Origin of the sequence: Rosistilla ulvae, assembly GCF_007741475.1 — a bacterium.
Lineage (GTDB): Bacteria > Planctomycetota > Planctomycetia > Pirellulales > Pirellulaceae > Rosistilla > Rosistilla ulvae.
The window spans coordinates 1-115,343 of record NZ_CP036261.1 but is presented as its reverse complement, the minus strand read 5'-3'; the positions used below and the strand labels follow the sequence as shown (position 1 = coordinate 115,343).

General features: G+C 58.5%; 88 protein-coding genes, 2 tRNA genes and 1 CRISPR repeat array (1 of these 91 running past the window's edge). Of the genes, 35 read left to right on the top strand and 55 right to left on the bottom strand.

The window, feature by feature from the left end; genetic code table 11:
* The 3 genes from EC9_RS00445 to EC9_RS00435 all read left to right on the top strand — a co-directional run.
* A protein-coding gene (locus tag EC9_RS00445) for an efflux RND transporter periplasmic adaptor subunit (protein WP_218934483.1) crosses the window boundary here: on the top strand, positions 1-1,660 show its 3' portion. It extends 761 nt beyond the left edge of the window; only the last 1,660 of its 2,421 coding nucleotides appear in the window; its start codon lies beyond the left edge, outside the window; its stop codon occupies positions 1,658-1,660.
* 4 nt (positions 1,661-1,664) lie between these two features.
* Positions 1,665-2,585 carry an efflux RND transporter periplasmic adaptor subunit gene (locus EC9_RS00440; protein WP_218934482.1) on the top strand — a complete coding sequence of 307 codons (921 nt, stop codon included), beginning with the start codon at positions 1,665-1,667 and terminating at the stop codon, positions 2,583-2,585.
* 866 nt (positions 2,586-3,451) lie between these two features.
* On the top strand, positions 3,452-4,444 hold the full coding sequence (locus tag EC9_RS00435; protein WP_145341412.1) for a helix-turn-helix transcriptional regulator: 993 nt from the start codon (positions 3,452-3,454) through the stop codon (positions 4,442-4,444).
* 58 nt (positions 4,445-4,502) lie between these two features.
* Here the strand turns inward: EC9_RS00435 and EC9_RS00430 are convergent, their stop codons facing one another.
* Together EC9_RS00430 and EC9_RS00425 are read right to left on the bottom strand one after the other, a co-directional pair.
* Positions 4,503-4,865: a helix-turn-helix domain-containing protein gene (locus tag EC9_RS00430; protein ID WP_145341410.1), complete on the bottom strand. Its 363-nt coding sequence runs from the start codon at positions 4,863-4,865 to the stop codon at positions 4,503-4,505.
* 94 nt (positions 4,866-4,959) lie between these two features.
* On the bottom strand, positions 4,960-5,202 hold the full coding sequence (locus EC9_RS00425) for a hypothetical protein (protein ID WP_145341408.1): 243 nt from the start codon (positions 5,200-5,202) through the stop codon (positions 4,960-4,962).
* Between the two features lie 643 nt (positions 5,203-5,845).
* Between EC9_RS00425 and cas7g the strand changes: the two genes are divergently transcribed.
* The 6 genes from cas7g to cas4g/cas1g all read left to right on the top strand — a co-directional run bounded on the left by cas7g (position 5,846) and on the right by cas4g/cas1g (position 16,211).
* Positions 5,846-7,141 (top strand): type I-G CRISPR-associated RAMP protein Csb1/Cas7g, encoded by a 1,296-nt coding sequence (gene cas7g, locus EC9_RS00420; protein ID WP_145341406.1) that lies wholly within the window; start codon positions 5,846-5,848, stop codon positions 7,139-7,141.
* Positions 7,141-8,796 (top strand): type I-G CRISPR-associated protein Csb2, encoded by a 1,656-nt coding sequence (csb2, locus tag EC9_RS00415; protein WP_145341404.1) that lies wholly within the window; start codon positions 7,141-7,143, stop codon positions 8,794-8,796. Before cas7g ends, csb2 begins: the two co-directional genes overlap by 1 nt.
* Positions 8,797-8,799: 3 nt before the next feature.
* Positions 8,800-9,243, top strand: a complete 444-nt coding sequence (gene tnpA / locus EC9_RS00410) for an IS200/IS605 family transposase (RefSeq protein ID WP_218934481.1) — start codon at positions 8,800-8,802, stop codon at positions 9,241-9,243.
* Between the two features lie 343 nt (positions 9,244-9,586).
* The gene (cas3g, locus tag EC9_RS00405; protein ID WP_218934480.1) at positions 9,587-13,735 is read left to right on the top strand and encodes a type I-G CRISPR-associated helicase/endonuclease Cas3g; all 4,149 of its coding nucleotides are present in this window, start codon (positions 9,587-9,589) and stop codon (positions 13,733-13,735) included.
* A gap of 137 nt (positions 13,736-13,872) precedes the next feature.
* A complete protein-coding gene (cas2, locus tag EC9_RS00400) occupies positions 13,873-14,163 on the top strand; it encodes a CRISPR-associated endonuclease Cas2 (protein ID WP_145341397.1) in 291 nt (96 codons plus the stop codon).
* Positions 14,164-14,414: 251 nt separating this feature from the next.
* Positions 14,415-16,211, top strand: coding sequence for a CRISPR-associated endonuclease Cas4g/Cas1g (gene cas4g/cas1g / locus EC9_RS00395; protein ID WP_218934479.1), 1,797 nt, complete (start codon positions 14,415-14,417; stop codon positions 16,209-16,211).
* A gap of 207 nt (positions 16,212-16,418) precedes the next feature.
* A CRISPR array of direct repeats spans positions 16,419-17,539; the repeat unit is 36 nt; unit sequence CTTTCCGTGACCATCGAGTCACGGCCTCATTGAAGC.
* Positions 17,540-17,918: 379 nt separating this feature from the next.
* Here the strand turns inward: cas4g/cas1g and EC9_RS00390 are convergent.
* The 5 genes from EC9_RS00390 to EC9_RS00370 form a co-directional block, all read right to left on the bottom strand.
* On the bottom strand, positions 17,919-19,187 hold the full coding sequence (locus EC9_RS00390; RefSeq protein ID WP_145341395.1) for a trypsin-like peptidase domain-containing protein: 1,269 nt from the start codon (positions 19,185-19,187) through the stop codon (positions 17,919-17,921).
* A 268-nt stretch (positions 19,188-19,455) separates the two neighbouring features.
* The gene (locus EC9_RS00385) at positions 19,456-20,328 is read right to left on the bottom strand and encodes a dihydroorotate dehydrogenase electron transfer subunit (RefSeq protein ID WP_145341393.1); all 873 of its coding nucleotides are present in this window, start codon (positions 20,326-20,328) and stop codon (positions 19,456-19,458) included.
* 205 nt (positions 20,329-20,533) lie between these two features.
* Positions 20,534-21,703 carry a pseudouridine synthase gene (locus EC9_RS00380; RefSeq protein ID WP_145341391.1) on the bottom strand — a complete coding sequence of 390 codons (1,170 nt, stop codon included), beginning with the start codon at positions 21,701-21,703 and terminating at the stop codon, positions 20,534-20,536.
* 306 nt (positions 21,704-22,009) lie between these two features.
* Entirely contained in the window at positions 22,010-22,264 is a 255-nt protein-coding gene (locus EC9_RS00375; RefSeq protein WP_145341389.1) for a membrane or secreted protein, read from the bottom strand.
* Positions 22,265-22,497: 233 nt separating this feature from the next.
* Entirely contained in the window at positions 22,498-23,466 is a 969-nt protein-coding gene (locus tag EC9_RS00370) for a type I phosphomannose isomerase catalytic subunit (protein WP_145341387.1), read from the bottom strand.
* Between the two features lie 568 nt (positions 23,467-24,034).
* Here EC9_RS00370 and tatC point away from each other — a divergent pair.
* Positions 24,035-25,186, top strand: a complete 1,152-nt coding sequence (gene tatC, locus EC9_RS00365) for a twin-arginine translocase subunit TatC (RefSeq protein ID WP_145348937.1) — start codon at positions 24,035-24,037, stop codon at positions 25,184-25,186.
* Positions 25,187-25,618: 432 nt separating this feature from the next.
* On the opposite strand, the gene EC9_RS00360 is transcribed toward tatC, so the two are convergent.
* The 9 genes from EC9_RS00360 to EC9_RS00320 form a co-directional block, all read right to left on the bottom strand.
* A complete protein-coding gene (locus tag EC9_RS00360) occupies positions 25,619-25,966 on the bottom strand; it encodes a P-II family nitrogen regulator (protein WP_145341385.1) in 348 nt (115 codons plus the stop codon).
* 324 nt (positions 25,967-26,290) lie between these two features.
* On the bottom strand, positions 26,291-27,748 hold the full coding sequence (locus EC9_RS00355; protein WP_246105895.1) for an ammonium transporter: 1,458 nt from the start codon (positions 27,746-27,748) through the stop codon (positions 26,291-26,293).
* Between the two features lie 988 nt (positions 27,749-28,736).
* Positions 28,737-29,069, bottom strand: a complete 333-nt coding sequence (locus tag EC9_RS00350; RefSeq protein ID WP_218934478.1) for a hypothetical protein — start codon at positions 29,067-29,069, stop codon at positions 28,737-28,739.
* A 289-nt stretch (positions 29,070-29,358) separates the two neighbouring features.
* Complete coding sequence (locus EC9_RS00345) at positions 29,359-30,138, bottom strand: metalloprotease (protein ID WP_218934477.1); 780 nt, start codon at positions 30,136-30,138, stop codon at positions 29,359-29,361.
* Between the two features lie 93 nt (positions 30,139-30,231).
* A complete protein-coding gene (locus tag EC9_RS00340) occupies positions 30,232-31,626 on the bottom strand; it encodes an MFS transporter (RefSeq protein WP_145341382.1) in 1,395 nt (464 codons plus the stop codon).
* A 136-nt stretch (positions 31,627-31,762) separates the two neighbouring features.
* Entirely contained in the window at positions 31,763-32,326 is a 564-nt protein-coding gene (gene cyaB / locus EC9_RS00335; protein ID WP_145341380.1) for a class IV adenylate cyclase, read from the bottom strand.
* Between the two features lie 395 nt (positions 32,327-32,721).
* A complete protein-coding gene (locus EC9_RS00330; protein ID WP_145341379.1) occupies positions 32,722-33,618 on the bottom strand; it encodes a hypothetical protein in 897 nt (298 codons plus the stop codon).
* Between the two features lie 8 nt (positions 33,619-33,626).
* Positions 33,627-34,700, bottom strand: a complete 1,074-nt coding sequence (locus tag EC9_RS00325; RefSeq protein ID WP_145341377.1) for a thiamine phosphate synthase — start codon at positions 34,698-34,700, stop codon at positions 33,627-33,629.
* An 84-nt stretch (positions 34,701-34,784) separates the two neighbouring features.
* A complete protein-coding gene (locus tag EC9_RS00320; RefSeq protein WP_218934476.1) occupies positions 34,785-36,260 on the bottom strand; it encodes an outer membrane protein assembly factor BamB family protein in 1,476 nt (491 codons plus the stop codon).
* A 169-nt stretch (positions 36,261-36,429) separates the two neighbouring features.
* Here EC9_RS00320 and EC9_RS00315 point away from each other — a divergent pair.
* Positions 36,430-36,503 (top strand) — tRNA-Arg (locus EC9_RS00315).
* A gap of 803 nt (positions 36,504-37,306) precedes the next feature.
* Entirely contained in the window at positions 37,307-38,029 is a 723-nt protein-coding gene (locus EC9_RS00310; protein ID WP_145341374.1) for a polysaccharide lyase family 7 protein, read from the top strand.
* 305 nt (positions 38,030-38,334) lie between these two features.
* On the opposite strand, the gene nirD is transcribed toward EC9_RS00310, so the two are convergent.
* On the bottom strand, positions 38,335-38,652 hold the full coding sequence (gene nirD, locus EC9_RS00305) for a nitrite reductase small subunit NirD (protein WP_145341372.1): 318 nt from the start codon (positions 38,650-38,652) through the stop codon (positions 38,335-38,337).
* Between the two features lie 339 nt (positions 38,653-38,991).
* On the opposite strand from nirD, the gene EC9_RS00300 reads away from it, so the two are divergent.
* Positions 38,992-40,821, top strand: a complete 1,830-nt coding sequence (locus EC9_RS00300; RefSeq protein WP_145341370.1) for a TIGR03960 family B12-binding radical SAM protein — start codon at positions 38,992-38,994, stop codon at positions 40,819-40,821.
* Between the two features lie 280 nt (positions 40,822-41,101).
* Here the strand turns inward: EC9_RS00300 and EC9_RS00295 are convergent, their stop codons facing one another.
* The gene (locus tag EC9_RS00295) at positions 41,102-42,220 is read right to left on the bottom strand and encodes a Gfo/Idh/MocA family protein (RefSeq protein ID WP_145341368.1); all 1,119 of its coding nucleotides are present in this window, start codon (positions 42,218-42,220) and stop codon (positions 41,102-41,104) included.
* A gap of 254 nt (positions 42,221-42,474) precedes the next feature.
* On the opposite strand from EC9_RS00295, the gene EC9_RS00290 reads away from it, so the two are divergent.
* The gene (locus tag EC9_RS00290) at positions 42,475-43,644 is read left to right on the top strand and encodes a XylR family transcriptional regulator (RefSeq protein WP_145341366.1); all 1,170 of its coding nucleotides are present in this window, start codon (positions 42,475-42,477) and stop codon (positions 43,642-43,644) included.
* Positions 43,645-43,754: 110 nt separating this feature from the next.
* Here EC9_RS00290 and EC9_RS00285 read toward each other — a convergent pair whose 3' ends face one another.
* On the bottom strand, positions 43,755-45,095 hold the full coding sequence (locus tag EC9_RS00285) for a formylmethanofuran dehydrogenase subunit B (RefSeq protein ID WP_145341364.1): 1,341 nt from the start codon (positions 45,093-45,095) through the stop codon (positions 43,755-43,757).
* Between the two features lie 231 nt (positions 45,096-45,326).
* Entirely contained in the window at positions 45,327-45,470 is a 144-nt protein-coding gene (locus EC9_RS26320) for a hypothetical protein (RefSeq protein ID WP_218934475.1), read from the bottom strand.
* 485 nt (positions 45,471-45,955) lie between these two features.
* On the opposite strand from EC9_RS26320, the gene EC9_RS00280 reads away from it, so the two are divergent.
* On the top strand, positions 45,956-48,802 hold the full coding sequence (locus tag EC9_RS00280) for a multiheme c-type cytochrome (protein ID WP_145341362.1): 2,847 nt from the start codon (positions 45,956-45,958) through the stop codon (positions 48,800-48,802).
* Between the two features lie 50 nt (positions 48,803-48,852).
* Positions 48,853-50,727: a CRTAC1 family protein gene (locus EC9_RS00275; RefSeq protein ID WP_145341359.1), complete on the top strand. Its 1,875-nt coding sequence runs from the start codon at positions 48,853-48,855 to the stop codon at positions 50,725-50,727.
* A gap of 30 nt (positions 50,728-50,757) precedes the next feature.
* Here EC9_RS00275 and EC9_RS00270 read toward each other — a convergent pair whose 3' ends face one another.
* The 9 genes from EC9_RS00270 to EC9_RS00235 all read right to left on the bottom strand — a co-directional run bounded on the left by EC9_RS00270 (position 50,758) and on the right by EC9_RS00235 (position 60,981).
* The gene (locus tag EC9_RS00270; RefSeq protein ID WP_218934474.1) at positions 50,758-52,260 is read right to left on the bottom strand and encodes a pilus assembly protein TadG-related protein; all 1,503 of its coding nucleotides are present in this window, start codon (positions 52,258-52,260) and stop codon (positions 50,758-50,760) included.
* Positions 52,257-52,718 (bottom strand): TadE/TadG family type IV pilus assembly protein, encoded by a 462-nt coding sequence (locus EC9_RS26315; protein WP_218934473.1) that lies wholly within the window; start codon positions 52,716-52,718, stop codon positions 52,257-52,259. The genes EC9_RS00270 and EC9_RS26315 overlap by 4 nt, the downstream gene beginning before the upstream one ends.
* Positions 52,719-52,739: 21 nt before the next feature.
* Positions 52,740-53,165, bottom strand: coding sequence for a TadE family protein (locus tag EC9_RS00265; RefSeq protein ID WP_145117133.1), 426 nt, complete (start codon positions 53,163-53,165; stop codon positions 52,740-52,742).
* A 22-nt stretch (positions 53,166-53,187) separates the two neighbouring features.
* Positions 53,188-54,135 carry a type II secretion system F family protein gene (locus EC9_RS00260; RefSeq protein ID WP_145341355.1) on the bottom strand — a complete coding sequence of 316 codons (948 nt, stop codon included), beginning with the start codon at positions 54,133-54,135 and terminating at the stop codon, positions 53,188-53,190.
* Between the two features lie 12 nt (positions 54,136-54,147).
* Positions 54,148-55,116, bottom strand: coding sequence for a type II secretion system F family protein (locus EC9_RS00255; RefSeq protein WP_145341353.1), 969 nt, complete (start codon positions 55,114-55,116; stop codon positions 54,148-54,150).
* 41 nt (positions 55,117-55,157) lie between these two features.
* The gene (locus tag EC9_RS00250; protein ID WP_145341351.1) at positions 55,158-56,507 is read right to left on the bottom strand and encodes a CpaF family protein; all 1,350 of its coding nucleotides are present in this window, start codon (positions 56,505-56,507) and stop codon (positions 55,158-55,160) included.
* A gap of 40 nt (positions 56,508-56,547) precedes the next feature.
* Entirely contained in the window at positions 56,548-57,750 is a 1,203-nt protein-coding gene (locus tag EC9_RS00245) for an AAA family ATPase (protein WP_145341350.1), read from the bottom strand.
* A gap of 822 nt (positions 57,751-58,572) precedes the next feature.
* Positions 58,573-60,411 carry a DUF3472 domain-containing protein gene (locus tag EC9_RS00240; RefSeq protein ID WP_145341348.1) on the bottom strand — a complete coding sequence of 613 codons (1,839 nt, stop codon included), beginning with the start codon at positions 60,409-60,411 and terminating at the stop codon, positions 58,573-58,575.
* 201 nt (positions 60,412-60,612) lie between these two features.
* Positions 60,613-60,981 (bottom strand): SpoIIAA family protein, encoded by a 369-nt coding sequence (locus EC9_RS00235; protein WP_145341346.1) that lies wholly within the window; start codon positions 60,979-60,981, stop codon positions 60,613-60,615.
* Between the two features lie 362 nt (positions 60,982-61,343).
* Here EC9_RS00235 and EC9_RS00230 point away from each other — a divergent pair, with 362 nt between their 5' ends.
* The gene (locus EC9_RS00230) at positions 61,344-61,853 is read left to right on the top strand and encodes a HEAT repeat domain-containing protein (RefSeq protein WP_145117139.1); all 510 of its coding nucleotides are present in this window, start codon (positions 61,344-61,346) and stop codon (positions 61,851-61,853) included.
* 332 nt (positions 61,854-62,185) lie between these two features.
* Here EC9_RS00230 and EC9_RS00225 read toward each other — a convergent pair whose 3' ends face one another.
* On the bottom strand, positions 62,186-62,659 hold the full coding sequence (locus EC9_RS00225) for a hypothetical protein (protein ID WP_145341344.1): 474 nt from the start codon (positions 62,657-62,659) through the stop codon (positions 62,186-62,188).
* Between the two features lie 154 nt (positions 62,660-62,813).
* Here EC9_RS00225 and EC9_RS00220 point away from each other — a divergent pair, with 154 nt between their 5' ends.
* The 3 genes from EC9_RS00220 (at position 62,814) to EC9_RS00210 (ending at position 67,414) form a co-directional block, all read left to right on the top strand.
* Positions 62,814-65,351 carry a CHASE3 domain-containing protein gene (locus EC9_RS00220; protein WP_145341342.1) on the top strand — a complete coding sequence of 846 codons (2,538 nt, stop codon included), beginning with the start codon at positions 62,814-62,816 and terminating at the stop codon, positions 65,349-65,351.
* An 86-nt stretch (positions 65,352-65,437) separates the two neighbouring features.
* A complete protein-coding gene (locus EC9_RS00215; protein ID WP_145341340.1) occupies positions 65,438-66,898 on the top strand; it encodes a sigma-54-dependent transcriptional regulator in 1,461 nt (486 codons plus the stop codon).
* 321 nt (positions 66,899-67,219) lie between these two features.
* A complete protein-coding gene (locus EC9_RS00210; RefSeq protein WP_145341338.1) occupies positions 67,220-67,414 on the top strand; it encodes a hypothetical protein in 195 nt (64 codons plus the stop codon).
* Positions 67,415-67,593: 179 nt separating this feature from the next.
* Here EC9_RS00210 and EC9_RS00205 read toward each other — a convergent pair whose 3' ends face one another.
* The 5 genes from EC9_RS00205 to EC9_RS00185 all read right to left on the bottom strand — a co-directional run bounded on the left by EC9_RS00205 (position 67,594) and on the right by EC9_RS00185 (position 71,805).
* Positions 67,594-68,937, bottom strand: coding sequence for a hypothetical protein (locus tag EC9_RS00205; RefSeq protein ID WP_246105894.1), 1,344 nt, complete (start codon positions 68,935-68,937; stop codon positions 67,594-67,596).
* 6 nt (positions 68,938-68,943) lie between these two features.
* Complete coding sequence (locus tag EC9_RS00200) at positions 68,944-69,342, bottom strand: hypothetical protein (RefSeq protein ID WP_145341336.1); 399 nt, start codon at positions 69,340-69,342, stop codon at positions 68,944-68,946.
* Positions 69,343-69,356: 14 nt separating this feature from the next.
* Complete coding sequence (locus tag EC9_RS00195; RefSeq protein ID WP_145341334.1) at positions 69,357-70,397, bottom strand: DUF1559 domain-containing protein; 1,041 nt, start codon at positions 70,395-70,397, stop codon at positions 69,357-69,359.
* A 279-nt stretch (positions 70,398-70,676) separates the two neighbouring features.
* A complete protein-coding gene (locus EC9_RS00190; RefSeq protein ID WP_145341332.1) occupies positions 70,677-71,096 on the bottom strand; it encodes a DUF2946 family protein in 420 nt (139 codons plus the stop codon).
* A gap of 232 nt (positions 71,097-71,328) precedes the next feature.
* Positions 71,329-71,805, bottom strand: a complete 477-nt coding sequence (locus EC9_RS00185; protein ID WP_145341329.1) for a hypothetical protein — start codon at positions 71,803-71,805, stop codon at positions 71,329-71,331.
* 729 nt (positions 71,806-72,534) lie between these two features.
* Here EC9_RS00185 and EC9_RS00180 point away from each other — a divergent pair.
* Entirely contained in the window at positions 72,535-72,927 is a 393-nt protein-coding gene (locus EC9_RS00180) for a hypothetical protein (protein WP_145341327.1), read from the top strand.
* A gap of 89 nt (positions 72,928-73,016) precedes the next feature.
* Here the strand turns inward: EC9_RS00180 and EC9_RS00175 are convergent, their stop codons facing one another.
* Together EC9_RS00175 and EC9_RS00170 are read right to left on the bottom strand one after the other, a co-directional pair.
* Positions 73,017-74,474: an FAD-dependent oxidoreductase gene (locus EC9_RS00175; RefSeq protein WP_218934472.1), complete on the bottom strand. Its 1,458-nt coding sequence runs from the start codon at positions 74,472-74,474 to the stop codon at positions 73,017-73,019.
* A 101-nt stretch (positions 74,475-74,575) separates the two neighbouring features.
* A tRNA-Ser gene (locus EC9_RS00170) sits at positions 74,576-74,657 on the bottom strand.
* A 258-nt stretch (positions 74,658-74,915) separates the two neighbouring features.
* Here EC9_RS00170 and EC9_RS00165 point away from each other — a divergent pair.
* From EC9_RS00165 to EC9_RS00145, 5 genes are all read left to right on the top strand, one after another.
* On the top strand, positions 74,916-77,189 hold the full coding sequence (locus tag EC9_RS00165) for a transglutaminase family protein (RefSeq protein WP_145341325.1): 2,274 nt from the start codon (positions 74,916-74,918) through the stop codon (positions 77,187-77,189).
* A gap of 180 nt (positions 77,190-77,369) precedes the next feature.
* On the top strand, positions 77,370-77,852 hold the full coding sequence (locus EC9_RS00160; protein WP_145117163.1) for a MarR family winged helix-turn-helix transcriptional regulator: 483 nt from the start codon (positions 77,370-77,372) through the stop codon (positions 77,850-77,852).
* 174 nt (positions 77,853-78,026) lie between these two features.
* Positions 78,027-79,529 carry a sulfatase gene (locus tag EC9_RS00155; RefSeq protein WP_145341323.1) on the top strand — a complete coding sequence of 501 codons (1,503 nt, stop codon included), beginning with the start codon at positions 78,027-78,029 and terminating at the stop codon, positions 79,527-79,529.
* Between the two features lie 162 nt (positions 79,530-79,691).
* Positions 79,692-82,667, top strand: coding sequence for an exo-alpha-sialidase (locus EC9_RS00150; RefSeq protein ID WP_391556738.1), 2,976 nt, complete (start codon positions 79,692-79,694; stop codon positions 82,665-82,667).
* Positions 82,668-82,703: 36 nt separating this feature from the next.
* Positions 82,704-83,987: a polysaccharide pyruvyl transferase family protein gene (locus EC9_RS00145; RefSeq protein ID WP_145341319.1), complete on the top strand. Its 1,284-nt coding sequence runs from the start codon at positions 82,704-82,706 to the stop codon at positions 83,985-83,987.
* A 1,178-nt stretch (positions 83,988-85,165) separates the two neighbouring features.
* Here EC9_RS00145 and EC9_RS00140 read toward each other — a convergent pair.
* The 4 genes from EC9_RS00140 to EC9_RS00125 form a co-directional block, all read right to left on the bottom strand.
* Positions 85,166-85,732, bottom strand: a complete 567-nt coding sequence (locus EC9_RS00140) for a peptidylprolyl isomerase (RefSeq protein WP_145117167.1) — start codon at positions 85,730-85,732, stop codon at positions 85,166-85,168.
* Between the two features lie 489 nt (positions 85,733-86,221).
* Entirely contained in the window at positions 86,222-87,925 is a 1,704-nt protein-coding gene (locus EC9_RS00135) for a Y-family DNA polymerase (RefSeq protein ID WP_145341317.1), read from the bottom strand.
* Positions 87,840-88,823 carry an ImuA family protein gene (locus tag EC9_RS00130; protein ID WP_145341315.1) on the bottom strand — a complete coding sequence of 328 codons (984 nt, stop codon included), beginning with the start codon at positions 88,821-88,823 and terminating at the stop codon, positions 87,840-87,842. Before EC9_RS00130 ends, EC9_RS00135 begins: the two co-directional genes overlap by 86 nt.
* A gap of 232 nt (positions 88,824-89,055) precedes the next feature.
* Positions 89,056-90,084, bottom strand: coding sequence for a YheT family hydrolase (locus EC9_RS00125; RefSeq protein ID WP_218934471.1), 1,029 nt, complete (start codon positions 90,082-90,084; stop codon positions 89,056-89,058).
* A gap of 120 nt (positions 90,085-90,204) precedes the next feature.
* On the opposite strand from EC9_RS00125, the gene thpR reads away from it, so the two are divergent.
* Positions 90,205-90,780, top strand: a complete 576-nt coding sequence (gene thpR / locus EC9_RS00120; protein WP_145341311.1) for an RNA 2',3'-cyclic phosphodiesterase — start codon at positions 90,205-90,207, stop codon at positions 90,778-90,780.
* A 264-nt stretch (positions 90,781-91,044) separates the two neighbouring features.
* Here thpR and EC9_RS00115 read toward each other — a convergent pair whose 3' ends face one another.
* Both EC9_RS00115 and EC9_RS00110 read right to left on the bottom strand, forming a co-directional pair.
* Positions 91,045-91,575 carry a hypothetical protein gene (locus EC9_RS00115; RefSeq protein ID WP_145341309.1) on the bottom strand — a complete coding sequence of 177 codons (531 nt, stop codon included), beginning with the start codon at positions 91,573-91,575 and terminating at the stop codon, positions 91,045-91,047.
* A 214-nt stretch (positions 91,576-91,789) separates the two neighbouring features.
* On the bottom strand, positions 91,790-92,155 hold the full coding sequence (locus EC9_RS00110; protein WP_145341307.1) for a 2Fe-2S iron-sulfur cluster-binding protein: 366 nt from the start codon (positions 92,153-92,155) through the stop codon (positions 91,790-91,792).
* Positions 92,156-92,442: 287 nt separating this feature from the next.
* Between EC9_RS00110 and recA the strand changes: the two genes are divergently transcribed.
* The 3 genes from recA (at position 92,443) to alaS (ending at position 98,104) form a co-directional block, all read left to right on the top strand.
* Positions 92,443-93,576 (top strand): recombinase RecA, encoded by a 1,134-nt coding sequence (gene recA / locus EC9_RS00105; protein WP_145341305.1) that lies wholly within the window; start codon positions 92,443-92,445, stop codon positions 93,574-93,576.
* A 34-nt stretch (positions 93,577-93,610) separates the two neighbouring features.
* Positions 93,611-95,107 carry a trypsin-like peptidase domain-containing protein gene (locus EC9_RS00100; RefSeq protein ID WP_145341303.1) on the top strand — a complete coding sequence of 499 codons (1,497 nt, stop codon included), beginning with the start codon at positions 93,611-93,613 and terminating at the stop codon, positions 95,105-95,107.
* A 183-nt stretch (positions 95,108-95,290) separates the two neighbouring features.
* Complete coding sequence (gene alaS, locus EC9_RS00095; protein ID WP_145341301.1) at positions 95,291-98,104, top strand: alanine--tRNA ligase; 2,814 nt, start codon at positions 95,291-95,293, stop codon at positions 98,102-98,104.
* A 96-nt stretch (positions 98,105-98,200) separates the two neighbouring features.
* Here the strand turns inward: alaS and EC9_RS00090 are convergent, their stop codons facing one another.
* Both EC9_RS00090 and EC9_RS00085 read right to left on the bottom strand, forming a co-directional pair.
* Positions 98,201-99,139 (bottom strand): alpha/beta hydrolase, encoded by a 939-nt coding sequence (locus EC9_RS00090; protein ID WP_246105893.1) that lies wholly within the window; start codon positions 99,137-99,139, stop codon positions 98,201-98,203.
* A 133-nt stretch (positions 99,140-99,272) separates the two neighbouring features.
* On the bottom strand, positions 99,273-100,730 hold the full coding sequence (locus tag EC9_RS00085; RefSeq protein WP_145341299.1) for a hypothetical protein: 1,458 nt from the start codon (positions 100,728-100,730) through the stop codon (positions 99,273-99,275).
* Positions 100,731-101,003: 273 nt separating this feature from the next.
* Here EC9_RS00085 and EC9_RS00080 point away from each other — a divergent pair, with 273 nt between their 5' ends.
* Genes EC9_RS00080 through EC9_RS00070 form a run of 3 tightly spaced genes read left to right on the top strand, consistent with a single transcriptional unit; the run spans position 101,004 to position 103,713 of the window.
* Complete coding sequence (locus EC9_RS00080) at positions 101,004-102,164, top strand: ABC transporter substrate-binding protein (RefSeq protein ID WP_246105892.1); 1,161 nt, start codon at positions 101,004-101,006, stop codon at positions 102,162-102,164.
* Positions 102,164-102,937, top strand: coding sequence for an ABC transporter permease (locus tag EC9_RS00075; protein WP_145341294.1), 774 nt, complete (start codon positions 102,164-102,166; stop codon positions 102,935-102,937). The genes EC9_RS00080 and EC9_RS00075 overlap by 1 nt, the downstream gene beginning before the upstream one ends.
* Positions 102,934-103,713: an ABC transporter ATP-binding protein gene (locus tag EC9_RS00070; protein ID WP_145341292.1), complete on the top strand. Its 780-nt coding sequence runs from the start codon at positions 102,934-102,936 to the stop codon at positions 103,711-103,713. The genes EC9_RS00075 and EC9_RS00070 overlap by 4 nt, the downstream gene beginning before the upstream one ends.
* A 52-nt stretch (positions 103,714-103,765) precedes the next feature.
* On the opposite strand, the gene EC9_RS00065 is transcribed toward EC9_RS00070, so the two are convergent.
* The 4 genes from EC9_RS00065 to EC9_RS00050 form a co-directional block, all read right to left on the bottom strand.
* Entirely contained in the window at positions 103,766-105,838 is a 2,073-nt protein-coding gene (locus EC9_RS00065; protein ID WP_145341290.1) for a BatA domain-containing protein, read from the bottom strand.
* Positions 105,835-106,794 (bottom strand): DUF58 domain-containing protein, encoded by a 960-nt coding sequence (locus EC9_RS00060; RefSeq protein ID WP_145341288.1) that lies wholly within the window; start codon positions 106,792-106,794, stop codon positions 105,835-105,837. Before EC9_RS00060 ends, EC9_RS00065 begins: the two co-directional genes overlap by 4 nt.
* On the bottom strand, positions 106,791-107,795 hold the full coding sequence (locus tag EC9_RS00055) for an AAA family ATPase (protein WP_246105891.1): 1,005 nt from the start codon (positions 107,793-107,795) through the stop codon (positions 106,791-106,793). Before EC9_RS00055 ends, EC9_RS00060 begins: the two co-directional genes overlap by 4 nt.
* Before the next feature lie 125 nt (positions 107,796-107,920).
* The gene (locus EC9_RS00050) at positions 107,921-108,154 is read right to left on the bottom strand and encodes a hypothetical protein (protein WP_145341284.1); all 234 of its coding nucleotides are present in this window, start codon (positions 108,152-108,154) and stop codon (positions 107,921-107,923) included.
* 72 nt (positions 108,155-108,226) lie between these two features.
* On the opposite strand from EC9_RS00050, the gene EC9_RS00045 reads away from it, so the two are divergent.
* Together EC9_RS00045 and EC9_RS00040 are read left to right on the top strand one after the other, a co-directional pair.
* On the top strand, positions 108,227-108,646 hold the full coding sequence (locus EC9_RS00045) for a hypothetical protein (RefSeq protein WP_145117124.1): 420 nt from the start codon (positions 108,227-108,229) through the stop codon (positions 108,644-108,646).
* Positions 108,643-109,878 carry a S26 family signal peptidase gene (locus EC9_RS00040; protein WP_145341283.1) on the top strand — a complete coding sequence of 412 codons (1,236 nt, stop codon included), beginning with the start codon at positions 108,643-108,645 and terminating at the stop codon, positions 109,876-109,878. Before EC9_RS00045 ends, EC9_RS00040 begins: the two co-directional genes overlap by 4 nt.
* 7 nt (positions 109,879-109,885) lie before the next feature.
* Here the strand turns inward: EC9_RS00040 and EC9_RS00035 are convergent, their stop codons facing one another.
* The 6 genes from EC9_RS00035 to EC9_RS00005 form a co-directional block, all read right to left on the bottom strand.
* Positions 109,886-110,353: a 6-pyruvoyl trahydropterin synthase family protein gene (locus EC9_RS00035; RefSeq protein ID WP_218934470.1), complete on the bottom strand. Its 468-nt coding sequence runs from the start codon at positions 110,351-110,353 to the stop codon at positions 109,886-109,888.
* Between the two features lie 16 nt (positions 110,354-110,369).
* Positions 110,370-110,951 (bottom strand): GTP cyclohydrolase I FolE, encoded by a 582-nt coding sequence (gene folE / locus EC9_RS00030; protein WP_197451482.1) that lies wholly within the window; start codon positions 110,949-110,951, stop codon positions 110,370-110,372.
* A 78-nt stretch (positions 110,952-111,029) separates the two neighbouring features.
* Entirely contained in the window at positions 111,030-112,298 is a 1,269-nt protein-coding gene (gene lysA, locus EC9_RS00025) for a diaminopimelate decarboxylase (protein WP_145341279.1), read from the bottom strand.
* Positions 112,299-112,330: 32 nt separating this feature from the next.
* Positions 112,331-112,648, bottom strand: coding sequence for a DUF721 domain-containing protein (locus EC9_RS00020; RefSeq protein ID WP_145088697.1), 318 nt, complete (start codon positions 112,646-112,648; stop codon positions 112,331-112,333).
* Between the two features lie 8 nt (positions 112,649-112,656).
* Positions 112,657-113,772, bottom strand: coding sequence for a DNA polymerase III subunit beta (gene dnaN / locus EC9_RS00015; protein WP_145117118.1), 1,116 nt, complete (start codon positions 113,770-113,772; stop codon positions 112,657-112,659).
* A gap of 479 nt (positions 113,773-114,251) precedes the next feature.
* A complete protein-coding gene (locus EC9_RS00005) occupies positions 114,252-115,343 on the bottom strand; it encodes a helix-turn-helix domain-containing protein (RefSeq protein ID WP_197451481.1) in 1,092 nt (363 codons plus the stop codon).

The following is a 115,343-nucleotide window of genomic DNA, read 5'->3' as shown; positions in this document are numbered from 1 at the left end:
GCAGCCTACGGATCTCGAAACGAACACATCGCCACCAGAACCTGAACCAACCGAACGGGCGATTGCCGAAGTCGCCAGCCCTGCCCCAATCGCTCGGATGGCGCAGCCGCCAGAATTACAGGCCCGAGCGATGCGAGTTGCCGAAGTTGTCGGCCGCAGCCTGCACGAGACCGAAGTCGCGTTTGACGTCGTCAACGAACTGCACGCTTTCTTTGGCGAGGGACGAATCAGTCTGTCGATCTTCCGCGGGCAGAGTTGTGTCGTGCGGGCGATCAGCAATCAACAGGTCTTCGACCGGCGAAGCGAATCGGTTGTCGCAATCCAGCGGCTCGCTACGCGATCAGCCACCGCGCGGCTGGCGATCTGGTCTCCCGAGCAAGCCTCCGACCTGCCGCCCGAATTGACGCGACTGCTGGACATCTATTACGAAGCGACCGATGCGCAATCGGTCGCCTTCATCCCGCTGATCCAAAAGCGGGAACCCTCCAACGATCCCGACGACCTCGCCGCCATCGTTCGCGATCGCGACGCGAGCCCCGGCGACGTCGTCGGCGTCCTTGCGATCGAAGGTCTGCAGCGGCCGTTGTGCCGCGATGAGATCCTGCCGATGTGGCAAGCTGTCGAACTGCCAGTCGTCAACGTGGTCGCCAACGCCCGCCGCCACAACAGTCTGTTCCTGATGCCGGTCTGGAAAGAACTGGGGCACTTCACCAACCTGTTCCGCGGACACCACCGCAACAAAGCGATCGGGATCACGCTGCTGCTGGTCGCGATCATCGCCGCCCTAAGCCTCGTCCCGGCCGACTTCAAATTGCGATGCGAAGGAATCGTGCAACCGACGCAGCGCAGCAAGGTCTACGCGCAGACCGAAGGCGTGGTCGACCAATTGCTTGTCAGCGACGGCCAATGGGTCCAACAGGGCCAAGTTCTCCTGACCCTCTCCAATCCGGCTCTCTCGGCCGAGATCGCCGACGTCGAAGGGAAGCTCCGCGAGACGCAGCAGAAGCTGAAAACATGCCGCTTGCAGCGACTGCTTGGCGACTTTAAAGACGACGAACAACGGCAGACCAATGTCCGCCAGTGCGCCGGATTTGAAGCGAGCCTCGGCAAGATTCAAGACCAATACGACCTGCTGCTCGAAAAGCAGTCTCAATTGCAAATCACCAGCCCCGCCGACGGCCAGATCGTCACCTGGGACATGCCGCAACGCCTGACAGCACGCCCGGTTCAACCGGGGCAGAAATTGTTAACGATCGCCGATCCCAAGGGCCCCTGGGAATTGGAACTGAAGCTGGCCGATAAGCGCAGCGGATATCTTCGCGACGTGATCGACGAACAGCCGACAGCAACCAACCCCGCCGAAAACGACGACGCTGACACAGGCTCTTTGAAGACGTCGTATGTTCTCGCCTCGCACCCCACCTTGGTCCGCGAGGGAACGATCCGCGAGATCGCTCGCAGCGCCGACGTCGACGAGGACCAAGGAAACATCATCCGCGTCTACGTCGACATCGGCAAACAGCCCGCCGATTCCGAAGTCCGCACCCGCCCGGGGACCGAAGTCATCGCCCACATTCACGTCGGGCGGAGCTCGATCGGTTACTGCAAACTCTACGAATTCTTCGACTGGGCCAAGAGAATCTGGTTCAAATATGTCTGATCTTATGAAACCTATCGCCCCACTTCACTTCCTGATCGCGATCGCACTGCTAGTCGGTTCGACCAGTCACGGTCAGGATCGTTCGCAACCCGCGAGCGTCGAAACCGACTGTCTATTGATGATACTGGACCAAGTCGATTTGGCCGCCGAGCGGGATGGCCTGCTGACCACCTTGCATGCGCGCACTGGCGAAGATGTCGCCACCGGCCAGCTGCTGTTCCAGCTGGGCGACGACGAATCGCAGGCGAGATTGGAAGTCGCGAGAGCGGAGCTGGATCAAGCGACAGTCAAAGCGGAGAACCAATGGAACATTCGGGCTGCGGAAGTCGAACTGGCGAAGAATACAAAAGAGACCGAACTGCTCGATGAAGTCGGCCGCACGCCTTATCTGGAACGCTACCGTGCGGCGAGCAACAAGGATCGCAGTGCGGCGGAGCTGAAAATCGCAGAAGCCGCACATCGCGAGGACCTCTACGCGCGGCAGGTTGCCGAAGCCGAACTATCGGTTGCGGAGATCGATTTGCAGGAGCGTGAGAGTGTCTCGCCGTTCGCTGGCACGATCGTCAAGCAGTTCCGCTTTCAATCGGAATGGTGTCGCCAAGGCGATCCCGTGGTGCGGATCCTGCGGATGGATCGCTTGACGGTCCAAGCGATCGTGAATCTACGCGACATCGCACCCCACCGGATCATCGGGATGCGGGCGACAGCAACGTTCCAGATCGCCGGCGAAGAACCGATTGTGATGGACGATCTAACGATCACGCGATGCAGCCCGGAAGTCGACCTCGACGGCAACTACCTTGTCTGGACAGTGACCGACAACCGCAAGCTGCCCGCCGCCAACGGCCAGCCCCAATGGCTCCTCCGCCCCGGCATCAGCGGCACCCTAACGATCGACATACTAGCACGACGCGCTAGCGAGTGATCTCGAACTCCAAGCGTTGGTGCCGTGAAAACCACTCGCTTGCGCTTCGTGCTGGTATGGGAACGTGAGTCGCCCTGCAGAAGTCCGGTGATTGGCGATCGACATACCAGCACGACGCGCTAGCGAGTGATCTCGAACTCCAAGCGCTGGTGCCGTAAAAAATACTCGCTTGCGCTTCGTGCTGGTATGGGAGCGTGAGTCCCTTTGCAGAAGACCGGTGATCGCCGATCGACATACTAGCACGACGCGCTAGCGAGTGATCGAAAGCTAATCGTCGCTGCCGCAAAAAACACTCGCTTGCGCTTCGTGCTGGTATGGGAGCGTGAGTCCCTTTGCAGAAGACCGGTGATCGCCGATCGACATACTAGCACGACGCGCTAGCGAGTGATCGAAAGCTAATCGTCGCTGCCGCAAAAAACACTCGCTTGCGCTTCGTGCTGGTATGGGAGCGTGAGTCCCTTTGCAGAAGACCGGTGATCGCCGATCGACATACTAGCACGACGCGCTAGCGAGTGATCGAAAGCTAATCGTCGGTGCCGCAAAAAACACTCGCTTGCGCTTCGTGCTGGTATGGGAACGTTGTTCGCCCCGCAGAAGCCCGGTAATCAGCGATCAACATACTAGCACGACGCGCTAGCGAGTGATCGAAAGCTAATCGTCGCTGCCGCGAAAACCACTCGCTTGCGCTTCGTGCTGGTATGAAAACCACAGGCGTCGGCAAGCCGCCATTAGTCAAACAAAACAGCCCGCAGCAAAAACATTCTCCGCTTGGACACATCTTGTCCAGCACTCGCCCCCCACCCTCTGGCGACTGATACACTAGCCCCTACTTTGGTGAAAAGACTCATCCAAACGGGGCTTTATGAATGGCCATCCAATCGGAACGACATCCGAAACTATTATTACTGATCGCCAACGGCGAAGGGAAACAAGGCGTCGAATCGCTCGCCGCCGCATTGCGCGTCAGCAGCAAGACGGTACGCCGCGACATCGCTTCGCTGCGCGGCGTTGGCGTGGCGATCCAAGAGCAGATCGGCGACAACGGTCAAAAGTGCTACTGGCTGTCCAAAGAATCGTTGCCTCAAATCAAATTCGCCTATGACGAAGCGCTCGCGCTGATGCTCTGCCGGCCAGGCATCCGCGTCTTCCAAGGGACACCGCTGGGCGAAGCCTCCGAGTGCGCGTTCGAAAAGATCATGGCGGCGATCGGGCCGAACGAACAGCGGTTCCTTGAACGGATGCTGCCGCGGGTTCATATCGCCCAGGTCGGATCGGACTATTCGGCCCACGGCGAAATCCTCGACGCCCTCACCTTGGGAATCGAAGAGAACCGGGCAACCTTCATCACCTACCGCTCCAACCGCAGCACCGAACCGGTCACCTACGACATCTTCCCCTACGCGATGGCCGAACATCGCGGCTCGCTGTACGTCATCGGCTGGCATAACGATGAGGAGATGGTGAAGACTTGGAAAGTGGACCGGATGAGCGATGCCGAAGTCACCGAAATCCGTTTCGAACGCCCCACCGACTTCGATGCCGCCGAACATTTTCGCGGCGCGTTTGCCGTCGTCGCCGGAGAGGAATCGATCACCGTCCGCGTCCGTTTCACCGGCACCGCCGCCCGCTACATCCAAGAAAAGCGGATGCACTCCAGCCAACAGGTCGAGGTGCTGGGGCAAGCGCTAGCCGAAGCGACATTCGAATTGACAAGCACGATGGAGATCAAAAGCTGGATCCTCAGCTTCGGCGCGTCGGCGGAAGTTTTAGAACCTCAGGAACTCCGCGACGAGATCCAAGCAGAACTCGCCGCCGCCATGACGCATTACGCCCCAACTTCGGAAAGGCATGCACGATGAACGGCAAAATGCTCTCAACGTCTGTTTATCGAATCCTGGCGACATGCAATCTGCGACTTCACGGCTGGCCAACCGAAGTACTCAGCGACAAGTGCAGCGCATCGGCATATCGCTGCAATGTCAGCAACGTGGGATTGGCATCGGGATCGTTTTCCAATCGCGAAAGTGAGCTTCGCTTGAGCCCACTGCGTGCTTCCACATCCGCCAAGGACAACCCCAGACGCTCCCGCTCCTCTTTCATTGCCCGGATCGTTGCCTGCGCATCTTTCCGCATCGCCTCGAGGGCCCGTTTTCTTGCACGCGCTTCGGCGACGATCGAATCGCGACGAACTTCGGTTTCCGCGCGGGCGGTCTCGAGCTGTTTCCGTTCGTCGGTCGTCAACTCACGCACGACGCGATTACCACTCGATTTCTTGTTCATAAGACCAAGTCCTTTCCGAGGTGGACACTTCAATGAGACCGCAGCATTCAAGCCATCAAATCGCACACATCGCGATCCACGAATCCTCTCAACGCTACACCTCGTATGCCGTTACCGGAACGACATGAACGTCGTCGAGGTATTCAAACACGCAAGCGAGATACTTTCCCGAAGAGGTTTCACCAAACACGATAGGCCTCCCGGACGAACGACTTGCATCGACACGACGAGCGTTCAACACAACCTCTTCGAACTCGTCGACGGTCACCCCATGCTGTGCAACGTACGCAACGATTTCGTCATTCCAGACAAACAGCACATGCGGCATAAGGTTCACATATATGTTAACGAGCAATCAACGAAAAGTCCAACAAAAACAATGAGGCCGAGGCCGGACGAATCCGGCCCCGGAAAGATCACAACGAAGCTCGGAATCTCATTGAACACAGTCAAGACTCGTCTCAAGCGTGCACGGCAGCAATTGGCTGCCGAACCGGAGTTGCAGCGATATAGCCCCGACCGTGAACGTAGTAGCCAATACTAACGGATCGTCGGATTGGGCGTTAGCTGGGCCCGGCGCCGCTAAACCTGGCAGTTATACACAAGTCAACCTACGCCGAAGGCGTTAAAGCCATTAGCCGGTGGTCGAGCGCAGCGAACACCACCGGATGACGAAAAGCGACGCGATATACGACCCCGAAGGTGGTCGCAGCCTGATTGCTGCGACAGCCTTCGGGGTCGAAAACCTGTTTGTTTGACATTAGCCGTAGGTGGCGCCTCGCTTACCTACGGCTAATGGCTGCAATCCCTTCGGGGACAAAAACTGACTTATGCATACCCAACAGGAAATGCAACCGGGGCTAACACTCAAACGGCAAATACAACGAAGCTTGAATGCGACATACCGACCAACTGTTAACACCAATCCTTTCGGGTTCTAACTTTTCTTTTTGCAACACCAGATCTAGGAGCAGACACAAATGCCATTTGACTATTCAAAACTAAAAGATGCCGTAAAGACCGGTGCAGCACTGCGCTGCCGAACCAAACTGCAACCTGCGGGTGGCGAGGGAGACAAGGTCTTTCCGCCAACCTATGCGGGAGCCGTCTATGCGATGGAGTATCGGCGCGTACCGGGGCGAGACCAGCCTGTGCGATGCGTTCTGATGGACTCGGTTCAAAGTCAGGCAAACCGATTTGAAGAAGCACTTCAAGATGCAGTGGACGATGAACGTATCAAAATCCCCGTTGTCGAAGTCGACTTTGGCGAGATCCCGATCGTCGAGCCCGGTTCAGAAGATGCTGGACTGTACGAACCGATTGGCCGCGTTACAAGCTTGCAGGCACCACATCGTGTCGCAGACGCGATCCTGCGCGACAGCGAACTCGATGGCGTCGCGTTTCGGGCGACCACGCTCGGCAAAAAACTCAGTCAGGCGACACTCCGCAACGCCACACCGCTGCTTGAGCTCTGCCCAACAGCTTTGATCTTTGGGATCTGGGATTCCACCGGGCCCAAAGGAGGTCTAGGAGTGAAATTCCAAAGAGCACTGGTATCGGAGATCATCGGCATCGATGCAGAACTGGGTGTCAAGACGAGCAGCCGAATCGACCCGCTTGCGATTCAGTTGAAATCGGGACCGGTATACGAAGATAAAAACGGCGACTGGACGCTCGATGCAAACCAAGCGCGAATGGATAAGAAGAAGCCAAGGCTGGCCGGGAAAGATGGTAAGCCGTCGGAAGTCAACCATGGAAATATCGCCCCCTCCCTTTCGGAGACAGGCAGAGATCCCATTGGAGACGCTGACCGACGAATCTATCTGGCGGGTGGAGTGACGATCGCTTATGCAGAACAGACAACCGTACTTTCGTTCCCCGCCCTGCGGCGTTTGCGGTTCCCACCGCACGGATCGTCCAAGACGGACGCAGATTCAAATTTGGTTGCACAAACCGCGCTCGCAGCCTTGGGAGTTTGCAGCGCTGCCTTAGCGAGCGAACGAGGTCTCGATCTGCGGTCGCGATGCCTGTTATGGCCAACAGAAAAGCCTACTTGGGAGTTGTTGGCTCAGCCTGGCGAATCGGCTGAACAATTTATGATTTCGGCTGACGAAGCCGTTGCGCTGCTAGAGGAATCGATCGCAAAAGCTGTCGAAGCCCAACTGCCTTGGAACACCGAACCTCTCGTTTTGAAGCCAGCGCAGAAGCTTGTCGACTTGGTTCGCAAGAGTCAGGAGTTGGCGGTCACCAGCGGTGCTGAAGATGGAGGGGAGTGATGAATACGTTTTCGATCGACGTCGAATTGCTCACCGGACGCTACGTCGCAGCGGACGTTGCAAACCGTGAAACGGCGGAATGGCCACCGCATCCGGGGCGGTTGTTCATGGCGATGGCAGCGACCTGTTTTGAGATGGGGGAAGATGCCGCGGACGTTGCTGCGCTGCAGTGGCTCGAACAATTGCCTCCGCCAGATATTTTTGCGAGTGATGGAAACAGACGCTCACGTCACGCCGTCTATGTCCCAGTCAACGACAAGGTGACGGCAAGCAAGTCGTTGCTGCAAACCGCACCGGGATTGAGTCGGTCGAAACAGGAGCGAGCCTTTCCTACGATGATTCCCGACGACGCAACGGTGACATTTGTTTGGCACGATGTTGAGCACTTCGCTTCCCATCTCGATGGCTTGCAGCGGATTTGCAGCAACGTCATCCGCGTCGGGCATTCGTCGTCACTCGTAAGAGCCTGGGCTCAGATCGATGCTGGCACGCCAAACCGCCCGCGTTGGGAACCGACCCGACGTGGGGCCGAGGTTCAGTTGCGGATCGCGGGGGAAGGGGAGTTCGAACGTCTGCGCATCGCGTGTGGGGCTGATCGAATCGACCGCTTCGCTGATTTGGCTGAGACGATCTCATCGTCCAAAGGAACGCAAAAGCGCAAGGCAAAGGCGACTTTTGAATTGGAGTTTGGCATGCCCTTCAAATCGTCTTTGCGTCCGCCAGAACCGACGCCGCCAGTGCTCGGACAATGGCAGGGGTATGCCCGCGACGCCGGTCCCACCAATAGGCGGAAAGTCGTCGAAGGCGAGCATTTTGATTCCCAACTGCTTGTGTTTCGCAAGCTCGATGGCCCCAACCTAGGCGTTCAAGATTCGCTTGCGTTGACCAAACGGTTGCGCGACGCGGCCATGGCCAACTGCGAAATTCAGCCTCCGCCGGTGTGGCTCAGCGGTCACGAAGCCAACGGCAATGCGACGACCGATCCTCACGCTGCATTCGTTGCGCTCCCTTATGCGGGTGGGCAATATGGTGATGGACACCTGATGGGACTTGCCATCGCATTGCCAAAACAGATCGCCCCAGAAACACGCGGCGAGGCGCTGCGTGGCTTGCTGTTAGACAAGAACGATGACGAACGCCCCATTGAACTGAAGCTCGGGAACTTGGGTGTCTGGACGTTGTGCATGGAATCGGAGGCGACAGCTGCAAAGACACTTCAAAACGCCACCTGGACCCGACCAAGCTCCGCGTGGGCGAGCGTCACACCAGTCGTCCTGGATCGCTACCCCAAGTCGGACCGTTCGACTGACCGAATGCGATGGAACGCCGAAGCTGCCGAAACGATCGCATTGGCGTGCAAGCGGGCGGGTCTACCGACACCCAGCAACGTGGAGATCGATACAACTTCCTGGCATCGCGGAGTTCCGCGGGCCGTGTCGAAACGGCGTCGCCTGCGTGGCGACTCGGAACGCGAAGCGACAACACGACTTGGAGACGGGTTCATGCCAATGCCCTCGCGGGCGGGGAAGCCCACCCGTCCACAGGTGCATGCGAGAATTGAATTTCACGATCAAGTGACAGGCCCCGTGATCCTTGGCGCTGGTAGATTTAGTGGTTATGGGCTTTGTAAACCGATCCACGACACATCGAGGTGAATCATGTCGACCTATGCCAGCCTTCACTGCCACATCGTCTTCAGCACGAAAAACCGGAAACCGATGATCGCCCCCAACTGGGAGGTTCGAATGCATGAATACCTCGGAGGCACTCTGGCTGGCCTGGGCGCCTTCCCGCAAGGGATAGGCGGCGTGGAAGACCATGTTCACCTGCTGGTTGGATTTAAGCCGATCCATCGCATCGCCGACCTGATGCGCGAACTGAAAAAGGAATCGTCGAAGTGGGTCCACCAAGAATTTGGAGTGGAAGCGTTTGCCTGGCAAGAAGGATACGGAGCCTTTTCCGTGAGCGCGACCGCGCGAAAGGATGTGCAGAAATACATCGCAAGTCAGCGCGAACATCATCGCAAGCAAAGTTTCCGCAACGAGTTGATCTTCATGTTAGAACGGGCAGGAGTTGAATATGATCCTCAATATTTGGAGTAGACGCTGGCATCCCTGCGGGATGCGGTCTCATCGGTGGTTCGTGTTCCGGTGGTGGCGCTACGCTTACCACCGGCTAATCGCTGCGACTGCTTCGCAGTCATCCAACCAACACACCGACGTGTTCCGGTGGTGGCACTACGATTACCTCCGGCTAATCGCTGCGACTGCTTCGCAGTCATCCAACCAACACCCCGGCGGCGTTTAAGCAATTAGCCGGAGGTAAGCGCAGCGCCACCTCCGGTTGCCAAGCCCCACCCCACACGCATCCCGACGGGATGCCAGATCACGTCATCTTCGAACCACCTCCCAAATGCGGTACCAGATTATGCCCAACCTTCCAACAATGATCGCGCAAACAAAACCGTTGGCCATCGAAGACTTCTCGGCATTTTACGAAGCAATCCACGGATACATGCCATTCGCATGGCAAAAACGACTTGCCACAGCGGCCTGTCGCGGGCAATGGCCCAACTATCTAAAGCTGCCAACCTCTAGCGGAAAGACTGCGGCTATCGACATCGCCGTCTTTGCGTTGGCGTTCCAGGCTTGCGAAGCGAATTACCCCAACGGCATTCGCACCGCTCCGCGCCGAATTTTCTTCGTTGTCGACCGCCGCATTGTCGTCAACGAAGCCTATCGCCAAACCCGCAAGATGGCCGAAAAACTGTGGGATGCTGCAAACGACAAAACTGCCAACCCAAACGACATTCTCTTGCGCGTGGCAACCTGGTTGAGAATGCTGGCCAACGATCCAACTGCACCGCCGTTGGACTGCTTTGAACTGCGAGGTGGAATCTACCGAGACGACGCTTGGGTTCGCTCACCATTGCAGCCAACCGTTCTGACAAGCACTGTCGACCAAGTCGGGTCACGCATGCTGTTCCGAGGTTACGGCGTATCGGATCGCAACCTGCCAATCCATGCTGCAATGACCGCGTGCGACAGTCTGGTCATTCTGGACGAAGCCCATTGCTCGCGCCCGTTCAGCCAAACGGTAGAAGCAATCCAACGCTATCGCGGCAACGACTGGTTCGAACAACCTGTCGATCTCCCGTTTTCTCTGGTGCAAATGACAGCAACGCCACCGAGCGACCAGTCAGATCGAACGCTCCTCACCCTCGACGAAGAGTCCGACTACAAAGTTGACAAAGTGCTGGCACGTAGGCATGAATGCAAAAAGCCAGTTGAGTTGACCGACGCTCCAGGTGCCAAAGGCAAGGTACTTGCCGATAAACTCGCGAAGCAACTTGTCGAACAGGCGATGAAGTTAACCGAATCGGGGTGCAAAAAAATTGCCATCGTGGTGAATCGTGTTGCCATCGCAAAAGCAACTCATCACTTGCTTGCCCAAAAGAAACATGATCAGAGTCGATTGATGATCGGCCGAATGCGACCATGCGACCGCGATTCGCTGACAAACGAACTACAGCAACGTTTCGGTTCCGGTGCCAGTCAAGATGAACACCATCCCCAATTCGTGGTCGCGACGCAATGCATCGAAGTGGGTGCCGACCTCGACTTTGACGGCATGGTCACTCAGTGTGCATCGCTCGACGCGCTTCGGCAACGATTTGGTCGACTGAATCGACTGGGCAACGCATCGACCTGCCGTGGAGTAATTGTTGCCGCGGAACACGATATTCCCGCGATTTCAAAACTGAACGACGAAAAGCCGTACGATCCGGTTTATGGAAACGCATTGGCCCGAACATGGCACTGGCTTAATACCTTAGTCGATGAAAAACAAGAAATTGACTTTGGCATTAAGGCATTCGAAGCGCTGATTCAGGCGAATCCGACCGATCTAGACCTAGCCGCACCGGCTCCCAATGCTCCCGTTCTCATGCCGGCCCACTTGGACATGCTCTGCCAAACCAGTCCGCGTCCAATTCCTGAACCCGATGTCGCCATGTTCCTTCACGGAACCGACAACACATTGGCGGAAGTTCGAGTTTGTTGGCGAGCGGATTTGGAATTTCCAGCGAAGCCAAACAACGACCAAGGCTACGACAAACACCAACAACTTTGGACCGAAGCGGTGGCCGCATGCCCGCCTTCTTCAGCAGAGTTGTTGAGCGTGCCTCTACATGCACTCAAACAATGGATTCGCGGAGAAGACCAACCCGACTCGACGAGCGATGTCCTAGGAGAAGCAGAGCCCGAGGCGGAAAAAAGGAATTCGACCGCCACTTCGGATAACGCTCGATATCGGTGTCTGTTGGTTTGGCAGGGAATCCAAGCCCAGCGTAGCAATGGCCAAACGACAGATCGGGGCGACAACCACAGTTCCAGTTTCCTCGTCAGCAAATCTCGCAACCTCGACAGAATTCCCCCCAATGCAACGATTGTGATTCCGGCAGAATTTGGGGGCTGGAGCCAGTTTGGTCACGTACCGGGAGCGCCCGCAGAACCGATTTCCGATCCTTGGCAACAATCGCCAACTGAGCCGCGAGATTCAACGGAGGAGAAATCCCCCAGACAGACCGACAAGCCGTTGGCGTCGATCGATGTTGCAGAAGCTGCCTTTTCACAGAGCCGTGCCCGTTACATCTTGCGAGCCCACAAAAAGCTGATTCCCGATCCAGAAACAAGCCCCTTGTTTGATGCGCTGTTGACGCGTCTCAAGGCCAGTGGAACATCCGATGTCGGATTCTCGAAAGAATCGATCATCGACGAAGTTCGCGAGTCTTTGCAAGAACCACTGACGCTCGATTCCGACGCCCCCAAGAATCTCAACTCATTCCCCAAACTGGCTCGATTGATCGATCGCCAGGAAGTTCAAAAACTGGAACGCTATCCAGGTGGTATCGCCTGGACGACGCGACTTCAAACCGAACGAATCGGCGGGATGCCTCCGCTGCCCATGGCGAGCTTCGATGACGACGACACGCTGCTCGAGACATCCAAACTGTCGCTCCACCAACATCTAGCGGACGTCTGGGCCGAGTCGTTGCGGTTAACCAACGCTTTGCCGCTGAGCGACCTGGAGGCATCGATCCACGCTGCGGCCAAGCTACATGATGTTGGTAAATCCGACCCGCGATTCCAGGCGATGCTGCTGGGCAAACCCGTTGCGGTTGCCTACATGCAACGAACGCTGTGGGCCAAATCGGATCAGCTTGGAGGTCGCGGGCGCAGCGAACTACACACCGGCTTTCGACATGAAATGTTGAGCGTCGATCTGTTGCAGCAATTCGAACACAAGGAAACCTGCGACATGACGTTGATGAGCCATTTGATCGCATCGCATCATGGATTCGCGCGGCCACTGGCTCCCATCGCTGTCGACGAAACCTTGCCCGGATTTAGTCTCAAGCCGTTTGGCGGCGCCGCGATCTCGCATCAACAGCGCGCCGACTGGACACCCGCACATCAAATCGATTCGGGTATCGCTGGACAGTTTTGGAAGCTGAATCGTCGATTCGGATGGTGGGGCCTCGCATTCCTGGAGTCGATCTTGCGACTTGCCGACTGGTCCGCCAGTGCGAAGCCCGGCAACGGGGAGCCACAGAAACTCGATTTCCCCACTACGAAGCGTGACGATAGTCGGCCAGCTCCCAAAAAACGAACCGAGCTTGTCTTAGCGGGAATCGATGGCACTCGGCCGTTAGGATTCCTAGCGGCTCTTGGAACATTCGCCACGCTCAGCCGAGCGTTTCCTGAAAGACCGCTTCAGTTCGCTTGGATCTCTCAGAATGGAGGATGGCGACCGATGATTGGATCACTTGACGAGCTGTCGCTCGACAGTGACACCGTGCTCGACGCGCTCCTTCAGCAGTTGACCAGTGAAGACTTGCAACATCCCGCGCTCCGCATCCCCAGCCTTTTGGCAAAATGCGAAAATGCGAGTGAGAGACGCTCGCTGTATCTTCAGATCGCGAAAGCTGCTTCCCTATCCGATCGACGCGACGCCGATTGGACCAGCTGCAGCGGATCCGATTCGGCATCGCCCGAGGCCATTTCCCAGTTGCAGACATCGCGACGCGATTATCATTCGATCGCCATCCGCGGCCTGTTAGACGTAACCGCCGCGTCCCACCTCTCACGCACACTCTTTGAACCTTGGGACTATGCCGATCCAATTGCTGGTGTCTCGTTGCATCTTGAACCACGAGAAGATCGACGCCATGCCTACCAATGGCACACCCCCAGTGGTGACCCAACGCGCAAGTCCAACGGCGGCATGATCGGTGCGAACCGACTGGCGTTGGAAGCATGGCCTCTCTTTCAATCGATCCCTGTAGGAGACAGATTGAGAACGGTGGGATTCCGCGGGCTGCGTGCTTCCAACACCTTTATGACTTGGCCATTGTGGACCACTCCCGCCTCGATGGATGTCGTATCGACCTTGCTTTCACTCCAGCAACTTCAGCTAGACAACCTTCAACACGACGAACTGCTTCCCTTGGGTATTGGAAAGGTCTGCCGCAGTCAAAGAATTCTCGTTGGCAAAACACCGAACCTAACCCCAGCGACCGCGTTGGCGTTTTAGTTCAACTCTTCCTGTTCTTTCACAATCTGGTTGAAAACAAGCAATGCATCCGCCGAGGTCGTTCGTGTTTCACGAATGGACCCGGCGGCGCATGGAGGCTGCTCGTTTTGTTTTCTGCCACTCCCTGAGCACTCTCCATGCGAAATATCTTTCTCGTCACCTACGACATCCGCGACGATAAACGGCTCCGCAAAGTCCACAAGACGATGCGGAACTGGGGCGACCATCTGCAGTATTCGGTCTTCGAATGCCAGCTGAGCCAACACGATCTGATCACGCTCAAGGACCAACTGAGCCAGATCATCCATCATTCCAACGACCAAGTGTTGTTGGTCGATCTCGGCCCCGCCACCGGGCGAGGCGAGCGAGTAATCGAAGCTTTGGGCCAACCCTACACCGCCCTGGCCAGCCCTTGCTTAATCGTTTGAGCGATCGAAATCAGCGATTGCACTTTCCCACGCAAAGGGCGCGCAATCGTTAAGTCGCACTGAATCCCCCACAATTTCACCCGCCCGGCGCGAGCAGGGAGGGTCGAAAAACGAGCGTTTAGCGAGTTTTTCGGGGCGGGCCGACGTAAGTTCGATTCTCCCCAAAATGCGTTTGGAAACGATGAAAGGAGGCTTACAAAAAACTCCCGCACGGATGTTCTGTGTTCCTTCAATCACCTGCGAGACCCAACATGACCACCGCCACATTCGCCGCCCCAATCAAAAACGCCGAATACCTGCCGGCTCGGATGATCAACGAAGCTGTCTATTGCCCTCGTTTGTTCTACCTGATGCATGTCGAGGGACTCTTTCAACGCAACCGCTTCACCGCCGACGGCGATGTCGTCCACCGCCGAGTCGACGCCCGTGTCGATCCGTTGGCTTTGATCGATCTCGTCGATGGACAAGAGACCACCGATGAAGAAACCGATTCTCCCGAAAGGGAAATTGATCCCGCAGCACAACCGGTTCCGGTTCACGCCCGCAGCGTGACACTGGCCAGCGATGAACTGGGCGTGATCGCCAAGCTGGATCTAGTCGAAGCGACGGGGAACCTGGCGACGCCTGTTGATTACAAGCGCGGCCGACCGCGGCGTGGCGTCGACGGACAGATCGGCGCCTGGCCTCCCGAACGCGTGCAGATCTGCCTGCAAGCTCTGGTCCTGCGCGAAAACGGGTTTCAGTGTGACCGTGGGATCCTCTACTTCAACGAGACCCGCCAACGCGTCGAGATCGAGATCGACGACGCCCTGATCCAACTGACTCGCCAAGCGGTCGACCAAGCACGGCACGTGCGTGAACTGCCGATGCCACCGCCGCCGCTGGTCGACAGCCCCAAATGCCCGCACTGCTCGCTGTCGTCGATCTGTCTACCCGACGAGACGAACCGCTGCAGCAACCGCAATCCCAACCGCGACGCGGCAACTCGCTTACCAACCACGGCCCGCGATGAACAACGACCGCTCTACCTGACCACTCAAGGGCTGTATGTGGGCAAAAAGAGTGAGGTGTTGCAGGTCAAGCAAGAGGGAAAATTGTTGCAGGAGGTGCGACTGAGGGAACTGAACCAAGTGAATCTGTTCGGCAACATCCAACTGTCGACTCAGGCGATCCAGACGCTGTGCGCATTGGAAGTGCCGATGGTGATGTTCTCTCGGCGCGGCTATTTTCACGGCATGCTGCAAGGCACCGGGTTGAAAAACATCCTGCTGCGCCGCGAGCAGTTCCGCCTCGCAGACGACCCCGCCCGCTGCCTTGCGATTGCTAAACTGTTGATCGAAGGCAAGATTCGCAACTGCCGCGTGCTGCTGATGCGAAACCATATATCGCCGCCGACGGAGATCATTTCCGAACTGAAACGGATCGCCGCGCGATTGCACAACGTCACTCGCGCCGATCAATTGTTAGGTGTCGAAGGGACCGCCGCCCGACTCTACTTCGGTGCCTTTTCGGGGATGCTTAAACCAGGCGACGCGCCGGCTGATCCCGACGCAGCGATCGCCGCACCGCCACGATGGAGCTTCGATTTTAACGGCCGCAACCGACGACCGCCCCGCGACGCGATCAATGCGATGCTCTCCCTGGCCTACAGCTTGTTAGCAAAAGACCTGACCGTCGTAGCCGCCGCCGTGGGACTGGATCCCTACCTCGGTTTCTATCATCTGCCGCGGCCCGGCCGTCCCGCATTGGCGTTGGATTTGATGGAACCGTTTCGCCCGCTGATTGCCGAATCGGTCGTCCTCTCCGCAGTCAACAACCGGATGCTAACGCCGGAGCACTTTGTGCCTGGGGGCCGCGGAGTCTTCCTTTCGGACAGTGGCCGCAAAGCGTTTTTTCACGCCTATGAATTGCGGATGGATCAGTTGGTAACCCATCCGTTGTTCGAATATCGAGTCAGCTATCGACGGCTGCTGGAAATCCAAACGCGGCTGATGGCGCAGATGGTCCGCGGCGAGATCGAGACGTTTCCGGTCTTCGTAACCCGCTGAGTCGACTTCATTTTTTTGGACCTTGAGAACTGCGAGCGGCCAGGTGCCGTGAAAAACCGGCCCCCCGCTCGCAGTCCAAAAACCGAGCAAATCCCAGTACAAGGAACCAACTCAATGCACTCCCACCTCCCGTCAGCTCCCATACCCGACAACCGCTCGCAGACTTCCGCTGCAGCCGCAGAAATTGTACACTCAGCCCCCTGGGCTCTTTCCGTGACCATCGAGTCACGGCCTCATTGAAGCGGTTTCCTTGCTGCCATCCTCGCCGTGTTGGCGGCCTTTCCGTGACCATCGAGTCACGGCCTCATTGAAGCCTGCCATCCTCGCCGTGTTGGCGGCGGTTGCTTCGGCTTTCCGTGACCATCGAGTCACGGCCTCATTGAAGCGCGGCTTGCTGACGACTCAGCGGCCGAGGTGAAATCCTCCTTTCCGTGACCATCGAGTCACGGCCTCATTGAAGCAGGCGGAGCGGAAGCAGGCGGCGAAGCGTAGCGAAGTCTTTCCGTGACCATCGAGTCACGGCCTCATTGAAGCGGCCAAGAAGTTGTCCCGCACATCCACACCGCCAGCCTTTCCGTGACCATCGAGTCACGGCCTCATTGAAGCGATTTGCCAAAACGCCGGAACGCGTGCGCCGGTACACTTTCCGTGACCATCGAGTCACGGCCTCATTGAAGCCCCGAATCCGCGGCAAGTCTAACAAGTACACAGTGGACTTTCCGTGACCATCGAGTCACGGCCTCATTGAAGCATGCCATGTCGCTTCTCGGCTTGCTCAATCGTTCTCTTTCCGTGACCATCGAGTCACGGCCTCATTGAAGCTGTCCTCGGGACAAAGACCCGCGGAGGCCCACCCCCACTTTCCGTGACCATCGAGTCACGGCCTCATTGAAGCGGGTCAAAATCCAGAATGGCCTCACTCACTTCACCTTTCCGTGACCATCGAGTCACGGCCTCATTGAAGCCCTGCGAACGGTTCCTCTGTGCAACAGGTAGAATATGACCTTTCCGTGACCATCGAGTCACGGCCTCATTGAAGCGATCCTGGCGACGGCGACTTCGCTGGGATCCTGGACTTTCCGTGACCATCGAGTCACGGCCTCATTGAAGCAGTAGTGGATCGGTTCAAGCCCCTTTGTATATCCAGCTTTCCGTGACCATCGAGTCACGGCCTCATTGAAGCACCCCTTCATAGACCAACACCACGACGGTGCCGATCAGCTTTCCGTGACCATCGAGTCACGGCCTCATTGAAGCACGCTCTGCTTTTATTTTCCCGGCCTGATCCATGCCTTTCCGTGACCATCGAGTCACGGCCTCATTAAAACGTCTGACTGGGGGTCAACAGGTCGCAGGTTCACCTCGGCTCTCCGAGCACCAACCAGTCAGCGACTCATGGAAGCTGGGGGATATAAATGTCCTGCGACGGCGTTGCGGCTCCCAGCGGTCCCGCAGTGAGCACAGGCGTGGGGGCGGCGTTGGATATACCAGCACGAAGCGCTAGCGAGTGATCGAGAGCCAAGCGTCGGTGCCGTAAAAAACACTCGCTTGCGCTTCGTGCTGGTATGGGAACGTTGTTCGCTTTGCAGAAGACCGGTGATTGGCGATCGACATACCTGCACGACGCGCTAGCGAGTGATCGAACGCCAAACGTCGGTGCGGTGGGGTTCACTCGCTTGCGCTTCGTGCTGGTATGGGATCGTGTTGTTACCGGGTTAGGCCGAGCAGTTTTAGCATGTCGGCTGTCGGTTGGTCGAAGGTTTTGATTTGAGTCGGGGTGTCGGGGCGATTCTTGTCGCGAAGGATCACGATCACTTCCTGATTGGAGGCGATTCGTGCCGCGGGGGCGGATGCAGCTGGCGACGTGACGGCGGCTAAACGCGTCGGCGGTTTGGGGACATTGGATCGCGGCGTCGTCGATGCAATTGCTGCGGGAGCTTCATAGAGCGAGGCGAGGTTGACGCGGTCCAGTTGCCACTGGATCGTCCCCGGGCCGGCATAGATCCCGATGTCATCTTCAAAATCGGCGGCGTTGCAGACGCCAACGATTCGGCCCTGGTGATCGAACAATCCGCCGCCGCTGCGGCCGATCGTCGGGGCGCCGGCGATCTCCAGATTTGATGCACCCAGGTGTTGGTTGTATTTGTTAACCGCGGTGATCCGCGTGTCGCGGCGGGTTGGATCGGCACCGCGATCGCAGCCAAAGCTGAACGCGGCGGTCCCCGATGCCGGCAGTTGATCCTTCGAGATCACAGGAACCGGCTGAACCGGAAAGCCCGGCTTGATCGAGACCAAGGCGATGTCGCGAGTCTTCGCTTCGTAATCGATAAGTTGCCCCGGCACGGTGTGGATCTGTCCTTGAATGAACAGCTCGACCTCGATCGGTGCCTTGCCTTGCGAATCGCGGAAGACGTGGCCGCAGGTCAGCACCAACGCCTCTTCCCCATGTGTGTCGATAATTGTTCCAGTCGCAACACCTACCGCTCCCTGTTCGCGAACGCGAATCCGAACCGTTGCAGCTTGAGCGCGTTCGACGGCTTGTGCCAGATCGATGCTGGGCATCGCTTCGCCGGGGATCGCCTGAGACACAGGACTCGCCGCAACGGCGGACAACGGTGTCTGCGGAACTTCCGGTTGAACGTTTCGAGCCCCGGTGTCGCGGATCCGCTGGCCCTGGCGGTTGGCAAGTGCTTGCCGCAGCGTTTGGATCGGTTGTGTCCCTTGCAGGCGAGCGATCTCGCGGCCGCCGGAAAGGACAAGATAGGTTGGGAAACTGGTAACGCGATAGCGTTGAACGAGATGACTTTCGCGAGCAGCGTCGACGCGGCGGATCGCAACGCCTTCGCGCTGCAATTGGCCAACCACAGGTTCCATCGTGACACAAGCGTGACAACCGGGCTGTGTGAACTCGACGAGAACCGAATCGCTGCTGCCGGAAACGCCAGCGGCGAGCAATAAATAGCACAACATGTGCATTGCCAAAGTCCCTCCATGGACGGCTATCAAACGAGCCTAAGTGAACCCCAATGCAAGCATCCATGCTGCCAGGTTCACGGCGCGGGTGAGGTCGAACGAAGTCGGGATAGTGCTGCAGAGCAGCAACTGGAGCAAGTGCAAGTTGCGCTGCGGTAATCGCTCTTGCAATCCGCAACCTGTTGCGGCGCGGTCACTTACGAAATAGCGACCGTTGGCAGAAATTTTGGAATTCGGAAAAGAATCGCTAAAGTCACCCCAGCCTGGTGGATCACCAGACAACGCTAGCAGCGTCGAAGACCGGCCCTTCGACGCAGGTTCGCTTGTAGTCCCATTCGCCATCGGCCTGCCGAACTTTGGCGACACACGAGAAACAGATCCCGATCCCACAAGCCATCGGAGTTTCCAACGAGACGGTGCAGGGAACGCCCGCCGCAGCGCAAACCTCGGCCACTCGCTCCATCATGATTTCGGGACCACAGCAGACGACGCGCGTCGACGCAGCGCGATCGGGCGCGGCCAACAAGGTTGCCAAGCGATCGGGGACCAACGCCTGCGTCCCAAGACTACCGTCATCGGTGCAGAGATCCAGATCGATCCCGGCGGCGGCGAAGTCGTCCAAGCCAGCGGCGAGGCTCGCGCTGCGAACTCCGTACAACAATGTCGCTCGGGCGGCGTAACCGCTGGTCCGCCCCGGAAACGATTCGCGGCCCAAGGCTTCGGATCCCAACGCCAGAAACGGAGTCTGACCGATTCCACCAGCGGCCATGATCAGATGCTCGCACTCGACTGTCGGAAAGCCATTGCCCAGCGGTCCCCAGATGCCGATGTGCTGGCCGATTTGGATGCGAGCCAGACGAGTCGTCAGTTTGCCCTTGGCGATGTAGACGACTTCCAACTCCTCCGGCGGTTGATCGCCATTAGCGACGACGCGGTAGACCGCCAGAGCGCGACCGATCAACGGATCGTTGAATCCGTCCAAGCGGATCATGACAAATTGCCCCGGCACGATCTGACTGGCAATCTCCGGAGCGTGCAACCGCAGGCGGTAGGTCTTTTCGGCGATCAGGTCCGACGCGGTCACAACCGCTCGAAGCGAAGCAGCACAGTCGGCGTAGTGTTGAGCATGGAGCGGGCTGGTCATCGAGCGATCCTCGCGAGTAATGATGCAGTTGCTGGGTGGGATACACCTCCGTCGCCAACAGAGATGTTGCGAAGCAGCGATCCAATCGGAGACGCTGCGGCGGCGGAGATCGTCCGCCGAACGAAAGCTTTGCCACGGCCGGAAAGATCTAACGCCTTTCCTGGCCTATCGGCGTGTTCATATGCCCCGCGGCGTGTTCGTCTGCCTATCGGCGTTTGCGTTTACCGCGGGCTGCGGCACCGCCACGCGTTGCACCCTTCTTGGTCCCGCGACGGCCCGCCGCAGGACGCTTGGGCTTCGCCGGAGGAGCTGCCAGTTCGGGAGCTCCGATCACGGTCCCGCCCAAGCCGCCGGTCGATTCGGACGAAATAATGATATCGCTTGATCCGGGTCGTCGGCCAGCCGGCTTGGCTTGGGCCGCTCGCCCGACGCCCTTCCCTCGGCCAGCTCCCATCTTACCGCCAGCTGACGGCTTGCCAGCAGTGGGTCGGCCCGCAGTAGGTCTTCCGGTCGCGGGGCCGGTTTTTCGAGCGACACCCTTTCGCGCTCCGCCCTTGCGAGGACGCGGCGGTTGGTCGGATTCGGCAGCCGCTTGCGACGCAGCGACTTCATCGCGCAGCTTCTTGACTTCGCGACTGTCTAGCGGCCGATAGGCGCCGGTCGGCAGATCGCCCAGCTTTAATGTTCCGATCGCTGTCCGCTTCAGCTGGACGACTTTATGTCCCAACCGAGCCAGGATCCGGCGGATTTCGCGGTTCTTTCCTTCGCGAAGCACGATCTCCAACTCGGTCGCTTTGCCGCGGGTCCGCTTCACGCTGACGCCATCGACTTGGAACCGTCCCTCGTGGAAGTGGACTCCTTCTCGCATCTGCTTGAGCGTCTCGGCTTGAACCAGTCCCGCCACCGTCACCTGATAGGTCTTCCGAACGCCATGCCGCGGGTGGGCGAGCATTTCCGAAAGGTCGCCATCGTTGGTCATCAAGATCAGACCTTCGCTGTTGCGATCCAATCGACCGACGGGAAAGACGCGTTGGTGTTCGTTGATCAGATCGATCACTCGCGGGCGACCTTGCGGATCGCGGTTGGTCGTGACGATCCCGACAGGTTTGTTGAGCGCGAAGTAGACAAGTTTGGCCGGCCTGATCGAGACGCCGTCGACGCGGATCTTCGACGCGCGCGGATCGACGCGGGTCCCGAGTTCGATGACGGGTTGGCCGTCGATATCGACACGCCCCTCGGTGATCAACTCCTCACACTTCCGCCGGCTGCCAAATCCGGCCGATGCCAACACGCGCTGCAGCCGCACCATGGAGGTCTCGGATTCGCTGGCGACTTTCGTTTGAGGGCTCTTCTTTTTGCGGGGCGGGTTGGGCATCTGGCTCGACTTGATGATGCAGGGCCAATCAGTAATTTGTCTCTGCGCAAATCAGCCGCCACGCGCTAGCGTCCGGTTGTCCGGAGAACCGGACGCTAGCGCGTGCCGGCTGATACCTCAAACTGAAACACTGATCGGTCCCGCTTGATGTTGTAGCGGACGATTCAAACATCAACGATAACGTAAACCCTGATCATTAGAGTAGGGTACGGGCGTATACAAGCTGCCCTTATCGTCCTACTTTTCCCTGCGATCGACCGATTGAGAGGGCTGTGACCGGTCGGACCGGAGCACTGCCGAGGCGGATCAATTGGAAAACCAGGAGCGTTTCTCGCTGTACATCTTATCGCGGACCGGTTCGGCAATCGGTTTCTGATAGTCCCGCGGGCGACCGCCGACAACTTCAGGCCCCAAGTCGTTTTCGGGGTAAGGATCGTGTGCGACCGCTTCAAATCGTTGCTGTTGTGTCGTGCCGGGGGACGTGTTGAACGGCGTCCTATACCCGCGGCAGCCAACCGAAACGAAGCCAATCGCAGCGATGATCGCAAGGGAATATCGCATGGGATGTGCCTTTTGCCAGTAACTGATGGAGAGGGGGAGGGGTGGGAGCATAGGTTTTTCAGCTACCGCCCGCCAATGGCAACTTCACTTGCTAGCAAAGCGTCATGACTGGTGTTAGGGATCGGCACGCCGTCGGCCGCTTCTGCAACAACAGATCCCGGCGGCAGAGGACCGCTACACGCCGCACAATTTAATGCCAGGCGTCCCACCCAAGTCGAGGGCCCCCGCGTGCGTTACGGCATGCCCATGCAGAGGACGACGGTATCGGCGTCGCCTCCCAACAGCTGCACCTGGCCCAGCGACGCGGGCAACAGAACGGTCTGGCCCAGCGGAAGAGGCATCGACTGCCCATCCCGCCAAGCGACAGACGCCCCCCCGGTGACGACTGTCAGGATCCGGAACCGCCCGTCGCCGCCGACTTCGTGTTGCGAACCGCCGCAGTAGCGATCGAGGAAAAACTTATCGCAGCCGACCAATCGCTGGCCGCCGGTCGGCAGCGATTGCGGCTTCTGAAACTCGACAGGCCCGCGGCCGTAATCGGTCACTTCGATCGCTTGGCTGACGTGCAGCGGGCGGCTGTTCCCCGCATCGTCGACGCGGTTCCAGTCGAACAGCCGAAACGTCGTATCGCTCGACTGCTGGATTTCAGCGACCAGCAAACCGCTCCCCAACGCGTGGACCGTCCCGGCGGGGATGAAGACGCAATCGCCAGCCGATGGCTGCAAGGTGTGCAGAACATCTTCGGTGCGTCCGGCGGCGCACGCGGCGCGAAGCTCCTCGGGCCCCACGCCAGCCTTGAGCCCGGCGTAGATCAGACTGCCCGGATCGGCTGCGATGATGTACCAGGCTTCGGTCTTGCCCAGATCGGGCGGCGTCATCTTTTGCGCGTAGGCGTCGTCGGGATGGACTTGGACCGACAGGACGCGGTCGCAGTCGAGGTATTTCAGCAGCAGCGGAAAACGGTCGCAAGCCAGTTCGGCCCCCAGCAGATCGGCGGCGGAAGTGCGGAGCAGATCCGAGAGCGATTGGCCGGCCAGCGGCCCGTCGGCGACGATGCTTTGATCCTCGCCATGGTCGACGATCTCCCAGCTCTCGGCGTACCGCGGAGCATCGCCAATCGGCTTGCCCAACACACTCCCCAACCGACGCGCCCCCCAGATGTATTCACGAAACAGGGGTTGGAAGCGGAGCGGAGCTTGCATCGGTGGCGCCGGGGTGAAAAGGGAGAACGAGTGGGAGCAGCCGAAACTGTCGACGTCGAAGCGATCGCTTCGGATCGCACCAGAGAACAATCGGCGTCGCTATTGTATTGCTTTGTGGAAGGAATCAACTAGACTGAAAAGGCTTTCCGATCCACGCGGCTCAGCCAACGGCAAGGCCTGTGTGGATAACTGGTTTCAAACACCTGGAAAGGCTCCCCCAAATTCTCGCGGTCCAAACAGTCCCAATCTGGTTGATTTGTTTGCTTTCGCCGTGGCTAAAAATCGTCTCATTCATCCACGGCAGAGAGATCCCATGGCCACCCAATTCGCTCGCGCTTCCCGCGACGCAGTTGCCCAACAGGCGAGTCGTTTCCGCTGATTCCACGATCGGTTCCCGGTACGCCGGGACTGCATTTGATGAAATCGCGACGCTGGCGCCCCACATGCCACCGACCTCCTTCCATCCATTCCCTTTCAGTTGTTTGATAGAACCGTGAATCAAGCCAAAGCACAAAACGCACTGAATACCGCCAAAGCGCCCAAAGACGATCTGTTCGAGGGTTCGACGATGACGTTCGGCGAACATCTCGACGAACTCCGAAAATCGCTGCTCAAGGCGGCGATCTGGCTCGCCTTTGGCCTCGCGATCGGACTCTATTTCGCCGACCGAGTCGTCCAGTTTGTGCAGCTGCCGCTGGAACAAGCGATCACGCGGTTCATGGCCGATCAGACGCTGTACAAGATGAACATCGACCCGCACTCCGCAGACGCCAAGCCGATGAAGAAGTGGCTGACCGAAAAGGGGATGATCTACGAAACCGTCTACATGATCGACGAGCAGGCTGTCGAGCAGGAGGAAGCCCAACGCCAAGCGAACGAGAAAAAGGCGAAAGCTGCCGCCGCGAAGACCAAACCAGCAGCCGCTGCAAAAGCGGACACAGCCGACAAGCCCGAGCCAACCGACGCCAAACCGCCGGCGGAGCCAGCCAAACCGACAGCCGACGAGACGGAAGCCAAAGCTGCCGGGGCGACTGGCGGTTCGATGACGACGATCGACGCCCAGGTTCCCGACGCGGTCTTCGAGAACCCCGAAAAGAATCTGAAACCGGTCACGATCTGGCGGCCGGCCGGGGCGGGACTGAGTTCGTTTCAGATGGAAGAGACGTTCATGATCTGGTTGAAAGCGGGGCTTGTGATCGGTGCGATCCTGGGCAGCCCGGGGATCTTCTACCACATCTGGAATTTCGTCGCGGCGGGACTGTACGAACACGAACGCAAATACGTTTACGTTTACATGCCCTTCAGCGTCGTGCTGTTCGTCTCGGGCGTCGTGCTGGCCTTCTTCCTGGTGCTGCAGTATGTGATCGACTTCCTGTTGACGTTTAACGCGTCGCTGAACGTCGACCTAGTGCCGCGGCTGAGCAACTACGTGAACTTCGTGCTGTTGCTGCCGCTAGGATTTGGGATCGCGTTCCAATTGCCGTTGGTGATGTTGTTCCTGCAGCGGATCGGGCTGTTCGAAACCGACGCCTACATCTCCAGCTGGCGGATCGCCGTGTTGGTGATCGCGGTGTTGTCGATGATCCTGACCCCCGCAGACATCTACAGCATGATCGCCCTGATGCTCCCCCTGATCCTGCTCTACTTCCTCGGCATCGGTCTGTGCAAGTTCATGCCCAAGGGACGCGGCATCGGCCGCGAAGGCTACGACCCGGCGTAGCGAGCGCTGGAGTCATCCGGAGGCCGCCGCTGCGCGACGACCTCCGGCTACCATCTGCAGTCCCTGCGGGAGCGTCGTTTGCCACCGAGATCACCGAGCACACAGAGGAAATTAGCCACGCGCCCAATCCTCGGTGGCCTCTGAGCTCTCTGTGGCAAAAATCGCAACAGCAACAGCCACCGAATCCCGACGGGATCGCAGACGGTAGCCGGTGGTTTGAGCGCAGCGAATACCACCGGCTACCGTTCACGTTATCGAGCGCCGCCCCCGACGGGGCGCACATCGATCTGCGATCACTGCGGGACCAGCGCGCGTTGGGGCCGCGGGTTCCGGAGGGCGCCGCTGCGCGACGACCACCGGCTACCATCTGCGAGCACTGCCGGAACGTTCCTCTCGCGAATATCGCGTGCTTCGGGATCGTCGCAAATCCTACTAGATCGCTTCGCTGCCTCGTTCGCCTGTGCGGATTCGCACGCAATCGTCCATCGGCAGGACGAAGACTTTGCCGTCGCCGATCTGCCCCTCTTCGCCGGTTCGCCCGCCCGAGAGGATCGCATCGACTGTCGGCTGCACAAACTCGTCGTTGACGGCGATCTGCAGCTGGACTTTGCGGAGCAGCGTGACGGAGAACTCGTGACCGCGGTAGACGCCGGTCTGACCTTTCTGGCGGCCGAAGCCCTGGCAATCGACAACCGTTAAGCGGAAGACTTCGACCTCGGTCAGCGCTTTCTTAACCGCTTCCAGTTTGTCGGGCTGGATAATGGCAATGATCAGTTTCATCAGACGGGGCTTTCCGGTGGATCGGCGCGATCGAAAGGATTGAGAGACTGCGATGAATCTAGCCAACGATCACACGCCGTGACAACTAGGCTTGATCTTGGAAGGGGCAGCAACCGGCTGCATCGCGAGTCGATCGCTCGTGCTCGCGATCGAGGCACCGGCTCGAAATGGCCAGTACAAAGAGAAGGTAAAAACCCCGGCTCGGGTGGATGAGGCGGACATCCACCGCGAGCCATTGGGGTATCCTCTGGCCCAGGCAAGAGCCGAGAAGATTCAAATAGCGTCCGCGAGCCAGGCTAGCTCACAGCCACTCTTGAGCGAACATCAGCCGGCTGCTGGAGCCAAGCTGTCTGCTGGGTAAGCGTGCATACCGTGCTCGGAGATATCCAAGCCAGCGGTCTCTTCTTCAGCCGAGCAACGCAGAACACCAACAGCTTTGAGGATCAGGAACAGGACCATCATCGTGACAAAGGCCCAAGCACAGATCGAAGCGGTTCCGATCAACTGCACCATGAAGCTTGTCGATCCACCGTCCAAGTGAGTGTTTGGCAGGAATCCGATGGCCATGCAGCCCCAGACTCCACAAGCACCGTGCACGGGGAAGGCACCGACGGGATCGTCGATCTTCAATTTGTCCAAAGCGACGATCGCGGCGACAACAATCACACCCGAAACGGCACCGATAACGATCGCCCACATGTTGGTAAAGCAATCGCAGCAAGCGGTGATGCCGACCAAGCCACCCAACGCACCGTTGAGGCTCATCGAAAGATCGGGCTTGCCGAACATGATCCAGCTGACGATCGTCGCGGTGACAACACCAGCGGCTGCCGAAAGCGTTGTGTTGACGGCGATGAAAGTGGTCGCGTCGATGTCGGCTGCCGATTGGAATGCCAATTGGCTGCCAGGGTTAAATCCGTACCATCCAACCCACAGGATGAAGACACCCAGGGCTGCAAAAGCGATGTTGTGACCAGGCATTGGAACCGATTTTCCGTCGCTCGCGAAACGTCCAAGGCGTGGGCCCAGGATGATCGCACCGGCCAAGCCAGCGAAACCGCCACAAGCGTGGACAACTGCCGATCCGGCGAAGTCTTGGAAAGCCAATCCGCCATCGAATTGGGTCAACCATCCGCCGCCCCATTTCCAGTAGCCGCTGATTGGATAGATGATCCCGGTCAGGATCGCACTGTAGATCAAATAAGCCTTGAATTGCATCCGGCCGGCGACAGCACCCGAAACGATCGTCGCAGCGGTCGCAGCAAAGACGGCTTGGAAGAACCAATCGACATCGGGGCTGAAGGTCTGCCCTTCGCTAGCAGCGTAGATCCCCACGCCACCAAAGTCGAAATAAGGGTTGGGATCTTCTTTGTAGCTGCCCGGATACATCAATCCGAACCCGATCACAAAGAACAACAACGCACCGACCGAAAGGTCCATCACGTTCTTGTAAAGGATGTTGATCGTGTTCTTGGCTGCGTTCAAACCAACTTCGACCATCGCGAAGCCAGCCTGCATGAACAAAACTAAAACAGCACACAAGAACAAGATCGCGTTGTCCAACGCGTAACCAACTTCCGAACCCGCTTCGACTTCTTCTTCAACCACTACCTCTTCTTCGACGGGCGGAGCGTCACTTACGCCGGCAGCCTCAGTGGCTTCCGTGGTCGCCGGTTCCGCATCCTGCGCAAATGCAACCGACGTAAGTGACAGACTCACCCCCAACAACCCAATAGCGATGATCGCAATCGACCATCCTGGAATTCTTCCAACCTGTAACATGAATGATTCTCTTCTGTTTTCTGAGGACTTTTAACGCGAGGAACGGCAGAAACGCTCAGCCGCCTAAACAGTGTTTGCTGATTGCTCCTTGCCACGCTCCGTTGTTTGCCCGGGCCATTGTGGTCTCGACCGGATCGGTGCTAGGTCAGCGAAGGTGTGCTTATTGCAACGGCTATGCCAAAGGCCTTTGCCCACACCCCATCAAACCGCCCAATCACAGCAAAACGCGGGCTCAAACAATTTTCAATTTTCTTCATGAGCGCAGTTTGCCACCGCAAACCAGAGGGGAATGCCTAGAGCTTGGGCATCGGAAGTCGCGAACTTAGGCACGACCGAGGCTGTCCGAACAGCGGGACGAGCCACCGCAATGGGCATCCCGAAACGGCGACGCCCTCCGACTAAACAAGGGCCCCAATTGAAGTCAGCTTCCGGTACGCAAGCCGTTCGGCGCTCGAGGGAACCGGGATAAGGTTGGCGGACGGATGGATCGGCCACCGGGCAAATCGGAATTGGCCTCCATCGGGATCGCGAGCCAGCAGATGCCTACCCGTCGATGTCGCGAAGAGGCGTGTGGAGCTCATACTGACGGCGGTGGTAAGGGGCGGAGAACGCCTTCCAGATCAGCACGCCCTTCGGTCTTCTCCGTCCATCGACGGAGCAGGCTGACCTGTCGACCGCTCGATCGCGACAACGGGCTCAGAAAGAGCCTATCGCGGCGTCTGCCTGGTGCATCGCGGGATGTCGATTGGCAAATGGTGAAGCGTGGCCGTTGCAGAGCTCGGATTGCAATGCTTTCACGGAGTCGGCAAGCAACTATGCTGACAACAGCGACGTGAGCAACCTCGTCCCAATCACCTCACAGAGAGCCCACGGTATGCGTCCAACGCCAGAGCGTCAGTTCGCACCACCGATCCCACCAGGGCAAAGAAAAACGCTGTTCCGCAACCGAGCGGAACAGCGTTTTTAGTAGTTTGACAGATCGAGAAGCTTAACGACGCTTCTTGGCGGTCTTTCGCTTGGCGGGAGCCTTCTTGGCTACGGCTTTCTTGGTGACCTTCTTCGTAGCCTTTTTGACAGGCGCCTTCTTTGCAGCGGCCTTTTTGACGGGCGCCTTCTTCTTGGTTGTCGCCTTCTTCACAGGGGCTTTCTTCGCCGCTGCCTTCTTCACTGGCGCCTTCTTGGCGGTTGCCTTCTTCACTGGCGCCTTCTTGGCGGTCGCCTTCTTCACTGGCGCCTTCTTAGCTGTTGCTTTCTTGGCAGGTGCCTTCTTCGCTACAGCCTTCTTGGTAACCTTCTTCTTGGTCGCTTTTTTCTTTGCCACTGTACTTGCTCCGCTTGGGGAATGCCCGGCGGGATCTTGTGTCGAATAGATCAAACGACACCGGCCACACCCGCCGACGAACGAAACACCGCATGGGTGTCTGCGTCTTGACCGTTCAAGACGCTAAACGCAGTCCACGACTGGCGTTCTGGAGCGTAACTGTACGAACATTGCAAGTTAATGCAACATCTTTTCCACAAAAACCGCTCGCCAAAATCGCACTTTCCAGCGTCCCGCAAGTCGCGGAAATTGCAGTCTCGATAGCCTCGCGACCCACGCTCCGACTCGCTCAATATCGCCTTCGGAAACCGCCGCCACCTAACATTTCGTAATTACTGTACGCTAACGACGCAAACAACAGGGTCATGAACAATCGCCCCGACATGAAGCCCCACAGGGCCATCAACATCGCGCAACCCATCGACAAAACCAAGGCGTGATAGGCAGTGCCGCCAAAAAGCTCAATGATTTCCTTGGCAATCTGCCCCCCATCAAGTGGATAAACCGGAATCAAGTTCAACAGTGCCCACATCACGCTGGGCCAGACCAAAAAATTCACCAAGCCAAACATACCAGGGGAATCGATGGGTTCTCCCCCTGCCAAGCTCGGCACCGTCGCCAGAAACTCGGGCAACAACAGAATTTCAAACCCGCGAGCTTTCGCCAGTCCGATCACGAACGCAGCCAGCGACAATTGGGCCAGCGGGCCAGCGGCGGAGATGAAAATTTTTTCAACTTTAGAGTTCTTTTTTTTGGAAAACCCCGCGCCAAACGTGTTTTGCGGGATCGCTAACCCACCAAAATGATACAGCACGATCGACGAATGCAGCCCACATATTCGCATCGCCAAGGCGTGTCCGAGCTCGTGAATCAAGATCGATACGAAGACCGAAAAGATCCACAACAGCAACAATGGACCCCGGCTGCCCGGAAACAATTGCGACAATTGCGAGACGAGGTCGTAACCGAAAATGAGCGCCATGATCCAGAACCCGATCGAGATCCGAACGGGAAACCCAAGCAGTCCAAAGTTCACGTCGTAAGCTGTCCGTCCCGGCTCGGCTAACATCCCCACACCACCTTTAAGATCTCGATTTCTAAGCACCACAAACCAACGGCCCATCGCTACATGCGATCGCCTCTTCCGCTTCAACGCGAACTATCATCGCTCCCCATGGAGCCCCGAACAACGTGGCTCTTCCAGCCGCCCCGAAATCCACCACGCTGCGACGCCACACAGCGAAATCGCCACAAATACCGGCGAAAAACCTACCCGATCGATCATCATTCCAACAACCGGAGAACAGAGCACCGGCAGTCCCGTGGCGACGCTGATCGCCGCCAGATACGACGGATGCTTGTCGGTCGGGGCGACTTCCAAGGTGTAATTCATAAACAATCGCAACAACACCGGCGTCAGCCCAACCAACACAAACACGATCGGAAACGCCCACGCGATCTCGGTCCAGACCAACCCGATCGCCAACAACGGCGCCGCGGTCACACCGATCAATCCCAATCGCAGCGCGATCCGATTGCCGCGTCGATCGGCTAACGGCCCGACGACCATACTGAACGCGGCGGTCCCCAGATTCTGCACGATCAACCACAACATCAGGCTGCGAAAATCGCCCCCCAGCAATCCGCCGCGGCCAAGCGATTGGTAGTGCGGGAACAACATGATCGTCGAACCAAACAGAGCCGCTGCGATTGCGAGCCGTCGAAAATTGGGGTCGTCGCGAAACGGCAAGACAGCTTCCGCATACCGCGCCCGTATTCCCTGAACCGCTTCGGGCGCTTCGCTGATCACCGCCGGTTCGTCGACGCACCAAGCGATCGCCGCGGCGACAAAAAACGCAATCGACGATGTGGCAAACAACCAATGGAATTCGACTCCTTCAGCCGTTACCCAAGCTGGCATGCAGATCCAAACAGCCCCGACCGCCGCCGTCACGCCAACGACATTTGTCACCAACAGCAAACGACCACGATCTCCCACCGGAATCAACTTGCCCTGCAGCGTATGAAACAGCACCTGCGTCATCCCCGTCGCGACAAAGAAGATCGCGTAGATGGCGATGAAAAAGACCTGCAGCGTGACGGGATGCGCATCCAGCAAGTAGAACCCGACCGCTAGCAACGCAAAACAGATCGCCATCAACACCGTGCAAACGCACAACCAGATCTTCTTCCGCGGAGCCATCTGCATCTGCCCGGCCAACATTAGCGCAGGCAAGCTTTGGCAGACTCGGTTGATCGGCGGCAGCAAGCCGCGCAGCATCCCGCTGCCTCCCAAAAAGTCCAACACCGCCGGCATGATCACGCTCTCGGTCTTGAAGATCCAACCGACTCGCAAGACCACCTGATACAGCATCAATACGATGAAGTTCTTCGACGCCGCGGCGGGCACGCGATCCTCGACGGGCGGTTCCCGATCGGGAACGTCCGCGTCGTCGTTGCTGGCGGGAGAGCTTTCGATGAGCTCGGAGATGACCGATTCCTGGGCTGTGAGAACTGAAATGCAGCGTCGCGGCAGATCGCAACGCGGCGGCGGCACGATGGGCCACCGATCTGCGGAACAACTTGCAGTTTAAACCGCGGCAGCCGAAACGAACAAAGGGGGATCGCTTGCGATGTGTGGCGGTTTGCCACGTACGATCCTTGAATGCGACAGCGATCCGCCGCGAGCGGGCCTAGCCATCGGCCTGCAGCAGCATCCGCAGATAGCTTCGTTTTTCGGGATTCTGCAACCCCAACGATTCGGCAAACGCTTGCACATATTCTTGGGCCCGCCCGATCCCGTCGGCTTCGGCGATGCATTCGATCTCCGCATACGTGCCGACTCGCTGAACATCGTCCAACGTCACCGTCAACTCGCTCGACGGCGCCTCCGGCTGAACCGCAAACGACTCTCGCTGCTTGGCGACCTCGGCCACGCGGCGGAATCCCAGATGAACCAACATCGCTTCGGTGTTCGATCCGTCGACGTCGCCAGCTCCCAACGCCCACTCCAGCTCGATCCGGGTCTTCACCGGACTATCCAGCTTGGCCCCTTTGTAGGTGATCATCGGCTGATCATCGACGCGGCGGATCCGCAGCGCCTCGTGCGTCTCGGCAAAATCGCGGCAGGGATGGTTGTAATATGTATCGCGATGCTGCTGGATCCCCAGCGGCCGCGCGCCGCGATCGATCAATTGCCTGCGAAGCGCCGCCAGATTGGCGACCGGAAATTTCAGTTCGACTTCGTATTGGGACATCGTTGCGCTCGTTGGATTGGTCGGGTGGCGGCAAGCAATCAGTGGATAAACCGCGTGCTGAAGGTAGGTTAACTGACGTTGGTCGCGAACCCGTTACCTTTGAATATTCACAATCCTAGCCGCCGTCGCAATTGGCGGGCACCGGCGGACAGAACGAAGCGGCGACTCAGCAGCTAGATCCCCGAACGCACGATTCAATCATCGTGCTCGTACTCACTCGCGCAACGAAGGAGCCTCGGTCCGTCGCAAGAATTAGCGGCGGGATGTAGTGGACGAGGTTACGAGTCCCAGCGATTTGGTCTGATGCATGCAACAGGACTCGTAGCCTCGTCCACTACGCTTCGTTGAACGGCATTGTGTTTAAGCGAGGACCGTTGTCTCTTAACTGCCGTCCACTAGCGAGGGACCGCGACGCGGATCAGCGGCGCCGGCTTCTTTTCGCTCGTCAGCCAGACAGCATCGTCGTGGCGGTCGAAGCAGATCGCTTCCCCCTGCCGACGCCAAGGCGTCCGCAACAGCGTCGGCGTTTGAGCGAAGGTCGCTTCCCAATCGACCTTCCCGCCACCGGCAACCTGTTTCCGGGGAAAGATCATCGCGTCGACATACGATGCGACCACGATCCGCCCATCGCGCGGATCGATATCCATCGCGGTGATCATCGGCATCGCGATCGTTCCCACGCGCGTCGCCATCACCTTCGCATCCTTCTCCCCCGTCTCCAACGGAACGCTATAAACGTCCGCCGCAAAATTTCTCACCTTGGACGCCAGCAGGATCACCCGCTCCTGCACATCGACAGCCACCGCTTCGCAATCGCGCGGCCCGTCGGGATATTGGATCCGCCAGATCTGATCGACCTTGATCCGCTTGTTCCCCAGCTTCGGTTCGTTCACGCGATAGCAGACGACTTCTTTTCGCCGCCGCCCGTTGTCGCCGACATCGGCGATCAACAGTTGCGGCCGGCCGTCCAACTCATACGACGCGATGTCCTCCCAATCGACGTGTTTGGCGCCGGAGATCTCGACCTCCTGGCGATGACGTCCCTGCTGATCCATCGCAAACAATCGCGGCGAATCGCCCGAATCGTTATGCGTCCACAAGATCCCCTCGTGCCGCCACGACGCCGCCACCCCACTGCTCTCCCCCACATCCTTGCACTCGATCGTGCACTGCGTGCTTTCGATCGCCGCTTCGTCCGCGGCGGGACCAGACGCGGCGACTCCGATGCCGACAACCACCAACAGCAGCATCGCCGACAACAGACCGACAGTTCCTTGACTAGAAAATTTCATCGACACGTTCACCTGTTCGTTGATTCATCCTGCCGCAGCAGCCGTTGTTTCAGTTCCGTCACCATCGCCGCCGGCGACTCGCTCCGCGTGATCGCTCCCGCCACGGCGACGCGTGAAAATCCCGCTTCGATCACGTATGCCAGGTTCTCCGCCCCGATCCCGCCGATCGCAAACGCGGGCAGCGTAGTCGTTGCCGCCGCATCGCGCAAGAAATCGGTTCCCGGAAACGCTTCGAACGACTTCGTCCCCGACGGGAACGTCGGTCCGCAACCTATGTAGTCCGCTCCGTCGGAAACCGCTTGCTCGACCTGAGCCACGCAGTGCGTCGACACGCCCAACAATCTTTCCGGACCGATGATCTGACGAACAACCGTGGCTGGCAGTTCGTCTTGGCCAACGTGCACGCCGTCGGCATGCACCGCCGCCGCGATGTCGGGGCGATCGTTGACGATGAACAGACAGCGGCTGGGCCTCAGCGTCGCCGCTGCCGCCGCGGCGTGTTCATATAGTTCGCGATCGTTCAATCGCTTATCGCGCAACTGGATCAAATCCGCTCCCGCCTCCGCAAGCTCTGCGATCGTGACGGTCATCGCTTCGATCGAATCGCCGCCGTCGACCAGCACATACAACTGGCAGTCGGCCAACCGATCGCGCCGTTGACTCAATTGTTCCAGCGTCGCAAACAGCGTGTACGAGCGGTAGCGGCAGGCTTCGAACGCGCGGCCGATCCCGCTGTCGACAATCTTGCCGTACTCCTCCAGGCAACGCAGCGATTGTTGAACGCGAGCCGCAGCGGCGATCGCCACCGCTAACGCGTCGACGCGCTCGGTTTCGGTAGGCGTTTCGATCGCGGTGCCGACATCGCCGGGCGTGTCGCGAGCGGCCAACAGCTGCAAGCGCGGCATGCCCTCCGCCGCGGTAGCTGTCTGATGGCGCAGCTGTTTCAACTGTTCAGACAACTGCGGATCGCCGAGCACAAACCGCGCGTACTCCTCGATCGTCCGCAGCCCTTCGCTGGCCCGATTCAACGACGCGTCCAAGATCCGCCAGACGCCGCTGGGCGTCGATTCCTTTCCATCCATCCCTTTATGCTCCCATACCGATGCGATCGCTTCGGTCTTTTCCCTGCCTGAAAACCCGCACCTTTCCATCCACCCTTTCTCTAATCATGATCCCGCACCGATGTCGTAACAGTGGAGTTCGTCTTGATCGCGCAGATACAACCGTTTGCCCGCGATCACCGGATGCGCCCAAGCTTTGCCGTTGACCGACGCCGGCTTGAACTCTCCCTTTAATTGGTAGCCGCCGGGATTCGCTTCGATCAATGCCACGACGCCATCTTCGTAGCGAAAGATCAGATGCCCGTCGGCCGCTACGATCGCCGCCGAACCTTTGCCCGGCCCGCGTTGCCCCTCGCCCCAGACCGTCCGTCCGCTGCGCAGATCGACACAGCGGGGAAAGCCCTGGTTGTGGCCATGCCCCATGTAGATCTTGCCGTCGATCAAGATCATCCCGCCGTGATGATTCTGCAGCGTGCGGTTGTCCTTATAATAGACCTCGCGATACCGGATCGTCCGCCCCTGCTTCTTCAGTTCCAACAGCGCGCTGCCGCCGTCGCCATACCCGCTGGAACAGAAGACAAAATTCCCGTCGACAAGTGGTGTCGGCACATTGGCTGTGGTGTTCGCAACGCGAGGGTAATGCCACAACGGCTCGCCATCGGCGGCGCGGATGCCGATCAATCCCTTGCCGACCAGATTCACATATTGTTTGATCCCGCCGGCGTGGCTGATCACCGGCGACGCGTACCCCGCCGTTCCCTCTTGCATCGGCGTCTGCCAGATCACATCCCCTGTCTTTTTATCGAGAGCTGCCATCACCGCCCGATCGCTGCCGGGAGTGCAGATCAGCCGATCGCCATCGATCAACGGGGATTCGCTGTAGCCCCACATCGACATCATCCGTCCGCCGAAGTCATTGGGGAAGTTCTTTCGCCAAACGACCGCGCCGTCGCTGGCCGACGTGCACAACAAGTCTCCTGCATGCGAGAGTCCGTAGACCAGACCGGCTTCAACATCCAACGTCGGCGTGCAATTGGGATCGCTGCCGTCGCCGACCGGCGTTTCCCAGATCACCCTCCCGTCGTCGCGGCTAGCACAGACCAGTTGAACCTGGCCACCTTTTTTCCCCATCGTGTAGATCTTGTCGCCGGCGATCGCCAAAGAGGAAAACCCGTTGCCGAGTCCACGCGACGACCAAAGAAGAGGCGGTCCGACGCTGGGCCATTCTTTCAGCAGTCCCTGTTCGCGCGAGATCCCATCGCGCTGCGGACCGCGCCAGCCGGGCCAATCGGTCGACGCCAGTCCCTCCGCTGCCGAAGCCGCCGGTTCATCGGTCGGCATGGCCTGCCGTTTCATCTCCGCCCGAACCCACACCTGATCGCGGTGGCTCAATCGGGCGATCGGCAGTCGCGAGATCGAACCATCAGCCTTTTTCAGTTGCACGATCGAGCCGTCGAAGCCAACAAAATCAGCTTCGATCTTGTAAGCTCCCGTGCTATCGGTCCAGTTGCGAGCCAGAGCAGGCGAGGCGATCAGCAGCATTGCCAGACTGAAAGAGAGGGCGATTCGAAGCGAAGACATGGCGGGCATCCAGCGAGGACCGAGAAGTCGGCAGCAGCCAACGCCACCGATTGAGCAGCTCCGATTCTAACCTAAACCCCTCGCCCGATCGCCTACAACGATTTGGAAATTCATCCTCAGGCACCGTTTACCAACGCCGCAAGGCAAGCGATAATCAGCCCCATCAACCGCCCTGGTAGCTCAGTTGGATAGAGCAACGCTTTCCTAAAGCGTAGGTCGTGGGTTCGAGTCCCGCTCAGGGTATTTTTCATTGGGTGCAGTCGTTTGTCCGGGCGTGAAATACATCAGCGCCCCTCTATTTTGAAAACGATCTTGCCACCGAATCCCGACGGGATCGTAGACGGTAGCCGGTGGTTTGAGCGCAGCGAATACCACCGGAAACGTTCACGTAATCGATCGCCGCCCCCGGCGGGGGGCGCACATTCATCTGCGATCCCTGCGGGAGCATCGCGCGTTGGGGTTCCCGCGTACCGGAGGGCGCCGCTGCGCGACGACCTCCGGCTACCTTCTGCAGTCCCTTTGGGATACCGCTTGCCACAGAGGCCGCAGAGAATATCCGCCACGAATCCAATCCTCGGTGGCCTCTGAGTTCTCTGTGGCAAAACCAGCAACTGCCACCGAATCCCGACGGGATCGCAGATGGTAGCCGAAACGTTTCCGACATCGAGTCCCAGGGCGTTGCCCTGGGCTGACATAGGGCCGCCCCCGTTGGGGCGTAGAACACTCGATTCGATCGGGCAACGAAACCGAATTGTTGGCCCGCTGTCCATCGAAGCCAAAACATGAGCGATTGGTTCGCGTCTCATCAGGCCCAAAGGGGCGGCGATACGCCAGCCCAGGGCAACGCCCTGGGAAATCGGCCGCGAACAACACACACTCGAGGCCAAAGGGGCCGGCCCTACCCAATGGCTTGGGTTCCGAAACAGATCAAACACCGAAAACGCTATCTCTCTCACGACTCGCGCCGCATTACAATGACGCTCTACGCGGAGACGGCATCGGCGCCAACGCGCCCCGGCCCTACCGCCTGTTAACTGGACCCCACTATGCCCCGACTTGTTGTAATGTTCCTCGCTCTGGTGATCCCCGTTTCGCTGGTGGATGCCGACCCGCCGGCAAAGCTTCTGGATCTATCGAACTGGAAACTGACGCTCCCAATCGACGCCGATGATTCGGGCGGAGCCGACGAGATCATCTCCCCCGATCTGAAGACGTTTGTCGATCCGCGTTATTTCTTCATCAACGAGGCAGACGACGGCGTCGTCTTTCGCGCCCATTGCGGCGGCGCCACGACGAAGGGTTCAAAATTCCCACGCAGCGAACTGAGGGAGATGATCGAACGCGGCCGAGAGGATGCCGACTGGAGCACCGCCGGGCAAACGCTCCATACGATGACGATGCGCGTCGCGATCACGAAGACGCCTGCCAAAAAGAAGCACGTCGTCTGCGCTCAGATCCACGACGCCCAAGACGATCTGATCATGATCCGGCTGGAAGGAACAAAACTGTTCATCGAACGCAATGCGTTGGATACGGTGATGCTCGACCGCAAATACCCATTGGGAACGCCCTTCGATTTGAAGATCCAAGCCGGCGGCGGGCGCGTCAAAGTTTGGTACGAAGGAGAACTGGCGATGGATTGGCAGGTAGCGCGAGCAGGCTGCTACTTCAAAGCCGGCTGCTACACGCAATCGAACCCAAGCAAAGGGGACGCCGAGGATTCGTATGGCGAAGTGGTGATCTATCGGTTGCAGGTTCGAGAGATGTAATGAGGCCTGGGGCTTGCGGCACCAGGCTTTATGCGACCGCCGCTCCGCGGCTGGGCGTGTGCTGGTGCATTGGCCGGGGACGCGCGCGATCGAGCTGGACGCGCGAGGCCTGGGGCTGGCGCCGCCAGGCTTTATGCGATCGCCGCTCTGCGGCTGATGCGGCGCGGCGGATTTGCTGGGACGCGTGATATTGCGGACCGTCGATGCCTGGGCTCGCGCCGCCAGGCTTTATGCGACCGCCGCTCTGCGGCTGATGCGGCGCGGAGAGCGACAGCTTTGATCAGCAGATTTGGCGGCGGGTTTGATCAATCGTCGGAGACGAGGACTTGGACTTCGCCGTCGACGACGCGGACTTCGAAGGCTTCGGTTTTGACTTTCGGGTTGTCGCACCAGGTGCCATCTTTGATGCAGAAACGCCAGGCGTGCCAGGGACATGTGACTCCCTTCTCGTCGTCGACGTGCCCTTCGGCTAGCGAAGCGCCCATGTGGGGACAGAGGTCGTCGATCGCGTAGAACTCTTCGCCAACCCGGAAGACGGCGACCATCCGCCCGTTGACCGGAATCGCTTGGCCTTTGCCTTCTTCAAAATCTTCTACTTTTCCAACGGTCTCAAAGTCGCTCATCGATTCGTCTCTTGCAAGGGCATGGGGATATCTGACAAATTAGGGATGACAAGGCGGGCATCGACAAGGGGGAGGCCCCTGAAAGCGTCGGTGCCAGCAACGAACAGGGCAAATCAGTGTTTGAGTCTAGGGATTGTTGAAAACCCGACGCGTAAGCGAGGAAGCATGCAAATTCCTCGCTTACGCGTCGGGTTTCCATTTCCACTGACGCTTCTGTTTGAAACACTTAATAGCCCTGCAGCAACGAACCGGCGACAGCTCCGAGGCGCTTTCATCAAGCTATAATGGCCTCCGCTTCGTTCCCTTTCATTATGGATCAAATCAGAAAGCCAGACAGCGATGATCAACAGCCAGCGGAAGCAGTTTGTCGAGAGCCGAATTCTTCACAAAGTCTCGATGCCTTCCCAATACCTCGGCGGCGAACGCAATGCGATCGTCAAGGACCACCGCACTCTCAAGGGAAAGATCTGCCTCGCCTTCCCCGACGCCTACACGATCGGGATGAGCCATCACGGCCTACAGGTCCTCTACTCCCTGATGAACCGCCGCGACGACTGGGTCGCCGAACGGGCGTTTTGCCCCTGGCAGGATATGGAGGCGCAGCTGCGCGAACACAACGTGCCGCTGTACAGTCTGGAAACCTTTACCGCAGTCTCCGATTTCGACGTCTTTGGGATCTCGTTGCAATACGAGGTCAGCAGCCCCAACGTCCTGACGATGCTCGATCTGGCCGGCATCCCGCTGCACGCCGCCGAGCGCACGATGGCCGATCCGTTGGTCCTCGCCGGCGGCCCCTGCTGCCAGAACCCCGAACCGATGGCCGATTTCATCGACATGTTTGTCACCGGCGACGGCGAACCGGCGCTGCCGCTGATCTGCGACATGTGGCTGCAACTGCGTGAACAAGCCCGCGCCGAGGGATTTGCTGAAGGAGACGCCGGCGTGCGGCAACGCGCCGACGCATTGCAAAAGATCGCCGCCGAACTGCCCTTTGCTTATGTGCCTCGGTTCTACGAACCCGAATATAAAGAGGGCCGCGTCGTCGCGCTCAACCGCACGCGGAACGACGTCCCCGAGACGATCGAACCGAGCGTGATCCGCGATCTCGAAGGGATCCCGCTGCCAACCCGCCCGATCGTTCCCTACGTCGAATGCGTCCACGATCGGATCGCGATCGAGATCATGCGCGGCTGCCCCTGGCAGTGCCGGTTCTGTCAGAGCACCGTCATCAAGCGACCGCTGCGAATCCGCAGCGTCGACACGATCATCAACGCCGCGATGGAATCGTATCGCAACACGGGATTCAACGAGATCAGCATCCTGTCGCTGTCGTCGAGCGATTACCCGCACTTCGAAGAGCTAGTCAAACGACTGCACGAAGTCTTCCGGCCGCTGGGCGTGAACATCAGCGTCCCCAGCCTGCGCGTCAACGAGACGTTGCGAACGCTGCCCGCCCTGATCGGATCCGAACGCCGCGGTTCGCTGACCCTCGCCCCCGAAGTCGCTCGCGACGACATGCGGGAACAGATCCGCAAGAAGATCAAAAACGAAGACCTCTTCGCCGGATGTCGCAATGCTTTCGAGAACGGCTTCGACAGCGTCAAACTCTATTTCATGTGCGGCTTGCCGGGCGAGCGGCCTGTCGATCTCGACGGGATCGTCGACATGGCCGAACACATCGCAGGGATCGGCAAAGAAGTCAAAGGCCGCTATGTGCGAGTCACCGCCAGCGTCTCGAACTTTGTCCCCAAGTCGCACACGCCCTATCAATGGAACGGCATGCAGCGACGCGAATATTTCCAATGGGCGCACAAATATCTGTGGAGCCGCCGGAAGATCCGCAGCATCAACATCAAGTGCCACGACATCGACACCAGCCTGCTGGAAGGCGTGCTCAGCCGCGGAGATCGCCGCACCGGCAAAGCGATCGAACTCGCCTGGCAACGCGGCGCGCGAATGGACGGCTGGACCGAACACATGGACGCCCAGCGTTGGTGGGATGCGATCGCCGACGCCGGGATCGACATCGACCAACAGGTCCACACGCAATACGGCCTGACCGATAAGCTCCCCTGGGATCATGTGAACGTCAAATACGGCCGGACGTTCCTCGAGAAGGAGCAGAGTCGCTCGCTGACTCAATTAGAAGCGATGGCCGACGCCAAATAGAACTGGTGAAATAGAAATGCCCGCGGCATGACCTGCCGCCGCGCTACCAAACAATTCAGGTTGCGCGGAAGCCTGCGAACGACTTGGTCGCAGCCGAGCGTTCCGCGCAAATCTTGCATGTCCCCCCGCGTCGATTCCCCTTAGGCATCCAGGCTCCTCGCCAACCAACTTGTTTCCCAGCACCATCAATCGCCGCCTTTCGCGTTGACAACACGCAATGGCTGATCGCACTTTCGCGGAGCGAAAGGCGACAATCTGCAACGGGAAGATGGGCGACGACTTAGCCCAAGGTGAACTCGGGCAGGCGAACGATCTCACCGCCGCGAAGCGCCGATTGGTGCGCACAGATTCCGACACAGGTCCAGTTGGCGCTGGTCACCGCGTTGGGCATCGGATCGCGATCCTCCTTTAATGCCGAGACGAACTCGTGCACCAAGTGCGGATGCGAACCGCCATGACCGCCACCTTGGATAAAGGAGAGGTGTTCGGAATCGTGGATCTCCGCCGGTTGAGTGAACTTCTGAATCTCGGCGGGTAACAGATGGGCATAATCGGGGACCTCCACCTTCTCCGCAATCTCCGGCTCCGGTTTCTTGGCGGTATGAAGCACGTGCGGTTCGTTCTCCACAAGCGTCCACTCAAAACTCTTCTTCGTTCCGTAGACATCGAAACTCTCGCGGTACTGTCGAGCAACGTCGTATAGGAATCGCCAGATGTGCGCCGTCAGATCGCTATCCTTGACTTTGATGTGACAACTTTCGACGGCAAACTTGTTCCCCGATTTCTCCGCGATGTCGTCGCGGACCGTTCCCGAACCGAAACAGCTGACGTATTCCGCCAATCCATCGACCAAGCCCAGACAGGGGCTGACCGCATGCGTGGCGTAATGCATCGGGATCATCTGTTCCCAATAGCTGGGCCAGCCGTCCATATCTTGCGGATGCGAAGCGGCCAGGTGCTGGATCTTCCCCAACTCTCCCTTGGTGAACATCTCTTTGATGAACAGATACTCGCGGCTGTAGACAACCGTTTCGGCCATCATGTATTTGAGCCCCGTCGCCTTGACCTTCTCGACGATCTTCTGGCAATCCTCGATCGTCGTCGCCATCGGAACGGTGCACATCACATGCTTGCCCGCATCCAAAGCCTTGAGCGTCATCCAGGCGTGATCGGGGATCGGGCTGTTGATGTGGACAAAATCGATCTCGGGATCGGCGAGGACCGCGTCGTAGTCGGTGTATCGCTTTTCGATCCTAAACTGATTCCCAGTCTTCTCCAGTTCGGCGGCGTTGCGGCGGCAGATCGCCCCGATGTTCGCCTGAGGATGCGCCGCATAGATCGGCAAAAACTCAGCTCCAAACCCCAGCCCAATCATCGCCCCGTTTACTTTTCCGTTCATGCAGTTCTACCTGTCACACATCTTAGATTTCAGTCCACTCATCGGGCAGCCGCCGTTTCCCACAACGATAGCCAGGCAGCAACAAACCGCCACCGAAGGACATTTTATCGCCCGCACCGATTTTCAAGCTATGAGCTTGTGCGCACAACATTTGAGTTTTTCCACCCAACCAGAACACCCCAAAAGGACTAGTCGTCATAATGGCCTCGTAGCACGATCAATGCTCGGCGGACCTACGGAATCTAACGGAAGCCATGAAGACTATTCAAAAGCGTCGCTCGGTGGCCCTGCTGGTTGAAACCTCCAACGCCTACGCTCGCGGTGTCTTGGCTGGCATCATCGATTACATCCAGCAACATCAACGCTGGTCGCTGGTGCTGCCCGAGCAGGAACGTGGCGCGCGGCCGCCCGACTGGCTGCAACGTTGGCAGGGAGATGGCATCATCGCTCGGATCGAGACCGACGAGATCGCTCAAGCGATCCGGCGCACACAGTGCCCAGTCGTCGACGTCAGTGCGGCTCGGCACCTGCCCGGCGTCCCATGGGTCGAAACCGACGACGATGCGATCGCTCGGATCGCCGTCGAACATCTTGTCGAGCGAGGCTTCCGGCACCTCGCCTTCTGTGGCGATTCGGGATTCAATTGGTCGCAGTGGCGGCAACAAGCCTTCGAACAATACGTCCAGCAAGCCGGCGGAACCTATTACCAATACGATTCGATCCCCCGCCACGATCCCGAATATTCGTGGAACAGCGAACGGGCGCGGCTCGCCCAATGGGTCAAACAACTGCCGCATCCGATCGGGATCTTCGCCTGTTACGACATCAAAGCGCAGCAATTGCTGGACGTCTGCCGCGAGCTGCACATCGCCGTCCCCGAACAGATCGCCGTGCTTGGTGTCGACAACGACCGATTGTTATGCGACCTCGCTGACCCGCCGCTTTCGAGCGTCAGTTGCAACACGCGGCGGACCGGATACGAAGCCGCGGCGATGCTGGATCGGATGATGGCGGGAGACACGATCGGCGCGGCGAAGGTTTTGCTGGAACCGCTGGGGATCCAGACTCGCCAATCGACCGACATCCTGGCGACCGACGATCCCGATGTCGCCGCGGCCGTCCGTTTCATCCGCGAGCACGCCTGCGACGGAATCAAAGTGATCGACGTGCTGAACGAGATCCCCGTTTCGCGGCGAGCGCTCGAAAAACGTTTCCTCAAGATCTTGGGGCGCTCGCCGCACGAGGAGATCACGCGGCAGAGGATCGATCGGGTCAAGCAACTGCTGGTGCAGACCGATCTCTCGCTCGCCGAGATCGCTCGCCGCACGGGATACCGCCACGACGAATACCTCTCGGTGGCGTTCAAAAATGTCGTCGGGGTTCAGCCGAGCAAATATCGCCAATCGGCCAAGACATCGACCTAAAACGTGCGACGCGATGGGGAGCATCCCAAAGGGATCCAACGATGGTAGCCGGAGCTCGTCGCGCAGCAGCGCACCTTCGGGGGCGGTATTCGCTCCGCTCAAACCACCGGCTACCGTCTGGGATCCCTGCGGGATCCGATGCCTGCTTCTATTGCCAGACCATTCATCAGATCGGTCAGCACGTCGGCATCGGTTGGCAGCTTCGTCGGCACCATCGCGTGCAGGGCGAGCGGCACGTTGTCCATTCGAAAGGTCGTTCCGGATGCGTGTAGACCGTAGACGGCGGTGCTGAATTCGACCGTCGACTGGAACGGCAATTGGGCAGCGGGATGGTCCAACAGAATGGTCGGGATCGATTCCAGATGTTTTCGTGCGGCCGCGGAGAACCGAGGAATCGTTTCGGCCCCCACCAAGACCGCCGCGTCGACATCGCCTCGCGCCAGCAGTCCATCCGCAGAGAACTCGCTCGGATTGTGACGCGGGTAACCGCAAGAGAAATCGACGGCAAATGGATATCCGGTCTGCCAACAGAGAACGTTATCCGCTCCCGAAACCTCCCCGTGCCGCCCCATCCGTCGGGCCGTAATTCTCGCGAATGCATTGAGTTCGGCGACCAATTGCAGCAGTGCCGCGACGTTCACGTGATCGATCGGCGCTGCCGCCGAGGATTCGCTGTCGTCGCCACTGCCAAGTCCTAGTCCATAAAAGAAGGCGCCATATTTGCAGCCTTTCATCAGCGGAACCAGTTGTCCCAGCGGTGCCGGGACATCGGCCACGTGGTCTCCGCGGACGAGCCGTCGCAGTAGGGAAAGGGTCTCAAAATCTTGCCCCGGCTGGATCGCAATCGTGATGTCCGGCGTCGTTCCCTCGGCGTCCAATCGGCATTGTTCGACTTGCCCCGCGGTTCCGATCATCACCACCGTGCGGTCGTCTCGCCCGCCGGGCAACCAACGGCCGCGGGGATGAATCGAATAACGCTCCGCATGTCGCGGATGGGAGCTCGCCGGATCGCAGCCCCAGAAGATGACAAGATCGGCGCGATTGCGGATCTCGCCCAGCGTGCAGGTCACTTCGCCAAACTCCTGCAATGCCATGATCGCTGCGGAGTGGTCCAACGAAGCGGTCGTATCGGCAACGCCGCTCAAAGCATCTGCCAGAGCGATCGCCGCGCGTTGACCGGGCGTCGCACTTTGGGAAAGTCCATAGATCAGCGGGTAGTCCGCCGCGCGAAGGATCTCGACCGCCACGGCGATGGCGGAATCGTAGTCGACAGTGACTCCGGCGACCTGCGGCCCGCGGGGCGACGATTCGCACCGCGTGCGAAACCACTGCTCCCCACGCGGGCAAGCCGGTTCGAACGACAAAAGCCGATCGCCGTCGAACTGCACGGAAAGATCATCGCAGAGACAACTGCAACCCGGACAGGCGACGTGATTCCAGGTTTCGGACAAGCGGCAACTCCTGCGTGGCTAGGCGGATCAACAAACGAATGGACGACCGTTCAACTAAGAATATCGAAAATTGACACCCCGCGTCAGCGACGCTAGTCTGGTTTCCTCAGTTTAGGTATGCCGGGTTCATTCTCTTCTCCCGAGATCCGTTGATCGTGTTGCGTCTTGTCACTCTTCGCTGTCTGATCGTCGCGGTCGTTGCCGGTATGGCAATGAGCGAATCGGCGTGGGCTAGCTGCGGAGACTGGCTGGCCAATCCGCTGCCATCGCATTCCAGCGGTCTTCATGCGATGGGATCGGTTCCGCTCCAGCACACTTTGAAGTTTGCGGTTCGCGACGCATCAAACCACTCGCCCAGCGACGGTTCTTTTTCATCAAACCGTTCGCCGCTGCGACCTTGCGATTGTCGAGGGCCCCAGTGCCAAGCGGCTCCTGGTCTGCCGAGTCTCCCGACGGCTCCCGCACCAACATCCGAGCGAGATTCTCAGCAATTGGGGATCGACGCTGCCTATTTGCTTCCGGGAATGATCGACGCATCTTCCCTCACCGCCATGTCGTCGCTTCGTCCTTGCGACGGGTTCTCTTTGGGCATCCAACGGCCGCCTCGCGGGTAGCGCATCTCACGCGTTATCCAGTAACGTTTCCCAGGCCTTTTGAGTCTGCCGGTTCCACTGCAATGGTATCGGTGGGCAAACCTGAGAACGTTGGTCGTGAGTTGGTCTTTTGGACCGATTCACTTCTGCTGCGACTCCGCCCCCCGCAATCGCTGAAGCGAAGCGGAACGCCGAGTCGAATCGGGCATAGATCGCGCGTGATCGCTTCGCCTTCTTCGCTAGCGTTCCCCCATCTCGAGATCCCTCATGTCCGAAGCAACTTCGCCCGGCGGCAGCGTGCCGCAACCAACCGCTCCGATCAAAAAACCGGTCCGCGCCGTCGGCCCGCGGCTGCGGAAACTGCTGCACGTCGTCTTGGCGATCGTCTCGCTGCTGTTTGCCAATTCGGCTTACCTATCGATCATCACCTTTCTGGAATGGGTGAAGGGGGAGACGTACCAGGACTACTATTACCAATACATGTTCTTGGCGCATCTGGTGCTGGGCCTGTTGTTAGTCGTCCCGTTGATCGTGTTTGGTGTGATCCATCTGATCAACAGCAAAGACCGCCGCAATCGCCGCGCGGTGCGGATCGGTTACGCGTTGTTTGCGATCAGCATTCTGGTGTTGGTCAGCGGGTTGATGCTGACCCGAGCGTTGGGGATCGACCTGCGGCAACCGGCGCTCCGCAGCACCGTCTACTGGATGCACGTCGCATGTCCGCTGATCGCCGGATGGCTGTACTGGCTGCATCGACTGGTCGGACCGCGGATCAAATGGCGAGCGGGAATGGCGTTTACCAGCGTCGGTGCGGCTGGTGTTTTGACGCTTGTCGCCTTTCAAACTCAAGACCCGCGGCAATGGAATTCGATCGGCCCCGATTCGGGCGTGCAGTACTTCGAGCCATCGCTGGCGCGAACCTCGACCGGTGACTTTATCCCTGCCGATGCGATGATGAACGATCAGTATTGCATCAAGTGCCACGCCGACGTGCACGCTCAGTGGAGCGACAGCGTGCATCGTTTCAGTTCGTTCAACAATCCGCCATATTTGGCGAGCGTCTCGGAAACCCGGAACGTCGCGATGAAGCGGGACGGGAATGTCCAAGCAGCCCGTTGGTGCGCCGGTTGCCACGATCCGGTCCCCTTCTTTTCCGGAGCGTTCGACGATCCGAACTTCGACCTGCTGGGGCACGAGACCTCAAACGCCGGGATCACTTGTACGGTCTGCCATGCGATCACGCACGTCAACAGCCCGCGCGGCAACGCCGACTACACGATCGAGGAACCGCTGCACTATCCGTTTGCGTTCAGCGACAACGCGGTCCTGCAGTGGGTGAATCAGCAATTGGTCAAAGCCAAGCCGGCGTTTCACAAGAAGACGTTTATGAAGCCGCTGCACAAAACGGCGGAGTTCTGTTCGACGTGCCACAAGGTCCATCTGCCGCGAGCACTCAACCACTACAAGGACTTCTTGCGGGGCCAGAACCACTACGATCCGTACCTACTAAGCGGCGTTTCGGGGCATGGGGCTCGCAGTTTTTATTACCCACCGAAAGCGGAAGAGAACTGCAATCGATGCCACATGCCGCTTGTCGAATCGAACGATTTCGGAGCCCAGCGGTTTGACGCGGCGACGGCGATGAGCGTTCACGATCATCTGTTCCCTTCGGCCAACACGGGGATCGCTTGGCTGAGAGATCGTGACGAGGTGATCAAAGCTCATCAGGATTATCTGCAGGGGGTGATGCGAGTCGACATTTTTGGGATCCGCGATTCGGGAGAGGTCGATGGGTCGCAGACGGCGCCGCTGGGTCCCGACGTGCCGACGCTGGATCCAGGCAAATCGTACCTGTTGGAAACGGTGATCCGAACGCTGAAGATGGGGCATCTGTTTTCGCAGGGGACTGCCGATTCAAACGAGATCTGGTTGGACGTCACCGTCCGCAGCGGCGACCGCGTGATCGGACGCAGCGGAGGATTGAGCGAAGAGACCAAAGAAGTCGATCCGTGGTCGCACTTTGTCAACGTCTTCATGCTCGACAAAGATGGCAACCGGATCGATCGCCGCAATCCCGAAAACATCTTTACTCCGCTGTACAACCACCAGATTCCGCCCGGTGCGGGGCAGACGGTGCAATACCTTTTGGACCTTCCCGAAGATCTTGAGGATACGGTTCGCGTCGAGGTGAAGTTGCAGTATCGCAAGTTCGACCAGCGGTACATGCAATTTGTCGCCGATCGAAATCAAGAGCTAGGGCAGACGATCCGTGGCCATCGGCCGGGAGAGACCTACGTCAACGAGCTGCCGATCACGACGTTGGCGGTCGACGAGATCGAGTTCCCCGTCGCGGGCGTCGACAAATCGGTGACCAATGCGGATTCGGAGATTCCCGTTTGGCAACGCTGGAACGATTATGGCATCGGCCAGTTGTTGAAGGGGAAAAATGCGTTGCGGCAGGCGGAAGAAGCGTTCCTGCAAGTCGAGACCTTCGATCGCTGGGATGGTCCGCTAAACCTGGCTCGCGTCTACAATGCCGAAGGCCGCTTGGATGATGCGGTCGCCGCCCTGACGCGTGCTCAAACCTACGCTGACCAGAAGGGATATCCGCGTTGGAGCTGGGCTTGGTTGTCTGGATCGATCAACGCCCAGCAGGGTCGGCTGGTCGAAGCCGTTCAGAATTTGAACAGCGTCTTGGAGGATAACACTCCCGAAATGCAAGCCCGCGGGTTCGACTTCGGCCTCGATTACGAAGTCATCAACTTGACCGGTCAGACGTTGTTTGAACTCGGTAATCAACGGGCGCGGCAACAACGCGAAGAAGAGGCGTTGGCGCACTGGAACGATGCGATCGCACGGTTCCAAGAGACGCTGGAGATCGATCCCGACAACGTCACGGCACACTATAACCTGCAACTGTTGTACGAGCGGATCGGCGATTCCGAAGCGTCGGCGCAGCACCAACAGTTTCATCAAAGCTACAAGCCGGACGATAACGCCAAGGGACGAGCGATTCGGTTGGCGCGTGAAAAGTATCCGGCGGCGAATCATGCGGCGGAAGATGTCGTTCGTTATCCGTTGCAGCGGGCCGGGGCTCCCGAATTACCGCAGTGATTCGCGATCTTGGCAGCAGACAAATCAAGTAACAAACTAAAGCAAGCACGATGGCAAAAAAGACAATCGATAAAACGAAGCGTCCCGATCCGCAGGAGTCGGTCGAACAGGACGATGCAGTGATCGGAACCGCGTTTCGCTGGTCGCTGGCCGCGATTATTGTCGGCCTGGTAATCGGCGGCGGCGCGATCTACTGGTTCAATCGCCCCAAGCCGGCAGCTCCCACGCAGCAGACCGAACTGGCATCCGTCGCCGTCCGCCAGGTTGCGACGGTGCAACCTCCCGATGTGAAGTTCACCGATGTGACCAAAGCAGCGGGAATTGAATTCGTTCACAACCGTGGAGCGACCGGGGCGAAGCTGTTGCCCGAAACGATGGGAGGTGGCGTTGCAGTCTTCGACTTCGACGACGATGGCGATCAGGACATCTTGTTTCTGAATTCCAAGAACTGGCCCTGGGACGCACCACTCCCCGACCAATCGCAACAACTGGCGCTCTACCGCAACGACGACGGCAAGTTCACCGACGTCACGCAGGGTTCGGGACTGGATGTCTCGATCTACGCGATGGGAGCCGCCGTGGGAGACTACGACAACGATGGCCGCGTCGATGTTTTTGTCTCCGCCGTCGGGGCGAATCATCTGTTCCACAATCTCGGCGATGGGAAGTTCGCCGATGTCAGCGAGTCGTCGAAGACTGCGGGAGAGGAGACCGATTGGAGCAGCGGATGCGGATGGTTCGACTTTGACAACGACGGCGATCTCGATCTGTTCGTCTGCAATTACGTCCGCTGGAACAAGGAATACGACCTCGCCCAGAACTTCCAATTGGTCGGCGGCGGCCGCGCGTATGGACGCCCTCAGAATTTTGAGGGGACGTTTCCGTATCTGTACCGCAACGATGGCGACGGCCTCTTCACCGATGTCACGGCCCAGGCGGGGCTGCAGGTCAAAAACCCGTTGACCAACGTGCCGCTCGCAAAATCGTTGGGGCTGACGTTTTGTGACATCGACGAAGATGGATGGATCGACATCCTGGTCGCCAACGACACCGTGCAAAATCTGATCTTCAAGAACACCGGGAAGGGAACGTTCCTGGAATTTGGAGTCCCAGCGGGGATCGCGTTCGATCCGTCGGGAAACGCTCGCGGGGCGATGGGAATCGACGTCGCAGCGATCCGCGGCAGCGATTCGATGGGGATCGCAATCGGCAACTTCGCCAATGAGATGACGGCGATGTATGTCTCGCGGCGCGGGCAGATGCAGTTCACCGACGAAGCGATCTCGACCGGGCTGGGCCCCAACACGCGGCTGCAGTTGACCTTTGGAGTCTGTTATCTCGATTACGATCTGGACGGGCGGTTGGATCTGATGTGTGCCAACGGGCATTTGGAAGAGGACATCAATCGGGTGCAGCCGAGTCAACATTACGCCCAGCCGCCGCAGCTGTTCTGGAACGCGGGGCCGTTGAGCGATACCGAGTTTGTCGCCGTCGATCCGGCACACTGTGGCGAGGATCTTGTCGCGCCGATGGTTGGTCGCGCGGTGGCGTATCTGGATTACGATCGCGATGGAGATCAAGACGTGTTGGTCACCGCTGTCGGCAGTGCGCCGCGGCTGCTTCGCAACGATCAACAACTCGGTCGTCACGGGCTGCGAGTTCGATTGGTCGGCGATGGCAAACAGATCAACCGCGATGCGATCGGTTCGTGGGTCGAAGTGACCGCCGGAGACAAAACCTATCGCCAACAAGTGATGCCGACGCGCAGCTATCTGACTCAGGTGGAACTGCCGCTGACCTTTGGCTTCGGCGATGCGAAGCAGATCGACAGCCTGGAGGTCCAGTGGAGCGACGGGACGAAGAGCCTGCTGGACGACGTGAAGGTCGACGAATTGCAAACGATACGCTACGCGACGCAGGAATAGTGCACGCGTAGCGATTCGATTTGCGAAACGCTACTCGACGAGATACACATCCGATGCGGCGGGGAAATATCCCGACGGCCGCAGCGAGATATTGCCGAGTGTGACGACCCGCATGGTCCCGACAGCAAATGACGAATTAAACGTTCCGCTGCCCGCCAGGATCGCGTGGCCCCAACGCGAGTAGACCGTTCCGGAGAACTGGGTGATGCCAAGCGTCTGCAGGCTGAGGATCGTGATCGGCCGGCGATCGCGTGGCCGCTGATACACCAGCATTCCGTGGTAGGGACTGCTCGGATCGTTCAGTCCCGACAGGCGGCTGCCGGGCAACGGCGAGATCAGCACGCTGGGCAATTGAGCGCCAATCGTATTGGGCGGTGCGACCTCGCGATTCTCCACTGCGTCGGGCAGCCCGGACGCCGGATCGTAGTTGCTGTTGCTAGTCACATAAAACATCACGCCATCGGCATACACGATCCCGCCGGTGATACCGAGCGCGATCCCCGTGATCGGGTGCTTGCCGCGGATGATATAGACGCCCGGTTCAAAACGAGCGATCCCGGCGGTGACGTCGATCCAGTCGTAGACGCCCGGCTTGAGAACCGTTCCGAAAGGCTTGAGGATATTTAATGTGACCATCACCCCACCGTGATCGTCGACTTCGACGTTGTCCGGATCCGACGCTGTCGACGGCGGCGCTAGGTTCCCCATCGGATCGGGCATCGGCATCCGATTGGCTCTCAAGTTGAGCGTATCGAGGCCCGGCAGCGCATCGTAGTGCAGCAGACGATCGACGCCGCCGGCGGTGCGAATGTCGCTGGACCGAACACATGTCAGAGGGACAAGCGGGGTGCAGGCGATCGAGTAGGGAGGCCCATGGAATTCGCCCGCCTGTTCGCCATATTCGTCGACACCGCCCCATGTGTTGTTACTCAAGATCGCACCGTCGACAGTCAACGTGCCGAGCCCCAGGACTTCCAGACCGCCGAGCAGACTCGGATAGAGCGGCAGGCTCAAGATCGACGCGACGGTGATCGGTGCGGGATCGGCGTCCAGCAGCATGATCGCCGCGGGCGAGGTCGCTGTTTTGGTTCCCGCCACAGCTCGGGTCGTAATCGACTGCTGTCCGCCTGCCGCAAACCGCTGCAGAAAATAGCTGGGGCTCTCACCCTGGACGATCACTTCGGAGAATCCTGCAACTCCCTGGTAAGGGCCCGAGCTGGGCGGACTGTTGGTGGTCACATTAGCGCCGGGCAACGCGTTGTGCGATTGAACGTATTCCGAGCTGATCGTGTTGATCGAATTCTCGTCCCCTCCCATCATCGTCCACGTCGCCGCGGCATAAGCTGCTGCGTCGGTTGTGTTCTGGTAGTCGCGCGAGGTTGTCATCATTAAACCGGCATCAAAAACGAGGGCCAAGACAGCAAACACGCCCGGCAGGGCAACGCATAAAAAGACGAAGACCTTGCCCGTTCGCGCCGCCGGTTTGATCTGGCGTGCTGGGAGAGACGACGGTTGTTTGGCGTGCGTGTTCAATGGACGATCCTCGTTACAGTTGTCGCAGAAAGCGTCTTGGCAGATCCCAGCAATCCCGGCAGGATGGGGTTGTGGAGGTAGGAGAGTTGAATCGACACGCGGTCCCCTTCGCGCGTGTCCGCATCGAGCCACTCGACTCGAATGTCGACATCTTCCAGCGGCATCGTCACCAACAGCTGACGCGCCGCAGCGGCGATATCGGAGCTGTCATCGGCGGTGCCAACATAGGCTGCCGGCCCGAGAACGCTCTGTTCGGGAGCCGCTTGTTCACCGCGAACGATCACAACTCTAGCGATCCGCCGCGCCGATTCTCCCAACGCGTTGTAACGCAGCGAGACCAGAGCAAACTCCAACATTGCGAGCATCGCCCCTAGGAAGATCAACATCGTGATCGCGACTTCTAATGTGTAGGCTCCGCGGCGACGCGAGACAGCACAACGATTTAATTTACGGTGCATCGATCGATACTCCAGCGAAGGTTAGCGAAGCTGCAGCATCACAACGGATGCTTGCAAATCGATTGACGAGGGGAGGCCAGGCCAATCGACAGCCGGCACAAACTCACACTGCGACTCGACACGCACGCGATACAGACCCAATTCACCCTCTTCGGTATCCGCCTGGACGGTGGTTTCGATGTCGGCGAAGGCTGCTGTTGCTTGCAGATCCGACGCGAAGGCCTGTTGAATCCCCGCGGTCCATTCGTCGCGATTGATCGACGTTACCTTGCGCATCGCACCGTATTCGGCAGCGACACGGGTGGCGTTGGACAACGCGACCTTCAGATGAATCACACGCCCAAGGTCGGCGCAAGCGAGCGTGAACAGCATCAACATCGGCAGAGCGATCGCAAGCTCGATCGCCGCCACCGCATGTCGTGGCGATCGGCGTCGCGAGGACTGCAAATCAGCCGGTTTTGTTCGTGTTCTATTTGGAAAACGCACGGCACACCTCAATCGCTGCGGGCCCAGCCAAGACGACAAACGTCGCTGGCAGAATCAGGAGCATCGTGGGCAGCAGGACTTTGACGCCCGCTTTTTGCGCCGACTCCTCGGCATCCATTTCACGCTGTTCGCGCAACGTCTCGCTGAGCACCTTGATCGATTCGCACAACTCGGTACCGATCTTCTGCGACTGCGTCACAAAGGTGCTCAGCGTGCGAAGCGGTTCGTATCCGGTGCGGGTCGCAAACTGCTGCAGTGCGGCTTCGGGAGACGAACCCAGTGCCATCTCGCTCTGCACGATACTCAGCTCATCTCCCATCACCGGATGAGCCTGTTGCAGTTCGCGATGAACCTGAGGCAGAGTTGCGTGCAGGCTGAGACCGCCGCGCAGGCAGACCGAAGTCAGGTCGAGAAAATCGGGCAGGCCTTTGCAAAACGCGACGTGCCGTTGGCGAACGCGGCGTCCCAGCCAAGCCTGCGGCATCAGCAAGCCGACGAAACCAAACAACGCTCCGGCGGCAAGTGCCGTTCCATATCCAACGCCTCCGGTAAACGCCATCGCCAACAGCGCGATCGGTGGCGCCGCGGCCAACGCGTAGGTCATGGCAATACAGCGGACGAGGTGCGAGTGACGATAAAATCCGGCGTGGGAAAGCAGTTTTTGCAAGCGTTTCCAATCGTCGGGGCGAGCTGCCAGCAGGCCGGCCAATCGGCTGCGAAGCGGTTGCTGCCGCTTGGCGTTCCGATCGGCGGAGCTTTCTCGAAAGATCGATCCCCCTTCGCCCGACTCCGTCGAAATCGTCTCCGATTTACGTGTCAACGATTCGCACCGCCGATCGATAGCGCTGTCGTGGCCACAAAACGGAAGGGCCAAACAATAGACGAACAGGCTGACCGAAATGAACGCAAAGATGGTGAACACGGTGAGCATGGTTTGAGCCTCCTAATATGAAATCCGCGTTGTGTAATAAATCCACACACCGCCAAGGCATTGTGCCCCCGCAGCCAGTGCCAATAACGATGGCGTTTCAAACAATGTGCTTACGTAGGGGCGATTGAGGATCGCCAGCCCGATCAACGAAACGATCGGCAACAGCACAAGCGTGGTCGCCTGCAAACGTCCTTCCGCCGTCAATGCTTGAACCTTCATCTGCAGCTTTAAACGACGCCGCACCGTATCGGAAAGGTTGTCCAACAGATCGGCTAAACTGCCGCCGGTGCGAGCATGGATGGTGAGGGCGACAGCGAAGATCTGCAGTTCGACAATTTCGGTTCGCGATGCGAGGCTGCGGGCGGCGACTTCGATGCTCAACCCCATGTGCTGTTGATCGATGCAGTAGGCGAACTCTTCACCCAACGGCGCTTCGACTTCGTTGGCAACCATTTGAAATGCCGCCGGCATCGTTTGCCCCGAGCGGACCGAACGGTTGATCAATTCCAGCGTGTAAGGGAGTTGGCGATATATTTTGCCGCGCCGCGATTGGTATCGCATCCAGACAAATGCGGGGATCACGAGACCGCCGGCAATCCAGCCTGCGACGACAAAACCAACGATCGGCCAATGCAAAATGTGGCTGACGCCAAACATGATCACGCCCATCAGACAAGCCAGTCCCAGGCTGCCATAGACCAGTTGTGGGATCGTGATTTGCGTACCCGATTGTTCCAACAGTCGCACCAACGACTGTTGCCAGCGTTCGCGTAACGAAACGGTTTCATTCACGCTGCCAACGCTGCGAAACAATTGAACCTGGTCGGTGGCACGCGTGTCGGAGAGCCCAAGATCGTCGTTCAAACGCTGAGCGACCCGCTGTCGATAGCGATAGAACAACTCGTAGATGAGACTCTCAAGTGCAAGGATCAACAGCGTGCTGCTGATGAAGATAATGATCTGTAATTGGGGATGAGTCATTGTTATGAATCCGAAACGCCGCAGGTCTAGAGACAGGAAAACTACTGAATTCGATACTCTTGCATCTGATCCATATCGACTTCCATGCGGCGTTGTCGAAACATATCGGCATCGATGTGGACGCCAGCCGACCTGAGCCGCGGGAGGCACTTCGGCATGATTCCACTGGCCTCGAAGTGACCTTCAACCTGTCCGTTCTCCCCCACTCCCGTCTGCTGAAAAGTGAACAGATCGTGCATGTTGATCGCGTCGTTCTGTGTTCCGGTGATCTCGGATATCTGCGTGATCTTCCGCGTTCCGCCTGCCATTCGATGAGTCTGGATCACGATATTGATCGACGATGCGATCTGTCGGTGGACAAACCACATCGGCAGTTCGGGCGCAGCCATACCGACCAGCATCTCCAAGCGGTTGATTGCATCGCGAGTGTCGTTGGAGTGGATCGTCGTCATGCTGCCGGCGTGCCCGGTGCTCATCGCTTGCAACATGTCGAACGCTTCCACGCCGCGGCATTCGCCGATGATGATTCGATCGGGACGCATCCGCAGAGCATTCTTCAGCAAGTCGCTGGCGGTGACTTCGCCGCGGCCCTCCAGATTCGCTGGACGTGTCTCCATCCGGGCGACATGCGATTGTTGCAACTGCAATTCGGCGGCGTCTTCGATCGTGGCGATCCGCTCGCCCTGAGGGATATGGCTGGACAACATGTTTAACAGCGTCGTCTTTCCGCTGCCGGTGCCGCCCGAAATCACGATGTTCAACTTCGCGGCGATACAAGCGGCTAGAAAGCCCAACATCTCCGGCGTCGCCACGCGTCGTTTGACGAAGTCGGCAGCTGTCATCGGCCGTGTCGCGAACTTACGAATCGAGACCAATGCTCCTTCGAGCGCTAGCGGCCGGATGACGGCATTTAGTCGACTGCCATCGGGCAAGCGAGCGTCGACCATCGGACTCGACTCATCGATTCGCCGACCGACGCGACTGGCCACGCGTTGCACGATATTGACCAAGTGATCCAAGCTTTGGAATCGCACCTGGGTCTCTTCCAACATCCCACGGCGTTCGACGAAGACGGAACTTGGGCCGTTGATCAGAATGTCGGAGATCGTCGGATCGTTCATCAAGACCTCGATCGGACCGAGACCCAACATCTCATAGAGCAGATCTTCGACGATCTCCTCCTGCTCGGCATGGGTCAACAAATCCGAGTGGAAGCGACACAGTTCTTGAGCGCCCAGACGCAACTGTTCTCGCATCAATTCCGGCTTGATGTTGCGTAGCGCCGACATATCGATGCGAGCAACCAATTGATCATGGATCTCACCACGCACGCGTTGCAGACGTTCGCGGCGTTCGATGCTGTTGCTTGGAGAAAGAGTCGCTTGATTCATTGTTTAATGATCCCAAAGACGTTCTGGTGAAGGAGAGAGATTAGGAGAGTGCTGGTGCTGGTTGCGAAGAACCAAACTTTGATTTGAAGAGGGCACCGACGTTCCAACGCGTGTTTGCTGGCACAGGCGTCTCGCCGTCCAGTAACTGAACCAATGCCATGTAGTCCCGACTGCACTGCGATTTTGGCGAATCGAGCACCACCGGGATTCCCAGATTGACGGCACGATTCATCGGACTGACGTCGTTAGTGATGCAGGCATCAATTTTGCGACCGAAGATTTTCTCCGCTTGGCCAATCGGAACTTCGTCGGGTTGGCCGACTTGCGACGCGACGATCCGAACTTTATCGGGGTCGACGCCAAATCGTTCGATGCTTTCAAAGAAGCGGTGAGCGCGGGCCAGGGCAGGAAAATGCAGGCGGAACGTGAGGACAACTTGATCGCTGTCCGATAGAGCGGCCAGTTGTTCGCGATGCGAAATATCTTCCAATTCGACAACGACCCGCTGAAAGTTTGTTGTCATTGAACGAACGATGCCCCGGATCGTCTCGGGGCTGCTGTTCGGCAAGTTGGACAGTGGATCGGCGCCCGCCAACAAACTGATCCCTGTTTCATGTTTGGTGAGCGCTTGTTGGACCATTTCGGGAGCCAACGGATGATTGTTGGCTAACATTTTGGAGATTGTGTGCCGAGGACTCAGCCGCAGCAGCGTCGCCAAATCACCTCCGTGCATCTGCAGATCGACCAATCCACACTCTCCGTATTTGTGAGCGTATTGGGCGGCGATATTGACAGCTAAAGAACTTGCACCGCAACCACCACAACTGGACGTGACGGTGATCAATTCCGATTTGCGTTGGTTTTGCATACCGCTCGGCGCAACGCGTTTCAGCAGCAACCCCAATTCGCGTCGCAGGTCATCTTTTTCATCGACAAAATCATCGGCGCCAGCGCGGATGATCTCGATCACTTGGCGTCCGGTGGTAGCGTTTCCGACAACCACGATTCGGGTATCCAAAGCCGAACGCAAACGATGGATCAACGATTTCAAATTGGATGTTGAATCGGTGAGTTGCAGAAAGACAAACCCCGTTGCCGAATTTTTCTTCGCAGCGGCAAGAATCGCCTCGTACTGGACCGACGCAACGCGAGCACATGTCAGGGGAACCTGCTTGAGGCTCTTTTCAAGACGATCCGACAACGCATGTGACTCGATGGCGACGACGCAGTGTGCAAGCAACATGTTGTTATTTTCGCATTACTGGAAACATGGGAACTGAAGATCTTTCGATACGTACCCGACGGTCCGAGTGTGTAACGCAATCTCAAAACGCCGATCGCCGGCCCCACAATTTCGCTCTGTTAGAACGAACCGCACCTTGACCATTCACGGCACCACAACCGTAGGACCACATATTGGGGCATGCACGGCAACTGGAAAGGGTTGCGGGAAGTCACATCACGGCTTTCCGCAAATCAGCCCCTAACTAGCGGTCCGATAGCACTACGCTCCGGGCACACTGTGGGAGGTTTCTCCCACAACAGTCTTTTGTCCACAAGCTAAACCATGTGTCGCTAGTTCTATCTATGCGGAGTCCATTGAGCGTTTGGCGATTACGTTCGGCAATCCGCACGACATAGTTCGCAAGAAAGAGTTGCCGACGCACGCGAGATGTTCTAGCGCAATCCACAACCCAAAAATGAGATTAGTATTTGCCGCAACTTTATTCGCAAACGCAAATTACGAAGCGATTCGTCCGATCGAGTCGCCCAGCAGCCTTGGCAGATTTCCCATCGACAACACATCGGATCGTAGACCTAACAACGATCGAAACCGACGCCGATTGTCAGCCGCATCCCATCGCGATTCGGATCGTCGCCATCGATGGGTTCATGCCCTCGTATCGGAATCGATGCCGACTCGATCCGCTTTTGATGGCGGCGCGCATTTGCAACCACAGTAAGAGATTTGGTTTCGTCACTCGAGTGCTTACCACCGCCCCCCCGTGGTTATCACCCACCCAGCAACGGATGTTGGCACTTTGAAAGAAAAGAACAGGAAGCGCTAATCCAACGTCCTAAAGGAACTCGAGACGAAGTCCCAGCTTTGACCTTCCGAATTGGTTACGAACAGACGGAAGTAGTAGGTTGTCCCCGGTTTTAATTCGCCGAGACGAAACGCGTTGCTTCCGCGGCGGACGCCCTGCGGTGGCGTCGCGAATTGCCAAGTTCGATCCTCACGAAACACATCGTCTTGGACTCCACTGGCCCCTACCTTTTCGGGGCGACGGAAAGTCAAGCAGTCCTGCGTGCCGTAATAGAGCACGGCCTTGGCCCCCTTGCCGGCATGGATCAACGGATATTCGATTGTTGCTGTCCGCCCGGTAACCGACGTCGCTTGAGCCTGACCAAATTCGACCGGCATCGCGAACAGTTGAGCGACCTTTTCGTTAGCAAGATATTCCGGCAGCCTCATCCTTACCCGTTGTCCCTGTGGTTCAGAAATGATTCCTGCACGGTAACACTCCAATCCGCCGGTCGCCGATTCGATCCAACCGTCGGTTCGATAGTTGTCGGCATAACGGGTGTACTGATTGAGTGCGACCGGTTGTTCGCCACGTTCCAAGGCGGCGCGGTCTTGTCGCGCTCGCCTGGTTTTGCCCTGTTCCGCTGGCGACGGCAGACTAGCCGGATACCAACGTCGGTCGCTGCCGTAGAACCAGCCCCGACGTCGGATGACGCGTTGCACGTCGCCGGTTCGTTGGACGCGCGGCGGTCCGGGAATTTCGCAGAACGAACCGGTCGACGTCAAAAAGGGTTCAGCCCTCGCCCTCTTTTTCGGTTGGCTGCCAACGGCAAAGAGCACCCATCGCTGCTGATCTTCGTTGTAGACATAGCCGTAATACGTGAAGACGTCCCCCTGAGCGGTCACGCGAAACGCCTGGATTGCGCGATCGGCTCCGCCTGGATAAACGACCGCGTCGCGGAGCTTCAAGCCCGTCCCTTCGTGACCAAAACTGCTGAACCTTGCATCGGGAATCCCGGTAGCGAGCAATTGAGGCATCGATTCCAACAGTGGCGCTTCGGCAGCCTTCCTGTCTGCGGCCCACATCGAAAAATTGTAGCTGGCCCCGCGGGGAATCTTCCCATCGACAAAGCTTGTCCCAAAATAGCCGAAAGGCGTCGTGATCGGTGAATAACTGGAAACCGGCGTGACGCATTCGGTTTCAAAAACCCACATCGTCGGCTGCCGACACTCCGGCGGTGCGTAGAACCGTGTATGAACGGCGGATGGCCGCCAACGGACGCGCAAAAGTTTGGCATCGCGAATCGCCGGACCGCTCAATTCGATTCGGTGGATCTCTGTTTCCATCGGCACGGGTTCAGTCAAACACTTCAGTGCAACGCGGAGCTTGCCTGGCTGCTTCACATCGAAGGAAATCGGAATCCCGGCGGGACCATCCGATGGCCGAAGGTTCAACGATTGAACTTCATCGCCCCATTGGACCTGCCAGCGCGTTTGCGGATGCTGCGATGGCAACTGTAAAAACAGTTTGGCTTGGATTGTCCCGGGCGACGCTATCCAGATGTACCATTGTGCGGAGCCTGGTTTTTCCGCGTTCCGGAACTGCAGCGACTCATAGGACTCGGTAATCAAGCCCTTATCTTCGCCCACCATCGGCTGGGTCCCCGACGCAACGAAAGCTCCTTCATCGAAGAAGCCGTTGGTGGCGTTAAGCACGATCCGTCCGTCGGCGGCCGCTTGGCCGTTGTAGACGATCTCCGCACCATCGACTCCTTCCTCCCCGGAAGTGAATTGCGCGACCGGCTCGGCCGAGCGTACAGCGATTGGGAAAGTTGCCGCAATGAGAATGGCGGAGGTGAGAACCAAGTTCGCTTGCATCGCTCATGTATCCCGAAGTACATCACACAAATGGAACACCATCGTACTACCGGGTCGGGGAGACAACAACGATTGAATCAATCGAAAACCACGATCCGCTTGGCGAGCCAATCCTGACGCTTGCGACGACATCATCGTGTTCGCTTTGGCCCAGTCGCTGCGAAATCTCGTTCTCTCTTGCGATGCTTCGGCAACAACGACTCAGTCGTTCGATTCGTGGATCCACTCTCGGGCCGCACCGATCTCGTCGTGATCGAAGTATTTGATCTTGGCGGTGGTGAAGGGGCGACAGAAGACGGTCATCCCTTTCTCCCACTTCGATTCGCCTACGATGGCGAGCCGTTCGATGTGGTTGAAGTGCTTGAAATCGAACTTGATGTCTTCCCACAACGCTCCGGCTTCCCAACCGTGGAAATCGTGCATGATCACCAACATCCGCACCTTCCCGTATTCGGCGATCTTCGCTTCGGTCATCGGCACAAATTTCTCGTACGCCTCCTTGGATAACTTGCCGGTCAACTGGATCTCGACCACCTGTCCCTCGGTGTGTTCGGTAATAACAAATGACATGTCGATACTCCTGTGCAGAAGGGTTGAAGATTGAGTTCAGCAACCAATGCTCATCCCGTTGAAAACCGATGCAATCGAGTGCACACGTCGTACCAACGCTGGAAAACCCCAAACGGACAACGCCACAGTTGGTATCGAACCGGGCAGCGGTACAGAGTGTTATCGGCGCGGCCATTTTCTAACCAGGCAAACTTGCGTGAGGCACTCCGTTTTATTGACGTTTGATATTCCAGCCCCTTGAAACCGACCCGCGGCCCGCTATTTGCATCGGTTAGTTGAAGTGTGCAACGCACATCGGCTGGCGGTCTATTCTGATCGGGCGGCTCGCTAGAACGTCTCGTACCAAAAGGGCTCAAAACATCATGAATCCATCGGAAATCAAGTCGATGATCGGGCGGCTCGCTTCCCCCGACGGTGTCGTTCGCGAGAGAGCACGGCAGGCATTGGTCGATTCCAAGGGTGAGGAGGTGATGGTCGCATTGATCGCGAGTTTGGACGACCGACGTCACCAGGTCCGTTGGGAAGCGGCCAAGGCATTGTCGGAGATCGGTGATTCGGCTGCGTCGTCGCCGCTGGTCCATGCGATGGACGACAGCGACAGCGATGTCGCTTGGGTAGCAGCCGAAGGCGTTGCCGGAATGGGAGAAGATGGTTTATCGGCGGTGCTCGGGGGACTGATTCGTTCGAGCCGTTCGGGAGAGTTTCACCGCGTTGCTCACCATGCGCTGAAAGAGTTCTCGCGGCGCGGGATCCGACGGGACGTTGTCAAGTTTGTGATGAATGCGTTGGAAGGGGCTGAGCCGAAGCTGTCGGGACCGGTAGCAACCTACAAGGCGATGCGCCAAATGGATGTTCCTCGACTCGCTCCATAGCCAATGCCAGCGCCATCTCAAAACTCGATCGAAGACAAGAAACCGCCGCTCTTCTCCGCCGACCGTCGTTTACCAGATAACAACGCTTGTGGTCGCTGAGTTCAGGCGGTGGCGAGATTTGAGCCTGCAGCTGTAGTTCGCTTCGGTACGCGGGGCTCGCCTCACCGATAATTACCGATTCTTCGACAACATAAGTGAAGCCCAACATCGAGATCACTTCGTTGCCGAGGCAGGCAGCTTTAGCGATATTCCGTGCGCTGATCCTCGCGACGTCGTCTGCCGTCTACATATAGGAACTGCAAGAAGCGTACTCTTCCAGCGGCTCCGAATGGTTAGCCATTTTTTGCCATGAAACCGGCTGAGTTTTGTACGTCCCGGCCAGAACTTGCCCGCCGCGGCGCGGGGTTCAGTCGGGTCGAATCGGCAATCGCGTGCAGCAGTGGTTTCCAGACGAAGGGATTCCGATAGCGAGCCTCCAACGCAACAGCCGCCTGGATCTTTTCCAACGCCAACGTTCGCTCGCCCGCTTTCCACAACGCGGCGGCTTCGGTCGCAGCAGCCTCCGCCTGCTGGGCATCGCGGGCGACGCGAGCCAACCACTCCGCTGCCTGTTCCCAGTGTTTTGCTTCCTCTCCCGACGTGGCACCGGCCAACCATCGCGTTTGATGCGGCTTCATCCCATTGAGATCCAAGCCCATCGAACCAAACGACGTGGTCCAATCGCATCCCCGCCATCGATTCCGCCCCTTTTCGTAAACGGCGTCGATCGCATTGCCCGCCTGCATCCGTTTGTTTCGAGTAATCACCGGTGGCTCCGACAAGAGAAAGATGGAAAAATGTAAGCATCGATGCCAGCCTCTAGTGAATTAGCACATCGCGTGCCAGCGACGACAAAGCGGCGTCCACTTCGCCGGGATACTCGCTCCCCATCGACCGCAAGCGGCTACGAAAGACAAATGCATGTCTCGAACAAAACGCAACTATTGGCTCACCCTGGCGATCATCGCCTCCTTCATCGCCGTTGCTGTCTTTGGCATCGTGACCTTTCGCAACACCTTTGCCGTTCGTGAAGTCGAACAACGGATCGCCAAATCGCATGCCGTTCGCGAAGCGACGCACCAATTGCTCTCGTCGGTCAAAGACATGCAAACCGGGCAACGGGGATATCTGTTGACCGGCAATCCGATCTATCTGGATCCCTATCGGATCGGCGTCGAACAGATCCAAGCCGGTTTCGCCCGACTGCGAGATCTGACGGCCGACAATCCGATCCAGCTGAAGCATCTCGATGAGATGCAACAACTTGTCGAAGAAAAACACGAATACCTCGCCCATACGATCCAGCTGCGCAGCGAAGCCCCCAACGAACCGATCGGCGATCAGGTCATCGAGATCGTGAAGTCGGGCGAAGGGGAAGGGACGATGGAGAAGTTGCGCGATGTCGCCAAACAAATCCTGACCCATGAAGGGGAGTTGTTGCAGCAACGCGAAGCGGCCTCCGAACACGATGCGGAGGTGTCGCGAACGGCGATCATGGCTGGGCATGCGATCGCGTTGGGATTGATCGTGATCGCCGGCTTTGTCGCGCACGTCGATCGCAAGAAACGGGACAGCGCCGAAACGCGGCTCGATGCAAAACAGTCCGAACTCGCTGCGGTCATCAATTCGGCAAACGATGGGATCATCGCGTTCAACCGTGACTTGGGGATCCGTTTGACCAATCCTGCCGCGGCGGCGATGTGGGGCATCGATAGCGCGACGTCGGTCGGACAATCGCTGTTGAATTTTGTTCCTCACCAGCGCAGAGAAGCCTTCCGCCAGCGGGTGCAGGACTTCCTCGAATCGTCGGAAGCGTCGATGCCGTTCACCGACGGCGTCGGGCTGCGCAGCAATGGCGAGGAGTTTCCCTGCCAGGGAGAGATCACCAAGACGCGGTCGGGCGAGGAGGATTTCCTAACGCTGATCCTGGCCGACGTCAGCCAATCGCGCGACCTGAACGCCAAGCTGCGACAACATACGCTGATCTTAGATCAGGTTCGCGATGCCGTTTTGGTCTGCGATAAAGACGATCAGATCCTGTCGTGGAACGAAGGTGCTCATCGATTGTACGGATTGTCCAAATCCGAAGCGCTTGGCAAGAACGCGGCACAGCTATTGTTTCCCGATGATCGCCCGCTGTGGGATGCGGGCCGCGACGCCACGCTGGCCGCGGGGGACTACTCTGCCGAATTTACGCAGCGGACAGCCGATGGCCGCCAACGGATTGTCGAACAACGGCGATCGCTACTGCGGAACGAACAGGGCGAACCGACGGCTCAGCTGATTTTGAGCATCGATGTCTCCGACCGTAAACGCGAAGAGGCGAAAGAGCGTCGCAGTCAGCGGCTCGAAAGCATCGGTACGTTGGCCGGCGGTGTCGCGCACGATCTGAACAACGTCCTGACTCCGATCTTGATGAGTGGCAAGCTGCTGAAACAAGGCAGCCCCAATGCGAGCCGTTTGCACGACACGATCGTCACCAGCGCCCAGCGTGGCGCGCAGATGATTCAAAAGCTGCTGGCGTTTGCTGGCGGCGATCAAGTGCAACGCGAGGAGGTCGATCTGCGCGAGATCCTTAGCGAGTTGGAAGAGATCCTCAGCCACACGCTGCAGAAGACGATCGACCTGCAGATCAGCATCCCCGACAAGCTCGATTTGATCCACGCCGACAGCACCGAACTGTCGCAAGTGCTGATGAACTTGGCGATCAACGCTCGCGATGCGATGCCCGGCGGCGGCCGGTTGGACATCCAAGTCGAAAACTTTTATGTCGACCCTTCGCGTGCCTCACACAGCGACAACCTCAACGCGGGGCCGCACGTTCTGCTGACGGTTGCCGACAGCGGAGAAGGGATTCCCAAAGAGGTGATCGAACGGATCTTCGACCCCTTCTTCACGACAAAAGCTCAGGGCAAAGGAACGGGGCTGGGGCTGGCGACGACGCTCGGAATCGTGCGATCCTTCGGCGGGGATGTCACCGTCTACAGCGAACCGCTGGCCGGAACGATCTTTTCCGTCTATCTTCCCTCGTCGAAACTGACACAGCCGAAGGTTCCCGCCGCGAGGATCGAAAACCACCAGCCACCTCGAGGCAATGGCGAATTGATCCTGATCGTTGACGATGAATCGCTGATCGTGGAAACCTCGTGCGAGACGCTGCAATCGAATCGCTACCGCACGGTCGCAGCTCGCAGCGGCGCCGAAGCTGTCGCCGTTTTCCAGAACCGCGGCGATGAGATCGATTGCGTGTTACTTGATATGATGATGCCAGGGATGGATGGCCTGGACACCAAAGACGCTCTCCGCGAGCTCAACCCGAACGTGCGAGTGATCGCCAGCAGCGGCTTGCGGCGCCCCGGCAGCAGCGGTGGTCGGCTGGTCGACGTCGACGGCTTCCTCCCCAAACCCTATACCGACGAACAACTTTTAAACATGCTCCGAAACGTTCTGGACGCGTAGCGATCGCCCTCGGTGGGCGGGCTTCGCGTCCTGGCAATCCCCGCTTGGATCCGAGAAGAGTCGAACGAGCAGCAACGAGCCACGGCATGATGCAACTACTGATTATCGACGACGAACCTCTGATCTGCGAAACGATCGCGATGGCGTTTCCCGGCGACCAAGTCATCTCCAGCTTGACGGCCGAAGATGGGATCGCCGCGTTCCTCGAATCGCCACCGGATGTCGTGCTGTGCGACATTCGTTTACCCGACATGTCGGGAATGGAAGCGTTTGAAAAGCTGCACCGGATCGACCCCAAGGTGCCGATCATTCTGATGACCGGCCGCGGTACGGCGGGAACCGCAATCGAAGCGATGCAGCGGGGCGCGTTTGAATACATTCTCAAACCGCTGGACCCCGACACCCTGATCCCGTTGGTCTGCGACGCCGCCGAAACGAGTCGCATGACGCGAACTCCCGCGATGGTTCCCGATCCGTCGGCCGAGGATCAAGCGGTCGATGCGTCGACCGACCTGTTGATCGGTGCCTGCCCGGCGATGCAAGAGGTTTATCGTTCGGTCGGCCGCGTGGCTGGACAAAACGTGACAGCGCTGATCCTGGGTGAAAGTGGAACGGGCAAAGAGGTGATCGCCCGGGCGATCTATCAATACAGCGGCCGCGCCGCTGGCCGCTTCCTGGCGATCAATTGCGCTGCGATCCCCGAACAATTACTCGAAAGCGAACTCTTTGGCCACGAGAAGGGAGCGTTTACGGGAGCCGAACGAAAGCGGGTCGGCAAGTTTGAACTTTGCAACGACGGCACGCTCTTCCTCGACGAGATCGGCGACATGACGCCGTTGATGCAGACCAAGATCTTGCGTGTCTTGCAGGACCAAACTTTTGAACGCGTTGGCGGCAGCGAAACGATTCACACCAACGCGCGGATCATCGCGGCGACCAATCGCGATCTGGAACAAGCGATCGAGAGCAAGGACTTCCGCAGCGATCTGTTCTACCGCTTGAACGTCTACACGATCAAACTTCCACCGCTGCGCGAACGCGGCGACGACATCGCGCTGTTGGCGAATCACTTCTTGAATCGCTTCGCCACCGAACTCGGGAAACAAATAAGCGGATTCGCCAAAGAAGCGATGGATCTATTCAAGCAATACCGCTGGCCTGGCAACGTCCGCGAATTGCAGAGCGCCGTCAAACACGCGTTGCTCGAAGCGACCGGCCCCGTGATCGTCCCGGCGTTTCTTCCCGATGTGATCCGCGAACCGGCGGCCCACGAAAGCGGTCGCGTTTCAACATCGACCGGTTCGACGACCAACACCTTTGACTTCGCTGAAATGACCCGCCAACGCTTGCAAGCGGGCAGCGAAGATATCCATCGCGATCTTGTCAGCATCGCTGAACGGGAGATTTTTGCCGAAGTGCTGCGGCACACCGATGGCAACTTGACCCAAGCCGCCAAGCGACTGGGAATCACCCGCACGACGCTCCGCGCCCGGCTCGAATCGCTCGGCATGTCGGTCGAACGCTCCGCCTCGGTAACGGAAAACTAGCGGTTCGCGATTCACGAATCCTCACTAGAAGTGATTGCAGGCAACCGACGGCGGGTGAAGCGATTGCCGCCGGCAGATTGTGGCCACTCTTTATCCGTGGCGTTCAATTTCTAGCCGCCGTTTCCGTCTGCCTCTCGAATTGCAAGCTGCCGCCTGGCGAGCCGCGCCAAATGATTTGGCCTGGCAAAACGCTCGGTTTCCGCGAAGGCTAGCGGTTTTTTACGGCGAGCGTTTCGCGTTTGGTCCGCCCTGTGCATGAAGGCTCTCTCCGTTCCAAGAATTGGCTTCAAGGAAACCCCCTTTCAATGGAGAGCCTAAAAGATGTCACGTTCACTGTCTCGCTATTTTCTGGCCGCACTCTCGGGTAGCACCTACGTCATCCCCGTCGTCGCCGCGCCAAACACCTCCGCACCATCGGCTCAACCTCGCCCCACGGCTCAGGTGGAGATGACCGAAGAGCAAATGATCATGTACGAGATCCGCAAACAGGTCGGCCGCGAACTAAAAGGAACCTAGTTCACTTTCCCCAGCCGCTAGCATCATCGCACTCTCCACGACGCTCCCCATCGCGCCTCGCCCCAACAGAAAGCACCGCCACCACCCACGGCTGATGTCGCCCCACATCGGCCCTCCGGTAGCTTCTGTTGGGGCTTTTTCGTGCGTCTACATCATTCAGAGTTCCTCTGTTTAAAGGATCAGCCGCCAAGTGCGATTAGACGCGTGGGTGTGCCGGGGACTTCGAACTTGGCCGCTACCTTAAAGTCGGTCAGCGAGATGATCCAGATACTTCCTTCACCTGGGTTGGTCAACGCGACTTGGCGGCGTCCGGGCAGGACGGTGACGGTGTGATGCCCCGAATGGCCTTCGATTTGATTGGGGCCAACGGCGATCGATTGCACCTGTTTCGCATCGCTGAAGTTGCCGTCGTCGTTCGGGTCGAGATCGACGACGATCAATCGATCCTTCGACGAATCCGATCGGTTCTCGGCAAATGTGAGCGCCAGTTTGCGACGGTCTCGGGTCTCCAGGACTACCGGTGTCGACAGCCCTTCCGCTTCGTCAAGCGGGATCAAAAGTGTGGAGATCGCGGGAGAGGGACCGCTGGCGTCGATCCAACACAATCGGCAATCCGCCTCTTTTCCCGCGGTGAATAGAACGTGGTTCTTCAAATTCGCAAACGCTCCGGTCCGCAGCGGCTTGTCCTTGGAACCTTTGCCGATCGCCAAGTGTTGGACTTCCACGTCGTCGGCGCTGCCGGTCATCTGCATATCGGCTGGCACCCAACAGACGCCATCGGCGGGCGCCAAGAAGACTTTCCCTTCGTTGATCGTCGCACCGTGCAGACCGCCTGAAGGACATCGGATCTCGTATCGTTTACCGTTGTTGGAACCGAGCCCGACGACGTCGACGCGGCCGCTGTTTTCACCGCTCCGATCGATCCAAGTCGAATACGCAACCTGGTCCTCGGCAATCGCCAGCGTGATATGCCCGCCGCCTCCCAAAACAAAGGTGGTCCGATCGGCTGACGGCTTCGGATCGCGTAGCCGCTGAGCTGTGGTGATCGTCATTCCGCTGCTCTTGTCGTTTGCCAAGACGAAAGAACTGCCGTAGTGGTACAGGTGGGCGGGGTTCCCTTGTTCGGTGTCGATCACCGACCGCAGCACGCTCGGCGCGCTGGGGAACTTCCAATGCGAGTGATCGCCGTGCGGTTCTTCGACGCCCCCCGATTCGATAGCGACCCATCCGCTGCCGATCGTCCCATCGGCTTGATCGCGGACACCGATCAAGATCAAACCGCTGTCGGCTTGCATCTGGACCAGCGACTGCTCCTCGACATCCAAGGCTGGAAAGCCGTCGATGGTTTTCGCCTCTAAAGAGTACTCGTTTCCTTGTCGTTTGAAGTCGCCGTAGCGAACCGTGGCGTCGGCGTCGTCTTGCCAAAAGAGTCGCGCTCGCGTGCGACCTTGAGCATCGGCGGTGCCGCAACAGGCTAAGGCCAAGCCAAGCAACAGGCAGCTTCGTTGGAAGATCGTTTTCATTGTGGATTACCTTTTTTTGCGAGTCAGTAGACGGACCGCCGACGGTGGCAGGTCCAGTTCATGGGGTTGTTGTGAAGTTGAGTCGAAGGATGGAATCGATAATCCGCTTGTCGCGGGCTTACCCAGTTTCGGGTCGAGGATCCAGCCGCCATCGCTGATCGATTCGACGGAGACGTAATATTGGGGACCGCCAGGCGGCGGCAACTGCTTGAATCGGGCTTGGCCTGTCGGGTCGCTGATCGCAGCGGCGACGACCGGTCCCGATTCGGAATCGTGCAGCTGAACGCGAACGTTCGCCAACGGATCGCCTTGGTAACGCACGATGATCGTGGGCGACTGATTCGACGATTCGCTGGATGAATCGCTGCATCCGACAATCGCGAGCAGCGAACAAAAAATGGACAACGGAATGGTTTTGATCATGGCAACTGCACCACCTCGCCACCGTCCCGCGAATAGGCTGCGTGGTAGGTTGGCAGATCGATCGAATCGCCGATGAAGCGGACGCTGCCATCGAGCATCGCATGTCCAGCCACGCCGGGATGGTACGAACGGGAGCTGTAGAAACCGCGGCCGTGCATACCGACATCGGGCAGGTCGGAGTTGGGTGACATGTAGCCGTTGATGACCGTTGCATAAGGGACGCCGCGAATCCACGACGCGCCGCGATTCCCTTGATACGAAGTGATGCTTGCCGGAACGACCGCCTGCAGATCGGGATTGGTAATCAACGCCCCGCCGCTCATAAAACCAGCGCCACTGGGATTGCTGGAGGTGCCGCCCCAGTTGGCGATCCGACGCTGCGGACCGGTTGGCGATGGTTCGGTCTCGCCGCTGGTTTGGTCGCCAAGAACGGTTTCCGCGATCAGCACCGTGTGGCTGGTGCCGTCGAGACAATCTTTGAACCCGGCCCAGGAATCGGTCCAGACCATGCCGTCGGTTCGGTAGCGATCGTCGTAATGGGTGTCGGTGCCACTTCCGTAGCTGAACATATAAGTCAGCCCCGCCGTGTAGCCAGCGGAACCGTCGGCGAAGGTCGTCGCGAACTGGGGATCGCCGGCGTCGCTGGGACACAAAAAGGTTGGCAGCACGCTTTCGATGGCGCCGCGGAGTGCGGGATTAAACTGAGCGGCCCAGGCCGGACCGACTAACAGCGGCGATTCAAAATCGATCAGCTCCGCCAGATTCCCCTGTTCGATAAAGGGAAGCACGCGGGCTTGGACCGAATAGCTGCTCGACCCCGTCATCGCCGGGATCACGCGAAAGGTGCTCTCGTAGTTGTGCGTCGCTAAAGCGAGTTGTTTTAGGTTGTTGCTACACGACATCCGCCGCGCCGCTTCGCGAGCGGATTGAACCGCAGGTAGCAGCAGCGAGACTAAAATGCCGATGATCGCGATCACAACTAACAGCTCGATCAACGTGAAGCCGCTGGTGGGATTGGAAAGTTTAGATTTGCGCATGGGATGCTATAGGTTTTGCAGACTTCGTCGATCGAAGCCGTTTGGGAGAACGATGTAAAGTAAAGGCGCCCCGCTGCGCAGGCGCAATCGATCGGGTTTGGTCGGACCGGTGACCGATCACACCACAAGCGCAGCGGGACAGATTGCGGTGCGGACACCATCCGATGCAGCAGATGCGCAGCATCGGACAGAGGGCAACCGAAAGGAGATGTCGCGAGGGATCGCCAGCAAGATTGCAGCGGCGCACGTCGGGCGACGTTCGCGCAGAACCGGCTGGACTTATCCGCAGACCGGTGGGCCGCGAGGTCGCGCGATCGAGAGGGCTGCAGCAGTGGCAACCGCATCGAAGATAGGATCCGACGGCTGAACCAATCGATCGGTTAACAGCGACGGATCGAGGTTCCAGTTCACCCCGGACGGACTGGCTAACGACTGGCAGATCGGACAGTCGTCGGCATCATGGTGGTGATGCGATTCGCCACCGCAGGCGCTGGCAGCGTTTGAATCATCCGCCTGCAAACCACTCGCATCGGGAAGATCACCAGCGTGATGATGGCAACCATGAGAACAGACGCTCGCTGCAGCGTGATGGTGGCCATGCCCGTCGCAGGTGGCGACATGCAGCCATGCGGGTGCGTGCCCCCAGGCAACAACAAGACACAGCAAGCTCGGTAGAATGGGTCGGAACAGCGAAGTCATGAACGACGTTCGTCTTCTTTAGTATTCGAGTTGAATTTGATCCGACCAAGGATTGATGCAAGCGGTACGGGCTGAGGTCGTAGAGGGTTCGTCGGGAAATCCGACGAATTGGAAACTTTGGCATTTTTAGCAGCATCGATTTGCTGGCATCCGCGCTGCGGGCAAAAAGCGGGATGGAGCTCACCACGCTTTTTGCCGGTGCCAGTTTTCGCGGCTTGCGATTTTCGTTCTGCTATTTTGTTGCTGGCAGATCGGTCGGTTCGTCCGCTGGTTTTTCTTTGATCGGTTCGATCGCGACGCCATCCTTCGAACCGGGGATCGCAGGCATCGCGGCGGGCGGTGGAAAGGCACTCTCTGGAATATCTTCCAGATTCTTCTTGCGGTCCTTTTTGGCTAGCAAAGAATAATTAGCCCCTTCGGTTCCCTGCAGATCGTAACGGCCCCAGTACTGTTGCGAGCTGGGGTTGTAGTAGTAGACATAACGCGGTTGCGATGGATACGAGATGCAGTAGTGGTAGCTGTAAGTCGGCGAACTCACCACCGGCCGGTAGTAGTAGCGGGTGTAGTGATACGAGCGGGATGGTTGGTAGGACCAACTGCTGTAGTACTGTCGGCCGCCATAACCAGCTTCCGCTTGGTCGACAGCAACTTGCGATAGCATTGCGACAGCCAATCCGACGAGGGCCATTTTTCCAACTTGCGACAACATCGGTCTTCCTCCGGTTTAAGGTTCTGATTCGTAGAAGGTATGCAACGTTTGGGTTTCTCGATTCCCATTACTCGCGAGCCACTTGCGCTCGCTAAATACCAGATGCAGGATTCGCTTCCCGACCGGACACCAAATCGAAAAATAGTTGGAGACCAGAAATTGTCGCCGCCTGAACTGGTTTGCACTCTGCGACCGATTGGCTTCAGCGTCGAACCTCGTGTCGGCCTGGGGAAATGTCCCGACGGTCCGTACGGAACGAAGCCGCGGAGGCGGCGGCCGCATAAAGCCTGCGGCGCGAGCCGTAGGTCTGGGATGGAGACGGTTTCGCGCGAGCCCCGGCTAGGGGCGACAGATCCGTAGTTCGTGTCGCCCCTACGGGGCTTTGGGTTGATTGTGGATCGCGTTCCTGCGGCTTGCGCCGCAGGCTTTATGCGATCGCCGCATCCGCGGCTTTTCAAGACTTTGGGTGCCGATTGGCTCGGGAGTCGAACCTTGTGTCGGCCTCCGGCTTTGTATTTTTGCTGTATGAGATACCAGCGACTTACGCCGCCGGCAGGTCCTGTGTCGGCCTCCGGCCTACGGCATTGGCGGAGCAGAGTTGAGTTGGGGTGGGACCATTCGGGGCTCCCTCTGTGGGGCAGAACGTTGCAGCTTCGGCTAGGTTTGACGCAAAAACATGTGGTGCCGGCTGAATCGTTCGTTAACAATAGATCGTGGAGGCAACGTGTCATGTTCGAAGCATTCCGGCTGATCCCAGCACTGCAGGCGATCTTCCATTCGGAGATCGAGTTCCGCGAAGATAGTTTTGCCGAATTAAACGCCGCGCAACGCGAGGCGTATGAGAGAAAGGTCGCCACGCCCGATGAGCCGATCTACCGAGTCCTGCCGTTGGAACCGACTGTCATCGAGCGGCAGGGAAATGAAAAAATTACCGTCGAACTCACAATCGCTACCCAATCCGAACGGCAACTGTTGCTCGACGCTGTCCGTTTCATCTACCGTGCCTCCGACCAAATGCCGGAGGAATCGACTTCGTTCGAACAACGGCTTGCATTCCTGCGACAGCGGCTGCCGCCGATCGTGGTGGGCGAACCGGAAGAGGATCTTTCCCGAGGCCGCTGATTTTTCCGTCGTCGGTTTCCAAGCAGGCGCCGGTAAAACGCCATGGTGTTGAAAAACAGACGATCGATGGAGAGCGAGAATACTTCGGATCAGCTGGGGCGTGGGCTGCCCGACTTCCACTGCAACGCGTGAGGCATCACGCCTTGGCGGATCGATTCGGCAGCGGCTTGCCCTGCTGCTTCGCCCATCGGAACGGCGTTGCCGGTGACGCGGTAGCTGGAGTGGGCGAAGAAATCGCCGCTGATGCAACGCCCCGCCATCAGCAGCCCGTCGACATCCGCCGCGACCAGCGAAGGATAAGGAATGTCGTATCGCTTCACCCCGCGAGCCCGCAGTTTTTCGATATCCTCGGGATTCCCCGCCAGTTCCAACGAGTGGACATCGATCGGGAACTTCGCGTTGCATACCGATTGAGGATGTTTCAGTCCCGTCGCGATATCTTCGCTGGTGATCGTGTAGCGACCTTTCACGCGCCGCCCCTCGCGAACCCCGATCTGTTCGGCTGTCGCAACGACCGCCAAATCTTTCCAGACGCCGCCGAGTTTCCGCAGTCCGCGGACGATCTCGTGCACCTCGCGTCGCCCAGCGATCGTCGCCTTGGTGATCGCAGCGGCGTCAAATGCGGAGACGCCGTATTCGTGATTCGTCATGATCGAATAGATCCCGCTGTGCAGATGCCGCAGCGTCGGAGCCCGATAGGACGGATCGATCCCCGCATCTCGCATGAACTTCAGAAACCGCGGCTTCGCCGACGCACCCGTCTCGCGAATGAACTCCTGCACATCTTCCGGTTCGGGACCGGTGATCAGAGCCATCATCGACATCGGTTGGCAGACACAATCGTCGCCGAAACCGAGATCGAATTGGCAGCCAGCTTGGGCGGCCAGATCGCCATCGCCGGTGCAATCGATGAAGCGGTCAGCGGTCCAGACCTGACGTCCCGACTTCGATTCGGTGATCACCGCGACCAACTGATTTTTGTCGTTGGTGACCGCTCCGACGACCATCGTGTGCAGGCAGATCTCGACTCCCGCATCGACACACATCTCTTCCAACACGACCTTCGCCAGCTCGGGATCGTAGACGGTCCCGCCCGAATCTTTGGCGACGTCGCTCCCCTGGGCTGCAAGCGCCGTAAGCACCTCTTTCATAATCCCCGACTTGCCACCGGTATCGAGGATCTTGGTCAGCATACCCGCGGTCCAAACGCCGCCAAGGCAACCTGCCAGCTCTAACAGCTGCGTCTTCGCGCCGCTGCGAGCTGCCGCCAATGCCGCTGCGATTCCCGCGGGCCCACCGCCACAGACCAGCACCTGGCTGTGTCCGGCGACCGGAATCCGCCGGCTGTTCTCTTCAAACGCCGCCGCATCGACCAACTTGCCGCTGGTTCGGACGACTTGGCCGCGGCTGATATCGGGAAAACCTTCGCTGGCCGAAGTGGAAACCTCCAATGCCCCGGTTGCCCGGTTCATCATCAGTCCCGCGGGGCCTAACATCGCACCAACGGTGGCTGACTTCAAAAACTCTCGACGTGCTCGACTCGGCATTCATTCGCTCCAAAGCTAGCAGGATAAGGGGCGGAGCCTGAAAATGCCAACAAAAAAAGCACCCCACAAAACCAAGGTTTCGTGAGGTGCTTTTAAGAAGGCGGAGGACACGGGACTCGAACCCGCAACCCCGTGAGGGGCAACTGATTTCGAATCAGCCTGCTAGCCATTCGCTTATCCTCCTCGACCCGGAATTGATAACGTATCGGCCGACAACCGTCAAGCAGGATCGAGCGGCGGTTTGGATTTGCGTGCCAAAGTCGCAGCATTTTGCGGGACTTTTCCCAAACTCATGTTTTCGGGGGGCCAGCCGTTTCCGCGTTGCTAGCGATTGCCGGTCGGTTTTGATTCGCATGGGTTCGTCGATCGGTTACGATTGAACGCTCCCCCGCCGGTCTCCCTTTGGCCTTCCCCGCACGTACGTCGCAGCATCGAGTGAACATGAAATACGCATTTTTTCAATTGCTGGCATTTCTCGGAGTTTCAATCGGAGCGGCTTTCGCCCAAGATGCCGCCGCGCCAGATGATGCTCCCGCCGCTGCAAAGGCCTCCCCCGGTGCAACGGTCAGCGAAGCGGTGGCCGATCCGGAATCGGACCCGCAGGCCGAGGCGATCGTTCGCCAATTGCGGCCCTCGCTGGTCACGATCCGTGTGAAGGGACGCGATGGACAACAGCGTGGGCTGGGCTCGGGCTTCATCGTCGACGCCGAGGGCTTGATCGCGACCAATCTGCATGTAATCAGCGAAGGCCGTCGATTTACCGTCGAAACGGCTGACGGTCAGTCATTAAAAGTCTTGGCGGTCGAAGCGTCCGACAGCACGCACGATCTGGCGTTGGTCCGCGTCGAGCCACAGGATACGAAACTTGTTCCGCTGCAATTGGCCGCCGCCGATTCGATCGCTCAGGGAGCGACGGTGATGGCGCTCGGGAATCCGTTGGGGCTGGAGTACAGCGTCGTTCAAGGGATCGTTTCAGCGATCCGCGATGTCGACGATCGCCAGATGATCCAGGTGGCGATGCCGATCGAATTCGGCAACAGCGGCGGACCGCTTGTCGATGCGAAGGGGCAGGTCCACGGGATCATTAATATGAAGAGCGCGATCCAAGAACGGGTCGGTTTTGCGATTCCGATCGCCCGGCTGCACGAGTTGCGAGCGCGGCCGAATCCCGTCGTGATCGATCGCTGGGCGCGGTTGGGGCGGCTGGATGAAAAACGCTGGACGCCACAAGCGGGAGCCGATTGGCAGCGCAGCAGCGGGATGATCCAGGTTCGCGGCAGTGGTGGCGGAATCAGCGGTCGGTCGTTGTGCGTGTCGTCGCTTGCCATTCCAGCGAAACCGTTTGAGATCTCGGTCAGCGTCCGCCTGCACGATGAAACCGGCGCGGCGGGGCTGATCTTTCACCGCGACGCGAAGGACCGACACTACGGGTTTTATCCCAGCAATGGGCGACTGCGGTTGAGCTGCTTCCTGGGCCCTTCGGTCTTCTCTTGGCAGGTGCTGGCCGAAGTCGAATCGCCCGATTTTCTGCCGGGCCAATGGAATCGGTTGAAGGTTCGCATCGACGATCAGGGAATCAAGTGTTACGTCAACGGCAAGCTGGCGATCGAATCAAACGATACTCAATTGACTGGCGGCAGCGCTGGCTTGGCGACTTTTCGGTCGACCTCGGCCGACTTCCGGCAGTTCCGCGTCGGCGATATTTCGGAAGACGATCAACTGGCTGGGCCGGCTCAAGATTGGTTCGCTGCGACGGCGTCCGATCCTCAGAAGCTCGATGCCGTTTCGCAAAGCGAGCTCGAGATGTTGGCGGACAGCCGCGACGCAAGCGTGTTGGAACTGGCGCGGCGTGCGATTCAATTGCAGCGTCAAGCGAAACAGATGCAAAAGCTGGCCGAAGATGTTCGCCGGGTCCCGGTGTTGCGAGCGTTGGGCGATCTGCTGACCGAAGAAGACGAAGACGATCTGTTGCGCGGGGCGCTACTGGTCGCGTCGTTGGACAATCCCGATCTCGATATCCAAGCCTATCTCGATCGGATCGATCAGATGGCTGGCGAGATCCGCGAGGGGATCGCTGAGGACGCCGATCCGGCGGCGCGGCTGAAACAACTCGATCGCTATCTGTTCGAAGAGAACGGATTCCACGGCGGCCGCGACGAATATTATCATCCCGCCAACAGCCATTTGAATCGTGTGATCGACGATCGCGAAGGGCTTCCAATTACGATGGCGATCCTGTACATCGAACTCGGCCGTCGGCTGGGGCTGGAGATCGAAGGGGTCGGATTGCCGGGGCACTTTGTCGTCCGGCACGTCGATGGGGAAGCCGAGGGCCAGTTGATCGATGTCTTCGAGCACGGGGAGCGAATGTCGCGCGCCGACGCGGCTCGGATCGTGCTGCAGTTTTCCGGCCGAATGCTCGAGGGGAACGATCTTCGCCCGCAGACGACCGAAGATATTTTGATCCGCGTGCTGCGGAACCTAATGGGTTCGGCGGGGCGATTACGCGACGCCGAAGCGGTGTTGCGGTATATCGACGCCTTGGTCGCGCTGCGTCCCGACGATGGCGAATACCGGATGATGCGAGCCGCGGCGCGGCATCAGACCGATCGCGATCACGCGGCGTTGGAAGATCTGCAGTGGTTGATCCAGAACCAACCGCCGGGGATCGACATCCACGAAGTCCAAGAGATGCGTGACTTCTTGCTGAAGTAGGGGCTCGCGAAGCGGGTCCCTTCGCCGCAGATGGTGAAGCAATGACGATTGCGGTGTTTGGGCGACAGGTCCGCGGAAACCTCAACTTATGGGTGGAATCCCAGCCAAACGAGGTTGACCGTTGGTCCGCTTCCACGCAAACTATTGATGCATAGTTTAATTCCTAGTGGGTGTTCACCGATGTCCAGCAGCCAGTTGCAAAAAGAACTCAAGAAGAAACGCCCCTTCGAATCGCCCGAACAGGAAGCGATCTTGAACCTGTTGCGGACCAACGACCAATTTCAGAATCGGTTTGGGCGACTGTTCCGCGAATATGGTCTGACCTCGTCGCAGTACAACGTGTTGCGAATCTTGCGAGGCGAAGGGAACCCGCTGCCTTCGTTGGAGATCGCCGAGCGGATGATCCAAGTTGTGCCGGCGATCACCGGGCTGATCGACCGCTTGGAAAAGCAGGGGTTGGTCACGCGAAAACGCTGCCTGGAAGATCGCCGCGTGATCTACATCGAGATCACCGACAGTGCGCTGGCGCTGCTGAAACAGATCGACGAACCATTGCTCAGTCTTCACAAGCGGTTAATCGGACACCTGAACCGCACCGAACTGAAGGAACTCAGTCGGCTGCTGGAGAAGGCGCGGTTGAGCCTGCCGGGACTGGACGATTGAATTCGGTACCGCCGCCGGTCACAACCAGTGTTTCAATGAGAGGGTAGGCTGAAACATAAACGCTGCTCACCGTGTGTTCCGCTGCTGCCTTTGCTTGCAAGTCTATAGATTTAGGCTAAAATCGGCGGCTGCGTTGCCGGCTTTCGGCGGCGATTCCTGGCGGAGCTCCAACCGATGTCATCGAATGCAACGCGATTTTTCTTTGGTTGTCCAGCATTGCCGTTGCTTTCTCGCGTCCTGTTCTTCGCCAGTTGTCTCCTGCTGACGTCGGTCGCTAGCGCCGCCCCCAACGTCTTGTTCATCGTCGCCGACGATTTGAACTGTGCGATCAGCCCCTACGGCGATCCCGTTGCCAAGACGCCGAATTTGGAACGCCTTGCCAAACGCGGGCTGACGTTCACGCGGGCTTATTGCCAACAAGCGGTCTGCAATCCGTCGCGGTCTTCGTTTTTGACGGGGCTGCGTCCCGATACCGTCAAAGTCGACGATCTTCGCAAGTATTTCCGCAATACTGCGGCCGGTGGCAGCACGCTGGTCACGCTTCCCCAGCACTTCAAGAACCACGGATATTTCTGTCAGAACATCGGCAAGATGTTTCACAACATGGGCGACACACAAGACCGCCGCTCGTGGTCGATCGATGAAGTCCTGTTTCGCGGTACTCACGCGGCCGACACGATCTACAACAACACGCCCAGCGGTGGCAAGCCGCGGCAATTTAAGGCTCCCGCGACCGAAGCTCACGACGTTCCCGATACCGCCTATCGCGACGGGCAGATCGCCAACTTGGCGGCGGCGATGATTCGCGATCACGCCACCAGCGACCAACCGTTTTTCCTGGCGGTTGGATTTTGGCGGCCACACCTGCCGTTTGTCGCTCCGCGGCGGTACTGGGATTTATATGATGCCGACACGATCCCGATGCCCGACCCCGCGGCGGCGCCAGAAGATGTGCCAGCAATCGCGATGCATCCCTCCTCCGAAATCCGCGGCTACGGCGGCGTGCCGAAAGATCGTCCGCTCAGCGAGGCGGAGGTTCGGCATCTGCGCCACGGCTATTACGCGTCGATCAGTTTCATCGACGCGCAGGTCGGTGAGATCTTGGATGCATTGGACGCAAGCGGTCGAGCCGACGACACCATCGTTGTCTTCACGTCCGACCACGGCTTCCACATCGGCGAACGCACGCTATGGGGTAAGACCTCCAATTTTGAACTCGACGCCCGCGTGCCGCTGATCGTCGCCGACCCACGGCATCCGGCCAGCCAAGGCAAATCGACGTCGGCTCTAGCTGAACTCATCGATCTCTATCCAACTCTCGCCCAGCTCGCCGGTATCTCCGACGACCTCCCGCGGCGACTGGAAGGGACCAGTTTGACGCCGATCTTCGAAGACCCCAAAGCTTCGGTCAAGCAAGCTGCTTTCACTCAACATCAACAACCCTTTTACGGCAATCCCAGCAACTGGAAGGCTTGGGGATGTTCGATGCGAACCGATCGCTGGCGGTACACCCGTTGGACGGCGATCGACAGCGGCGACGTGATCGCGCGGGAACTTTACGATCACGACAACGATCCGCTGGAAACTGTCAATCTCGCCGCCGATCGGGAACACGAGAAAATGATCGCGGAATTTGATCAAACATTAGCCAACGCGTTTCCCGAGCGACAACAATAGACGGTTTCCGCTTTTGGAAGCTCCCACCCCTACCTGTTTGCGACGGTGCCACGCCGACGCTCCACCCCACGTGACGATCCAACCCAACCGCCATCGACAATTACTTCCGAGGTGATGAAAGTGACACGAATCCTAACCCGGCTGCCCCTCGTTGCAGCGCTGATGTTTGCCAGTTGCCTTGGAGCTCAAGAGAGCGACTGGAAACTGCTGCCACTGGAATACAACAACCCCGGTCTGAAGGTCGATCTGGGCGTTGGGCTTTGGGCCTGGCCGATGCCGATGGATTACGACGGTGACGGTGATATGGATCTGTTGGTGTCGTGTCCCGACAAACCCTCCAACGGCGTCTATTACTTCGAGAACCCATCGCAAGACCCCGCAGAAAAGATGCCGGTCTTTCTCCCCGGCGTCCACGTCGGCAAGACCTCGCACAACATGCAGGTCAGCTACGTCGATGGCAAGCCGCGAATCTTGAACACCTGTTTTGAATTCCCTCGCGACGAAGCGACCGGTGCTTTTGCCTTCGACAAGCGAAAGCAGATCTATCCCAAGGGGAACGTCCACGAAAACAACGTCCGCGGAAACATGTGGCGGTACGTCGATTACGACGGCGACGGCGATCACGACATCGTTGTCGGGGCGGGCGATTGGTCGGAATACGTGTGGGACAACGCTTACGATCGCAATGGCCTTTGGCACAACGGGCGGCTGCGCGGATTCGTCTACTTGATTACCAATGACGGCAGCGATGCGTCCCCCGAATATTCGGATAAGCCTGTCAAATTGCAGGCCGGCGGTGGTGACATCGACGTTTACGGCTGGCCCTCGCCCAACTTTGCCGACTTCGATGGCGATGGCGACCTGGACCTGTTGTGTGGTGAATTTCTGGACGGTTTCACCTACTTTGAAAACATCGGATCGCGGACACAGCCACAATACGCCGCCGGAAGCAAGCTGGCCGACGATACCGGCAAGCCGCTGGTGATGGATCTGCAGATGATCACGCCAACCGCGTTCGATTGGGATGGCGATGGCGATCTCGACTTGATCGTTGGCGATGAAGATGGACGCGTCGCGCTTGTCGAAAACAGTGGCCAGATGCGCGGCAGCGAGCCCGTCTTCCTGGCTCCCGTCTATTTTCAGCAGCAGTCCGATACGCTGAAGTTTGGTGCGTTGGCGACCCCTGCAATCTACGACTGGGATGGCGATGGCGACGAGGATATCCTGTGCGGCAACACCGCCGGATACATCGGGCTGTTCGAGAATCTTGGCGATGGGGAAAACGGAGCGCCAAAGTGGGCCGCTGTGAAACTGTTGGAGGCGCGGTCGAGTGAAGCCGCTGACAGCTCGCAGGTCTTCCGAGTCCTCGCCGGCAGCGATGGTTCGATCCAGGGACCGTGCGAAGCGAAGTGGGGTTACACGACGCTTTCGGTTGCCGATTGGGATGGAGATCAAGATCCCGACGTCATCTACAACTCGATCCTCTCTCGCGTCGGCGTGTTGCGGAACGACGGTGGCGTGTTGATCGACACTGCGTTGGAGACCGGACAACGCGAAGCTCCGCCAAGATGGTATTGGTGGCAGACGTTGGCGTCGGACACGTTGACCCAGTGGCGGACGACTCCATTTGCCATCGATTTCGACGCTGACGGTAGCGTCGATCTGGTGATGCTTGATCAAGAAGGATTCCTGACGCTGCGACGCGGTGGCAAAGCTGCCGAACGCATTTTTGTCGATGAGAACAATCAACCGTTGCAGTTGAACACCAGGTCGTGTGGCAGTTCGGGACGCGTCAAACTGACGGTTGTCGACTGGGATGGCGACGGGCGATTGGACGTGCTGGTCAACTCGCAGAACGCTCTTTGGTACCGCAACTGCGAAGATCGCGATGGCAAGATCGTATTGAAGAAGGTCGGCAATCTGGCGCGGCGGAACGTCGCTGGGCACACATCCAGCCCCGCGGTCTGCGACTTCAATCGCGATGGCAAACCCGATCTGTTGATCGGTGCTGAAAACGGGCGACTCTATTTCGCCGACCACAACGACTGCATCACCTATCCCCAGGAGAAGCTGGTGGCCGCAAAAACTAAGGCGATCGAGGAGCCCAAATTCCCTGGCTTTGTCAGCGAGGAATTCGTCTACACCAAAGCCAGTTTCCCGCAGTGCCATGCGTCGACGATCTGCGAGACCAATCGTGGGTTGGTGGCCGCGTGGTTCGGTGGAACGCGAGAGAAGGATAAAGACGTTGGCATCTGGGTCAGCTATCACGATGGAAACGGATGGTCGTCACCGAGGGAATGGGCCAACGGCGTGCAGCACGATGGGCTTCGGTATCCCTGCTGGAATCCCGTCCTCTATCAATCGCCTGGCGATGGGCCGACGTTGCTGTTCTTTAAAGTTGGCCCCGACCCACAAACTTGGTGGGGCGAGGTGATGGTCAGTTACGACCGTGGGCGTTCGTTTGTCGAGCGCAAACGATTGCCCGAAGGGATCGATGGGCCGGTCCGTTGCAAGCCGATCCTGTTGGCCGATGGCAAGACGCTGCTGTCGGGTTCGTCGACCGAATACGACGGTTGGACGATCCACTTCGAATCGACGACCCTGGCCGATGGCCAACCCAGCGGCACCTGGAAACGTGTCGGTCCGATCGAACCGGCGACCGATTTTAACGCGATCCAACCGACGCTCCTGCAGCACGCCGATGGGCGTTTGCAGGTGCTGTGCCGGACCAAGGAGAGCGTGATCGTCAGCAGCTTCTCCGCCGACGATGGTGCTTCGTGGTCGAAGCTGGAACCGATCGACATGCCGAATCCGAACTCGGGGATCGACGTCGTGACACTCAAGGATGGCCGTCAATTGATGATCTACAATCACCTTGGCAGCGGCAAAACCGGCTGGGGGCGACGCGGTCTGCTGAACCTGGCGATCTCCGACGACGGCCTGGCGTGGCACAAGGTCGGCGTTGTCGAACGCGATGAAAAGGGTGAATTCAGCTACCCCGCGATCATCCAATCCGACGACGGTTTGGTCCACATCAGCTACACCTGGAAGCGTCATCGGATCAAACATGTGGTCGTCGATCCGGCAAAGATCCTTGCCGGAAGCCTGTTGAGCAAAGACAATTGGGATGCAGAGTGATTTCTGCATATCGAATCCCCCAATTTTTCAGAGCTCATGAATAATAACCTCTTCAATCGTCGCGACGCCCTGGCCATGCTGGGGCTCGCGACAGCGGGTGCGGCGATGGCTGCCGACGATTCCGCGGCACCGACAAACGCCAAGAAAAAGATCCTGCTGCGATCGTCTTGGCAAACGGTCAACATCGGCGACATCGCTCACACGCCCGGTGTGCTGCAAATCCTGCGGACTCACATGCCCGACGCGGAGATCACACTGTGGCCTAGCCGCGTCGACAATGGAGTCGAAGAGTTGCTGCGGGCGGAGTTTCCGAAGCTGAAGATCATCAAAACCGCTGCCCAGCGGAAGCAGGCTTTTGAAGAGTGTGAGTTTCTGTTGCACGGTTCGGGACCTTCGTTGGTTGCACAAAAAGATGTGATTCGTTGGCGCGATGAGACTCAAAAGCCCTACGGCGTCTATGGAATCACGCTACCGTCGAAGGGATCGGCTTCCACGAAACCGACGACGGAACCTGCGATGGCGAAGACGATCGAGGTGCTGAGCGGTGCCGAGTTTGTTTTCTTCCGCGATTCGCATTCGCTGGCTCTGGCCAAAGAAAAGGGTTGCCAATCGAAGATCATGGAATTTGGTCCCGACGGCGCGTTTGCTTGCGATCTGCGGGAACCGGAAAAAGCGAACGCCTTCTTAAAAGCCAACGATCTGCAACCGGGCAAGTTCCTGTGCTGCATTCCGCGGCTGCGTTACACGCCCTATTGGACGATCAAGGATCGCCCGTTCGACGAGGTGAAACACGCGCGGAACGAAGCGATGAAAGAGCACGATCATGCGCAGCTGCGTCGAGCGATCGTCGAAGTGGTGAAGACGACCGATCTGAAAGTCTTGGTCTGTCCCGAAGATCAAACGCAGATGAAAGTCGGCAAAGAATTGTTAGTCGATCCGCTGCCGGCGGAGATCCGCAAACGTGTCGTTTGGCGGCCGAACTACTGGTTGACGGGCGAAGCGGTCAGCACGTATGTGCAAAGTGCGGGGCTGTTTGGCAACGAGATGCATTCACCGATCATGTGCATCGGCCACGGCATCCCAGCGATCGTCTGCCGCTGGGCCGAACAGACGTCCAAGGGCTACATGTGGGAAGACATCGGGCTGGGAGATTGGCTGTTCGATCTCGACAACCCCGCCGACATGCCGAAGATCGTCCCGGCGGTCCTAGAGATGGCTCAAAATCCCGACAAGGCCAAGCAACGGGCCGCCGCGGCTCGCAAAGTCGTCGAACAACGGCAAGCCGAAACGATGGAAGTCTTAAAGCGTTCGCTCGCCTAACGATTCGAAGCCTTCGACGGCTGTTGATCGAACGGATGAAGCTGCTTCATCCGATGCTAGCCATTGGAAGCGCCGTTGGCAGTTCGAACCTTTAGGGGCTTCGGTCGAGGAGCACTGGCAGAGCCAGTGGCACTCAAAGAACATTCGGTCCGGCAGGGTCGCACATGCAGATATCAGCTCTCGGTCGTGTGCCACTGGCTCTGCCAGTGCTCTTGGATCGAAACTGCCGAAGCGGAATGAATCGACAAACGTGCCGATCTCAAGCCGGTTGCGATAGCCCGTTGATAATCGCATCTGCCCTTTGGATAATCCGTTCACAACACGCTTCAAAGCGGCGGCTCGACAACTGGCAACCCATCCGTTTTAGAAGCCTTTGCCGGCTGTTGATCGAACCGATGGAGTTGCTTCATCCGATGCTAGCCATTGGAAGCACCGTTGGCAGTTCGAACCTTTGGGGGCTTCGGTCGAGGAGCACTGGCAGAGCCAGTGGCACTCAAAGAGCATTTGGTCCGGCAGGGTCGTACCTGCAGATATCAGCTCTCCGTCGAGGGGCACTGGCAGAGCCAGTGGCACTCAAAGACTATTCGGTCCGGCAGGGTCGCATCTGCAGATATCAGCTCTCCGTCGAGGAGCACTGGCAGAGCCAGTGGCACTCAAAGAACATTCGGTCCGGCAGGGTCGCACATGCAGATATCTGCTCTCGGTTGTGTGCCACTGGCACTGCCAGTGCTCTTGGAGCGAAACTGTGGAAGCGGAATGAATCGACAAACGTGCCGATCTCAAGCCGGTTGATGATCGCATCTGCTCCTTGGATGATCCGTTCACAACACGCTTCAATGCGTCGGCTCCACTACTGGCAACCCATCCGTTTTAGAAGCCTTTGCCGGCTGTTGATCGAACCGATGGAGTTGCTTCGGTCGAGGAGCACTGGCAGAGCCAGTGGCACCCAAAGAACACCGCGTTGCGATAATGCGACCCCGCCGGCAATGGCTTCATTCGATGATCGACGTCATCGTGAGAAAGATCGGTGAAGCCTGTGACTCCAGCGGTTCGCGTCGCGATAAGGATCGCGACAGAGATGGGTCGGCTCTCGATCGTCTGTTGGAACCCAAAGTGCAACGCGACTGTTCGCGTTGCAGGAGGGCAGCAATAGGCGATGCTTCGCCGAGGGGCGTCGCTTATTGAGCGATCGTGACCTTTTCGATGATCACGGGAGTGCGTGGGACGTCGCCGTGAGGGCCAACGTTTCCGGTCGCAACTTTGCCGATCGCGTCGACGATTTCGGTTCCCTTGGTTACTTTGCCAAACACGCAATACCCAAAACCATCGCGAGCGTTGGCCCGGTCCAAGAAACCGTTGTCAGTGCCGGTGTTGATGAAGAACTGGCTGGTCGCGCTGTGAGGATTCGGAGTCCGCGCCATGGCGATCGTGTACTTTTCGTTCTTGAGTCCGTTGGCCGATTCGTTTTGAATCATCGCGCCGGTCTCTTTCTCTTGCATGTTGGGCGTGAATCCACCGCCTTGGATCATGAACCCATCGATCACGCGATGGAAGATCGTGCCGTCGTAGAAGCCTTTGTTAGCGTAGTTAACAAAGTTCTTAACGGTCTCGGGAGCTTTGTCGGGATACATCTCGATCTGGATCGGCCCCATCGAGGTCTTCATATCGACAACAACAGGATTGGCAGCGCTCAGCGTGGCGGTGGCCAACAGTGTTACGGCAAGCATCGCAGCGAAATTTCGCATCGGGTAGATACTCCTTGGTATCGGAAAGGCAGGTGGTTAGGTTTCACATCGCCCAGAGTCGTCGCAGCGGAATGAAACCGAGGGTTCTTGAGGTTCAACGACAGGCTATTGTCCGTACCTGACCTGCAAAGGCAAGTCCAATCGATCGAAGTCTTTTCTATAAACCAAGTTTTGCTAGCAAACCCCTAGCTTACTCAGATCGAAGCGTTCTCGCCGTTTTTTGAGTGAAGCAGGAGCAACACATCACTTCACCCTCCCAAAACGCAGTTTAGTAGGGAGGGTCGAACCAGCGCAGCGAGGTTCGGGGAGGGGAGTCCGCGGGGAATTCCAAGCGTCTCGAACCAGCGGAAGGCCCTCCCCGAAAAACGTCGCTAAACGCTCGTTTCTCGACCCTCCCTGGCTTCGCCGGGCGAGTGAAGCGCGAACTTGCGTCCCAGGCTGTCGCATGTCGTCGCTTTGCGACTGAAGCAGCGTCGGCGGCCTCTTCAATCAACCAAACAGTCCGTGCAGATACCACTGGCTGGTCGTCAGTTTGCGATAGACCCACAACCAATCGCCTTGATTGGTCTCGATGCGGAAGTAATCGCGGCGGATCATCGATCCGCTCCACCAAGCTGTCTCGATTCGCTCGGGGCCCCAAAAACGATGCGTCTGCAATTGGCGATCGCGGTATCCGAACAGCATCGGCGGCGTCCCCCGCTCGATCTTGAGGACCGTCAGTTCGATCGGTTCTTTCAACAATTGGATCGGTCGCCGCAGCGGGTCGTGCGGCGAGGGGACAAAGCTTTCGCTGTCGGATTGCTCGTTAAAAAATCCTCGCGGCTTCGTCGAACGGGATGATTTTCGAACGGCCGATCGGCTGCCGCCGCGTCGCATCCGCGCGATCTCACCGACCGGTTGGCCAGTCAACGGTTGAGTGCGGTAGGCTGATTCGGGTTCGGGATTCCGCGTCGCTCGAACTCCCAACACCGATTGTCGCCCCAGTCGTCCCGCCAGGTTGTCGATCAGATTAGCTAGCGCCGGGGCGCTGTTGGCATGCGTCGACGCGTCGCCGATCAGGTCGGGTTGGCGTTGCTGTAGCGGAGCGGTTAACGTGGCGGAGACCGCCACGCGATGGACGTCGGCCGGCAACCGCTGGCGGCCGAAATGATTGGCCAATAAACGGTTGAGATGTTGGTCGTCGGCGGTCGGCGCAAATAAGCTCAAACGCATCTCGACAGCTTCGTGCTGCAGCAGTTCAAACCGGCAAGCGATCCGTAGCGCGCCGTGACCGCGCCGTCGCAGTCCCTTCACCAACCGCTGCATTAATTGTTCACTGCTGTAGATCAAGATCTCCGTGTCGCGCGTCGGATGCTCCAGATCGATGCTGACATGATCTTCGGGGCGATGGTGGTAGACGGGCAACGGTTCGTCGGCGCGACCTAACAGTTGGTCGATCCGCAACATCAAATCGGCACCTAGCCGCGTGGCAAGTCCTTCGCGAGGGAGCCGCAGCAATTGACCAAATTGCTCGATCCCCAGCCGAGCCAGCGTCTCGACACAAGCCGGTTCTAACCGCATCACGCGGGTTGGCATCGAGACCAAGTGATGGAACTCGGTTTCCGGTTTGGTGATGCAATAACGTTGTGTTGTTTTGACGGTCTTGCGACGCGAGGCGGGGCTTCGCGCCAAACCCCACGCGGCGGCTAACGTGCTGGCCAGCGCGATCCGAACCTGCAGGTTGCGGCTTTGGAAAAATTCATCGATCTGGCGACAGAGCGATTCTTCGCCATCGAACAACGGACCGATCCCGGTCACGTCCATCACCAAGCCTTGCGGCATGTGCAGCAGCTGGCCCGCCCAAGGGCGTGGGCCCAGCGGTTCCAGGCCGACCAATGGACTGAAGCGTTCGGTGCAGGCGGCGGCGAGTTCCTGCAGCGCTTCGAGGTCGGCTTGAGCGTCGTGCGGTTGAGTCGTCGATTGCGCATCGGTTGCCGCTTCGATCAACGAAGTCGCTTCGCCGCCGGACATCTCGACTTTGATCCCCGCCATCGCAGCGCGGCGACAGCAGGCGACGACGCGCTGGCCGCGGCGAGGGTCGCGAGCGATCAAGACCAGCGGCGGGCGATCAGGCCCGGCGGGCAGATTGCTGGCGGCGTGCAGTCTTTGGATGGGCCAATTCGGCAGCCAAATGCTGAGCACTCTTGGATTCACGTGGCAGTTCCTTGCGAACGATTCGCGACTGTTGATCGATCTGCAGCATCAATTGCTGTCCGGCAGTAGCCCCGCGGGCACGCAGCAACCGCACGGCCAGCAAGCGGTCGGAATTCGCCGTCAGGATGGAGGTCGGGGCAGCCGATCGGGGGACGACTCCGCGGACCTGCCAACGGACCTCGGCCCAGCTGGTTTGCCGGATCGCTGTCGCTGGCCGCAACAGCATCCCCAACGTGGCTCCCGTTTCGGCAGCCAATTGCAACCGCCGGGCGTCATTGTCCTGCAGATTCCCGACGCGCCCCCAAACCGCCGCCACCGCGGAACAGCGAAGCGATTGGTCGAGCGACCAGATCAGGTCTTCTCGCGACTTGGGCTGCAGCAGCACGATCGCATCGGATGGCAACCCCGCAGCGATCGCGGCGGGGGGATAAAACGTCCGATCGGTGTCGACGATCACGACCTTGCCGCCGGTGTGCCGATGAGCCGCGACCGCACCGGTCAGCGACAACCAAGCCGCACCGCCGGCGTGCCCGACGTCGATCCATTCGACCAATGAACCCGGGGGATAACCGGCTTGGGGGAGCAGTGCGTCCAGCGGTTCGATGCCCGAAGAGATCGCTTGCGATTCGGGACGCCGAGCCGCTTCGACGCGGCGTAGCTGTTTTCGCAAGCTGGACAAAACGTCCGCTTTGCCGGCGGGCGGCTGGCACTCGTCCTGCTCGCCGTTTTTCGAACACCGTTGCAGTGTGGAAAAAACGTCAGTTTTGGTGTCTGGCGGCGCGGCAGCTAGCTCGGCAGAACCCGCGGCCAGTGGTGGTTCCACCGGCGGCTGAGCCTTCCTTTCTGGAAATGCTAGCGTTTTTGCAGGCTCATCCCACAATTGCAGTTGCACAGACATCGCTCCCTCACCATGAACTTGATGTATCGGTGAAACATCAATGCTATCACCAACAATTCAGTTGTCCACGAAGAGGATATTTGGCGTTTGGACACGTTTGGTCCCCGCCCTAAATCGTTCTAAAGCTTCGCCAGCCAAACGACTTATTCGCTATCCAGAGCCCTTATTTCGTTAGCGGGTTGAGGGTTGCAAGTCAAAGCTTTGCAACACGACGGGGCTCTCCAGGCTCTGCTTATTGCTGCGGGCAATCGAACCAGTTCAGCAGCTTGGCGTCCATCCAGTAGCGATCGCCGGTTTCGAGTTGCCGGCCGCCGATGAAGCCGACGTGTCCGCCGCGGCGAGTGGTGTGCAGTTCGACGTGGCCGGGCCAGTCGGCGTCGCGAAGGCAGCCGATCGGGATGATCGGATCGTCTTCGGAAGCCAGGATCATCGTGGGGACTGCGATCCCGGAGGCCAACGGGGCCGCGGCAGCTTGCGCGTAATAGTCTTCGACGTCGCGAAATCCGCTGAGCGGAGCGGTGACAAGGCCGTCGAAATCCCACAGCGTTCTGGGGTGAGGATTCCAATTGATCGCTCGCCAATCGTCCCGCTGCTCGACCAACGGAGCGACCCGCGACCGAAGCTTGCGGATGAAGTACAGACCGTAGGGCCGCATCATCCAGCGGCTCATGTTGCGGCAACAGCGAGCTGGATCGATCGGCGGAGCGACCGCAGCAGCTCGCGCGATCCGGTCGGCGGGGAACTCGGGGACCAGGATCCCTTTGCCGATCTCGCCGAGCATCTTTAATAAGATGTTGCCTCCCATCGAAATGCCGATCGGCCAGATCGGCGAATCGTCGCACAGTTCGGCGATCCGGGTGATGGCGGCTAAGAGATCGCCGCTGCGACCCGAGTGCGGCAGCTCGCGAGCCAGATCGCGGCCGGCGCCACAGCCGCGCATGTCCATGCGAAAGACACGGACGCCGCAGCGGTTCATTTTGTCGGCCATCCGAATCATATAACTGGCCCCATGGCAGCCGCACAAACCATGCAGCAAAATGGCGACCGGCTGGCCGGCCGTCCAACCCGGCGGGGTATCATCGTGAAGAACGATCTGATCCTCATCGTCCAGGACGACGCGATGCTGCGTCGCCTTGTAGGGGATTTGGGGTGTGGGGATCAGCGTCGTGGCGAGCGTTTGCAGATGTCCCCCCAACAGCAAGGGATGGGGTTGGAACGAAAGGGACACAGCGGCGAGTTCCTTGGTTTGGAGAAGCGGCAACGAACAAATCCAGCCATCCCGTGGCGAAGACTGCCGCGCCCGGCGAAGACGACGCGCGTGCTGGTGCCGATTTTTGATGCACCAGCTATAATAAGAGTTTCTTGATTTGGATGTCTAGCGATGCAGAAGATTCGATCGTTTATTGCGATACCGCTCACCGATGAAATTCAAAACGCCGCGGGTCGGATGGTCGATCGGCTTCGCGAACCGGCAACCGGCGTGAAGTGGGTCGATGCCGACAATCTGCACCTGACGCTGAAGTTTCTCGGCGACGTCGACAATATCGAAGTCCCCGACGTCTGCAAGGCGTTGCGGAAGTGTTGTGCGAACGTCGAACCCTTCTCGCTCTCAATCCAGGGGATCGGTGGGTTCCCCGATCTGCAACGGGCTCGCGTCGTCTGGGCTGGCGTCGAAGATCAATCCTCCGGTTTGTGCCCGTTGGCAGAATCGATCGACATCGAAATGGGCAAGCTGGGCTTTAAGCGGGAGTTCCGCGACTACACACCTCACCTCACCCTGGGGCGACTGAAAAAGGGAAGTCGCTTAGGGGAGGACTTTATCGCCGCCGCGGAAAAGGAAGCGGAGACCGACCTGGGGATGATCCATGTCCAAGAAGTCCACGTCTTCGCAAGCTTCATGGACAAGCACCAAAAAGGGCCGACCTACAACGTGATGGACCGCGTCGCGTTGGACTGATCGATGGCCACCGCAAAGCCCAACGACCGCCCCGACGATCGATCGCGCCGGTACGGCCCAGGATTCTATACACAATACCGTTCAACGAAGCGTAGTGGACGAGGCTACGAGTCCTGTTGCATGCATCAGACCAAATCGCTGGGACTCGTAACCTCGTCCACTACATCCCGCCGCTAATTATTGCGACGGTCCGAGGCTCCTTCTTTGAACGGTATTGATTCTAAAAAGGGCTCGTTCGCATTGCCTCGCGCCGTTTGACTGAGGCTATTCGATCGGCGTCAGTTCGGTATCTTCCAACGCGGGTTCCGCGGTGACCGGACCGTTCGCCTGCGGTGACGTCACGCCGCGTTGGGTGGAGATGGTTTGTTCCATCTCGGTACGATTTCGCTCGCGAATCTCGAGGATGAACTTCAGCACTTGTTGCTGCTGCGGATCCAACACCGCTCCGATCTCGGCATCGCGACTGGTAACCAAAGCGGCGATCTGCCGCTGCAGCACGTCGATCTGCGATTGGTAACCCTGTTGGATTTGGTAGATCTTGCGTCGCTGGGAATTGGTGATTATCTCCGAATACCCCGGCGGCAGCCGCTGCGTTTCGACACCGCTATCGGATTCCAATTCGCCATCGATCTGCGCCGCGTCGCTCGCTTCGCCAGCCGCCGCTTCCTGTTCGTCTCCCGGCAGGTCGTTCGCCACCGGAGTGGTCCCAGCCTCTTGTTGTCCGATCGAACGAGCTGGCAGATTGGCAACGATCGCGACCGCCGCCAACAACAATAGAAATGCAGAACGTTTCATCCGAGTGTTCCCCCAATGCGAGACGGTTGTGCCTTGAAGCCTCTGTCCAAGCTGAAACGCTAGAGGCTCCAATCGGTTCTAACAACAGGTCGTCACGACCTCTGCTCACCATCAAAGGACGCGTAAACGCGTCGCTCACCGTGCCCGATCGAGGGAAATTTTCGACTCAGTCAGCGGGTTGTTTGAACCCCGCCCAAAAATCACTCGAAGCTGCTTACGACTTTTCGACCCATTGTGGTTCGGGTTCGATCTCTTCGGCACATGCACCACCTTGGTCGGCGCGGCCACTTCCTTCGAGTCGGCTGATCAACTTGATATGTTGATCCTGTTCGAACAAGATCTGACAACTCAACCGAACCCCCTGTTGGTCGATGCCGCGAGCCGACAGCGTCGCTTGTTCGGCTTCGGTCATCTTCGACGGTTCGCCTGCGATAAATTCAACGCGGCAGGTGGTGCAGCGGCATTTGCCACCACAGGCATGCAATTGATCGGTGCCGGCGATCTTGGTCAACGCGTTGACCAAGCGTGTCCCGGCGGGAACTTCAAATTCACCCTGACCTTCGATAGTTAACTTTGGCATCGAAAATGCTCCTGTTGATTGTTTTATTGGGGTACCCCTTTGTCAGGGGTTCCGGTGTTAGTCCGCTGTTAACCTAGCAACCGATAGCAGCCTGGGACCAGAGGTGTCACGCCCCGAGCCAATACTATTCACAGAGCAAGAGAGACTGTTCCCAAATCAAGTGGTTGTTGGTCCCCGATACAAAGGGTACTATCCGATTGTCCACTTTTGGCGAGCAGACGATGCTTACGAGCGGGTCCGGCAAGCGGGCGAATCACATTTGGGAAAGCGAATCGAAAGGGATCACCATGGCCAAGAAATCAGCAAAATCGAGTGCAAAAGCAGGCAAGATCGACCCAGGCATGAAAGCCGTTTTGGCGCGTGAACCGGGTTTGGCCGCCACCCTGCAGCAGATCGAAAAATCGTTTGGCGGTGGGGCGATCATGCCTTTGGGTGCTGAATCGCAATTAAAAATCAGTGGGATTCCGACCGGCAGCTTGAGCCTGGACATGGCCTTGGGCGGCTTCGGGCTGCCTCGCGGCCGGATCATCGAAGTCTACGGCCCCGAATCGAGCGGTAAGACGACGCTAGCATTGCACGTCGCCGCCGAAGCGCAAAAGGCGGGTGGCATTGCGGCGATCATCGATGCCGAGCACGCCTTTGATCCCGGCTGGGGTAAGAAGCTGGGCGTCGAACTCGATTCGCTGTTGGTCAGCCAACCGAGCAGCGGTGAAGAGGCGATGCAGATCACCGAGATGTTGGTCAAAAGCAACTCGGTCGACGTGATCATCATCGACTCCGTCGCGGCGTTGGTACCGCGTGCGGAACTCGAAGGCGAAATCGGAGCGTCGCACGTCGGGCTGCAAGCGCGTCTGATGAGCCAATCGATGCGGAAGCTGACCGGTGCGATCGCGAAGAGCAAATCGGTGGTGATCTTCATCAACCAGATCCGCGAAAAGATCGGCGTGATGTTCGGCAGCCCCGAAACCACACCGGGCGGTCGGGCGTTGAAGTTCTACGCCAGTTGCCGGATCGACGTCCGTCGGATCGGTGCACTCAAAGATGGCGAAGAACAGGTCGGCCAACGGGTCAAATGCAAGATCGTCAAGAACAAGGTGGCACCGCCGTTCCGGATCGCCGAATTCGATATGATGCATAATAATGGTATCAGTTTCGAAGGCGACATCCTCGACTTGGGGCTGGAACACAACGTGCTCACTCGCAGCGGTGCTTGGTTCAAGTATGGCGAAACCTACCTTGGACAAGGCAAGGAGAAGGCGCGTAACTTCCTGATCGAGAACACCGAAACGCGCGACGAGATCCGCGACCGGATCATGACGGCGGGCGGGTTCGCTGGTCCTGTCGAAATCGGTGCTGAAGACGCAGCCGCCGATGCAGATGCTTTGAGCGATGTCGATGAAGAAGCGACGACCAACAGTTAACAACGGCTTCGATTTGCGGACAGGTTGATTCAAGATGCGACAAATTGCTTTCCTCGTTGTCATTTTGCTCTCGGCCTGTCCGACCTCGGCACAGCAATCGCCGGACGCGTTGCTGTCGATGCAGTCGGCGTTAACCAATGCGATCGATCGCGCGGGGCGTTCGGTCGTTGCGATCGCTCGCGTTCGCAAAGATCTGCCCGCCGATGCGATGGGCGATCTGAAATTCAATCTCCCCGGGCTCGGTCGACCGCTGATCGATCCGACCAACCCGGCGTTTGTTCCGACGGAGTTTGCGTCGGGCGTGATCGTTTCAGCCGACGGCGACGTCCTGACGAACTTCCACGTCCTCGACGATCCCAAGCAGAACGACTATTACGTCTGGCATCGCGGAATCGGCAGCCAGGCGGTCGTCCAAGCGACGCCCGCCGAAGTCCAAGCGGGCGACCCGTGGACCGATCTAGCGATCCTGCGAATCCAAAACGCCAAGGCTCTCCCGGTAATCAAAATGGGCGATGCGTCGCAGATCCAGCGCGGCATGTTTGTGATCTCTTTAGGCAATCCGTACGCTATCGCTCGCGACGGATACCCCAGCGCCAGCATGGGGATCGTTTCGAACCTGCAGCGGGCCGCGGCGGCGCAGCCCGACAAGGAATCGCGTGGACAAGCTCCCGCCAGCGAGCAGTTGCACGAATTTGGGACCTTGATTCAAACCGACGCCAAGTTGAACCTGGGGACCAGCGGTGGAGCGTTGGTTAATTTACAAGGCGAGATGATCGGGCTGACGACATCCCTGGCCGCGGTCGCTGGATACGAACAATCGGCCGGGTTTGCGATTCCGATCGACAAATCGATGCGAGCCGCGATCGACCAATTGCGTGAAGGCAAAACGCCCGCGTTTGGCTTCTTGGGTTTGGAACCGGCCGACCTCCCCGAACCGCAACGCGCCCGCGGACTGCGTGGAGCGATCGTTCGCCAGGTGCTGCAAGGCATGCCAGCTCAACGGGCTGGTTTGCGCAGCGGCGATCTGATCACTAAGATCGACGGGCAACCGATCGATGGCGCGGCGGGATTGTTTCGCGAGATGAGTCGCCGACCGGCGAACGCCCACGTCCAGATGACGCTGCTGCAAGGCAACCCGCTGACCGACGACTTCCAATCCAAAATCGTCGACGTCACGCTGGGGAAGAAATACCTAGCGTTGACCAAACCGGGCTACAGCCGGTTTCCCGAACCGAGCTGGCGTGGATTGCGAGTCGACCACGGGACGGCCCTACCGCCGGGCCAGTTGTTTGGGTTCTCGCGCCCTCGGGAGATCCTGCCCGTTGCGGTGATCAGCGTCGATCCCGACACGCCCGCTTGGAACGCCGGGCTGCGACCGGGGCAATTCGTGCAGAAAGTGGGCGACAAATCGGTGCCAGATCCCGATACCTTCTATGAGCTAGTGAAAGAGCAGACCGATGCGGTCGCGCTGACGATTGTGGGCCCCGGCGATCGCGAGCAACGGATCTCGGTCCCGACGAGCATCCAATAGTCGCTGCGGCGATGCGAAACGCGAAGGTTTGCGGGGAATGCCCCGAGACCGCGGCCGGACCGTTTCTGCCGACTAGGCAAACTCCACAGCTCATGCTACCTGTTGGAAAACTCCATTTCTCGGTAAAAATGCAGTTTTGACACTTCGCCTACCGCGCCCCACCCGACTCAAAGAGCAGCATCGATGAAGACCGACGAACTGCGTGAAATGTACTTGGATTTCTATGTCAGCAAAGGACATACGCTGCAGGGAAGCGATGTGTTGGTGCCGACCTGGGATCCCTCGGTGCTGTTCACTCCCGCGGGCATGAACCAGTTCAAGGATCACTTCCTGGGCAAGGTGAAGCTCGATTTCACGCGGGCGACGACCTGCCAGAAGTGTCTGCGAACCGGCGACATCGAAAACGTCGGCCGCACCGCCTACCACCACACATTCTTTGAGATGCTGGGCAATTTCAGCTTCGGCGATTATTTCAAGACCGAAGCAATCCACTGGGCGTGGGAATTCCTGACCAGCAAGAAGTGGTTGAACATCCCCGCCGGCCGGCTGAACGTAACGGTCTACAAAGACGATGACGAAGCGTTTGGGATCTGGCACGAACAGATCGGCCTGCCGACATCCAAGATCGCGCGGATGGACGAGGACGAAAACTTCTGGCCCGCCAGCGCGCCAAGCCAGGGCCCCGATGGCGTCTGCGGTCCCTGCAGCGAGATCTATTACGAATTGGAAGGTGGCGAATCGGTCGAGATTTGGAACCTCGTCTTCACCCAGTTCAACCGCATCGGCAGTCCCCCCGACAACCTGCATCCGCTGCCCAGCAAAAACATCGACACCGGGATGGGGCTGGAACGCTGCGCCAGCGTCCTGCAGGGCCAACCGACCAATTACCACATCGATAATCTGTTCCCGATCGTGCAAGCTGCCGCCGAAGTCTGCAGCCGCAATTATTCGTTGGACAGCGACGATGGCCGCCGCTTGCGACGGATCACCGATCACGTCCGCGCTTGCACTTTTTCGATCCACGAAAACGTCTACCCCGGCCCCGACAAAGCCAAATATGTCGTCCGCCGCTTGATCCGCCGCGCCGTCTTGGACGGACATCAAATGGGTTTACGTGAACCGTTCCTGCACCAAATCGTGCCGGCGGTTGTCGAACAGATGAAGAAACCGTATCCGGAACTGGCTGAATCGGTTCAACGCGTCACCCGCGTGATGCAGAAAGAGGAAGAAGCGTTCTTCCAAACGCTCGACGCCGCGCTCTCGCGGATCGATCAGATGTTCACGCGGATGGAAGATGTCGCCGGCGTGATGGTCGACGGCAACGAAGCGGCCGACCTCTACAAAACCTACGGCGTCCCGCCGGAACTGTTGCAGACGCTGGCGTCGGAAAAGAACCTGACCTTCGATTGGGACGGGTACAACAAATCGATGGACCAACACGCCGTCGATAGCGGTGCGGGGCAGAAAGAACTGTTCCAGACCGGTCCTTTGGAAACGCTGAAGGAATCGCTCCGCGAGACTCCGTTCCTGGGCTACGAACAGATCTCGGCCAGCTGCCACGTCAAAGGAATCATCGTCGGCAACACCGATGGCGACGAACATCTGTTGGGCAAAGTTGCCGCGGGCGGTGCCGATCAAGAACTCCGCGTCGTCTTGGACCACACTCCCTTCTACGCCGAAAGCGGCGGCCAAGTTGGCGACGTCGGGACGATCCACAACGACGATTTTGAGTTCCATGTCACCGACACGCAGAAGCATGCCGCATTGATCGTCCATTACGGACATCTGGTCCGCGGCACGATCCATGAAAACGCAACGGTCACCGCCGACGTCGACACCGAGCGGCGCGACGCGATCCGCCGCGCGCACTCCGCGACCCACATCCTGCACCACGCGTTGCAAAAGCACGTTGGCCAACACGCTCAACAACAGGGGTCGAAGGTCGAAGCGGACGTATTGCGATTCGACTTCACCAACCAAGAAGCGTTGTCCGAAGCCCAAATCGAAGCGATTCAAAGCGACGTCCTGGAACATGTCGCCGCCGGCGATCCGATCCGCTGGGACACCGTCCCCTTGGCCGACGCCCGCGCTGCTGGCGCGATGATGCTGTTTGGCGAAAAGTATCCCGACCCGGTGCGGATGGTCTCGATGGGAGAGTTCTCCAAGGAGCTGTGCGGAGGAACGCACCTCGACAACACCGGCGACGTGCAAGCGTTTGAATTGACAAGCGAGGAGAGCGTCTCCAGCAACACCCGCCGGATCGTGGCGTTGACGGGCGAAAAAGCGAAAGCCTATCGCCAGCAAACGACCGAGATTCTCGAAGCGGCAGCCAAACAATTGGCCTGTCCCGTCGCTGCGGTTAGCGAAGCGACCAAGAGCTTGATCGACCAGGTTCGTAAGCTGAAGAAGCAACTGGCCAGCGGAAACGCCGACGTCCAAAAGCGAACTCCCGTGACCGGCGGCGGTGGCGAGGCGAGCTATGCAAAGATGAAGTTGATCGTCCGCGATACCGCTCGAATGTTGAACGTCGCAGCGGCCGATGTCAGCTCGCGGATCGATGCCTTGTTGGCCGACGAGAAGTCGTTGATCCAACAACTGGCCAACCTGACCGCTGGTGAACAGGTGACCGCCGACGATCTTTTGGCCGACGCCGAAACCGTAGGCGAATCGCTGTTGATCGTCCGGACGATCGATGGTGCCAATCCGAACGTGATCCGCCAACTTATCGACCAGCTGCGAAAGAAGAGCGACAAGCCGGTCGCGGTCCTGTTGGCGACAGTCGTTGGCGGCGACAAAGTGATCCTTGTCGCGGGGATCAGCAAAGCCCTTGTCGAAGGCGGAATGAGCGCCGGCAAATGGGTTGGCGAAGTCGCAGCGGTCGTCGGTGGCGGCGGCGGTGGCAAACCCGATCTGGCTCAAGCCGGCGGCAAGGATCCCGAAAAGCTCCCCGCCGCGATCGACAAAGCAAAAGAGGGCGCCCGCGCGATGATCGGCTAACACGCACGCTTAGAGTGAACACTCAACGCACCGGCGACATCATCGCCGGTGCGTTTTTTTGTTACGTCGCTGCTGTACTCAACAGTAGCCTTGAGCTTACTTGCTCTTCGATTCGGCAGCGGTCTGCGACGCGTCGGCTTCCAAAATCCCTCGGGAGATCATCCACTCGTGGCACAGCATCGGCCAGTGTTCGGCGCCGGGGCGGCCTGCGGCCAGGCCTAGTCCGTGTCGGCCCTTCTCGAAGATGTGCATCTCGACCGGCACCTTGTGCTTGTGGCAGGCCAGGTAGAAGTGGACGGAATTCTGCGGCGGCACGCCGGTGTCTCCGCTGGTGTGGAACAGGAAGGTCGGCGGTGTCTTTTCGGTCACCTGCGATTCGTTCGACAGCGACTCGACAAGTTCTTCGGGTGCGTCTTCGCCCAGCAGATTGCGTTGGCTGCCGCGATGCGTGTAGGGCTTGTTCAGGCCGATCACCGCGTAACACAAGACGGCAAAGTCGGGCCGGCAGCTGACGCGATCGATCGGATCCGACGCGTCGGGATTCCCGTCGTCGAAGTGGGTCGCCGCAGTCGATGCCAAGTGACCGCCGGCGGAGAAGCCGAGGATCCCGATCCGATTTGGATCGATGTTCAGTTCAGCAGCTTGAGCGCGAAGGGTGCGGATCGCTCGCTGAGCATCCATCAACGGAAAGGGATGTTTGTAACCGGCTCCCTGGTTTCCTTTGCCGCGATGGCGGTACTGGCAGATCGCACCAGTGACGCCAAGATCCTGCAACCATTTCGCGATCGCATGACCTTCGTGATCGATGGCCAATCCGCCGTAGCCACCGCCGGGGAGGACGACGATCGCCGGCCATGGACCTTCCCCTTCAGCCTGATAGATCGTCAAATTAGGCAGATCGCCAACCTCGCCCCCCCCCGCGCCGGGGGCTCCATCTTTCCAAAGCTTTTGAGGCTGGGGGGTTTGGGCAACAACGATGTTGGACAACATCAGGCAGACCAAAGGTGCAAACAGAACGGTTTTGAGCTTCATCATGGGGGGTCTCAGGTCGAGTTAGGGTAAATCGGGGGTGCGAAACGATCACAACGAGCCAGATCGATGTGCCGTCCCAGCCGTCGCCAACATCATACTCACCCCAGAACGAGCGTGTGCCGTGGTCGCGTGCAGATCATTTGACCTTATCGGTGAACCGCAGTGCATAGAGATCGGCGTCGATCATCTTGACCCGCAACCGAATCGTTTTCCCACGCAGCGCGCCGAGGTCGGATCCCGAATCCCAAGTTGCGGTCGCCGCCAATTCGTCTCCATACAGTTCGGGCATCTCCTGCATCGCAAACCCTGGAATCGGTTGCCCCTTTTCGTCCTGGATCTCGATCTGGATGCTGCCGGCTGCGGAGCTGGCGTAGTTGAGCTGCAACGAGTCGCCGTCGAACTGGATCGGATGCGTGGTGAACTCGCCATGTTTGCCGCCTCCCACATGAGCCGAGGCAAATCCTTGTTGGCGGACGGTCAGCCGACGGATGCGATGGTCGGCGTGTCGATAGTGCTCGCTGATATAAAGCGACCACTCACCGTCGCCTCCGTCGTAGATGCCATACGCAACCATGTTGCTGCGGTCGGTCCAATTTTTTGGATCCAGCCCCGGCCTAGCCCAGGCTTGCAGGAAGGGGCGATCCCAGTGGCCCCCGTCGCGGCTGGACATAAAGATCGTATCGGAAACGCCTTTGACGCTGTGTTCGGGAATCTTCCGCCGGGCGGGTTCGAACCGTTTGGGGAACGACAGAAACAGATGAGGCGCGGTCGGACAGGGAATGGTCGCCGAGGTGTAAAAGTGTTCCTTCGGCGCATCCTCCGCATAACGATGGGGAACGCCGGTCGACCATTTCAGAAAGTCCTGGGAATGGCTGCTCTGAATCGCCCGCAGTTTGTCCTCCGCGGAAAAGATGCGACTGAAACATGCGTACCGGTTTCGCGCGGCGTCCCAAAAAGCGAGGTTCTGAGAATCGAACGCCCCTTTTGTAATGACCGGTTCCTTCTGAAGCTTTCGCCAGTGAATCCCATCAGCCGATGCAAAGGCGTACAGACCGCCTGGCGTTTCACCGTATTGCCAGTTCTTCCCGGGCTTCTTGACCCCGCCCAACGCTTTGAAACGGGCATCGGGCTTGGCCGACGGGTTGGGATCGAGAAAGGGAGCGAAGTTGTGCGATTCGACGCCACGCCAGATCACGTTGTTTTCTTTGGTCCCCCCCGCCTCGATCAGTCCCAACTTCGGACGTGTGAAATGGATCCCATCTTTGCTCTCGGCGACACAGGTAAATTGCGACTCGGAATGATCGGGGCCTCCGTCGGATCCGCGGTAATACAGCCGAACCTTCTCGCCATCCTGGACCACCGAGAAATAGGCGCTCGTCGGCCCCTCCCAAGGTTTGTCGGTCGTCAGCACGATCTCCCGGCGAACGGGCTCGTGCAGCTTCAATTCGACGTTCTGCTTGGAATCGATAAGGTATTCGTCGACGAACAGCTCCCATCGCGACCCGAGCATCAAAGGTTCGGCGGCATGGCTCGATGCGGTCAGCGAGGCAAGGATCACAAGTGCCGGAAGCATGCGATTGCGAGGGGATCTCATGGCGACTCCAAAGGGTGGGGGATGGGAGTAGGTGGGGAGCTGGAAGACCAACAAACCTGCGGGCGGCGGAGCACCGACGAATCGGTGTCCCAGAAAGCTCCGCAAATCGCAGGGCGTGGTGTGATCCCGTAGCAGGCTTACTTGGCCCCCATCATAACCGCTGCGCAGCGGCGATGCGCTCTGCTCCGCCACCGATGCGCACCGTCGAGAATGCGTTGTATACTTGCGCTCAAAAGTCGGCCTAAACCTCACAACCCCAAAACCCAGCTGTTCATGTCCTCCTTTGGCAAACTAACGCTAACTTGCCTTTGCCTGCTGGGCACCGTGACGATCCTGCATGCCCACTTCAATCTAGGCATGTTCGATCCGCCACAGCAGATCGCCGGAGACGAGAATGGGGCGACGCGAAAGTCGTTGCGGGTCGGTCATCTTCCGGTGACCTGCCATCTGACCTGCCCGGTCACCAGCTGGGTCAGCAAACATTCGCAGCAGCATTCGGAATTCGTTTCGTGGCGGTACACCAGCTGGCCAGCGATGACCGAAGACATCGACGCGGGGAATCTCGACGCCGCCTTCATCCTCGCTCCACTGGCGATGGTGATGCAGCGTCAGGGAACGCCGGTCAAGATCGTCCACCTGGGGCATCGCGACGGCACGGCGATCGTCGTTAATAAAGACTCACCCTACAAAACGTTTGCCGATCTTCGCGGCAAGCGGATCGCGATTCCGCATCGCTATTCGAACCAACGCATCCTGATCGAAAAGCTGAAGGATGAGTTCGGGTTGACGAATGCCGAGATCACGCTGATCGATTACCCGCCGCCGGAGATGCCTGCCGGTTTGAAATCGGGGCAGTTCGAAGCCTACATCGTCGGCGAACCGTTTGCCGCCAAAGCGGAGATGGACGGCTTCGGCCGCGTCCTCTACTTCACCAAAGATATCTGGCCCAACTTTATCTCCTGTGTCTTGGTCGTGACCGAGCGGTTGATCGAGCGAGATCCGGAACTTGTCACCGAACTGGTGCAGGGGATTTCGGCATCGGGAAAATGGATCGACCAAGGGGACGATCGCTTGATGGCCGGTCTGGCTGTCGAAGGGACTCCGTCGGCCGATGGCGATGCGATTCCCGAACAGTTCGGCCGCTCGCCACGGATGCAGGCCGCCTGGATCGCCGCCCGGCAAGAATATTACAACCAAGATCCCGAGCTACTAAAGTTTGTCCTGACGCGACCTTTGGACCGTGTCAGTTACAGCCGCTTGGATCTGGCCAGAGAAGACTTTGCCGAGATTCAAGATTACGCTCAACGACTGGGATTCTTCAGCTTTCGCCCCGTGACAGCCGACGATCCGTTTGGGTTCGACGACTACTGCGACCCATCGTTTGAGCAATCGGGGATGTGGTCGCTGCCGCTGGAATCCGAGGAGCCGCAGTGATGCTTGCACGCAAGATTCTGCTGGGGACGCTGGGGATCGGGATCTTCCTTTTGATCTGGCATCTGGCGACGCTGGGGAACAGCCGGACCGACGTTCCCGGACCTTGGTTGGCGTTCAACGGGCTGATCGAACTAGCCGGGCAGGGCGTGCTGTGGCGGTACGTGATCGCTTCGGTCTTCCGCGTCGCCTGGGGATTTTTCCTGGCCGCGATCGTTGGTATTCCGTTGGGCCTGGCGATCGGTTGGTCGCTGTGGATTCGCGAGTTGTTGAATCCGTTGGTTCAAGCGTTGCGGCCGATCTCGCCGATCGCATGGCTGCCGATTGCGGTGTTGGTCTTTGGCGGAGTGCAATGGTGGGAACCAAGCGATCTGGCGGCGATCTTCTTGATCTTCCTGGCGTCGCTGTTTCCAATCGTTACCGCCGCGACATCGTCGGTTGGTGCGATCGATGAAAAGTATTTGCGAGCCGCCGAAAACTTTGGCGTTCGCGGGCTGCCGCTGCTGCGATTGGTGATCCTGCCGGCCGCGCTGCCGCAGATTTTGACTGGCCTGCGTTTGGCGATGGGGATCGCCTGGGTCGTCGTCGTCGCTGCGGAGATGTTAGGCGTTCAATCGGGACTTGGGTTTCAGATCAACGATTCGCGGAACAACCTCCGCTACGATTTTATCGTAGCGGCGATGTTGGTGATTTCGGTGATCGGGATGCTGTTGGATACCGCGATGTCGCGGATCGAACGGACATCGTTGGCACGCACTGGGATGGCAAGACGATGACCCAACCAACACCCAAGATCGAACTTCGCGATCTGCAACTGGAGTACAGCGGCCGCGATGGGGCTGTGATGCCGGTGCTGCAATCGATCGATTTGACGGTCCGCGAGGGAGAGTTCATCTGCATCGTCGGCCCTTCGGGTTGCGGCAAGTCGACGTTGTTAAACATCGCCTGTGGATTCTTGCAGCCGACCCAAGGGCAAGTGCTGATCGACGGCACGGTGGTCCAGCGTCCCGATCGACGCCGCGTCTTTATCTTCCAGAACAACGCCGTCTTCCCGTGGCTGACCGTCCAGCAGAACATCGGATTTGGTCTGTTGGATCAATCGCCAAAAGAACGCGACGAAGCGGTTCGGCACTACACCGAGATGGTCGGATTGACCGGTTTCGAACAGGCCTATCCCCGCGAACTCTCCGGCGGCATGAACCAACGGGTCGAGATCGCGAGAGCGTTGGCTGCCGATCCCGATGTGCTGTACATGGACGAGCCGTTGGGTGCGCTCGACTTCTTGACCCGTCTGAAGATGCGGACCGATCTGGTCGAGATCTGGCGGCGGACGCAGAAGACGATCCTGTTCGTAACGCACGACGTCGAGGAATCGGTGCAATTAGCCGACCGCGTGGTTGTGATGAGCCCACGTCCGGCGGAGATCCGCGCGATTCTCGACGTCGACCTGCCGCGTCCCCGCAACCTCGACTCTCCCGAATACCTCGCGATCCGCGACAAGATCTTCCGCACGATGGGGCTGGACCATTCGGGAATGCAAGCCGAAGTGTAAGAAGAAGGAAAGGCAACCAAGTGGAGACGCGTAGCCCCTGCCAATGCTGCTGCTACGACTTCCGACCGGCCAGGTAGCCACCGAGCCAGGTTTCGGTAACCAAGATGCCGAGGGCGGCGAAGATCATCCATTGCCAGATCTTCTGCTGGCTTTCCAGTTGGACATCTTGCAGTTGGCGCTGGCGGTCGGCGATCTGTTCCGCCGATTCGCTCCGCTGCATCTGCAATCCGTACTGCTCCAATTGGTCCGCTCCGATCGCGACGGTGCGGCTTTCGCTTTCGGGCAGGTTCATCGCAAAACTGCTTTCGACACCACTCTGGATCAACCGATAGACGCCCGGTTGTTTCAGTTCTTCCAATGAAAGATCGACTTCGATTTCGCGACGCGCCCCGTCGGGCGACACCAGTTCACACGGCGGCGTCACCGACAATTCGCCCTGCGAACCGATCGCGTAACTGGCTTCCAATGGCGAGCGGTTGGGCCCTTGTTCGAGCATCCCCGAGATCAGCGGGACAAACTTGGTCGACAGTGCCAACTGGCTCTGCTGCGGCTGCCATCCAGCGGTCAGGACCCACAGTCGCCCTGCCCCGATCGATCGCTGGATCAATGCCGGATCGTTGTCGTCGAACTCCGCAACCGTTTGCCAACCATCCTCCTCCGCCAGCGTTAGCCGTCGGTGCGACCAGAACCGAATCTTGGTGAAGTCGTTGTATTTGGGATCGGCAAAGGGGGCGAACAGCGGATGTTGGAAATCGATCTTCGCCAGCATGGCATAGTCGCCGACCTTGGCTTCTTCGATCGCAAGCGATGGCGAATCGGAGAGTTCCCGCAACGAAGCGGCGATCGCGGGATCGTCTTTCGGATCCGCGTCGATCACAAACAACAGATGCCCACCGTCGCCGAGGTATTGTTTTAGACCCGCCATCGCAGCGGACGGGACCACGTCGGCAACGATCACCAACGGCGTGTGCTGCGGTTTTAAATCCGCCGGCAGCCCGCCGGGTTCCACTTGTTCAATCGCTACTTCGCGGCGAGCGTTCCCCAACGTCGCTTGGTTGAGAAAGTAGAACAGCCCGCTCTGCGGATCTTCCGCCTGCGAACCGACATACAGCACCCGCTGCTGCAATTTCGGCGGCAAGGCGACATAAACTTGATTGTCGAAAGCCTGCTGGTCTCCGACAAATCGCAACACATGCTGCGTCCCCGCCGGCGGATCGATCATCACAACGCGGCTCTCCCCCGGCGGAACCTGCACGATCCGATCCTCGCCCTCTTTGCCACCTTCCCAAAAGTACATGAATTGATCGTTGACCGAATCGCTCGTGTTGTGAAAGCGAACCCGCAACTGAGGCTGCTTCGATTCGCCGCTCGCGACCGGTTGAGGAAGCACGACAGCGCTCAGGTTCCCGCGTTCAGCGGACTCGACCGCCGCGATCGATACCACTATCGACGCGGGCCATTGGTATTGTTGCAGCGGAATCAGGTCGTTCCCTTCCTGCAGATCGCTGACAATCACGATCTCCCCAGCGGCAACGTCTCCCTCTTCGATCGATTCGGCTGTGTTGTGCAGGATGTCGGCCGCGGCGATCAACGCGGATCCAAGATCCGATCCGCCATGGCTTGGCGTGATGTCGGCCATCGCCCGGCGGATTCGTTCGGCTTGCGAACTCGCCCCGCCGACCGCTTGATCATCCCAGCCGACAACCGATGTGACAGCGGAATCATAAATCAGCAACGCGATCTGATCGTTTGCCGCCAAACCGTCGGTGACCGACGCGACCTGTTGTTGTGCCTGTTTCCAGAGATCGCCCCGCAACATGCTGCCGCTGGTATCGACCAACACGACAACTCGCCGCCCGATCGGATCGGTCTCCTGTTGGGCCATCGACCGCAAGAAGGGACGAGCAAAGGCCAACGCCAGCAACAGGATCGCCAACGCCCGCAGCAACAGCAGCGGCCACTGATCCAAGCGGCTGCGCCGCGTCAGCCGCGGCGGCGACTGGGTCAAGAACATCAGCGAACTGAATTCCGCTTGCGCCTTGGGTCGACGACGGATCAAGTGAAACAAGATCGGCAACCCGATCGCCAATGCGCCCAATGCGTACAGCGGAGCGAGGAAACTCATGTCGCCGCTCCTCTCGCCGCGGCCGAAAGGCTTCCCCCGCGCTGCGGCCCACGACTGCGACGCGTCTGCAGACTCAACAATTGGTACAGCGCTTCGTCCATCGGTTGGTTGGTGACCATCTGCGTCAGGTCGATTCCCAGCGATTCGCAGATCGCGACCAGCTGGGTTTCGTGCTCTTTAAAATTCGCTTGGTACTGAGCCTTGGCGACCTCGGGATCGATATACAGTTCCTTCCCCGTTTCCATGTCGCGGATCATCGCGGCTTGCGGCAGAGTGAATTCGATTTCGGCGGGATCGTTGACTCTCAAGATCATCATCTCATGACCGCGAGAACGCAGGTAAGCCAACCGTGTGCGAAGCATGTCGATGGGAGCCAACAGATCGGAGATCAAGATGATCAGCCCACGTTTGCTGACCAACGCGGCCAGTTGTTCCAACGGTTCGGAGAGATCGGTGCCGGATCCTACAAAGGACTGATCGAGGCTGGCGAGCAAGCGGTTCATGTGGCCGGGGCGATGCCGAGCGGCGATGAATTCGTTGACCTTCCGATCGAACGTCATCAATCCGACCGCGTCGCGTTGTTGGGTCAAGAAATGGGCCAGCGTGGCGGCGAGCGTCCGCGTGTAGTCGGCTTTCGTATAGTCGAGCGATCCGAAGCCCATCGACTTGCTTTGGTCGACCATCAGATAGCAGCGACGATTGGTTTCGTCTTCGTAGCGTTTGATGTAGTACCGATCGCTGCGGGCGAACAGTTTCCAATCGAGCGTCCGCGGATCGTCGCCGAGCGTGTACGGACGGTATTCGCTGAACTCCACCGAAAACCCGTGGAAGGGGCTGCGGTGCAAGCCGTTATAAAAACCTTCGACCACCGTTTTCGCTCGCAGTTGCAGATTCTTGATCCGCATCAGCGAGCTGGGATCGATTTGCGCCGGAGCGTCGTTTGACGAAGCACTCATGCCAGCGTGGTATCCAGCAGCCGTTGGATCGTCTGGTCGACGGTGATCCCTTCGGCTTCCGCTTTGTATCCCAACAACACGCGATGCCGGAGCGTCGGTTTCGCCAACGCGCGTATATCTTCCAACGAGACGTGGGAATGACCGTTCAGAAGTGCGCGGGCTTTGGCACCGAGGACCAGCGTTTGAGCGGCTCGCGTTCCCGCTCCCCATGTCACCCATTGATTGATGAAGTCGAGCGATCCCTCGCGGTTGGGACGTGTTGCCGCAGCCAGCTGGACCGCATACGAAGCGACTTCCTTGGCGATCGGCACCCGCCGGACCACCTCTTGGAATTTCAGCACGTCGACGCCGGTAAACAGCGGCTGGATCGGTTCGGCTTTTTTCGACGTCGTCTGCATCACGACTGCCAATTCATCTTCGTGCGGCAGGTAATCGATCAGCACGTTAAACAGAAAGCGGTCCAATTGCGCTTCGGGCAACGGATAGGTCCCTTCCATTTCGATAGGGTTTTGCGTCGCCAAAACGAAGAAGGGTTCGGGGAGCGGATGCCGCGAACCGGCAGCGGTCACCTGGTGTTCCTGCATCGCTTCCAACAATGCCGCTTGGGTCTTCGGCGGCGTGCGGTTGATCTCGTCGGCGAGGATCACGTTGCCGAAGATCGGACCGCGGACAAACTTCATCGCCCGCCGACCATCGCCAAGGTCCTCGAGGATCTCGGTTCCGGTGATGTCCGCCGGCATCAGATCGGGCGTGAACTGGATCCGCTGGAAATCGAGGTGAAAGATCTTGGCGACCGAACTGACCAACAGCGTCTTGGCCAACCCCGGTGCTCCAGTGATCAGACAATGTCCGCCGGCGAACAGACTGATGATCAACTGCTCGATCACGTCGTGTTGCCCGATGATCACCTTGGCCAGTTCCGATTCGATCGCACTTCGCCCCTGGCGTAACTGCTGGACGATCTCGGCTTCTTCTTCCGCGGATTCGATAGCTATGGTCACGTTCGCTCCGAGAGGTGGGGTGATCTGATCGAACCGAGTCGCCGTCGAACGGGGATGCTCGACGAATCGCATCGGCCCATCAAGTATCCCCGATGCCAAAGGCCGCGGCAACTATTTGATCGATCTCAGCCGAAGGAATCCGTTTTGGAAGCCGCAACATTCTTGCGATACAAAACGGAGTTGCCCTGCCCTGGAAAAAGCTGCAGTTGCGTTGGGAGGCGAGAGCGCTTGTACAGCGGTGCGGCGTTTTGCGCCTCAGGTTCTTTCCATTTTTCCGTTTCAATGCCCGACCGGACGACTACAATCCGAACTTCGACAGCTCGATCGTTGGATGGTCGAGCAGCGAACTGGCGATTCATCTCGGGATCGGACGAACCTTCGTCTTGCCGACCGAAATAGCCTTAATGGAGTATGCCGCAGCGGAAGGTTAGATGATGACTGAAATCGATATCATGGAAGAAAAATCAACAGCATCGGCGGTGCCGTTGAGTCGAGGCGTCGTCTTTCGAGTGCCAGCAGCCGGCGCGGGGGTGATGTTGCTAGCGTCGTTGGGTTTCCACACCGCTCCGCCGCCGGACCTTTACGACATCGATCTGCCCGAGCTTCGTCAAGCTGCCGCATCGCTCGACTTCTTCGGCTACCGCGGCTGCGATCCGAACTACCATTATTTCTCGCTGCCCAATTCCCAAGGGCTGCGGTTGCCGCAACAACAAATCGATTTACAGCCACTGCCGATCCAATTGGGGCTGTGTCTGTTTGTCACCTTCCGCAACGGTCGGTTGACCATTCCCGATCCCGTTGCGATGGCATCGATCGAACCACCGACGTGCGATTGGGCGCTGGGTTGGTGAACCGGCGTTTCGCGTGGCCCGTGCTGGTGTTCCTTGTGCTGATCCCCGTCGCGATCCGGATCGCGATGTTCCGCGGCATGATTCGTCCGCTGCTGGTCGCCAGTGAATCGATGGCCCCAACGCTGTGGGGACCTTCGGCAACGCTTCGCTGCAGCGGTTGTGGGATCGATCTACGCGTTGTCGTTCGCGGCGACAAACCGCCTCGACACGTCACGTGCTTTCAATGCGGAACCCGCCAGAGAATCGAAACAGTGCAAGTCGATCGAGGTGATCGCGTTGTCATCGACACGGCTACCTACTGGTTTCAAAATCCCAAACGATTCGATTGGGTTGCGTTCACCGACGACGATGGATCCCTTTCGGTCAAACGGATGTTGGGACTTCCCGGAGAATCGATCGAGCTGGCTCATGGCGATCTGTTTGCGTCGGGGCAACCGATTCGTCGATCGTTGACGCAAGCATTGGCGACATCGATCCCGGTCGATGACGATCGATTCCGCAAGCAAGACGTCTCGCGATGGCGCTGCGATGACGACGATTGGACCAAGCTAGAGGATCGTTTTCGGTGCGAAGCCTCGTCTTCTGACACTCATTCGCCATTGGTCTACCATCACGTCCAGGTCTATCAAAACAATCGTCCCGAGCGAGTGATGGACGATTACCCGGGGAACCAACAGGTTTCGCGGCAGATGGTTCCGGTCGACGACCTGATCGTGCAAATGGTTTGTTCCGCCGCCGAGGGAGCCGAACTAACGATCTCACTGTGGGTTCGCGAGCAAGTTTTAAGCGTTCTGCTCCAACGAACGGCCAACGGTTGGGCAACATCTAACGCCTCGAAAACGAAGCCTAAAACGTGGCGATCGCGCAGCGACGGTACCGATTTGTTGACGGCTGCTCATATCGACGGACAGCTGTGGCTGGCTATCAACGGCCAATCGCACGTCGTCGATCCGATCGTCTCCGATTCCAAACCGCCAGTCGATGCGAAGCAACCGATTGCGATCACATGTCGATCGGCGGAACATCCGGTTACGATTCGCAACTTGCGTGTCGATCGCGATCTACATTGGTGGCATCCCGATGCGATCGATCGATGGAGTGCGGCGACCGCATTGCCCGAGCGGGGCTATTTTGTCGTGGGGGACAATGTTCCGGTTTCGATCGACAGCCGGACCGAGCCGCTGCCGATCTCCCGCGACCAGATCATCGGCCGCGTGATACCGTATCGATGAGCATCGATTAAGAAGTTGCTGCGGCTTGTTCGGCAGCCATGTCGCGATTGTGTTCGTCCCAGTCGTCGCGGGTGTAGGTGACGACGGAGGTGTCGGTCTCGCGAACCTCCAACTGTTGCAAGCGGAAGCCCATCTCGGTGATTTCGGTGAACATCTTGTGAGCTAGATTCTCGACGCTTGTCGGCCCATCGAGCACTTTCAATTTGAACCTTTCGCCGGTCCGCTGCATGTGATCTTGAAGCGTCGCGTACAGCGAATCGCCGGTGTGGATCAGCATCCCGTGATCGTATTGATCCTTTAGATAAGGGTCGATCTTGGCGTCGAAGTCACCGAACAACGTCGACAACGCCCCCGATCGCTTGACTTCGAAGAAGCATCGCAGACCGTATCGGTGTCCGTGCAAGTTGCTGCATTTGTCGTCGAGTTCTTCGTTGCGATGGGCCGCGTAGAACTTGTATTCCTTTTGGATGATCACGATCGACAGCTCCTCTTTAGCTTTTGATCAACGACAGCACTTCGGCTCGGCTAGCCGCGTTTTTCTTGAACACGCCGCGGAGAGCGCTTGTGATCGTCTCGCTGCCCGGCTTGCGGACGCCGCGAATCGACATGCACGAGTGTTCCGCTTGGATCACCACCGCGACGCCGCTGGAATTCAGATGCTTTTCGATCATGTCGGCGATCGTCTGCGTCATCCGCTCTTGAACCTGCGGTCGACGCGAAACCTCTTCGACGACGCGAGCCAATTTACTGAGTCCGGTGACGCAGCCGTTGGGCAGGTAGGCGACGTGAGCGGTTCCACTGAACGGCAGCAGATGGTGTTCGCACATGCTGGTGAAGGTGATGTCGCGAACGACAACGATCTCGTCGTACGATTCGGGGAACGTGACTTCCAGATGCCGTTCGGGTTGAATGTGCAATCCCGAGAACATCTCCGCGTACATATCGGCGACGCGGCGAGGGGTTTCCAATAGTCCGGCCCGATCGGGATCTTCGCCGACCGCGACCAAGATCGTTCTTACCGCCTGTTTGATCGCTTCGAGATCGACCGGTCGACTGCTGTTTTTATCGTTCACGTTGATAGTGCCGTTAGGCCCCTTGGGTAAGGAGGAATCGCCGCTGCGTCGAATCGCATTGCCTGTTGCGACCAGCGTTCAGCTGGGGATCGTTTCGCTAGCCAACAATTGTTCGAATGTCTCGCGACTGCGAATCACTTTGGCTTGCCCGTCTTCCAACAACAGCTCCGATGCACGCAGCCGGCTGTTGTAATTGCTGGCCATCACAAAACCGTAGGCCCCCGCATTTTCGAGGATCAACAGATCGCCAACCTCCGCTCGTGGAAGCTCGCGATGCGAAACAAAGCCGCCTTCCTCTTGAGTGAAGATGTCGCCCGATTCACACAACGGTCCGCCGACGACCACGTTCACCAACGGACGGTCTTCGGCTCCGCTGCGAGAACATATCGAAATCGGATGATGCGCCCCGTACAAGATCGGACGGGCCAAGTCGTTAAAGCCGGCGTCGACCAGGTAGAACATGTTTTCTCCCATGTTCTTGATCGCCCGAATCTCGGTGACCAGATAACCACACTCCGCCGCGAGGTAACGACCCGGTTCGATCTCCAGTCGCACCGCGTGGTCGAACTTGGTTTGCAGTTCCTCGCGGACCGTGTTCCACAACTTGTAATAAGCCGCCAGGTCGACGTACGTTTCCTCTTTCTTATAACGAACCGGAAGACCGCCACCGGCACTGATCGTGGTGATGGTTCGGCCGACCGACAATGCCGCGTCGCGCATCGAATCGCAGACCTTCGACAAATGTTCCAGATCGGTTCCCGAACCGATGTGCATGTGCAAGCCGGTGATCGTTATCCCGTAGCGATCGGCGCGGCGTTGGCATTCGTCCAGGTCGCCGTGCCAGATACCATGCTTCGATTGCGGCCCGCCGGTGTTGGTCTTTTGGCTATGCCCGTGCCCGAAACCAGGATTGATTCGCAGCGTGAGATCCGCTCCTGGAACGACTTCGCCCAATTGGTCGATCATGTCGGGCGAACCACAATTGACGTGGATCCCGTGCTTTTTAACCAACTCCAACGCTTCGCGGTCGAAGATATCGGCGGTGTAAACGATCGGGTGCCCTTCCCCGTGTGGTTCGTATCCAGCGGCAAGAGCGCGATGGATTTCGCCGGCGCTGACCGCGTCGACCAACACGTTTTGCTTTCGCAATCGATCGAGGATCGCTATATTCGACAACGCCTTTTGAGCGTAACGGATGTCGTCGAACATCTGCAGGTCGGCGACGCGTTGGGCGATCACTGCGGAGTCGTAGACGTACAAAGGCGTTCCGAATTGGTTGGCCAAGTCGGTGATCGAATGTCCCGCGATTTCGGTTCGCGATGTGGCAAAGTTGGTTGTGATCGTCATCGTTTGCTCGGAAGTTTGTCTTTGACTTTGGTTTAACCGGCGCGGAATCGTATGTCTTTGATACCGCTCTGGGGAAATTCTTTTTGTAACGCTTTGATCAGGGCGCGTTTTTGGAACGACAGTTCTTGGATCGATACCGAATCGCTGACCGCGATTTCCAGAGTGCCGTTGCGAACGTTGCCGGGGCGACAGGTGTTGGCCAAATTGTCGCCGACCACTCGCCGGACGATCCGCTCCATTTCGTTGCCGGTCTGAACCTGAGCGTAACCGCGGCGAGCCATCAATTGATTGACGATCGACCCGATTTTTCGAGCGTGTTGCTTTTTTCTCTCTTCGGGTTCACGCGACATCAATCGACCTAACGGTCACGGGCCATCGGCATCACCACGTATTGGAATCCATCATCGGTCGTCAGCAATGCGGGGCGATCGGAAGATTCGATTTCCATCTGCACGGTCCGTTCGGCATCCAAGACTTTGCAGAAGTCGGCGAGGAAGCGATGATCCAAAGTCACCTTGATCGGTTCGCCTTCGTATCCGATGGGCATCTCGACTCGCGATTCACCCACCTCGGCGGTGTTCGCTTCCAACAACATCGTCCCTTCGCCAAAGGTGAAATCGATGCCGCGACTCTCGTGATCGGTCACGATCGCCGCTTGTCGCAGTGCCGCATGCAGCGGACCAATCGTTAGATCGATCGTGACCACATCTTCGCGTTGGGGCAGAACTTGTCGCCAGTTGGGATAACGGCCTTCGACCAATCGCGAATAGATCGTGCAACGTGGCGTGCGAACCAACAGATCGTTCGACCGGGCAGCGACTTCGACGGTTTCGTCTTTGTCGTTGAGCGCCCGTTCGATCAGGCTGATCGATCGATTCGGGACGATCGTGTTGGTGCCGGAGGTCTTGTGTTCGCCGATGCTAACTCCGGTGCCGGTCATCGTCGCCAATCGGCGTCCGTCGGTACCAACCGCGGTGACACGTTCCCCTTCCATTTCCAACAGCACGCCGCCCAGTGCGTATCGGCCGCTTTCGGCATCGGTCGCAAAGACGGTTCGGCGGACCAATTCGCGGAACAAACGGGTCGCGATCTCGTGGTAACTGGTCTCTTGGAACGTCGCCACGCTGGGGAATTCATCGGGGTTGGCGCCAGGCAGCTGGAAACGGCTGCGGCTGCCCCTGACTTTGATCCCGGTTTCGCTGGCTTCGAAAGTCAGATGTTCATCGCTGCTTTCCCGCAGAATCGAACTGACCCGTTGGACCGGCAGCAACGCGGTTCCATCGGTCTCGATCTCGACACCATCGACGTTCAGGTGGATGCCGACTTCCATGTCGGTCGCGCTAAGCGTGACAGCTCCGTCTCGAGCGATAATCTTGACGTTTTGCAGGATCGCTTTGGGACTTCGCGATGGTGCGACCCCTGCTGCCAGCTGGAACGCGGCTGCAAAAGTTTCTCGTTCGCACGTGATTTTCATGGTCTTGGGCTCCAGTTTGGTAAGCCAAGTGTTTTACACCCAAAACGCTCCCGTTTGCAGTGGCCTGCTTTGCGAGTGCTGCCACTGCTTTTGAAAGTTGGTTTCCATTCCTTAAAGAGATTTTAAATTACCGTCTTCTTAGGAATGTGGCCGCCGAAATTGTCAGAAGCTGGGCATCGAGGGCATTTAAGAACCGCCGAAACAAGCACTTAGAAGAATTGAAACGCTGTGGATAAGGCGTTTGATCAACGTTCAAAGCCGAAGGGCAAATGTCAGTGAATGGGGGGACTTTGAACACCCCGCCGGCCGCGTCGGTCGGAACGTACACGAAGCGTGACAAAAGAAAACTTTAGACAAACAACTTATCCACCAGAAAAAAGGAGCTGGCGGGCAGTTCAAAAGTCCTTTTATAGCGGTTGCATTCTCGATACCGCTGCCCCAAAGCCTAGCTCACTGCTGCGATTTAGGCGGTGTTGGCTTCAGCCAGCTTTCAGTTGTTCGGAGACATCGTCGGCGACGCGAGCCAAAGCGGGGTCGGAGACGATCAATTGTTCGGCCGATCGAATCGCGTGGATGACTGTCGAATGATCGCGGCCGCCGAAGAACTGGCCGATCGCTTGCAGGCTTTGGCGAGTCAGTTGACGCCCCAAAAACATCGCCATCGAGCGGGCGCGGACTACCTGTTGGCGACGCGACGAACTCTTCAGATCGGACGTTTTCAGCTTGAATCGGCGGGCGACGGTGCGAGCGATCTTGGCGATCGGCGGCTCCTGTTGAGCGGCAAACGAGGCGGCGACGTCGTGAATGTCATCGTTGGCGATCACGTCGGAATTGGCATCCATCGCGACCAATGCCAGTTGTTGCACGGCGGAGCACAACCGCGAGGCGGCGGCATCGGCGGGAAGATCGTTGTCCAACTGGCCGATCTGTTCTTCGGTCAGGCTGATCTCTCGAAGGCCAGCGTATTGGGCGATGATCTGGCGTCGGGCTTCTGAACGGGGCAACTGGATCGGAATCGTCAGCCCCGGCAACAAGCGACTCGCGAGCGCCGAACGGATCCCTTCGATCTCGGTCGGCAAACGGCGGCAAGTGAGGATCGTCGGCAGATCGAGATCGATTCGCTGGCCGATGCGAGCGGCGAGTTCGTTCTGAGCGGCGAATTTGCCTGCCATCAGATGGACATCTTCGATCAACAGGATCGGATGTTGAAGGAAGTTGTTGCGGAAATCGGCGATCGAATCGGAATCGACAGCGTCGGCATAACGACGGGCAAAATCGATCGCCGGTTCGATGATCCCGCGGCTCCCCCTGCCCTTCAAAAGCGACGCTTCACGTTCGAACAACTTGCGGGCGATCGCTGATTTCCCAGATCCGCTGGGGCCAACCAACAGGATCGGGTTCCCGCGTTGCAGGATCGAGAGATCCGACTGGCAAGTGAAGGCGGCCAAGCGATTTTCAGGGCCAGCGACGAAATTCGGCAGCAGCGGCAACGGTTCCGCTTTCGCCAAACGAGGCCGCGGCGCCGACGTGCTCGACTTCGATAGAGGTATTAGAACGGGCAGATCGCTCAT

Excerpts from the sequence above, each read along its gene's own strand:
- EC9_RS00440 (WP_218934482.1), top strand. The coding sequence starts at position 1,665 with ATGAAACCTATCGCCCCACTTCACTTCCTGATCGCGATCGCACTGCTA.
- EC9_RS00435 (WP_145341412.1), top strand. The coding sequence starts at position 3,452 with ATGGCCATCCAATCGGAACGACATCCGAAACTATTATTACTGATCGCC.
- EC9_RS00430 (WP_145341410.1), bottom strand. The coding sequence starts at position 4,865 with ATGAACAAGAAATCGAGTGGTAATCGCGTCGTGCGTGAGTTGACGACC.
- cas7g (WP_145341406.1), top strand. The coding sequence starts at position 5,846 with ATGCCATTTGACTATTCAAAACTAAAAGATGCCGTAAAGACCGGTGCA.
- csb2 (WP_145341404.1), top strand. The coding sequence starts at position 7,141 with ATGAATACGTTTTCGATCGACGTCGAATTGCTCACCGGACGCTACGTC.
- tnpA (WP_218934481.1), top strand. The coding sequence starts at position 8,800 with ATGTCGACCTATGCCAGCCTTCACTGCCACATCGTCTTCAGCACGAAA.
- cas3g (WP_218934480.1), top strand. The coding sequence starts at position 9,587 with ATGATCGCGCAAACAAAACCGTTGGCCATCGAAGACTTCTCGGCATTT.
- cas2 (WP_145341397.1), top strand. The coding sequence starts at position 13,873 with ATGCGAAATATCTTTCTCGTCACCTACGACATCCGCGACGATAAACGG.
- cas4g/cas1g (WP_218934479.1), top strand. The coding sequence starts at position 14,415 with ATGACCACCGCCACATTCGCCGCCCCAATCAAAAACGCCGAATACCTG.
- EC9_RS00390 (WP_145341395.1), bottom strand. The coding sequence starts at position 19,187 with ATGCACATGTTGTGCTATTTATTGCTCGCCGCTGGCGTTTCCGGCAGC.
- EC9_RS00385 (WP_145341393.1), bottom strand. The coding sequence starts at position 20,328 with ATGACCAGCCCGCTCCATGCTCAACACTACGCCGACTGTGCTGCTTCG.
- EC9_RS00380 (WP_145341391.1), bottom strand. The coding sequence starts at position 21,703 with ATGCCCAACCCGCCCCGCAAAAAGAAGAGCCCTCAAACGAAAGTCGCC.
- EC9_RS00375 (WP_145341389.1), bottom strand. The coding sequence starts at position 22,264 with ATGCGATATTCCCTTGCGATCATCGCTGCGATTGGCTTCGTTTCGGTT.
- EC9_RS00370 (WP_145341387.1), bottom strand. The coding sequence starts at position 23,466 with ATGCAAGCTCCGCTCCGCTTCCAACCCCTGTTTCGTGAATACATCTGG.
- tatC (WP_145348937.1), top strand. The coding sequence starts at position 24,035 with ATGACGTTCGGCGAACATCTCGACGAACTCCGAAAATCGCTGCTCAAG.
- EC9_RS00360 (WP_145341385.1), bottom strand. The coding sequence starts at position 25,966 with ATGAAACTGATCATTGCCATTATCCAGCCCGACAAACTGGAAGCGGTT.
- EC9_RS00355 (WP_246105895.1), bottom strand. The coding sequence starts at position 27,748 with ATGTTACAGGTTGGAAGAATTCCAGGATGGTCGATTGCGATCATCGCT.
- EC9_RS00345 (WP_218934477.1), bottom strand. The coding sequence starts at position 30,138 with ATGTTAGCCGAGCCGGGACGGACAGCTTACGACGTGAACTTTGGACTG.
- cyaB (WP_145341380.1), bottom strand. The coding sequence starts at position 32,326 with ATGTCCCAATACGAAGTCGAACTGAAATTTCCGGTCGCCAATCTGGCG.
- EC9_RS00330 (WP_145341379.1), bottom strand. The coding sequence starts at position 33,618 with ATGAAATTTTCTAGTCAAGGAACTGTCGGTCTGTTGTCGGCGATGCTG.
- EC9_RS00325 (WP_145341377.1), bottom strand. The coding sequence starts at position 34,700 with ATGGATGGAAAGGAATCGACGCCCAGCGGCGTCTGGCGGATCTTGGAC.
- EC9_RS00320 (WP_218934476.1), bottom strand. The coding sequence starts at position 36,260 with ATGTCTTCGCTTCGAATCGCCCTCTCTTTCAGTCTGGCAATGCTGCTG.
- EC9_RS00310 (WP_145341374.1), top strand. The coding sequence starts at position 37,307 with ATGCCCCGACTTGTTGTAATGTTCCTCGCTCTGGTGATCCCCGTTTCG.
- nirD (WP_145341372.1), bottom strand. The coding sequence starts at position 38,652 with ATGAGCGACTTTGAGACCGTTGGAAAAGTAGAAGATTTTGAAGAAGGC.
- EC9_RS00300 (WP_145341370.1), top strand. The coding sequence starts at position 38,992 with ATGATCAACAGCCAGCGGAAGCAGTTTGTCGAGAGCCGAATTCTTCAC.
- EC9_RS00295 (WP_145341368.1), bottom strand. The coding sequence starts at position 42,220 with ATGAACGGAAAAGTAAACGGGGCGATGATTGGGCTGGGGTTTGGAGCT.
- EC9_RS00290 (WP_145341366.1), top strand. The coding sequence starts at position 42,475 with ATGAAGACTATTCAAAAGCGTCGCTCGGTGGCCCTGCTGGTTGAAACC.
- EC9_RS26320 (WP_218934475.1), bottom strand. The coding sequence starts at position 45,470 with ATGAAAAAGAACCGTCGCTGGGCGAGTGGTTTGATGCGTCGCGAACCG.
- EC9_RS00280 (WP_145341362.1), top strand. The coding sequence starts at position 45,956 with ATGTCCGAAGCAACTTCGCCCGGCGGCAGCGTGCCGCAACCAACCGCT.
- EC9_RS00275 (WP_145341359.1), top strand. The coding sequence starts at position 48,853 with ATGGCAAAAAAGACAATCGATAAAACGAAGCGTCCCGATCCGCAGGAG.
- EC9_RS26315 (WP_218934473.1), bottom strand. The coding sequence starts at position 52,718 with ATGCACCGTAAATTAAATCGTTGTGCTGTCTCGCGTCGCCGCGGAGCC.
- EC9_RS00260 (WP_145341355.1), bottom strand. The coding sequence starts at position 54,135 with ATGCTCACCGTGTTCACCATCTTTGCGTTCATTTCGGTCAGCCTGTTC.
- EC9_RS00255 (WP_145341353.1), bottom strand. The coding sequence starts at position 55,116 with ATGACTCATCCCCAATTACAGATCATTATCTTCATCAGCAGCACGCTG.
- EC9_RS00250 (WP_145341351.1), bottom strand. The coding sequence starts at position 56,507 with ATGAATCAAGCGACTCTTTCTCCAAGCAACAGCATCGAACGCCGCGAA.
- EC9_RS00245 (WP_145341350.1), bottom strand. The coding sequence starts at position 57,750 with ATGTTGCTTGCACACTGCGTCGTCGCCATCGAGTCACATGCGTTGTCG.
- EC9_RS00240 (WP_145341348.1), bottom strand. The coding sequence starts at position 60,411 with ATGCAAGCGAACTTGGTTCTCACCTCCGCCATTCTCATTGCGGCAACT.
- EC9_RS00235 (WP_145341346.1), bottom strand. The coding sequence starts at position 60,981 with ATGTCATTTGTTATTACCGAACACACCGAGGGACAGGTGGTCGAGATC.
- EC9_RS00230 (WP_145117139.1), top strand. The coding sequence starts at position 61,344 with ATGAATCCATCGGAAATCAAGTCGATGATCGGGCGGCTCGCTTCCCCC.
- EC9_RS00220 (WP_145341342.1), top strand. The coding sequence starts at position 62,814 with ATGTCTCGAACAAAACGCAACTATTGGCTCACCCTGGCGATCATCGCC.
- EC9_RS00215 (WP_145341340.1), top strand. The coding sequence starts at position 65,438 with ATGATGCAACTACTGATTATCGACGACGAACCTCTGATCTGCGAAACG.
- EC9_RS00210 (WP_145341338.1), top strand. The coding sequence starts at position 67,220 with ATGTCACGTTCACTGTCTCGCTATTTTCTGGCCGCACTCTCGGGTAGC.
- EC9_RS00205 (WP_246105894.1), bottom strand. The coding sequence starts at position 68,937 with ATGAAAACGATCTTCCAACGAAGCTGCCTGTTGCTTGGCTTGGCCTTA.
- EC9_RS00195 (WP_145341334.1), bottom strand. The coding sequence starts at position 70,397 with ATGCGCAAATCTAAACTTTCCAATCCCACCAGCGGCTTCACGTTGATC.
- EC9_RS00190 (WP_145341332.1), bottom strand. The coding sequence starts at position 71,096 with ATGACTTCGCTGTTCCGACCCATTCTACCGAGCTTGCTGTGTCTTGTT.
- EC9_RS00185 (WP_145341329.1), bottom strand. The coding sequence starts at position 71,805 with ATGTTGTCGCAAGTTGGAAAAATGGCCCTCGTCGGATTGGCTGTCGCA.
- EC9_RS00180 (WP_145341327.1), top strand. The coding sequence starts at position 72,535 with ATGTTCGAAGCATTCCGGCTGATCCCAGCACTGCAGGCGATCTTCCAT.
- EC9_RS00175 (WP_218934472.1), bottom strand. The coding sequence starts at position 74,474 with ATGCCGAGTCGAGCACGTCGAGAGTTTTTGAAGTCAGCCACCGTTGGT.
- EC9_RS00165 (WP_145341325.1), top strand. The coding sequence starts at position 74,916 with ATGAAATACGCATTTTTTCAATTGCTGGCATTTCTCGGAGTTTCAATC.
- EC9_RS00160 (WP_145117163.1), top strand. The coding sequence starts at position 77,370 with ATGTCCAGCAGCCAGTTGCAAAAAGAACTCAAGAAGAAACGCCCCTTC.
- EC9_RS00155 (WP_145341323.1), top strand. The coding sequence starts at position 78,027 with ATGTCATCGAATGCAACGCGATTTTTCTTTGGTTGTCCAGCATTGCCG.
- EC9_RS00150 (WP_391556738.1), top strand. The coding sequence starts at position 79,692 with ATGTTTGCCAGTTGCCTTGGAGCTCAAGAGAGCGACTGGAAACTGCTG.
- EC9_RS00145 (WP_145341319.1), top strand. The coding sequence starts at position 82,704 with ATGAATAATAACCTCTTCAATCGTCGCGACGCCCTGGCCATGCTGGGG.
- EC9_RS00140 (WP_145117167.1), bottom strand. The coding sequence starts at position 85,732 with ATGCGAAATTTCGCTGCGATGCTTGCCGTAACACTGTTGGCCACCGCC.
- EC9_RS00130 (WP_145341315.1), bottom strand. The coding sequence starts at position 88,823 with ATGTCTGTGCAACTGCAATTGTGGGATGAGCCTGCAAAAACGCTAGCA.
- thpR (WP_145341311.1), top strand. The coding sequence starts at position 90,205 with ATGCAGAAGATTCGATCGTTTATTGCGATACCGCTCACCGATGAAATT.
- EC9_RS00115 (WP_145341309.1), bottom strand. The coding sequence starts at position 91,575 with ATGAAACGTTCTGCATTTCTATTGTTGTTGGCGGCGGTCGCGATCGTT.
- EC9_RS00110 (WP_145341307.1), bottom strand. The coding sequence starts at position 92,155 with ATGCCAAAGTTAACTATCGAAGGTCAGGGTGAATTTGAAGTTCCCGCC.
- recA (WP_145341305.1), top strand. The coding sequence starts at position 92,443 with ATGGCCAAGAAATCAGCAAAATCGAGTGCAAAAGCAGGCAAGATCGAC.
- EC9_RS00100 (WP_145341303.1), top strand. The coding sequence starts at position 93,611 with ATGCGACAAATTGCTTTCCTCGTTGTCATTTTGCTCTCGGCCTGTCCG.
- alaS (WP_145341301.1), top strand. The coding sequence starts at position 95,291 with ATGAAGACCGACGAACTGCGTGAAATGTACTTGGATTTCTATGTCAGC.
- EC9_RS00090 (WP_246105893.1), bottom strand. The coding sequence starts at position 99,139 with ATGATGAAGCTCAAAACCGTTCTGTTTGCACCTTTGGTCTGCCTGATG.
- EC9_RS00085 (WP_145341299.1), bottom strand. The coding sequence starts at position 100,730 with ATGAGATCCCCTCGCAATCGCATGCTTCCGGCACTTGTGATCCTTGCC.
- EC9_RS00080 (WP_246105892.1), top strand. The coding sequence starts at position 101,004 with ATGTCCTCCTTTGGCAAACTAACGCTAACTTGCCTTTGCCTGCTGGGC.
- EC9_RS00075 (WP_145341294.1), top strand. The coding sequence starts at position 102,164 with ATGCTTGCACGCAAGATTCTGCTGGGGACGCTGGGGATCGGGATCTTC.
- EC9_RS00070 (WP_145341292.1), top strand. The coding sequence starts at position 102,934 with ATGACCCAACCAACACCCAAGATCGAACTTCGCGATCTGCAACTGGAG.
- EC9_RS00065 (WP_145341290.1), bottom strand. The coding sequence starts at position 105,838 with ATGAGTTTCCTCGCTCCGCTGTACGCATTGGGCGCATTGGCGATCGGG.
- EC9_RS00060 (WP_145341288.1), bottom strand. The coding sequence starts at position 106,794 with ATGAGTGCTTCGTCAAACGACGCTCCGGCGCAAATCGATCCCAGCTCG.
- EC9_RS00050 (WP_145341284.1), bottom strand. The coding sequence starts at position 108,154 with ATGAATCGCCAGTTCGCTGCTCGACCATCCAACGATCGAGCTGTCGAA.
- EC9_RS00045 (WP_145117124.1), top strand. The coding sequence starts at position 108,227 with ATGATGACTGAAATCGATATCATGGAAGAAAAATCAACAGCATCGGCG.
- lysA (WP_145341279.1), bottom strand. The coding sequence starts at position 112,298 with ATGACGATCACAACCAACTTTGCCACATCGCGAACCGAAATCGCGGGA.
- EC9_RS00020 (WP_145088697.1), bottom strand. The coding sequence starts at position 112,648 with ATGTCGCGTGAACCCGAAGAGAGAAAAAAGCAACACGCTCGAAAAATC.
- dnaN (WP_145117118.1), bottom strand. The coding sequence starts at position 113,772 with ATGAAAATCACGTGCGAACGAGAAACTTTTGCAGCCGCGTTCCAGCTG.
- EC9_RS00005 (WP_197451481.1), bottom strand. The coding sequence starts at position 115,343 with ATGAGCGATCTGCCCGTTCTAATACCTCTATCGAAGTCGAGCACGTCG.